112 protein-coding genes, 1 tRNA gene and 1 other annotated feature (1 of these 114 running past the window's edge) are annotated in these 115343 nt (G+C 41.2%); of the genes, 88 read left to right on the top strand and 25 right to left on the bottom strand.

From position 1 onward, the window contains the following. The 12 genes from AWT60_RS15450 to AWT60_RS15395 form a co-directional block, all read left to right on the top strand. Nucleotides 1-1168 carry the 3' portion of an N-acetylmuramoyl-L-alanine amidase gene (locus tag AWT60_RS15450; RefSeq protein WP_076840175.1) on the top strand. It extends 329 nt beyond the left edge of the window, so only the last 1168 of its 1497 coding nucleotides appear in the window; the start codon falls outside the window, past its left edge; it ends in the stop codon at nucleotides 1166-1168. A 137-nt stretch (nucleotides 1169-1305) separates the two neighbouring features. Beyond that, nucleotides 1306-1893, top strand: coding sequence for a prolipoprotein diacylglyceryl transferase (locus AWT60_RS15445; RefSeq protein ID WP_076840173.1), 588 nt, complete (start codon nucleotides 1306-1308; stop codon nucleotides 1891-1893). A gap of 199 nt (nucleotides 1894-2092) precedes the next feature. Next, the gene (locus AWT60_RS15440; RefSeq protein ID WP_024423636.1) at nucleotides 2093-2752 is read left to right on the top strand and encodes a sugar transferase; all 660 of its coding nucleotides are present in this window, start codon (nucleotides 2093-2095) and stop codon (nucleotides 2750-2752) included. An 18-nt stretch (nucleotides 2753-2770) separates the two neighbouring features. Further along, the gene (tuaB, locus tag AWT60_RS15435) at nucleotides 2771-4222 is read left to right on the top strand and encodes a teichuronic acid biosynthesis protein TuaB (RefSeq protein ID WP_218677430.1); all 1452 of its coding nucleotides are present in this window, start codon (nucleotides 2771-2773) and stop codon (nucleotides 4220-4222) included. Continuing rightward, the gene (gene tuaC / locus AWT60_RS15430) at nucleotides 4219-5403 is read left to right on the top strand and encodes a teichuronic acid biosynthesis protein TuaC (protein ID WP_218677429.1); all 1185 of its coding nucleotides are present in this window, start codon (nucleotides 4219-4221) and stop codon (nucleotides 5401-5403) included. Before tuaB ends, tuaC begins: the two co-directional genes overlap by 4 nt. A gap of 79 nt (nucleotides 5404-5482) precedes the next feature. Continuing rightward, a complete protein-coding gene (gene tuaD, locus AWT60_RS15425; protein ID WP_056765655.1) occupies nucleotides 5483-6820 on the top strand; it encodes a UDP-glucose 6-dehydrogenase TuaD in 1338 nt (445 codons plus the stop codon). Nucleotides 6821-6834: 14 nt separating this feature from the next. Next, entirely contained in the window at nucleotides 6835-7764 is a 930-nt protein-coding gene (locus tag AWT60_RS15420) for an NAD-dependent epimerase/dehydratase family protein (RefSeq protein WP_041108029.1), read from the top strand. Nucleotides 7765-7803: 39 nt separating this feature from the next. Continuing rightward, nucleotides 7804-9264, top strand: coding sequence for a teichuronic acid biosynthesis protein TuaE (gene tuaE / locus AWT60_RS15415; RefSeq protein WP_056765657.1), 1461 nt, complete (start codon nucleotides 7804-7806; stop codon nucleotides 9262-9264). A 61-nt stretch (nucleotides 9265-9325) separates the two neighbouring features. After that, nucleotides 9326-10000, top strand: a complete 675-nt coding sequence (gene tuaF, locus AWT60_RS15410) for a teichuronic acid biosynthesis protein TuaF (protein ID WP_056765659.1) — start codon at nucleotides 9326-9328, stop codon at nucleotides 9998-10000. Between the two features lie 24 nt (nucleotides 10001-10024). Then, entirely contained in the window at nucleotides 10025-10780 is a 756-nt protein-coding gene (gene tuaG / locus AWT60_RS15405; protein ID WP_056765661.1) for a teichuronic acid biosynthesis protein TuaG, read from the top strand. A 16-nt stretch (nucleotides 10781-10796) separates the two neighbouring features. Beyond that, nucleotides 10797-11996 (top strand): teichuronic acid biosynthesis protein TuaH, encoded by a 1200-nt coding sequence (gene tuaH / locus AWT60_RS15400; protein ID WP_218677428.1) that lies wholly within the window; start codon nucleotides 10797-10799, stop codon nucleotides 11994-11996. Between the two features lie 134 nt (nucleotides 11997-12130). Beyond that, a complete protein-coding gene (locus AWT60_RS15395) occupies nucleotides 12131-13198 on the top strand; it encodes a glycosyltransferase family 4 protein (RefSeq protein WP_034660156.1) in 1068 nt (355 codons plus the stop codon). A gap of 35 nt (nucleotides 13199-13233) precedes the next feature. Here the strand turns inward: AWT60_RS15395 and AWT60_RS15390 are convergent, their stop codons facing one another. Further along, nucleotides 13234-14325 (bottom strand): LCP family protein, encoded by a 1092-nt coding sequence (locus AWT60_RS15390; protein ID WP_041088032.1) that lies wholly within the window; start codon nucleotides 14323-14325, stop codon nucleotides 13234-13236. Continuing rightward, nucleotides 14310-14978, bottom strand: a complete 669-nt coding sequence (locus AWT60_RS15385) for a YigZ family protein (RefSeq protein ID WP_012011434.1) — start codon at nucleotides 14976-14978, stop codon at nucleotides 14310-14312. The genes AWT60_RS15390 and AWT60_RS15385 overlap by 16 nt, the downstream gene beginning before the upstream one ends. Before the next feature lie 221 nt (nucleotides 14979-15199). Between AWT60_RS15385 and degS the strand changes: the two genes are divergently transcribed. From degS to AWT60_RS15265, 24 genes are all read left to right on the top strand, one after another. Further along, nucleotides 15200-16375: a two-component sensor histidine kinase DegS gene (gene degS / locus AWT60_RS15380; protein WP_003213166.1), complete on the top strand. Its 1176-nt coding sequence runs from the start codon at nucleotides 15200-15202 to the stop codon at nucleotides 16373-16375. A 64-nt stretch (nucleotides 16376-16439) separates the two neighbouring features. Beyond that, entirely contained in the window at nucleotides 16440-17129 is a 690-nt protein-coding gene (degU, locus tag AWT60_RS15375; protein WP_008348273.1) for a two-component system response regulator DegU, read from the top strand. 214 nt (nucleotides 17130-17343) lie between these two features. Beyond that, nucleotides 17344-18186: a DegV family protein gene (locus tag AWT60_RS15370; protein WP_041108019.1), complete on the top strand. Its 843-nt coding sequence runs from the start codon at nucleotides 17344-17346 to the stop codon at nucleotides 18184-18186. A 120-nt stretch (nucleotides 18187-18306) separates the two neighbouring features. Beyond that, entirely contained in the window at nucleotides 18307-19704 is a 1398-nt protein-coding gene (locus AWT60_RS15365) for an ATP-dependent helicase ComFA (protein ID WP_139336377.1), read from the top strand. Between the two features lie 48 nt (nucleotides 19705-19752). After that, on the top strand, nucleotides 19753-20046 hold the full coding sequence (gene comFB / locus AWT60_RS15360; RefSeq protein ID WP_024423623.1) for a late competence protein ComFB: 294 nt from the start codon (nucleotides 19753-19755) through the stop codon (nucleotides 20044-20046). 26 nt (nucleotides 20047-20072) lie between these two features. Further along, nucleotides 20073-20729, top strand: a complete 657-nt coding sequence (locus AWT60_RS15355) for a ComF family protein (protein ID WP_249895851.1) — start codon at nucleotides 20073-20075, stop codon at nucleotides 20727-20729. Between the two features lie 56 nt (nucleotides 20730-20785). Then, nucleotides 20786-21205, top strand: a complete 420-nt coding sequence (locus AWT60_RS15350; RefSeq protein ID WP_024423621.1) for a TIGR03826 family flagellar region protein — start codon at nucleotides 20786-20788, stop codon at nucleotides 21203-21205. A gap of 79 nt (nucleotides 21206-21284) precedes the next feature. Continuing rightward, entirely contained in the window at nucleotides 21285-21548 is a 264-nt protein-coding gene (gene flgM / locus AWT60_RS15345) for a flagellar biosynthesis anti-sigma factor FlgM (protein ID WP_024423620.1), read from the top strand. A gap of 18 nt (nucleotides 21549-21566) precedes the next feature. Beyond that, a complete protein-coding gene (locus AWT60_RS15340) occupies nucleotides 21567-22049 on the top strand; it encodes a flagellar protein FlgN (RefSeq protein WP_024423619.1) in 483 nt (160 codons plus the stop codon). Nucleotides 22050-22064: 15 nt separating this feature from the next. Continuing rightward, nucleotides 22065-23585, top strand: a complete 1521-nt coding sequence (flgK, locus tag AWT60_RS15335) for a flagellar hook-associated protein FlgK (protein ID WP_218677427.1) — start codon at nucleotides 22065-22067, stop codon at nucleotides 23583-23585. 9 nt (nucleotides 23586-23594) lie between these two features. Further along, entirely contained in the window at nucleotides 23595-24503 is a 909-nt protein-coding gene (gene flgL, locus AWT60_RS15330; RefSeq protein WP_034281095.1) for a flagellar hook-associated protein FlgL, read from the top strand. 46 nt (nucleotides 24504-24549) lie between these two features. Continuing rightward, nucleotides 24550-25128 (top strand): DUF6470 family protein, encoded by a 579-nt coding sequence (locus AWT60_RS15325; protein WP_024423616.1) that lies wholly within the window; start codon nucleotides 24550-24552, stop codon nucleotides 25126-25128. A gap of 28 nt (nucleotides 25129-25156) precedes the next feature. Continuing rightward, nucleotides 25157-25591, top strand: a complete 435-nt coding sequence (gene fliW, locus AWT60_RS15320; RefSeq protein WP_076840156.1) for a flagellar assembly protein FliW — start codon at nucleotides 25157-25159, stop codon at nucleotides 25589-25591. Next, nucleotides 25585-25809 carry a carbon storage regulator CsrA gene (gene csrA, locus AWT60_RS15315; RefSeq protein WP_041108011.1) on the top strand — a complete coding sequence of 75 codons (225 nt, stop codon included), beginning with the start codon at nucleotides 25585-25587 and terminating at the stop codon, nucleotides 25807-25809. The genes fliW and csrA overlap by 7 nt, the downstream gene beginning before the upstream one ends. 161 nt (nucleotides 25810-25970) lie before the next feature. After that, the gene (gene flaG / locus AWT60_RS15310) at nucleotides 25971-26312 is read left to right on the top strand and encodes a flagellar protein FlaG (protein ID WP_034281093.1); all 342 of its coding nucleotides are present in this window, start codon (nucleotides 25971-25973) and stop codon (nucleotides 26310-26312) included. A 20-nt stretch (nucleotides 26313-26332) separates the two neighbouring features. Continuing rightward, nucleotides 26333-27862 (top strand): flagellar hook-associated protein 2, encoded by a 1530-nt coding sequence (locus tag AWT60_RS15305; RefSeq protein ID WP_076840154.1) that lies wholly within the window; start codon nucleotides 26333-26335, stop codon nucleotides 27860-27862. 17 nt (nucleotides 27863-27879) lie between these two features. Beyond that, nucleotides 27880-28284 carry a flagellar export chaperone FliS gene (fliS, locus tag AWT60_RS15300; RefSeq protein WP_024423612.1) on the top strand — a complete coding sequence of 135 codons (405 nt, stop codon included), beginning with the start codon at nucleotides 27880-27882 and terminating at the stop codon, nucleotides 28282-28284. Continuing rightward, nucleotides 28281-28622: a flagella biosynthesis regulatory protein FliT gene (gene fliT / locus AWT60_RS15295; RefSeq protein WP_041115575.1), complete on the top strand. Its 342-nt coding sequence runs from the start codon at nucleotides 28281-28283 to the stop codon at nucleotides 28620-28622. Before fliS ends, fliT begins: the two co-directional genes overlap by 4 nt. Nucleotides 28623-28635: 13 nt before the next feature. Continuing rightward, entirely contained in the window at nucleotides 28636-29016 is a 381-nt protein-coding gene (locus AWT60_RS15290; protein WP_024426250.1) for a DUF8042 domain-containing protein, read from the top strand. A gap of 33 nt (nucleotides 29017-29049) precedes the next feature. Beyond that, on the top strand, nucleotides 29050-30735 hold the full coding sequence (locus AWT60_RS15285; RefSeq protein WP_076840152.1) for a methyl-accepting chemotaxis protein: 1686 nt from the start codon (nucleotides 29050-29052) through the stop codon (nucleotides 30733-30735). A 188-nt stretch (nucleotides 30736-30923) separates the two neighbouring features. Next, a complete protein-coding gene (gene hpf / locus AWT60_RS15280) occupies nucleotides 30924-31487 on the top strand; it encodes a ribosome hibernation-promoting factor, HPF/YfiA family (RefSeq protein ID WP_024423608.1) in 564 nt (187 codons plus the stop codon). Nucleotides 31488-31685: 198 nt separating this feature from the next. Further along, nucleotides 31686-34211, top strand: coding sequence for a preprotein translocase subunit SecA (gene secA, locus AWT60_RS15275; protein WP_076840150.1), 2526 nt, complete (start codon nucleotides 31686-31688; stop codon nucleotides 34209-34211). 67 nt (nucleotides 34212-34278) lie between these two features. Then, a protein-coding gene (gene prfB, locus AWT60_RS15270; protein WP_098677688.1) for a peptide chain release factor 2 occupies nucleotides 34279-35380 on the top strand; the annotation gives its coding sequence in 2 pieces (ribosomal slippage) (nucleotides 34279-34350 and nucleotides 34352-35380; 1101 coding nt in all). Between the two features lie 124 nt (nucleotides 35381-35504). Then, nucleotides 35505-37298, top strand: coding sequence for a M3 family oligoendopeptidase (locus tag AWT60_RS15265; protein ID WP_041107995.1), 1794 nt, complete (start codon nucleotides 35505-35507; stop codon nucleotides 37296-37298). A 16-nt stretch (nucleotides 37299-37314) separates the two neighbouring features. Here AWT60_RS15265 and AWT60_RS15260 read toward each other — a convergent pair whose 3' ends face one another. Then, nucleotides 37315-38049 carry an alpha/beta family hydrolase gene (locus AWT60_RS15260; RefSeq protein ID WP_076840147.1) on the bottom strand — a complete coding sequence of 245 codons (735 nt, stop codon included), beginning with the start codon at nucleotides 38047-38049 and terminating at the stop codon, nucleotides 37315-37317. Between the two features lie 189 nt (nucleotides 38050-38238). On the opposite strand from AWT60_RS15260, the gene AWT60_RS15255 reads away from it, so the two are divergent. The 5 genes from AWT60_RS15255 to AWT60_RS15235 all read left to right on the top strand — a co-directional run bounded on the left by AWT60_RS15255 (nucleotide 38239) and on the right by AWT60_RS15235 (nucleotide 42792). Further along, a complete protein-coding gene (locus AWT60_RS15255) occupies nucleotides 38239-39087 on the top strand; it encodes a YitT family protein (protein WP_024426245.1) in 849 nt (282 codons plus the stop codon). Nucleotides 39088-39135: 48 nt separating this feature from the next. Beyond that, the gene (cccB, locus tag AWT60_RS15250; protein ID WP_024423602.1) at nucleotides 39136-39465 is read left to right on the top strand and encodes a cytochrome c551; all 330 of its coding nucleotides are present in this window, start codon (nucleotides 39136-39138) and stop codon (nucleotides 39463-39465) included. A 384-nt stretch (nucleotides 39466-39849) separates the two neighbouring features. Beyond that, nucleotides 39850-40536, top strand: coding sequence for a cell division ATP-binding protein FtsE (gene ftsE / locus AWT60_RS15245; RefSeq protein ID WP_024423601.1), 687 nt, complete (start codon nucleotides 39850-39852; stop codon nucleotides 40534-40536). After that, nucleotides 40529-41419, top strand: coding sequence for a permease-like cell division protein FtsX (gene ftsX, locus AWT60_RS15240; protein WP_039181755.1), 891 nt, complete (start codon nucleotides 40529-40531; stop codon nucleotides 41417-41419). The genes ftsE and ftsX overlap by 8 nt, the downstream gene beginning before the upstream one ends. A 110-nt stretch (nucleotides 41420-41529) precedes the next feature. Next, nucleotides 41530-42792 (top strand): murein hydrolase activator EnvC family protein, encoded by a 1263-nt coding sequence (locus AWT60_RS15235; RefSeq protein ID WP_075611989.1) that lies wholly within the window; start codon nucleotides 41530-41532, stop codon nucleotides 42790-42792. Between the two features lie 49 nt (nucleotides 42793-42841). On the opposite strand, the gene AWT60_RS15230 is transcribed toward AWT60_RS15235, so the two are convergent. Further along, complete coding sequence (locus AWT60_RS15230; RefSeq protein WP_024423598.1) at nucleotides 42842-43582, bottom strand: sulfite exporter TauE/SafE family protein; 741 nt, start codon at nucleotides 43580-43582, stop codon at nucleotides 42842-42844. Between the two features lie 153 nt (nucleotides 43583-43735). On the opposite strand from AWT60_RS15230, the gene ctpB reads away from it, so the two are divergent. The 3 genes from ctpB (at nucleotide 43736) to AWT60_RS15215 (ending at nucleotide 47138) form a co-directional block, all read left to right on the top strand. Next, on the top strand, nucleotides 43736-45184 hold the full coding sequence (ctpB, locus tag AWT60_RS15225) for a carboxy-terminal processing protease CtpB (RefSeq protein ID WP_039181746.1): 1449 nt from the start codon (nucleotides 43736-43738) through the stop codon (nucleotides 45182-45184). Nucleotides 45185-45528: 344 nt separating this feature from the next. Further along, nucleotides 45529-45882, top strand: coding sequence for a swarming motility protein SwrAA (locus AWT60_RS15220; RefSeq protein WP_003212923.1), 354 nt, complete (start codon nucleotides 45529-45531; stop codon nucleotides 45880-45882). 68 nt (nucleotides 45883-45950) lie between these two features. Then, nucleotides 45951-47138, top strand: a complete 1188-nt coding sequence (locus AWT60_RS15215) for a PDZ domain-containing protein (protein WP_024426241.1) — start codon at nucleotides 45951-45953, stop codon at nucleotides 47136-47138. A gap of 10 nt (nucleotides 47139-47148) precedes the next feature. Here AWT60_RS15215 and AWT60_RS15210 read toward each other — a convergent pair whose 3' ends face one another. Next, on the bottom strand, nucleotides 47149-47514 hold the full coding sequence (locus AWT60_RS15210; RefSeq protein ID WP_024423595.1) for a winged helix-turn-helix transcriptional regulator: 366 nt from the start codon (nucleotides 47512-47514) through the stop codon (nucleotides 47149-47151). 228 nt (nucleotides 47515-47742) lie between these two features. Here AWT60_RS15210 and AWT60_RS15205 point away from each other — a divergent pair, with 228 nt between their 5' ends. Both AWT60_RS15205 and AWT60_RS15200 read left to right on the top strand, forming a co-directional pair. Further along, entirely contained in the window at nucleotides 47743-48417 is a 675-nt protein-coding gene (locus AWT60_RS15205; protein WP_041088071.1) for an NAD(P)H-dependent oxidoreductase, read from the top strand. An 89-nt stretch (nucleotides 48418-48506) separates the two neighbouring features. After that, nucleotides 48507-48731, top strand: a binding site (T-box leader). Nucleotides 48732-48806: 75 nt separating this feature from the next. Next, nucleotides 48807-50156, top strand: a complete 1350-nt coding sequence (locus tag AWT60_RS15200; RefSeq protein ID WP_041088073.1) for an amino acid permease — start codon at nucleotides 48807-48809, stop codon at nucleotides 50154-50156. Between the two features lie 44 nt (nucleotides 50157-50200). Here AWT60_RS15200 and AWT60_RS15195 read toward each other — a convergent pair whose 3' ends face one another. From AWT60_RS15195 to AWT60_RS15160, 8 genes are all read right to left on the bottom strand, one after another. Continuing rightward, complete coding sequence (locus AWT60_RS15195; RefSeq protein ID WP_218677426.1) at nucleotides 50201-51193, bottom strand: glycosyltransferase family 2 protein; 993 nt, start codon at nucleotides 51191-51193, stop codon at nucleotides 50201-50203. Between the two features lie 31 nt (nucleotides 51194-51224). Beyond that, a complete protein-coding gene (locus AWT60_RS18830; RefSeq protein ID WP_076840139.1) occupies nucleotides 51225-53339 on the bottom strand; it encodes an ArnT family glycosyltransferase in 2115 nt (704 codons plus the stop codon). Between the two features lie 207 nt (nucleotides 53340-53546). Next, nucleotides 53547-54962 carry a HAMP domain-containing sensor histidine kinase gene (locus AWT60_RS15185; RefSeq protein ID WP_076840137.1) on the bottom strand — a complete coding sequence of 472 codons (1416 nt, stop codon included), beginning with the start codon at nucleotides 54960-54962 and terminating at the stop codon, nucleotides 53547-53549. Then, nucleotides 54959-55645 carry a response regulator transcription factor gene (locus tag AWT60_RS15180; protein WP_076840136.1) on the bottom strand — a complete coding sequence of 229 codons (687 nt, stop codon included), beginning with the start codon at nucleotides 55643-55645 and terminating at the stop codon, nucleotides 54959-54961. The genes AWT60_RS15185 and AWT60_RS15180 overlap by 4 nt, the downstream gene beginning before the upstream one ends. Then, nucleotides 55642-56625, bottom strand: coding sequence for a YncE family protein (locus tag AWT60_RS15175; RefSeq protein WP_041107964.1), 984 nt, complete (start codon nucleotides 56623-56625; stop codon nucleotides 55642-55644). The genes AWT60_RS15180 and AWT60_RS15175 overlap by 4 nt, the downstream gene beginning before the upstream one ends. Nucleotides 56626-56897: 272 nt before the next feature. After that, nucleotides 56898-58232, bottom strand: a complete 1335-nt coding sequence (locus tag AWT60_RS15170; protein WP_076840134.1) for an MFS transporter — start codon at nucleotides 58230-58232, stop codon at nucleotides 56898-56900. A gap of 40 nt (nucleotides 58233-58272) precedes the next feature. After that, nucleotides 58273-58845 (bottom strand): TetR/AcrR family transcriptional regulator, encoded by a 573-nt coding sequence (locus tag AWT60_RS15165; RefSeq protein WP_046313085.1) that lies wholly within the window; start codon nucleotides 58843-58845, stop codon nucleotides 58273-58275. A gap of 90 nt (nucleotides 58846-58935) precedes the next feature. Then, on the bottom strand, nucleotides 58936-61467 hold the full coding sequence (locus tag AWT60_RS15160; RefSeq protein WP_218677425.1) for a PEP/pyruvate-binding domain-containing protein: 2532 nt from the start codon (nucleotides 61465-61467) through the stop codon (nucleotides 58936-58938). A 285-nt stretch (nucleotides 61468-61752) separates the two neighbouring features. On the opposite strand from AWT60_RS15160, the gene AWT60_RS15155 reads away from it, so the two are divergent. The 3 genes from AWT60_RS15155 (at nucleotide 61753) to uvrA (ending at nucleotide 67161) form a co-directional block, all read left to right on the top strand. Further along, nucleotides 61753-61998 (top strand): CsbA family protein, encoded by a 246-nt coding sequence (locus AWT60_RS15155; protein ID WP_034281059.1) that lies wholly within the window; start codon nucleotides 61753-61755, stop codon nucleotides 61996-61998. A gap of 293 nt (nucleotides 61999-62291) precedes the next feature. Further along, nucleotides 62292-64277, top strand: a complete 1986-nt coding sequence (gene uvrB / locus AWT60_RS15150) for an excinuclease ABC subunit UvrB (protein WP_024423583.1) — start codon at nucleotides 62292-62294, stop codon at nucleotides 64275-64277. Between the two features lie 7 nt (nucleotides 64278-64284). Beyond that, nucleotides 64285-67161 (top strand): excinuclease ABC subunit UvrA, encoded by a 2877-nt coding sequence (gene uvrA / locus AWT60_RS15145; RefSeq protein ID WP_034623782.1) that lies wholly within the window; start codon nucleotides 64285-64287, stop codon nucleotides 67159-67161. 31 nt (nucleotides 67162-67192) lie between these two features. On the opposite strand, the gene AWT60_RS15140 is transcribed toward uvrA, so the two are convergent. Beyond that, nucleotides 67193-67423, bottom strand: a complete 231-nt coding sequence (locus tag AWT60_RS15140; RefSeq protein WP_024427654.1) for a hypothetical protein — start codon at nucleotides 67421-67423, stop codon at nucleotides 67193-67195. A gap of 197 nt (nucleotides 67424-67620) precedes the next feature. On the opposite strand from AWT60_RS15140, the gene AWT60_RS15135 reads away from it, so the two are divergent. The 5 genes from AWT60_RS15135 (at nucleotide 67621) to AWT60_RS15115 (ending at nucleotide 73596) form a co-directional block, all read left to right on the top strand. Further along, nucleotides 67621-67956 carry a hypothetical protein gene (locus AWT60_RS15135; protein ID WP_076840130.1) on the top strand — a complete coding sequence of 112 codons (336 nt, stop codon included), beginning with the start codon at nucleotides 67621-67623 and terminating at the stop codon, nucleotides 67954-67956. A gap of 11 nt (nucleotides 67957-67967) precedes the next feature. After that, nucleotides 67968-69059 carry a DUF4097 family beta strand repeat-containing protein gene (locus AWT60_RS15130; protein WP_041107952.1) on the top strand — a complete coding sequence of 364 codons (1092 nt, stop codon included), beginning with the start codon at nucleotides 67968-67970 and terminating at the stop codon, nucleotides 69057-69059. A 6-nt stretch (nucleotides 69060-69065) separates the two neighbouring features. Beyond that, nucleotides 69066-69260 (top strand): PspC domain-containing protein, encoded by a 195-nt coding sequence (locus AWT60_RS15125; protein ID WP_024423578.1) that lies wholly within the window; start codon nucleotides 69066-69068, stop codon nucleotides 69258-69260. Beyond that, a complete protein-coding gene (locus AWT60_RS15120) occupies nucleotides 69261-69647 on the top strand; it encodes a phage holin family protein (RefSeq protein WP_024423577.1) in 387 nt (128 codons plus the stop codon). It begins immediately after the preceding gene. Between the two features lie 94 nt (nucleotides 69648-69741). Beyond that, nucleotides 69742-73596, top strand: coding sequence for a metallophosphoesterase (locus AWT60_RS15115; RefSeq protein ID WP_163115063.1), 3855 nt, complete (start codon nucleotides 69742-69744; stop codon nucleotides 73594-73596). Nucleotides 73597-73626: 30 nt separating this feature from the next. On the opposite strand, the gene AWT60_RS15110 is transcribed toward AWT60_RS15115, so the two are convergent. Genes AWT60_RS15110 through nagA form a run of 3 tightly spaced genes read right to left on the bottom strand, consistent with a single transcriptional unit; the run spans nucleotide 73627 to nucleotide 76286 of the window. Continuing rightward, a complete protein-coding gene (locus AWT60_RS15110; RefSeq protein WP_087976100.1) occupies nucleotides 73627-74352 on the bottom strand; it encodes a GntR family transcriptional regulator in 726 nt (241 codons plus the stop codon). Between the two features lie 18 nt (nucleotides 74353-74370). After that, entirely contained in the window at nucleotides 74371-75096 is a 726-nt protein-coding gene (gene nagB, locus AWT60_RS15105) for a glucosamine-6-phosphate deaminase (RefSeq protein ID WP_087976101.1), read from the bottom strand. Further along, complete coding sequence (gene nagA / locus AWT60_RS15100) at nucleotides 75096-76286, bottom strand: N-acetylglucosamine-6-phosphate deacetylase (protein WP_076840125.1); 1191 nt, start codon at nucleotides 76284-76286, stop codon at nucleotides 75096-75098. The genes nagB and nagA overlap by 1 nt, the downstream gene beginning before the upstream one ends. A gap of 177 nt (nucleotides 76287-76463) precedes the next feature. On the opposite strand from nagA, the gene hprK reads away from it, so the two are divergent. The 6 genes from hprK (at nucleotide 76464) to AWT60_RS15070 (ending at nucleotide 80862) form a co-directional block, all read left to right on the top strand. Further along, nucleotides 76464-77396, top strand: coding sequence for an HPr(Ser) kinase/phosphatase (gene hprK, locus AWT60_RS15095; protein ID WP_024423572.1), 933 nt, complete (start codon nucleotides 76464-76466; stop codon nucleotides 77394-77396). An 11-nt stretch (nucleotides 77397-77407) separates the two neighbouring features. Further along, nucleotides 77408-78232, top strand: coding sequence for a prolipoprotein diacylglyceryl transferase (gene lgt / locus AWT60_RS15090; RefSeq protein WP_041107942.1), 825 nt, complete (start codon nucleotides 77408-77410; stop codon nucleotides 78230-78232). 20 nt (nucleotides 78233-78252) lie between these two features. Further along, on the top strand, nucleotides 78253-79197 hold the full coding sequence (locus AWT60_RS15085) for a nucleoside recognition domain-containing protein (protein WP_041107940.1): 945 nt from the start codon (nucleotides 78253-78255) through the stop codon (nucleotides 79195-79197). After that, nucleotides 79194-79844, top strand: a complete 651-nt coding sequence (ppaX, locus tag AWT60_RS15080; protein ID WP_041107938.1) for a pyrophosphatase PpaX — start codon at nucleotides 79194-79196, stop codon at nucleotides 79842-79844. Before AWT60_RS15085 ends, ppaX begins: the two co-directional genes overlap by 4 nt. 1 nt (nucleotide 79845) lies before the next feature. After that, entirely contained in the window at nucleotides 79846-80364 is a 519-nt protein-coding gene (locus AWT60_RS15075; protein ID WP_024423568.1) for an acyltransferase, read from the top strand. A 69-nt stretch (nucleotides 80365-80433) separates the two neighbouring features. Then, on the top strand, nucleotides 80434-80862 hold the full coding sequence (locus AWT60_RS15070; protein WP_024423567.1) for an Rrf2 family transcriptional regulator: 429 nt from the start codon (nucleotides 80434-80436) through the stop codon (nucleotides 80860-80862). Nucleotides 80863-81238: 376 nt separating this feature from the next. Here AWT60_RS15070 and AWT60_RS15065 read toward each other — a convergent pair whose 3' ends face one another. The 3 genes from AWT60_RS15065 to AWT60_RS15055 form a co-directional block, all read right to left on the bottom strand. Continuing rightward, on the bottom strand, nucleotides 81239-82267 hold the full coding sequence (locus AWT60_RS15065; RefSeq protein ID WP_041107936.1) for a serine hydrolase domain-containing protein: 1029 nt from the start codon (nucleotides 82265-82267) through the stop codon (nucleotides 81239-81241). A 70-nt stretch (nucleotides 82268-82337) separates the two neighbouring features. Further along, the gene (locus AWT60_RS15060; RefSeq protein ID WP_041107934.1) at nucleotides 82338-82904 is read right to left on the bottom strand and encodes a MarR family winged helix-turn-helix transcriptional regulator; all 567 of its coding nucleotides are present in this window, start codon (nucleotides 82902-82904) and stop codon (nucleotides 82338-82340) included. A 195-nt stretch (nucleotides 82905-83099) separates the two neighbouring features. Continuing rightward, nucleotides 83100-83894 (bottom strand): C39 family peptidase, encoded by a 795-nt coding sequence (locus AWT60_RS15055; protein WP_163115061.1) that lies wholly within the window; start codon nucleotides 83892-83894, stop codon nucleotides 83100-83102. Nucleotides 83895-84127: 233 nt separating this feature from the next. Here AWT60_RS15055 and AWT60_RS15050 point away from each other — a divergent pair, with 233 nt between their 5' ends. The 17 genes from AWT60_RS15050 (at nucleotide 84128) to AWT60_RS14970 (ending at nucleotide 99827) form a co-directional block, all read left to right on the top strand. Further along, nucleotides 84128-85303, top strand: a complete 1176-nt coding sequence (locus AWT60_RS15050) for an ATP phosphoribosyltransferase regulatory subunit (protein ID WP_076840118.1) — start codon at nucleotides 84128-84130, stop codon at nucleotides 85301-85303. Next, complete coding sequence (gene hisG, locus AWT60_RS15045; RefSeq protein ID WP_076840116.1) at nucleotides 85296-85940, top strand: ATP phosphoribosyltransferase; 645 nt, start codon at nucleotides 85296-85298, stop codon at nucleotides 85938-85940. The genes AWT60_RS15050 and hisG overlap by 8 nt, the downstream gene beginning before the upstream one ends. Then, on the top strand, nucleotides 85937-87223 hold the full coding sequence (hisD, locus tag AWT60_RS15040) for a histidinol dehydrogenase (RefSeq protein ID WP_076840114.1): 1287 nt from the start codon (nucleotides 85937-85939) through the stop codon (nucleotides 87221-87223). Before hisG ends, hisD begins: the two co-directional genes overlap by 4 nt. Continuing rightward, the gene (gene hisB / locus AWT60_RS15035; RefSeq protein WP_024423560.1) at nucleotides 87223-87807 is read left to right on the top strand and encodes an imidazoleglycerol-phosphate dehydratase HisB; all 585 of its coding nucleotides are present in this window, start codon (nucleotides 87223-87225) and stop codon (nucleotides 87805-87807) included. Before hisD ends, hisB begins: the two co-directional genes overlap by 1 nt. Beyond that, entirely contained in the window at nucleotides 87807-88445 is a 639-nt protein-coding gene (gene hisH / locus AWT60_RS15030; protein ID WP_041107924.1) for an imidazole glycerol phosphate synthase subunit HisH, read from the top strand. The genes hisB and hisH overlap by 1 nt, the downstream gene beginning before the upstream one ends. Further along, nucleotides 88442-89179, top strand: a complete 738-nt coding sequence (gene hisA / locus AWT60_RS15025; RefSeq protein ID WP_041107922.1) for a 1-(5-phosphoribosyl)-5-[(5-phosphoribosylamino)methylideneamino]imidazole-4-carboxamide isomerase — start codon at nucleotides 88442-88444, stop codon at nucleotides 89177-89179. The genes hisH and hisA overlap by 4 nt, the downstream gene beginning before the upstream one ends. Further along, the gene (gene hisF / locus AWT60_RS15020) at nucleotides 89176-89934 is read left to right on the top strand and encodes an imidazole glycerol phosphate synthase subunit HisF (RefSeq protein ID WP_039181656.1); all 759 of its coding nucleotides are present in this window, start codon (nucleotides 89176-89178) and stop codon (nucleotides 89932-89934) included. Before hisA ends, hisF begins: the two co-directional genes overlap by 4 nt. Continuing rightward, complete coding sequence (hisIE, locus tag AWT60_RS15015) at nucleotides 89931-90560, top strand: bifunctional phosphoribosyl-AMP cyclohydrolase/phosphoribosyl-ATP diphosphatase HisIE (RefSeq protein WP_024423556.1); 630 nt, start codon at nucleotides 89931-89933, stop codon at nucleotides 90558-90560. Before hisF ends, hisIE begins: the two co-directional genes overlap by 4 nt. A 131-nt stretch (nucleotides 90561-90691) precedes the next feature. After that, nucleotides 90692-92149 carry a tetratricopeptide repeat protein gene (locus AWT60_RS15010; protein WP_041107918.1) on the top strand — a complete coding sequence of 486 codons (1458 nt, stop codon included), beginning with the start codon at nucleotides 90692-90694 and terminating at the stop codon, nucleotides 92147-92149. Between the two features lie 364 nt (nucleotides 92150-92513). Continuing rightward, nucleotides 92514-93899: a C40 family peptidase gene (locus AWT60_RS15005; protein ID WP_041107916.1), complete on the top strand. Its 1386-nt coding sequence runs from the start codon at nucleotides 92514-92516 to the stop codon at nucleotides 93897-93899. Between the two features lie 234 nt (nucleotides 93900-94133). After that, nucleotides 94134-95084 carry a thioredoxin-disulfide reductase gene (gene trxB / locus AWT60_RS15000; RefSeq protein ID WP_024427675.1) on the top strand — a complete coding sequence of 317 codons (951 nt, stop codon included), beginning with the start codon at nucleotides 94134-94136 and terminating at the stop codon, nucleotides 95082-95084. Nucleotides 95085-95441: 357 nt separating this feature from the next. Beyond that, on the top strand, nucleotides 95442-95906 hold the full coding sequence (locus AWT60_RS14995) for an 8-oxo-dGTP diphosphatase (RefSeq protein WP_163115059.1): 465 nt from the start codon (nucleotides 95442-95444) through the stop codon (nucleotides 95904-95906). 39 nt (nucleotides 95907-95945) lie between these two features. Further along, nucleotides 95946-96833 carry an RNase adapter RapZ gene (gene rapZ, locus AWT60_RS14990; RefSeq protein WP_041108504.1) on the top strand — a complete coding sequence of 296 codons (888 nt, stop codon included), beginning with the start codon at nucleotides 95946-95948 and terminating at the stop codon, nucleotides 96831-96833. Further along, nucleotides 96834-97793 carry a gluconeogenesis factor YvcK family protein gene (locus tag AWT60_RS14985; RefSeq protein WP_076840108.1) on the top strand — a complete coding sequence of 320 codons (960 nt, stop codon included), beginning with the start codon at nucleotides 96834-96836 and terminating at the stop codon, nucleotides 97791-97793. Nucleotides 97794-97810: 17 nt separating this feature from the next. Beyond that, a complete protein-coding gene (whiA, locus tag AWT60_RS14980) occupies nucleotides 97811-98761 on the top strand; it encodes a DNA-binding protein WhiA (protein WP_003213321.1) in 951 nt (316 codons plus the stop codon). 26 nt (nucleotides 98762-98787) lie between these two features. Next, a complete protein-coding gene (locus tag AWT60_RS14975) occupies nucleotides 98788-99045 on the top strand; it encodes an HPr family phosphocarrier protein (protein WP_024423549.1) in 258 nt (85 codons plus the stop codon). Nucleotides 99046-99083: 38 nt separating this feature from the next. After that, nucleotides 99084-99827, top strand: a complete 744-nt coding sequence (locus AWT60_RS14970; RefSeq protein WP_163115058.1) for an arylamine N-acetyltransferase family protein — start codon at nucleotides 99084-99086, stop codon at nucleotides 99825-99827. Nucleotides 99828-99877: 50 nt separating this feature from the next. On the opposite strand, the gene AWT60_RS14965 is transcribed toward AWT60_RS14970, so the two are convergent. After that, the gene (locus AWT60_RS14965) at nucleotides 99878-100366 is read right to left on the bottom strand and encodes a ribonuclease (protein ID WP_163115057.1); all 489 of its coding nucleotides are present in this window, start codon (nucleotides 100364-100366) and stop codon (nucleotides 99878-99880) included. A 177-nt stretch (nucleotides 100367-100543) separates the two neighbouring features. Next, on the bottom strand, nucleotides 100544-101521 hold the full coding sequence (locus tag AWT60_RS14960) for a 2-hydroxyacid dehydrogenase (protein ID WP_218677424.1): 978 nt from the start codon (nucleotides 101519-101521) through the stop codon (nucleotides 100544-100546). 552 nt (nucleotides 101522-102073) lie between these two features. On the opposite strand from AWT60_RS14960, the gene AWT60_RS14955 reads away from it, so the two are divergent. Further along, entirely contained in the window at nucleotides 102074-102655 is a 582-nt protein-coding gene (locus AWT60_RS14955) for a beta-class carbonic anhydrase (protein ID WP_202738587.1), read from the top strand. A 37-nt stretch (nucleotides 102656-102692) separates the two neighbouring features. Then, on the top strand, nucleotides 102693-104315 hold the full coding sequence (locus AWT60_RS14950) for a SulP family inorganic anion transporter (RefSeq protein ID WP_024423544.1): 1623 nt from the start codon (nucleotides 102693-102695) through the stop codon (nucleotides 104313-104315). 27 nt (nucleotides 104316-104342) lie between these two features. Here AWT60_RS14950 and AWT60_RS14945 read toward each other — a convergent pair whose 3' ends face one another. Continuing rightward, the gene (locus AWT60_RS14945) at nucleotides 104343-104684 is read right to left on the bottom strand and encodes a MazG nucleotide pyrophosphohydrolase domain-containing protein (protein WP_025094005.1); all 342 of its coding nucleotides are present in this window, start codon (nucleotides 104682-104684) and stop codon (nucleotides 104343-104345) included. Nucleotides 104685-104821: 137 nt separating this feature from the next. Between AWT60_RS14945 and AWT60_RS14940 the strand changes: the two genes are divergently transcribed. Continuing rightward, the gene (locus AWT60_RS14940) at nucleotides 104822-105400 is read left to right on the top strand and encodes an LOG family protein (RefSeq protein ID WP_076840102.1); all 579 of its coding nucleotides are present in this window, start codon (nucleotides 104822-104824) and stop codon (nucleotides 105398-105400) included. 60 nt (nucleotides 105401-105460) lie between these two features. On the opposite strand, the gene clpP is transcribed toward AWT60_RS14940, so the two are convergent. Then, entirely contained in the window at nucleotides 105461-106057 is a 597-nt protein-coding gene (gene clpP / locus AWT60_RS14935; protein ID WP_024427684.1) for an ATP-dependent Clp endopeptidase proteolytic subunit ClpP, read from the bottom strand. 253 nt (nucleotides 106058-106310) lie between these two features. On the opposite strand from clpP, the gene AWT60_RS14930 reads away from it, so the two are divergent. Further along, nucleotides 106311-106386 (top strand) — tRNA-Arg (locus tag AWT60_RS14930). 212 nt (nucleotides 106387-106598) lie between these two features. On the opposite strand, the gene AWT60_RS14925 is transcribed toward AWT60_RS14930, so the two are convergent. Further along, nucleotides 106599-106781, bottom strand: coding sequence for a hypothetical protein (locus AWT60_RS14925; RefSeq protein WP_012011344.1), 183 nt, complete (start codon nucleotides 106779-106781; stop codon nucleotides 106599-106601). Nucleotides 106782-107009: 228 nt separating this feature from the next. On the opposite strand from AWT60_RS14925, the gene AWT60_RS14920 reads away from it, so the two are divergent. The 7 genes from AWT60_RS14920 to abc-f all read left to right on the top strand — a co-directional run bounded on the left by AWT60_RS14920 (nucleotide 107010) and on the right by abc-f (nucleotide 115214). Continuing rightward, entirely contained in the window at nucleotides 107010-108179 is a 1170-nt protein-coding gene (locus AWT60_RS14920; protein ID WP_218677423.1) for a macrolide family glycosyltransferase, read from the top strand. 120 nt (nucleotides 108180-108299) lie between these two features. Then, on the top strand, nucleotides 108300-109940 hold the full coding sequence (nikA, locus tag AWT60_RS14915; RefSeq protein ID WP_218677422.1) for a nickel ABC transporter substrate-binding protein: 1641 nt from the start codon (nucleotides 108300-108302) through the stop codon (nucleotides 109938-109940). 14 nt (nucleotides 109941-109954) lie between these two features. Next, complete coding sequence (opp1B, locus tag AWT60_RS14910; protein WP_218677421.1) at nucleotides 109955-110884, top strand: nickel/cobalt ABC transporter permease; 930 nt, start codon at nucleotides 109955-109957, stop codon at nucleotides 110882-110884. 5 nt (nucleotides 110885-110889) lie between these two features. Beyond that, nucleotides 110890-111777 carry a nickel/cobalt ABC transporter permease gene (gene opp1C, locus AWT60_RS14905; protein WP_218677432.1) on the top strand — a complete coding sequence of 296 codons (888 nt, stop codon included), beginning with the start codon at nucleotides 110890-110892 and terminating at the stop codon, nucleotides 111775-111777. Next, nucleotides 111740-112558 carry an ABC transporter ATP-binding protein gene (locus tag AWT60_RS14900; protein ID WP_041107896.1) on the top strand — a complete coding sequence of 273 codons (819 nt, stop codon included), beginning with the start codon at nucleotides 111740-111742 and terminating at the stop codon, nucleotides 112556-112558. Before opp1C ends, AWT60_RS14900 begins: the two co-directional genes overlap by 38 nt. Continuing rightward, nucleotides 112552-113322, top strand: a complete 771-nt coding sequence (locus AWT60_RS14895; RefSeq protein ID WP_218677420.1) for an ABC transporter ATP-binding protein — start codon at nucleotides 112552-112554, stop codon at nucleotides 113320-113322. Before AWT60_RS14900 ends, AWT60_RS14895 begins: the two co-directional genes overlap by 7 nt. 332 nt (nucleotides 113323-113654) lie before the next feature. Beyond that, nucleotides 113655-115214, top strand: a complete 1560-nt coding sequence (abc-f, locus tag AWT60_RS14890; protein ID WP_218677431.1) for a ribosomal protection-like ABC-F family protein — start codon at nucleotides 113655-113657, stop codon at nucleotides 115212-115214. The last annotated feature ends 129 nt before the right edge of the window (nucleotides 115215-115343 follow it).

The following is a 115343-nucleotide window of genomic DNA, read 5'->3' as shown; positions in this document are numbered from 1 at the left end:
GAGTATTTCTGAAAACATCGTGAAGCAGCTAAAAGCAATGAATCTATCCGTTTCCCGTATTCAAGGAAAGAACCGCTATGAATTGGCGGTAAATGTGGCTAAGCACATGAAGAGTGCTAGTGCGGCAGTCGTCGTGAATGGTTCTGCTTATGCTGATGCTGTCGCGATTGCTCCATACGCTGCCAAACAAGGCTATCCCATTTTATTAACAGATGCGAAAGGATTGCGCGAGGAAACAGCCAATCTATTAAAAAACAAAGCAGTCAAGCGGACCATAGTGATCGGTGGGGAAGCAAGTGTCAATAAAACTGTTTTTCAAAAGCTTCCATCACCAGTCAGAATAAGCGGAGCCAATCGGTATGAGGTGGCTGCCCAAATTGCTAAAACGTATCCAATGAAGACAAGCCAAACATTTATGAGTTATGGGTATGCCTATGCAGATGCAGCCGCTGCGGCAAGTATAGCAGCGAAACAGGGCCAAACCCTTCTTCTCACAGATGCTCAAACGGTGCCGGATGCTATCAGAAAAGTCATTGGAGCCAAACAGATGTCAGCTTTTTCTGTGGTAGGCGGAACATCAACCGTTCAAACGAATGTCATCACGCAGTTGAAAAATGCGGTGTTAGGCGAAACAATTTTTATTGATCCAGGTCATGGTGCGCAGGATGCTGGAGCGATAGGGAATGGGCTGCTTGAAAAGAACATCAATTTAGAAGTAGCATTAAAGCTACGGTCGAGACTTCACCAAGCGGGTGCGCTTACTGTCATGTCGAGAACTTCTGATACATTTGACTCCTTGCAGACACGTGTCAGTAAAGGAGCCCAGGCAAGTGCTGATATATTTATCAGTATCCACGCCAACGCAAATGATAACAGCGGTGCGAATGGAACAGAGACGTATTATGATACGACATATGTGGCTGCTCATAGTGTCAAGCTGGCACAACAGGTGCAGCCCCGAATGGTCAGTGCCCTTGGAACAAGGGATCGCGGAGTGAAAACAGCAGGGTTCTACGTCATCAAATATTCTAGAATGCCGAGTATTTTGCTAGAAACCGGCTTTGTAACAAGTCCAATCGATGCGAGTATTTTAAAATCTACCGCTGCAAAGGATCGGCTAGCTTCTGGAATTGCAACGGGTGTGTCCAACTACTTTGACGTAAAATGAATCATGAATGATGTGTCAAGTTAAAAATACATTTCATTTTTGGTTATGTTTGTTATAATTGAAACATAGAAGGTGAATGGTTTACGCATAAATCTTCAAACGACAGCAAACCGACAAATCATGAAGAGGTGACGATCTTGAAAAAATTAATCACAATGCCGTTTCTAGTATTGCTTCTAGGAGTATTGCTCACAGCGTGCGGCACAACAAATCAATCAAGCGATAACAAAAAGGATGACAGCAAAAAAGAAACAACTGAAGCAGCCGATCAAAACAAAGATAAGGCTGCGGACGATAAATCAGAAGATCAATCATCAAAAAATGAAAAATCAGATGATCAAAGCAAAGAAACAGCTGCTCAAACAGAAGAGCCAGCAAGTCAATCTGATGAAGAGGCAAAAGACAGCTCAAGCAAAGAAATAACAAAAGAAGAACCTGCTAAAGACCAATCAAAAGCTGACTCAAAAGGTGACACTAAAACAAAGAAAGAATCAACGACTAGTAAGAAAAATGAAGTCACCAAAGAAGGCACATATGTCGGTTTGGCTGATGGACATACAATTGCTGTCAACATTGACGGAAAAGAAGTAGCTATTCAATTCGGAAATACATTTTCTAAACAAGTGAACAGCTTAAAAGAAGAATCAAAAGTGAAAGTAACCTATACAAAAGATGCAAACGGAACACTTCGATTAAAAACGATCGAATCTGTAAAAGCAAAATAAAGAAAAGACCTGGAGACCCGCAGAATTGCGGGTCTTTTTTACGTTCAAAAGGGCATAACTTGATATAAGTGCACATTCTTAACACAGTTTTACAAGACTTAACAGCGCATTTACATTTGCTTAATGTTGCTCTGCTAAACTGACTTTCATAGAACATCTCTTTACACAACAACTACTTTGAATGGTGAGGTGCAGGTCAGTGAGTGCAGAGAAAGCGATGAATCTTTACAGAGAATATGAAGTGAGACGAAATCACTCTTTTGCCTTAACAGAACATATGGTTCGTTATTTATTTGCAAAACGTTTCATAGATTTAATGTTCTCGTTCATCGGATTGATGTTGAGTACGCCAATCATTTTGCTGTTTGCTCTTTTGATTAAGCTGGAAACACCAGGGCCAGCCTTTTATATGCAGGAAAGGGTTGGGAAAGACGGTGTTTACTTTAAATTATGGAAGCTCAGATCGATGAGAATTGACGCAGAAAGCGGAGGAGCGAAATGGGCGCAAAAAAATGACCCGCGTATCACCAAAGTGGGGGCATTCATCCGTAAAACAAGAATTGATGAACTTCCGCAATTTATCAACGTGTTAAAAGGAGAAATGAGTATCGTAGGTCCTCGTCCAGAAAGACCGATGTTTACCGCAGAATTTAATCGGACGATTCCAGGCTTCACAAAAAGGTTGGCGGTAAAGCCGGGGCTGACAGGTCTTGCTCAAGTAAATGGCGGATATGAAATGAGTCCAAGTGAAAAATTAACACACGACTTACAGTATATTCAAAACTTGACATTTTCTCTCGACACGAAGATTATGGTAAAAACGTTAAAAGTCATCATGACTGGTGACGGAGCCAGATAAGTAAAGTAGGGAAGAGAAATGGCAAGTATGAAAAAACGCATGCTAGGCGGGGCAAAATGGACAAGCTTGTCCGCATTGATCATCACCATCATCCAAATTGCACAGTTCGCCTTTTTAGGGAACGTGATGTCACTCAAGGAGTTTGGACTCGTTGGCATGATCACAACTGTCACAATATTTACGCAGATTTTGCTTGATCTAGGAATTGGGGCAGCGATCATTCAAAAGGAACAAACGACAGAACGTCAATTATCTACATTATATTGGATCAACTTGCTCACGGGGATTATCTTGTTTTGTCTGCTTATCCTGCTAAGCCCAATGATAGCCGCTTTTTATAACCGGCCAGAGCTAGAAGGTCTGCTCAAGCTATTATCGATCATGTTTCTGATCGCACCGATTGGCCAGCAGTACCAGTATATGATGCAAAAAGACTTAGCCTTTAAAACATTAAGCACCATTGAAGCCATTGCGACCATCATATCGCTGCTCGTTTTACTCGTTTTCGCCTTCTTCATGAATCCGATTGTCGCCTATGTCATTTCTCAAGTGCTTCTGCAATCAGGAAAAGGTCTCATGTATGCAGCAGCTTATTGGAAGAAGTGGCGTCCAGCACCTGTTTTTGCATTAGGAGAAGTGAAGGAATTTTTCTCATTCGGTGCATTCCAGCTCGCATCCAGACTGGTCAACCGAGCAGGATCGAACATCGACATGATTTTAATCGGCCGGTTTCTTGGAGCGGAAGCGTTAGGTATTTACAGCTTGGCGTATCAAATTGTGACAATACCCGTGCTGAAGATAAATCCGATTGTGACGAGAGTGGCTTTCCCAGTTTTCGCAAAAAGTCAGCGGGATCACTCCATGCTGCGAGAGGGCTTCCTAAGTATGACGAATATGCTCGCATTGGTTAGTTTTCCATTATTAATCGGCCTTGCTGCCGTATCAGACAGCTTTATAGAAGTCGTGTTTGGAGAGAAATGGCTAGTAGCGGTTCCGGTTCTAAATATATTGTGCATTGTCGGCCTGCTGCGTGTGCTGATGAATCCAAACGGTTCAATACTTCTTGCAAAAGGGAGAGCGGACTTAGCCTTTTATTGGGATACGGGGATGCTTATCGTGTATGGCTGCGCATTATATGCAGGTGTCACTACAGGCAGTCTGCTCACAGTAGCTTGGATCTACTCAGGTGTCAGCCTGCTCAACTTTATTGTCGGCAGATGGCTCATGGCATATGTCATTCAGCTTGATATGAAGGTGTATTTAAAATCACTTGGAAAGCCTGCTGTCATGACGCTGCTCATGGCGGTCTGTGCGGTAGCTTTACATCAAGGGATGAAGCTAACGACAGCAGATATTTCACTTCAATTACTACTGACTGTTTGTGTCAGTGCTGCATTGTATAGCTTGCTGCTCATCAAAATGTATCCGCAGGCTGCAGGCAAATTATTGAGAAGAGGTCGTTCGTCATGAAGGTACTATGGCTGACAAGTGTATATCCTAGTGAAAAACATCCGAGTGAGGGCGTATTTCATGAAACGCAAGTACAGGAGCTGCTCAAACAAGGAATAGAAGTAGCTGTCATTTGTCCTAATCCAGTGAATCCACCGGTTTTACGGATGCTCAAGGCATCCTATCGGCAGAAAAAGGATCTGCCTGAACAGGAAGTGAGAAGCGGAGTGAAGGTTTACAGACCGCCTTATCCAGCGCTCCCTGGACAGCTGAAATGGGCGCAGCCGAGTAAACGAATAGCGGCTTCCGTTCTCAGAGCAATGCAGCGTCATCAGCTGTCACCAGATTTTATCCATGCGCACTTTGCCATGCCGTCTGGCGGAGCGGCGGCTGTTATTCAGAAAGAAACGAAAATCCCTTATCTTCTGACCTTGCACGGCAGTGATGTGAACGTATATCCGAACTATAGCAAAGGGGCACAGGCAGCCTTTGAAACGGCGGTGAGGCAGGCATCTGCTGTTCTGACAGTGAGTGAGGAGCTGGCTAAAAAGACAAATGAGATGACGAAGGTAGAAGCAAAATGTCTTCCGCTTGGTATTCCGCTCGAATCATTTTCCAGAACGGAAGAAGGTCAAGAAGGCATCAGAAAGCACTTAGGTTTACCGCTTCAAGATAAGCTCGTTGTTTTTGTCGGGCGTTTAGTGAAAGAGAAGGGTTTGCTTGAATTAGCTGATGCTGTCAGCAGCATGGATGGAGTGAAAGCAGTCTTTGTTGGAAAAGGTCCCCTTGCAAAGGAGCTCACAGAACGAGCTGGAGCATCCATTATACTTCCAGGGCAGGTGCCGAATGAGCAGGTGAGAGACTACTTAATGGCAGCTGATCTGTTTGCACTTCCTTCCTACAGTGAAGGAATGCCAACCGTCGTTCTAGAAGCGCTCGCTTTAAAAGTACCTGTCATTGCAACACGGGTTGGTGGTCTCCCATCCTTATTTTCAACCTATCAACACCTGCTCGTTGAACCACGTTCGACGCGTCAGCTGAAAGAGGCAATTCACGCCTGCCTTTATGAAAACAGATGGAATGAAGCAGTGAAGAACGATCTTCATGAAATGGTTCATACAGAATATTCATCAGAACATAATGCGAAGCATCTCATTCAGCAATATGAGAAGGTGCTCAATCAATCAACACCCATCGTTTAAACAAGATGAAATGTGCAAAGAATGATAGATAGATAAACGGCTTGGAACGGACAATATGCTTTTATTGAGAGGATGAAAAATGTTGAAGAAAATTGCTGTGATTGGAACAGGTTATGTCGGGTTAGTATCGGGTACTTGTTTTGCTGATATCGGAAATCGTGTCATCTGCTGTGACATCGATGAATCAAAAATCAACAGCTTAAAAAGTGGTGTCGTTCCCATTTATGAACCAGGTTTAAAGGAATTGATTGAAAAGAATACAGAAGAAGGAAGACTGTTTTTTACAACGAATATTCCTGCCGCTATTAGGGAATCAGAGATTATCTATATTGCCGTAGGGACACCGATGACACCACAGGGGGAAGCAGATTTAACGTATGTGAAGGCTGTCGCTCAAACGATCGGTGAACACATGAATGGCTATAAAATCATCGTCAATAAAAGCACAGTGCCCGTTGGAACAGGCCGTCTCGTTCAAGCCATTGTGGAAAAGGCATCGCGCAGCAAATATCCTTTTGATGTCGTATCCAATCCAGAGTTTCTCCGAGAAGGCTCAGCGATTCAAGATACGATGAATATGGAGCGGGCGGTCATTGGGGCGACTAGCACTCATGCCTCTAGCATCATCAAAAGGCTGCATGATCCGTTTCAAACAGAGGTTGTAGAGACCAACTTAGAAAGTGCTGAAATGATTAAGTATGCTGCAAATGCCATGCTTGCCACAAAAATCTCATTTATTAATGACATTGCAAATATTTGCGAGCGTGTAGGCGCTGACGTTGAAAAAGTCAGTGAAGGAGTTGGATTAGACAGCCGCATCGGGCATAAATTTTTAAAAGCAGGCATTGGATTTGGAGGTTCTTGTTTCCCGAAAGACACGATGGCTCTTCTCAAAATTGCCGAAACATCCGGGTACCGGTTCAAGCTGATCGAATCTGTCATTGAAACGAACAACAACCAAAGAGCCCACCTGGTCAGCAAATTGATGAGTGTGTTCGGTGATATTAAAGGAAAAACCATTTCTGTCTTAGGGCTCGCCTTTAAACCGAATACAAATGATATGCGTTCAGCGCCTGCATTAGATATTATCCCAATGCTGAGAGAGCTGGGGGCTTTTGTGAAAGCCTATGATCCGATTGCTTATGTAGAAGCTGAACGTGAGCTTGGCCCACAGGCGGTTTTCAGCAACGACCTGTATGAAACAGTAAAAGATACGGATGCCTGTCTCATCCTAACAGAATGGGATGACGTACAGAAGATGGATAAAGACCAAATCAAGCAGCTGCTTCGTTCGCCGATTGTAATTGATGGAAGGAATTTGTTTGATCCAGCAGAAATGAAAGAGAGAGGATTTATTTACCAGTCGATCGGCCGCCCAAGTGTATGGGAAGCAGAATTGGTATCGAAGGCACAATAACAGGGGGAGCTTGGATGAAGAAAGTATTGGTTACTGGGGGAAGCGGATTTATTGGATCACATACGGTAGAGGCTTTACTAGAAAAAGGCTATGAGCCCATCGTTCTTGATAACTTTTCAACTGGATCTCGAGAAAATATTGCTCATCTTTCCGTGCAATGCATGGAGGCAGATGTCACAAAGCCAGCGACGATTGATTTGATCAAACAAATCGCACCGGATTATATCATTCATCTTGCAGCACAAGTAAGTGTAGCCGTTTCCGTTCAGGATTTCGTATATGACGAAGAGGTCAATATAAAAGGATCTCTGCACGTCATGAAAGCTGCGGCTGAAGCAGGAGTGGAAAAAGTCATCTTTGCCTCATCAGCAGCTGTCTATGGAGACCCGGTGTATTTGCCAGTAGACACCGCTCACCGGCTAAAGCCTGGTTCACCTTATGGCTTAGCAAAACTGACAGTAGAGCGGTATTTAGAAATGGCAAAATCACTCTATGATGTGGACTATTGTATTCTCAGGTACAGCAATGTATATGGTCCGCGCCAAGATGCACTTGGCGAAGGCGGTGTTGTCTCTATTTTCTCTGATAAGTTTGCAAAGGATGAGGCTCCTTTTATCTTTGGAGATGGAGAACAAACAAGAGACTTTATCTATGTGGGTGATCTAGCAGCAGCGAATGTTGCGGCTTTAACAGCCCAATCAAACGTTTGTTTAAATATTTCGTGTGGTGATTCCATCACTGTGAATGAACTGTTTCAAACGATGAAACGGGTAACGAGATCACAGCTTGAACCGATTTACAAGCCGCAGCGTGCAGGAGATATCGTGCATAGTACATTGGCAAATGAGGAAACGAAAAAAGTCTTAGCATGGGAGCCTGTTGTGAGTTTACAGGAAGGTTTGGCTCGTACCATTTCCTACTATAAACAGGAAGTCAAGGCTTAATCCCTCAAATCGGATGGGTTGCTTAGGAGGAAAATGGGTATGAGTGTGAAACAAACAGCATGGCAAATCATGATTGGTTGTATATTATTTGCAGCAGGGCTAGGACTTGTACAATTGGCGTCTGCGCAGCCCGCCGGGTTAAAAAAGATTGTCGCCATTCCGGTCCTGCTTTTAGTCCTGACGGCTTTTCTCGTGTTAATGAAGCTATACATGAACGGTGAGCAAGTGTTCATGTCAGCCATATATCTTTTAATTGCATTGACCTTTCTCAATAACGCTTTCTTTTCAATTAGTGCCGGGTTCTTTAGTCTTTTTCTCTACCGTATCATGCTCATTGCCGCCTTTGCTTTATTCATATGGCGGATGAGAGATAAGGGGACGTACATATCGCAGTGGCAGCAGATTCGTGTCAAAGGGATTCTTGGTTTTTTCGCTGCATGGTTTCTTTACGGGCTCATCTCACTGCTGTGGGCTCATTCGGTCACAGACGGTCTCAAATATATGTCCCTGCTTGCTATGGGGATGGGATTTGTCTTTCTTGTGGTTATGTACATTCAGCGAATCGATCAAGTGGTCACCTTTTATAGCATTTGGCTCGTCATGACTGTATTTGTCATGGGGATAGGGTTTTATAATCACTTTACTTTGAACCATTTACCGAATACTTCATTGTATCTTGGGCCGGCGTATAAACAGCACTATCCTACAGCTGTCTTTTTTAACCAAAATGACTTTGCGACGTTTTTATCGATTAGCTTTTTCTTGTATTTAGCGTGTATGCGGCAAATGAAAAATGGTTATATCAAAGCATTTGGATTATTTGGCGCCATCGCAGCACTGTATCTCATTTTGTTAACAGAATCCCGCGCCAGCCTGCTTGGCATATTTGCAGGAGCGTCCATCTATGTGTGGCTTCTCATGCCGCGCTTTCTCAAAAAGTGGTCACTCATCACAGCAGGTGGACTTGGTGTCATCTGTATCGCTGTTTTTTCAGCCAAGATTTATTCAGTCTTTTATGACTTGTTTCTCGCTTCTCAGGTGGCGCATTCTTTTAGTGAACCACTCCCATCCAACATTGCGAGAGCGAATTTGATCAAAAATGCATGGCATTTCTTTACGGATTCATACGGGTTTGGTGTCGGAGCGGGGAATGTGTCTTACTACTTAGCCCACTTTTCGATCTTTGATACAGATCAAGTCGTTGAAGTGCACAATTGGCTGCTGGAAGTGATGACGAACTTTGGATTTGCGGTCATGCTGGGCTATATCTCCGTCTACGCTTATCTCATGTTCACGCTGTATAAACAATACCAATGGGCTGACACAAGAACAGCAAAAATGATCATTGAAGGTTTGTTTGCTGCCATGCTGAGCTTTCTCGTTTCAAGTATCAGTCCTAGTTCTGTCTCGAATTTATATTTCCACTGGGTCTTTTTAGGACTCGTGATCGCAGCGGTGAATATGTTGAAAAACAAACAGCGCTTGGTAAACCATGTGTGATGCTGCGCTGGTATGGCTACACTAATGAAAAAGCAAATACGTCAATGTTGGGAGAATGAACATGTCTAGTTTCATATCTAGAATAGGGAAGCGAATCAAAAAGTATATTGTATGGCTTGTGCTGCTGCCTGTCGTATTAGGCGCTTTTGGATTCTTTTTTGCCAAAGGAACAGTGCAGCAGTCTAGTTACACAGCTGCCGTTACGCTTACACTTGGTAAATATGATGACGGAGTGTATAACAATATCGCAGAAGTGACATCTCTATTAAAAAGCGATGCATTTTTGAACGAAGCGCTCAGTGATGTGAAAGAAGAAAGGCAGGATGTGAAAAGCCGCCTCATCCTCACCAATCAATCAGATACACAATTACAGCTGTCCTTCACAGATGCTGATAAGGATCATGCTTTAGCTGTCGTGAAGCAGGTGTCGGATACATTTCTGAAGCAAGACAAAGCATTATTTACAAAAAGGCAGCAGGTGATTGAAAGTAGATTATCTGCTCTAGAAGACGAATCTGTCAGCAACGATTCCAAAGTAGATAAAGAGCGATTTTTATATGAATTGGAGTCTACAAAGCTTGGAATGAAGCAGGCGAAGATTGTTGATCCTGCTCAAGTTCTTGATGAAGGCAATAAAGGCATGTCAGCGAAAAAGCGGGCACTGCTTGGACTTGTCATTGGCTTTAGTATCTCGCTCATGTTTGTGGTCTTACCCGAAGTGTTCAAAGAATCTTAATGATGAACTGGAGATGAGTCTTAGGTGAACAATCAACCGTTAGTATCAATCATTACACCGGCCTATAATGCGGAACGTTATTTAACGGATACAGTTCATTCCGTCCTTGCCCAAACCTATTCTAATTGGGAACTGATCATCGCAGATGATTGTTCAACAGATGGAACAAGGAAGCTGCTTGGGGACTTAAGTGAAGCAGACGACAGAATCAACGTCATTTATTTAGAGCAAAATGGGGGAGCCGCCATCGCTAGAAACGCAGCCATCAAACAGGCAAAAGGCCGCTTTATTGCTTTTTTAGACAGCGATGATAAGTGGAAAGAGACGAAGCTTGAACAGCAGGTAGACTTCATGCTGACAAACGATTATGCCTTTACATTCACGGCATATGACATCATTGCAGAAAATGGAGAACCGTTAGAAAAAACCGTCACTGCACCAGCAAGATTAACTTATGATGAAGCTTTGAAAAATACCATTATCGGCTGTTTAACGGTGATGCTTGATGTACAGAAGATAGGACATATAGAAATGCCGAACATCCGCACAAGACAGGATTTAGCTACATGGCTGTCCATATTAAAAAGAGGATTTACAGCCTATGGAATGAGTAAACCGCTCAGTGAATACCGCATCGTTGGAAACTCGATCTCTAGTAACAAGTGGAAAGCAGCGAAAAAAACGTGGTTCGTCTACAGAGAAATTGAGCAGCTTCATTTTGTCAAAGCATCTTGGTGTTTTATGCACTATGCGACAAATGCTGTGAAGAAGCGCTTATAAACAGAAGGGAAAAAAGGTGATAAAGGTGAAAGCAGACTCGATCATACATGTTATCGTAGCGACGGGAGAATGGGGACAGGACGGCTTGAGGTACAGGCGGCATCGACTGGCGGAATTTCTAGCATCTGATCCAGAAACGAAAGAGGTCATCTGGGTATGCCCATCTGCATCCCGTCATACAGCTCCCTTTCAACCCATAACCGATCGAATGAAGCAATTGACCATTCCTGATGTGCTCAAGAGCAAATTTTTTCGCTTTGGCCGATATCAAGACATGTTCTATATTCATAAATTGTCCCCTCTTCTTGAGCATTTGCGGCAGGAAGAAAAAAAGGGAATCGCTGTTTGCTTATGGTATACGTTTCCGGGTTTTCCGCTCTTATCTTCTTTATTTGAATGGAAACATATTGTCTATGACTGCAGTGACCTGTGGGGAGAGCCGATAAGCGGCAAAAATAATTTGCTTTCTTATATGAGACAGCGTGTCATTGTGAAAGCAGAAAATCGAATCATCAAATACGCACACAGCATTACATGCTCTTCTCAATACTTACACGATCAAATCAAAAAGCGTCTTATGGGCGAACCAAAAGATGTGTTTACAGTTGAAAATGGCGTCGAGTACGATGTGTTTGCAAAAAGCAATCTTCCATGTAAGGAGGATGTGCTGCAAGGAAGAGAAGGAACTGTTCTTGGTTTTATTGGAGGCATCAAGCCGAAGCTGGATTTTGACATGATAGCAGAAGCTGCCCGCGTGAAGCCTGATTGGACATTTTTATTTGTCGGTCCGGATGGAACAAATGGCGATCCATCTTTTCAGCATGCACTTAAACTGCCAAATGTGATCTGGACAGGTGCTGTTGCACCAGAAGAAGTGCCTGCGTATATGCAGCTGATTGATGTAGGCATGATGCCATACAAACAATCTCCTTACAATCAAGCCGTGTTTCCGCTCAAGCTATATGAATTTTTAGCCGCAGGAATACCGGTTGTTGGTTTAAATCTTCCGTCAACGGAAAGGCTAAAAGAGAATGATGTGTATGAATATTTAGAGGGCGAAGATCCTGCACTCTTCGTAGAAGCCTGCCAAAAAGTGATCAGCAAAAAAGACGACATGGACTATAGACATCTAAGACAAAGCCGGGCGAAGAAAAAAGATTGGCACGCGCTGTTCACAAACATGGTGGAACTAACGAATATTAAAGAAAACGCATAATTCATCAGGGATTGTGCGTTTTTATTTGTTTCTTCTTCACAGGGGGAGCTTGTGATCATCCTCTATTCAATTGTATAATGGAAAGAGCGGCCAATATACAAAATACAGATTTCAATTTAGAAGGAGACTGACCTATGGATTACGAACGCGCCTTATTAGCGTTTTTTGTCTCTCTGGCTACAGTTTTAATTGTGACACCAATCGTCAAAAAGTTTGCAATTAAGATTGGTGCAGTGGACCAGCCGAATAAACGAAAAGTTCATGATAAAGTAATGCCTCGAATGGGCGGTTTGGCAATTTTTATTGGGGTAGCGGCTGGAGCATTAGCAGGCGGGCTGTTTCTACATAATAAAATTACAGCAATTTCAGTTGGTGCCGTACTTATCGTCATTCTAGGTATATTTGATGATAAATATAATTTAAGTGCAAAATTCAAATTTCTCGTACAAGTTCTTGTTGCTTGTCTGATTGTAAGCACAGGCTTAAAAATGGACTTTTTTTCTGTTCCTTTCTTAACAGATCGAATTGAGTTAGGCTGGATGGCATATCCCCTAACCGTGTTATGGATTGTCGGAATCACAAATGCCATTAATTTAATTGACGGCCTTGATGGACTGGCTGCCGGTATTTCTGTCATCGGTTTATCAACCATTGCCGTGATGGCATTTTCTGCTGATAAAATTTTGATTCTTTCTTTATCCCTTGTTGTCATTGGTAGTACCATAGGCTTTCTTTTTTACAACTTTCATCCGGCGAAGATTTTTATGGGTGACACCGGCTCGCTTTTTTTAGGTTATATGATTTCGGTACTGTCACTATTAGGGCTATACAAAAGTGTCACTTTGTTTAGTGTAGTTGTCCCAGTGATCATCTTAGGTGTCCCTATTTTCGATACCACCTTTGCCATCATTAGACGAATATTAAACAAACAGCCGATCTCAGCACCTGACAAATCTCATATTCATCATAGACTGATGGCTTTTGGCTTGTCCCATCGTATGGCTGTCATCGTGATTTATATGATTGGCTTAGTCTTTAGCTTAAGTGCGATTTTGCTGACAAGCGCCACCATTTGGTTATCACTGATTATTATCTTTTTACTGGTCATGTTCATGCAAGTGATTGCAGAAGTCACAGGCTTGGTGAATGAAGAGTTTAAACCATTTACGAAATTTTATAAACGAATGGTCAAAAGGCAGTAAAAAACAGCCCGTTCCTAGGAACTGGGCTGTTTTTATTATTGTCCAGGTGTGCTGGTCGATGAGTTAGTTGTATCACTTGACCCTGTTTCACCAGAGGACGGATTGGTTTGTGAATCTGTTTCAGTTGGAGATTCAGTAGGAAGCTTTAAATGGGTCCGTAATTCATATTGGACGTTAGCTAGATTGGTTGGATCTGGCTCAAAGTAATACGTCCGATTCGGACCTAAGTAAAGGTCTTTTCCTTTAATAGAAAGTGTTTCTGTGTCGTCTCCTTTAAATCCGCTGTAGATTTGCTGAAGCGCAAGACCTTCTGTGATACGGAAATTGGTCGTAATGTGATCACTGACTTCTTTAGCAATGTTATCGACGTTCGCAATGTTATTTGGCTTCGCCATTTGATCAATCATTGCACGTAAAATTTGTTTCTGACGATCGTTACGTCCGAAATCACCGCGTGGATCTTGTTTTCTCATCCGTGCGTAAGCAAGTGCTTCTTCCCCGTTTAAATGCATATTGCCTTTTTTGAAGTAAATCTTTTTCGATTTTTTAACATCACTTTTTTCATTGAAGTCAAATGGAACATCGATATCAATTCCGCCGACTTCATCGATGACATCCTTGAACCCGTCAAAATCAACGGTTGCATACTTATCAATCGGAATATGCAAGAATTGTTCGACAGTTTCAATCGTTTCGTCTTTACCACCTTTAGCAAATGCTGCATTGATCTTTTCTTTACTTCCTGTCGTATCACTTGCAAGCTGTACGCGTGTGTCACGAGGGATACTAACCATTTTCATCGTTTTGTCTTGAGGGTTAATCGTTGCGACAATGAGTGAATCTGAACGGCCATGATCACCCTTTGTGGCATAATCCTCAATTCCGACAAATAATACAGAGAAAGGTTTTTTCTTAATATCAATGACAGCATCACGAAGATTCGATTTCTCTCCGCGATCTAGTTCATCATATGTTTTGTCAGCAGCTTGAAGAGTATTGACGATTTTATATACTGCAAATCCGCCCATGCAGATGATAAGAAGTAAAAATAAGACCAGAATACGTTTGATAATTCTCTTCTTCTTACTCTTTTTCTTTCGTACACGCACTTTTACTCGTTGTGCCATTCATCTGTCTCCTTTATCGGACCAATGTCCTTTTCTAAATAAATCAATTCGCCTTCTTTTGTAACACTCTTTCCATTTGTCAGCTCAGTCATCCACTCAATGAACTGCTCTGTTTGTGTTTCTTCGACATATGTCTCAAAAATAACATCTTCTGCATAATGGATTTCTTTTAGCTGAAAAGATGAGGCTCTAAGCTCATTCTCTACCTTTCCAAGCCATGTATAATCTATTGTTGTGTGCATTGTACGCATTAAACAGCGCTCTACCATTCCAACATGGTTGATAGCTTCTGATACAGATTTTCCGTAGGCACGAATCAATCCACCGGCACCTAGCTTGATACCGCCGAAATAACGAGTGACCACAACAACTGTATCTTTCAGCTTCCGTTTTTTTAGCACTTCAAGCATTGGGACACCTGCTGTACCGCTTGGTTCACCATCATCATTCGCTTTTTGAATCAGGTCATGTTCACCAATGAGATAGGCTGAACAATTATGTGTGGCATTCCAATGTTGTTTTTTAATGGATTGTATAAATGCTTGTGCTTCTTCTTCTGAGACAGCACGCTGTATATGACAAATAAAACGTGATTTTTCAATGACGATCTCATGCTCGCCACGACTTTTTACTGTAAGATAGCGATTCAGCAAAAGACATACCCTCCTGACAAGCAAATTGTAAGACTAGTGAAAATTTGCATTGGTTTTAGAATTTTACAGCGTATTTTGTTATGATGATAGGAGTGGAAAAAGGGTCGTCATAAAAACTTCATGATTTATACGCATTCTTTCATTATAATTCGACATAAAATGCAGATCAATGACATTTATAATAAAAAAAGATGACATCACTGTTACGGGAGGGAAAAGCCATGACAACACCCAAAATGGATCCGAAATTATTGGATTCAATCATCATGAAAATGCTAAGTACAGTTGATGGCAGCAAGGACGAAGTATTTAGAATAGGCGAACAGTCCCGTCAACAATATGAAAGCCTAGTAGAAGAGCTCAAGCAAATCAAGCAGCAAGTAAACGAAGTAATTGATTTTGGGGATAAGCTGGAAGTCCATACAAGACATGCTAGAAACCGCTTATCTGAGGTCAGCAGAAACTTCAACAAATTCAGCGAAGAAGAAATACGTGAGGCCTACGAAAAAGCACATAACCTGCAAGTGGAACTCACCATGATTCAGCAGCGCGAGAAGCAGCTGAGAGAAAGAAGAGACGATCTGGAAAGACGATTATTAAGCTTACAAGACGTCATTGAACGCTCTGAAACGCTTGTGAGTCAGATTACAGTTGTTCTCAACTATCTCAACCAGGATTTACGCCAGGTTGGCGTTTTACTTGAAGATGCTCAGGCAAAACAAGATTTTGGGCTAAGAATTATTGAAGCCCAAGAAGAAGAACGCAAAAGAGTGTCTCGGGAAATTCATGACGGCCCTGCTCAAATGCTGGCAAACGTGATGATGCGTTCCGAATTAATTGAACGGATTTTTAGAGACCGCGGTACAGAAGAAGGTTTTAAAGAAATTAGAAGTCTCAGACAGAATGTGCGAAATGCACTGTACGAAGTGAGAAGAATCATTTATGATTTAAGACCGATGGCTTTAGATGATTTGGGTCTGATTCCGACACTGAGAAAATACTTAAACACAATTGAAGAATATGATGGGAAAACCAAAATTACGTTCCAATGCCTAGGTGATACAGAAAGTGAAAGAATTGCTTCTCAATTTGAAGTAGCACTGTTTAGACTAGCCCAAGAAGCTGTCACAAATTCATTAAAGCATTCTGAAGCTGAAGAAATCTCTGTCAAAGTAGAAGTAACGAAAGACTTTGTGACCTTAATTATTAAAGACGATGGAAAAGGCTTTGATATGAAAGATGTGAAAACAAACAAAAACAAATCCTTCGGTTTACTTGGCATGAAAGAACGCGTAGACCTACTGGAAGGTAAAATGACCATAGACTCAAAAATAGGTCTAGGGACATTCATCATGATTCGCGTGCCACTAACATTGCAAAATAAAATTGTAAAATAGAGTCAAAAGACATATTGACCATAAAGTTCAGGTGTAGAACAATAAACATGGGGAGGCGTAGCTTGTGACTAAAGTAAATATTGTAATTATTGATGACCACCAATTATTCCGTGAAGGTGTCAAACGGATTTTAGATTTTGAACCTACTTTTGAAGTAGTTGCAGAAGGAGACGACGGTGACGAAGCTGCACGTATCGTAGAACACTATCATCCGGATGTTGTCATTATGGACATTAATATGCCGAATGTAAATGGTGTTGAGGCTACAAAGCAGCTTGTTGAGCTTTATCCCGAATCAAAAGTCATTATTCTATCTATTCATGACGATGAAAACTATGTAACACATGCATTGAAAACAGGGGCGAGAGGCTACCTGCTAAAAGAAATGGATGCAGACACACTCATCGAAGCAGTGAAAGTTGTAGCTGACGGAGGCTCTTATTTACATCCGAAAGTCACTCATAATTTAGTAAATGAATTCCGACGCTTAGCAACTAGCGGCGTTTCAGCACATCCACAGCATGAGGTATATCCTGAAATTCGCAGACCACTTCATATCTTAACTAGACGTGAATGTGAAGTTCTTCAAATGTTAGCTGACGGAAAGAGCAACAGAGGAATCGGTGAATCGCTCTTTATTAGTGAGAAAACAGTTAAAAACCACGTGAGTAACATTTTGCAAAAAATGAATGTAAACGACCGTACACAAGCTGTTGTTGTAGCTATTAAAAACGGCTGGGTAGAAATGAGATAATGTTCCGGACAAGTACTCCTTTTTCGCCTGTTTTTATTCTCTCACATTTTAGGTGGAGGGAAATGATAGACAGGGTAAGGAGTCTTTTTCGGATATAGCGGGCTTGCCTATTGATTAGGCAGGCTTTTTTGATTACTATTATAAATCTAATGAAAAATGATCATTCTTTTAAAATAAAAAAGAGTAACTTAACGAATAAGGAAGGTATTTAAGAATGAAAATAGCCGTTGTAACAGACAGTACTGCTTATTTACCACAAGAGCTGCGTGATAAACATAATATTCATATGATCCCCCTTAACGTCATCTTTGGCAGTGAATCATACCGTGAAGAAATAGAAATGGACTGGAAGACATATTATGAAGAAATCAAAAAACACAAAGATCTTCCAACAACCTCTCAGCCTGCTTTCGGTGAATTAATAGCCTTATATGAAAAACTAAGTGAAACATACGACGCCGTGATTAGTATCCACCTTTCAAGTGGAATTAGTGGAACGTATAACAGTGCTGTCTCAGCGAATGATCTAGTTGACGGGATTGATATTTACCCGTTTGATACAGAAACAAGCTGTATGGCACAAGGTTTTTATGTGTTAGAAGCTGCTGAAAAAATCCAAGAAGGTGCTTCTTTAGAAGATGTGTTAGCACATCTAAATTACCTGAAAGAAAGTCAGCGGGCGTATTTTATGGTAGACGATTTAACTCATTTGCAAAGAGGCGGCAGATTAAATGGTGCTCAGGCTTTTATTGGAAGCCTCTTAAAGGTAAAGCCTATTTTGCATTTTGACAACAAGCTAATTGTTCCTTTTGAGAAGATTCGCACACGTAAAAAAGCCATTTCACGTATTTTTGAATTATTTGATGAAGATGCATCACGTGGTGTTCCGATGAGAGCAACACTGATACATGGTAATAGAGAAGAAGAAGCAGAAGAATTAATTGCGCACTTATCAGAAAAATATCCTCATGTTGAATTTTATAAAAGCTACTTTGGTGCCGTAATCGGCACCCATCTAGGTGAAGGTTCTTTAGCTCTTGGCTGGGTGATTAGATAATTCCTAAAAAACCTCTTTTCTTATGGAAAAGGGGTTTTGTTTTTCTATTTTACCTGTTGGACGAAAGGTCATGTCTTTGCGCATAATAGCCAAACATCAATTGAAAGGTGTTTGGTAATGTTGAATATGGACAAAGCAATGGAACTAATGCGGCAGCTGCATTCACGCCATCTGCTCACCGATGAAACAAAGTGCACACAGTTCAATTTAGATTGGCTGGAGGAGAAAGGATTAGTCAATCGGTCTCCTGCCATTGAGAGGAAAGCAAATGGTTTTACATGCTGCCGGTGCGGTGTATCAAACAAGCGGTACTTTGCTCATTCTCCTTGTGAAGTGTGTCAAAAGGATTGTGTGTACTGTAGATCATGCATCATGATGGGAAAAGCAGCAGAATGTGGGTTTCTTTATGAATGGACAGGTCCACAAATGGAAGAAACATGTCGAGCCGAATTAACATGGCAGGGAGAGCTTTCCAAAGGGCAAAAAAGAGCGTCAGAAAGGATAATTGAAGCTATTAAAAACAAATTTGATCTACTTGTTTGGGCGGTTTGCGGAGCAGGGAAAACGGAAGTGCTTTTTCATGGAATCGAATATGCGTTAAATCAAGGAATGAGTGTCTGTATTGCGACACCTAGAACAGATGTTGTGCTTGAACTCGAACCACGGCTTAGAAAAGCATTTCAAGGGGTGACAATTACCGTACTTTATGGAGGCAGTTCTCAAAGGTTTCAAATAACACCGCTTGTGATCACCACAACCCACCAGCTGATGAGATACAAAAATGCTTTTGATGTGCTCATTGTAGATGAAGTCGATGCCTTCCCTTATTCAATGGATGAGCGTCTCCAATTTGCTGTTCTAAAGGCGATGAGAAATAACAGAGGGGTTAGGATTTATTTAAGTGCGACACCCTCTAAAAAAATGACGAGAGAGGTTTCTCGTGGAAAACTGGAAGCGATAAAAATTCCTTTGCGTTTTCACGAGCAACCATTACCCGTACCGACCTTTCATTGGATCGGACATTGGAAAAAGAAATTAAAAAAGAAGCAGCTGCCCCCTAAAGTGATGAATTGGATGCAGAGACATATTGCAAATAAGAGAAGAATATTACTTTTTGTTCCTTCAATTGCTGTCATGAAGAAGGTAACGAAGATTCTTCGAGAACAATCCTTAAACGTGGAGGGAGTATCTGCCGATGATCCGGATAGGAAACAAAAGGTTCAGCACTTTAGAGATTACGTATACAATGTACTAGTTACAACCACTATTTTAGAAAGAGGCGTAACGATTCCAAATGTTCAAGTGGGGGTACTTGGTTCGGAATCTACTATTTTTACAGAGAGTGCACTTGTTCAGATTTCTGGGCGGGTAGGCAGACACCCGGATTATTGTACAGGAGATGTTTTCCTTTTTCATTTTGGTTTAACGAGAAGTATGAAACAAGCAAAGAAGCATATCGCAAAAATGAATGAGACGGCTGCAAAAGAGTTTTCTGAAAAACAGTGTGGGTTCAACTAAATCATGGTACATTATATTCACAATACACAAATGGCAGGAGAGACAAATATGCTACTCAATGCAAAAGAAATACTACTCAAGGAAATTCTCAATCAATATCTCAACCAATTAAACATGATTTGTCATTGTGAAAAGTGTATGGAAGATGTATTAGCGATTTCACTGAATCAAGTGAAACCACAATATATAACAGATATCGATAAAATATCTTACAGTAAATCTGAGATGGTGGATAAACAGAAGAATACTGCGATGCTGGTCATTCTGACAGAAGCAGCTTCCAAGGTCTCTGCATTTCCAAGGTGTGAAAATCGTCTGCTGCTGAACAAGGAAACCAATTGATTTGCCAAATTTGCGAGGGACATTTTGTGCCTGCTTTTACATGGAAATCATTCCTACTATTAAATGATGATCGCCTTTGTGTAGCATGTAAGGATCACTTAGTAAAGATTGAGCGTCCTATTTGTCCAACATGCGGAAGGGCGCAGTCAAATGACCAATTGTGCCAGGACTGTAACAGATGGAATGAACGCTCTGATTCTACTAAAATCCTTGTAAAAAATAGGTCAGTTTATACTTACAACGAGTTGATGAAAGAAGTCCTTGCCCGCTTTAAATTTCGGGGTGATACGGCTTTAGCTGAGCTGTTTAAAAAAGATGTACAAGCAGCATTTAAACATTCCTTCTGCATAAAAGACCCATTGCTGATACCGATTCCTTTAAGTCATGAAAGACTAAAAGAAAGAGGATTTAATCAGTCCGTGATAATCGCTTCTTTGCTAGATAAGCCAATATTGCAACCACTCGTGAAAATACATCAAAGTAAGCAGTCTAAAAAAAAGAAAAATGAACGCCTAGATCAAAAAGGATTGTTTCAAATCAAGCAAACAGATGCGATTGTTCAAAGGGATATTATATTAGTTGATGATATCTATACAACGGGAGCAACCATCTATGATGCGGCAAGAATTTTGAAAGACGCAGGTGCTAAAAGTGTTTCTTCTTTTACGTTGATACGTAGTTAAAAATCATGATAATTAACCGATAATAAGAAAAGAAAATAACGTAAGGGGTTTTGGTTATGAATCAATTGGCAAACTGTCCACAATGTAATCAGCTATTTTTAAAAACCACCATCCAAACGGTTTGTAACAAATGCTTTGAAGAAGAAGAACGTTCTTTTGATATCGTATATAAATTCTTGAGAAAACAAAGTAATAGACAATCAACCATCGCTGAAATAGTAGAAGCAACAGAAGTTGATGAAGAATTAATCTTGAAATTTATTCGTTTGAAAAGACTGCAAATTAGTCAATTTCCAAATATTAATTATCCTTGTGAAAGATGTGGCAAAGCGATCAGGAAAAACAAGCTATGCAGCCAATGTGAACAGGATATTCATTCGCAAATCAGCCAAATGAACCAAGAAGAGGAGCGTAAAAGGGAGATTGAATCTAGGAAAAAAGACACCTATTATGCCATTAATCCTAAAAACGACTGATTCCCTAAACTAAGTTGCAGTTTGGTCGATAAAATGGATAGAATCAAGACAGACTGTAACGGAAAGCGAGAGGAATCCCGTGAAAATTAATCGATATGGAACACAACCAGTAAATCCTTACAAGAAAACATATGAGAAACAAACGTTGCAATCGAATCAAGCTAAATCAACTGATAAAGTCGAAATTTCTAAAAAGGCAATCGAAATGCAAAAGGTGCCGAATATTATGAGAGAACGCCAAGATAAAATTGACCAAATTAAAAAAAGCATTGAAGCCGGAACATATCAAGTAGATACAAAAGGCATTGCAGATAAAATGCTGAATTTTTATAAACAACAATAACAAAAGGGAGCAGCGTGAATGTCAGTTAAAATAATTATTGAAGAACTGCATCGTCTCTATGGATTGCATGAACAGCTTTTAAAGTTGTCTAAGGATAAAACAGAAATGCTGAAAAGCAATGAGATCGATGCTCTTTCAGAGGTCCTGAATTTAGAGCAAAAGTATATTCAGGCCATTTCTCAATTAGAAGAAAAACGAATTGAAGCGACCGTTCAATTTTTACAAAGTGATCAATCACCAACCATCACTGCATGTATCGAAAAGGCTGAAGGTACAGATCAAGAAGAGCTCATTTCATTATATGAGAAACTAAATGACATCATGGTGGAACTAAAAGATGTAAATGAACTGAACAAGCAGCTTATTCAGCAGTCACTTCAATTTATTTCACTGACATTCGATCTCGTTAACCCTAATAAAGAAAATATGAATTACGGACAAAATGGTCTTGAGAGTTCAAAGCCTAAACAGCAAAGGGCTTTGTTTGATTCAAAGGCGTAAACAAGGAGGATACCAATGGGTTCTACATTCATGGGACTAGAAACGGCAAAAAGAGGAATCACAGCCCAGCGTGCAGGGCTTTATGTCACATCAAACAACGTCTCCAATGCAAATACGGAGGGCTACTCAAGACAAAGAGTGACCTTTAAAGCAGAAAATCCTTATCCAGTCATTTCTGTTTATGACGGCAAGACGTATGGCCAAATGGGGACAGGCGTACAAGTTGGAACGGTTGAAAGAATTCGAGACAGCTTTTTAGATCTACAATACAGAGATCATAATAATAACTTATCTTACTACTCAACGAAGTCAGATGCCCTTTCACAGATGGAAGGAGTTATGAATGATTTGACGGATGAAGGCTTGAACAGAGCTTTTGATAATCTATGGAAATCATTACAGGTCTTATCGGAATCAAAAAATGCTGATACGGCTTCTGCACGTACAGTTGTTAAAACAAGTGCACAGGCTTTAGTTGACCAATTTCGTCTGCTCAATTCTTCTTTAACAACGATACAAAAGAATTTAAAAACGGAACTCGATTCAACAGCCAAAGATGTAAACACTCTTTTATCTCAAATAGATGAAGTGAACAAACAGATTGCAGCAGTTGAACCAAATGGGTATCTTCCAAATGATCTTTATGATACACGTGATACTTTGGTCGATCAATTATCCTCACTTGTTGATATTAAGGTCAGCTACAATCCACCTGGCGGTAATGCGCTCAAAATTGCTGAAGGAACTGTCAACATCGACATTATCGGTGCAAATGGACAATCTGCAGGAAATATTTTGAATGGTATTACGAACGAAAAGTCTGAACTGCAAATCTCTTACGATAATACAACGGGACTTGTTAACTCACTTCAATTCGGAACAACAACTATTGCAGCGGATCAATTACAAGTGAACGGTAAAGTAAAAGCACTTGTTGAGGCTTATGGCTACATGTCAAATGGTGCTGAAAAAGGCATGTATCCAGATATGCTTGCAGAGCTTGATGAAGTAGCACAAGTATTCATGGATACATTTAACGATGTACATAAGCAGGGGTACACGTTAACTGGTGCAAGTGGGCAAGACTTTTTTGATATCGAGAATAACAATGATTTGAATAAAGGTTTGGCAGCTCGTATTAAAGTGAGCGATGTCATTTTAGCATCAACAGATAATATTGCAGCATCTCTCAATCAAACACAAGGTGACGGTTCGAATGCTACGAAATTAGCTAATATACAAGACTTAAAGTTACCAATCGGCGGAAATACAACAACAATTCAGGATTATTACCAAAATGTCATTGCTGAGATGGGTGTCCAAGGGAAAAAGAACATGACGCTTGAAAGCAGTTCAGCTGCTCTTGTCAATTCAGCCAACGAACGTAGAATGTCGACTAGCGCTGTTTCCATTGATGAAGAAATGACGAATATGATTCAATTTCAGCATGCATATAATGCGGCTGCGAGAATTATGACATTACAAGATGAAGTATTGGATAAGGTCATAAACGGCATGGGTGTCGTAGGAAGGTAGGGATAACGGATGCGAGTCACACAAGGAATGATTTCACAAAACTCACTGCGAAATATTAGTAAAAGTTATGAAAAACTATCTAAAATTAATGAACAGGCACAAACAGGCAAACGTTTCACGAAAACTTCTGATGATCCTGTTGCAGCAGTAAAAAGCCTTCAATATAGTACTGCCTTGTTTCGAAATGAACAATATAAAAATAACTTAAATGAAGCACAAAACTGGATTGATACATCTGAAACAAGTGTCACAGAAATCATTGATATTATGTCTAATATACGAGATAAAGTGCTTGATGCGGCGAACGGAACAAAGCAGCCCGAAGATTTAGCAGCTATCGGAGTGGAAATTGGCCAGATGAAGAATCAAATCATTGATGCAATGAACACTCAAATGCTAGGTAAGTTCGTATTTAATGGGACAAATACAAATGTTAAACCAGTTGTTGAGAATGCAGACGGAACGTATACATTTAACTTCGAAAATTATACAGATGCGAATGCTGTTCAAGCGAATATTTCTGATGGTATCACTTTAAATGTAAACTCAAATCCAATCTCAGCGTTTGGCGGACAGGCTAACGGTCAAAATGTCATTGAAATGCTGACTGATTTAGAAAACTCATTGAAAAATGGAACGTTTGCGAATTCTGATGATGCATTAGGAAGTATCGATCAGTTTAAAGAAGTGATGAGTGCTGAGCGATCTGACCTAGGAGCGCGTTCGAATCGTGTTGACTTAGTAGGAAGTCGTTTGACTTCACAATTTCAAGTACTGAAAAATGCTAAATCAGATAATGAAGATGTTGAAAGTGAAAAGGCAATTCTTGATCTTCTTCAACAAGAGACGGTGAATAGAGCTGCTTTAGCGACAACAGCTAAAGTCATTCAGCCATCCCTTGTAGATTTCTTAAGATAATAAAAAGCATCCGATGGGTGCTTTTTTGCATCATGGAGGTGAACATATGCAAATCCCTAGATTGTTAATGCAGCAAACCTATGCAAAGCTTCAAATGTCGACAACTCCTTCCCGGCAAGAAGTAGAGCAGCCACGAGCGGACCTTGAGATTCAGCAGCCACGAGCTGTCATGAATATCAAAAGGACACCGTCGAAATTAACCATTGATCAAACCGAGGCATTTGCCGATATGGACATCAAGTCGATTTTTAGGCGTTCTGAGGAATGGGCAGCTGAGGGGAAGCGTGCTGTTGGAGAAGGAATGGGTCGAAGAGCGGAAGAAGGAAGTGAACTTATCAAGATCGAGAATGGTGGGAATGCGATTGCTGAGTTTGCCAAAATCAATGGCAGTCCCCCAGCAAAACAATTCACCATTGGTGTGATACCTTCATTCTTTAGTGTGAAAATTCACTATCAGCCTTCTGAGCTTCAAATTGATGTGGAGCCGCAAAAAGCTATCATAGAGGCCACACCTCATAAACCAATCGTTAACTACCAGCCAGGTAAGGTCAATATTGATATGTTACAATACCCAGAATTAAAAATAGAAGTTGACGAAACGGGCCAAAATGGTGATAAGGTATAGTTAAGAAAAACGAAAAAGGTCGTGAATTATGATCATTCAAACAAAATACCATGGTGAAGTGACAATCAAAGAGGAGCAAATCATTCACTTCTCTAACGGGATACCAGGATTTCTGGATCAAAAACAGTTTGTCATTTTGCCTTTATCAGAAGAGTCTCCATTTTTAGTTCTTCAATCATTGAAAAACTCGGCATTAGGCTTTATCGTCAGCAGCCCGTTTTTATTCTTCAATCAATACGAATTTGATTTAGACGAAACGGTTGTAGACATTCTAGAAGTAGAAGATGCCAATGATGTGGAAGTGATGGTTATCTTAACAATGGAATCATCTATTGAAAAAACGACAGCCAATTTAAGAGCGCCTATTATTGTGAACCGAAAAAACATGAAAGCCAAGCAGGTGATTTTGCATGATTCAGCCTATCATACAAAACATTTGTTAGAGGTGGCATCCTCATGTTAGTGCTGTCTCGTAAAGTAAACCAGTCGATTCAAATAGGCGATGATATTGAAGTCAAGATTATTTCAATCGAAGGCGATCAAGTGAAAGTCGGGATAGAGGCTCCTAAGCACATTGATATTCACAGGAAAGAAGTGTACCTGTCTATTCAAGAAGAGAACAATCGTGCAGCGAGTTTATCCTTAGATCTCCTCTCTCAATTATCCTCACAAAAAAAGTGAGGATTTTTTTATCGCATTCAGTTATCCTTCTCCGTGTAAAAGCGTTTCGATACGGAGGTGCATGATCTATAGGAAACTTTAACAAATCGGTCCATCTATATTTAATTTGCAAATTCAAAGCCGATATAAAAGATAGATTAAAGCACAGGAGCTGAATAACTATGTCTGTTGGTAAGTTGACATCATTAGAGCCAATTATCGATGCATTTCAAACCCGTGTTTCTAATAACCAGAATGACAATGTAAACTCTGACTCACAAGCAAATGGCAGGGCTGTTTCAAAAGAAGAAATTGAAAAAACGCTTCAAGGCGCAAACAAGCTGATTGAACCTACTCAATTTCATCTTCAATTTGAATTACATGAAAAACTCAACGAATATTATGTCAAAGTCGTAGATAACCAAACAGATGAAGTCATTAGAGAAATTCCGTCCAAGGAATGGCTTGATTTCTATGCGGCAATGACAGAAATTGTCGGTCTATTTGTAGATAAAAGAATGTAAATGAAGGGAGAACATAAACAATGGTCAATCGTATTACTGGATTTTCAAATGTGTTCGATATTGATGAAATCGTTTCAAAGCTGATGAAAACGGAGCAAGCACCACTTGATACAATGACGCGCCAGAAACAAACACTTGAATGGCAAAGAGACAGCTATCGCGAGGTTAACTCGAAAATTAAAGAATTAGATGATTTGATCAACAGTTTAAACTTAACGCGTCCAAGTACATATGGCGCCAAAAAGGTGACAAGCTCTAATGAATCTGCTGTCACAGCAACTGGATCAACAAATGCGACCTCTGGCTCTATTCATGTCACTCAGCTAGCGACAGCTTCCGTCTTCAAATCCTCTGGTACATCTGGATTTACACCAACAAACGGAACGTTTACGTTTGAAGTGACGACACCAGATTCGACAGAACCAAAAACGGTGACAATCAATACTTCTGATACCGATACAATTGATGACATCGTGAAAAAGCTGAACAGCGCGCAATTAGGTGTGACGGCTTACAAAGGCCAAATCTCTGATGGAACGAACTACGTGGATACCATCGCTCTTACTTCTCGGACAACGGGTGAAGGCGTCAGTATTAAAGCAGCTGATGGCAATTCAGCTTCATTTTTAACGCAACTAGGCTTCCAAGTAGATGGAAATAACAAATTAGTTGCAACCACTCAAGGACAGAAGGCGCAATACGAGATTAATGGTCTGAAAATGGAGAATAACAACAATACATTCACACAGGCTGATATTACGTACGAGCTTAAAGCAACCACAGATAAGCCCGTCAGCTTAAACGTTTCAACAGATGTGGATGCAATATATGATAAAATTAAACAATTTGTTGATAAATATAATGAACTCGTTGAGCAGATTAATGGAAAAGTCAATGAAAAGAAAAACAGAGACTATCATCCATTAACGGCTGAAGAGAAAAAAGCGATGTCTGAAAAAGAAATAGAGCTATGGGAAACGACCGCGAAGTCTGGCTTGCTGAGAAGTGATTCCATTTTACGATCTGGTGCCTCTAAAATAAGAAGTGATTTGTATGCTAATATTACGACAAGTGACGCGAATAAAATCCAACTCACACAAATCGGTATTTCGACATCATCCAGCTATAAAGATGGTGGGAAGCTTGAATTTATTAAGGATAGTGATGGAGTAGAGAAATTAAAAAAAGCCATTGAAGAAGACCCGGAGAAGGTCAGACAAATGTTCATCTCGGGTAGTTTAAATGTGGATTCAAAGGATAAAGACAAAGCGCAGCAGCAATATCAAGAACAAGGAATCATCTATCGTATCAAAAATTCCTTATCAGACTTTTCGAAGAGCATTCAAAAAAAGGCTGGCAGCATAACAATGGAATCAAAGGAATACGGACTTGGTAAGGACCTTGATTCTTTGACAAAACGAATGAGTACATTCCAAGATCGTTTAAAAATGGTTGAAGCCCGTTACTACAAAAAGTTTAACGCCATGGATAGTGCAATTCAAAAGCTAAACAACCAATCTGGCTACCTTTCTCAACTGCTTGGACAATAATTGGAGGTTTATAACATATGGCAATACAGAACCCTTATGCCGCCTATCAGAAAAATTCTATTGAGACCGCAACACCTGCCGAGTTGACGCTTATGCTTTATGAAGGCTGCTTAAAGTTCATCAGAATAGCGAAGCATGCCATTCAAAAAGAGGATGCAGAAACGAGAAACTTGAACCTAAAAAAGGCTCAAAACATCATTCAAGAATTAAATGTCACCTTAAATCGTTCCTATGACGTATCAAAGAGTATGGCAAGTATGTATGATTACATTTATCGCAGACTGATAGAAGCCAATCTTCAAAATGACGAAGAGATATTGAATGAAGTAGAAGAGTACGTAACTGATTTCCGTGATGCGTGGAAGGAAGTCATTCAAACCGATCGAAAAGGGCGTCACCACTCTATCGGGGGTTCTCTATGAGTATTGTGGATCAGTTGCATGATCAAACATTAAAAATGGCAGCCGAAATAGCGGAAAATCCGCAAAGTGAGACACTGGTTGAAGACTTTGATGCCTTTTTAATTGAGAGAGACGAATTAATGAGAGATATACAGCATGAATTGACGGATCAAGAAAAAGAGAAAATCCGAGAAATCATCCAAACAGATCAACAGATGGCGAAGCAATTAACGGTTATCCAAAATGGGATAAAAGCAGATATTCAAGCCATTCAAAAAAAGAAAACAAAACAGCTGAATTATCAAAATCCATACCAGCCCATAACAAGTGACGGCGTATACTACGATAAACGGAAATAAATAGGTGAGACCTGTGGCGTATCGTTCAAATGACTATATTTTATTAACCACATATTATGAACTTCTATACACGATAGAAGAGAGTCTAAACTATTTAGATGAAATTGAGAAGGATTTTGACAAAACAGAAGGGGATCGGATCTTTAATGATCTGATCCATGCCTTCTTTCATTTAGACACAACACATCCTCTTCTGCTTTCAATTATTGAAAATGAACACTTTGCCAAAACGATTCGTTCGTTTGATCAAATATTTTTAAGTTTTGATATACTAGCTTTCTATACATTCCCTTCAAATCACTTCCAATCATTCCTGAAAACATACTTTATACCTGAATATAGAAAGTGGATGGATGAAATACATGCCTGTATGAGGCCGTATGTCATTCATTAATTTTTGTCCAATTCAGACCATTCGGAGGAAATTATGAGACTAAAAAATCAATTTTTATTTGGGCTTATTGTCATATGTGTCTTGTTTGTCAGTATGTTAGGGTTCTCAAGCTTTCTCTATTACAAAACAGATCAATCCTATAAAGCGCTATTAAGCAAGGAAGTGAAGCTTTATCAGACCTCGCTGGAATTAGAAGCGCTTCTTCAAAAGCAGGAAGCACAGATTAAAACATATGTCGTCGTGCAAGATGCTGAAAATTTGCAGAAAATTGAGCAAACATATGAAGATATTCATAAGAAAACAGCAGAAGCTTCGAAAATGAGTACGGTCAAACAAGCAAAAAATCTATTAGATCAAATCTCAGAAAAAAATTATCTCTACTACACCTCAACAAATCGATTATTTAATTCATTAAATATGCAAAATCAAAAAGAATTCAACACCCGCCTCAGTCAAGAATTACAACCTATCGAACAAGAAATACATACCTTTACAAAAGAGTTCGCTCAAAATCAGCTAAAACAACGTGATCAAAAAATCAATCAGCTCAATCAAGATAGTAATCAATTATTGCTTACACTCATTTTGGTCAGTGCAGCGATTATTGTTGGCCTTTTGGTGATTGGGATCAGATTTGTTCATCGCATGACAAAACCAATTGTTTCTGTCACAAATGCCGCAAAAAGGATGGCAGATGGTGATCTAACCCTTGAAGAGATTGAAGTGACCTCTAAAAATGAGATTGGTCAACTCGGCACAGCCTTTAACCAAATGACGGCTCATTTGCGTCAGCTTATTTTGCAGGTGCAAAGCGGATCAAGACAGCTTGCTGATTCTGCTGCTCAATTTGAGGAAACCATCAGTCAAACGATATCGGCTAGTGAGCAGACATCTAGCTCGATTGAACAGGTCAGTGAAGCTTCACGTGAACAATCAGATGCGGTCGGAAAAGTGGCATCCGCTATTCAGGAAGTGTCGACTGGCATGCAAAATGCAGCTGTACACACGTCCGATGTTTCGGGTCACTCAATTTCAGTGACTGAAAAGGCTGAAGAGGGTGCCGCCCTTATTCAACAATTTGTGAAACAAATGAGTTCTATTAAAGAGTCTGTGAATGAACACCATTCCACAATGGCCAATGTACAAGCGCAGTTTACAGGCATTCAAGATCTGTTAGGTCATATCCATGCCATTGCTGACCAGACGAATTTACTTGCTTTAAACGCAGCCATAGAAGCAGCAAGGGCAGGAGAACATGGAAGAGGTTTTGCAGTTGTAGCCGATGAAGTGAGGAAGCTGGCAGAAGAATCTAGTCAGCTGACAGATCAAATTAGCCAATTACTCGAGAACGTGAACAAAGATACAGAAAAGTCATCACAATCGATGACGAAGGTCGAGCGTGATGTAGCAGAGGGTGTAAAAGTATCACAATTATCTGAACAGAGCTTTCATGAAATCTTGGAATCTATTCGTGATATTTCAATGAAAGCAGAAGAGCTGTCAGCCACTGCAGAACAAATTTCTGCTAGTACAGAGGAAATTTCTCAAACGGTTGGTGTCATTGAAGAAGGTGCGAAACGAAACTCAGAAGAAACAGAGTACATGTCTGCTGCTGTTGAAGAATCATTAGCGGCCAATGAAGAGATGAAAGCCGCTGCGGAGGATTTAAAATCCTTATCTCAATCGTTGAAAACATCGATTTCATCTTTTACCATTTAATGTGCGCTGGTCTTTTTCAAGAATCAGCCGAATATATATTCATCACCTATCAAGCAACAGTTGAAGCACCGCAAAATTCGACAAATTTCAATAAATATTCACATTTTTTTTACGTTTGAGCAGGAGAAAAGGAGGGAAAAGTAGAAATAGGTTTACATATCCTTAATTTTAAAGGAGGCGTTCTTTACATGAATTACAATGTCAGAGGAGAAAACATCGACGTAACACCTGCACTAAGAGATCATGTCGAGAAAAAAATTGGAAAGCTGGAGCGTTATTTTGAGACAGATGTAGATGCTTCAGTCAACGTGAACTTGAAGTTTTACAACGATCAAGAATCTAAAGTTGAGGTTACCATTCCAATGACTGATCTAGCACTTCGAGCTGAGGTGCATAATGAGGATATGTACAATGCAGTAGACCTAGCAGCCAGTAAATTAGAACGTCAAATTAGAAAGCACAAAACAAAAGTAAACCGTAAATTCCGCGAGCAAGGTGCCAAAAAGCACTTATTTGCTGGAGGAAATGGTACGGCTGAAGTAGCAGTTCAAGATGACGAAGAGATTGATGAAACAGAAATCGTCAGACAAAAACGTTTCAACTTAAAGCCGATGGATAGTGAAGAGGCCATTCTCCAAATGAACATGTTAGGTCATAGTTTCTTCGTTTTCACAAATGCTGAGACAAATTTGACCAATGTGGTTTATCGCCGAAATGACGGTAAATATGGACTCATTGAGCCAAACGCTTAAATATCAGTTGATGCTGATTTAAAAACAACCTAAATAAAGTAAACCCGTTCCCTTCATAAGGGGCGGGTTTTTTGTGCGAAATTATGGCAAATTCTTTGGAAATGAAAGAAGGTATGGTATGATAAATGCAGGTAAATATGGACCTGTCAAACTTTTGGACATGCCGAAAAATTGCATGAAATAGAGGAGCGTTATTATATGCTTGGAATCTTAAACAAAGTGTTTGATCCTACGAAACGTACGATCAGCCGATATGAAAAAAAGGCAAATGAAATCGAAGCTCTCGCTCAAAATTTTGAAAAATTATCTGACGAGGCTTTACGAAATAAAACGATTGAATTTAAAGAAAAACTTGAAAAAGGACAATCTGTGGATGACCTGCTGGTTGAAGCATTTGCAACGGTTCGCGAGGCATCCCGCCGCGTAACAGGAATGTTCCCATTTAAGGTACAGCTCATGGGGGGCATCGCGCTTCACGAAGGTAACATCGCTGAAATGAAAACAGGTGAAGGTAAAACATTGACATCAACAATGCCTGTTTATTTAAATGCTCTTTCTGGAAAAGGCGTCCACATCGTGACAGTCAACGAATATTTGGCAAGCCGTGATGCGCAGGAAATGGGCAAAATTTTTGAGTTTCTTGGTTTAACAGTCGGCTTAAACTTAAACAGCTTAGACAAAGATGAAAAAAGAGAAGCGTACGCCGCTGATATCACGTATTCAACAAACAATGAACTCGGCTTTGACTATTTACGAGATAACATGGTGCTGTACAAAGAGCAAATGGTTCAGAGACCGCTTCATTATGCCGTGATCGATGAGGTTGACTCCATTTTAATTGATGAAGCGAGAACACCTCTTATTATTTCAGGACAAGCTGCGAAATCAACAAAGCTTTATGTACAAGCCAATGCATTTGTCCGCACATTAAAAATCGAAGATGATTTCACGTATGATATTAAAACAAAAAGTGTGCAGCTGACTGAAAGCGGAATGACGAAGGCGGAAAAAGCATTCGGCATTGAGAACCTGTTTGATGTCAAACATGTCGCGCTGAACCATCACATCGCTCAGGCGCTGAAGGCACATGTTGCGATGCAAAAAGACGTGGATTATGTGGTAGAAGAAGGCCAAGTAGTCATCGTTGACTCCTTCACAGGACGTTTAATGAAAGGACGCCGTTATAGTGAAGGTCTGCATCAAGCCATCGAGGCAAAAGAAGGTCTTGAAGTACAGAACGAAAGCATGACACTAGCAACAATTACGTTCCAGAACTACTTCCGTATGTATGAAAAATTATCTGGTATGACTGGTACAGCAAAAACGGAAGAAGAAGAATTCCGTAACATTTACAACATGCAGGTTGTGTCAATCCCGACCAACCAACCAGTGGTTCGTGATGACAGACCTGATTTAATTTACCGCACAATGGATGGTAAATTTAAAGCAGTGGCTGAGGATGTTGCGCAGCGCTATATGACAGGGCAGCCAGTTCTTGTCGGAACAGTAGCAGTTGAGACATCTGAGCTTATTTCTAAGCTGCTTAAAAATAAAGGCATTCCTCATCAAGTGTTAAACGCAAAAAACCATGAGCGTGAAGCACAAATTATTGAAGAGGCTGGTCAAAAAGGTGCTGTGACCATTGCAACAAACATGGCAGGACGTGGTACAGACATCAAGCTTGGCGAAGGTGTAAAAGAACTTGGAGGTCTGGCTGTTATCGGGACAGAGCGTCATGAATCCCGCCGTATTGATAACCAGCTTCGCGGACGTTCTGGACGTCAAGGAGACCCAGGGATTACCCAATTCTATCTTTCCATGGAAGATGAATTGATGCGCCGATTTGGTGCAGAGCGGACGATGGCGATGCTTGACCGCTTTGGCATGGATGACTCTACACCAATCCAAAGTAAAATGGTGTCTAAAGCCGTTGAATCATCTCAAAAACGTGTAGAGGGGAACAACTTTGATTCCCGTAAGCAGCTTCTGCAATACGACGATGTGCTTCGTCAACAGCGTGAAGTAATCTACAAACAGCGTTTTGAAGTCATCGATTCTGACAACTTAAAATCAATTGTCATCAATATGATCCAATCTTCAATTGAGCGTGCTGTGGGATCTTATACGCCAAAAGAAGAGCTGCCTGAAGAATGGAAACTAGATGGTCTTGTTGAATTAATCAACACGAACTATTTAGACGAAGGTGCCATTACGGTCAAAGATATCTTCGGTAAAGAAGCAGATGAAATCACAAGCTTCATCATGGATCGGATTAAAGAAAAATACGATGCAAAAGAAGAAACATTTGGCGAAGAACAAATGCGTGAATTTGAAAAAGTCATCGTTCTTCGTGCGGTGGATTCAAAGTGGATGGACCATATCGATGCAATGGATCAGCTGCGTCAAGGTATTCATTTACGTGCGTATGCACAAACGAATCCGCTTCGTGAATACCAAATGGAAGGATTTACGATGTTTGAGCATATGGTGGCTTCAATTGAAGATGATGTGGCCAAGTATGTCTTGAAATCAGAAATCCAAAACAACCTAGAACGTGAAGAAGTGGTTCAAGGTCAAACAACGGCTCATCAGCCGCAAGAGGGCGATGAGGAGAAGACAGTGAAGAAGAAGCCGGTACGTAAAGTCGTAGACATTGGACGAAACTCCCCATGTCACTGCGGAAGCGGCAAGAAATATAAAAATTGTCATGGGAAGACAGAATAAGTAATGGAAAGAGGTGAAAACCTCTTTCTATTCATGTCAGCCCCCATACATCTATGAGGTGAAGGATATGGAATTAGTAGAAATTAGACAAGAGCTTGAAAATATGGCTAGCAGGCTAGCTGATTTTAGGGGGTCTCTTTGACTTAGAAACAAAAGAGGCCAAAATCGCAGAGCTTGAAGCGACGATGTCAGAGGCTGATTTTTGGAATGATCAGCAAAAGGCTCAAGGCGTTATCAATGAAGCCAATGCACTGAAGGATTCTGTGAATTCCTATCATGAGCTCAGTGAATCGCATGAAGAGCTGCAAATGACGCATGACTTATTAAAGGAAGATTATGACGAGGAGCTTCATGCAGAGCTTGAAAAAGAGCTGAAGAACTTAACGAAGCAGTTTAACGAATTTGAGCTGCAGCTTCTTTTAAGCGAACCTTATGATAAAAACAATGCCATTCTTGAGCTTCACCCAGGTGCAGGCGGTACTGAATCACAGGACTGGGGTTCTATGCTTCTGCGAATGTACACTCGCTGGGCAGAGCGCAGAGGCTTTAAGGTCGAAACGCTTGATTACCTTCCAGGTGATGAGGCAGGGATTAAGTCTGTGACTTTGCTCATCAAAGGGCATAACGCGTACGGTTACTTAAAAGCTGAAAAAGGTGTCCATCGTTTGGTTCGTATTTCTCCTTTTGATTCTTCTGGCCGCAGACATACATCCTTCGTTTCCTGTGATGTCATGCCGGAATTCAATGAAGAAATTGATATTGATATTCGGACAGAGGATATCAAGGTAGATACGTATCGTGCAAGCGGAGCTGGCGGGCAGCACGTCAATACGACGGACTCTGCCGTTCGTATCACACATATTCCAACGAATGTCGTCGTGACGTGCCAAACAGAAAGATCACAAATTAAAAACAGAGAACGTGCGATGAAAATGCTGAAATCGAAACTTTATCAAAAACGGATCGAAGAACAGCAGGCAGAATTGGATGAAATCAGAGGAGAGCAGAAAGAAATTGGCTGGGGAAGCCAGATCCGCTCTTATGTATTCCACCCTTATTCTCTTGTGAAAGACCATCGAACCAATACGGAGATGGGAAATGTTCAAGCGGTGATGGATGGAGATTTAGATTCATTTATAGATGCGTACCTACGTTCGAAATTATCATAAAAACTCGGCTTCTTGCCGGGTTTTTTTAATTGTGAGAAAATATAATGAATATAAAGGAATACATACGACATACTGATTCTATATCCTTTGTATGATGAAATTAGCAAATAAAGGGGGAAATATTTTGGGATTAACACCATTGCAAGAAACGTGGGATTTAGATGCCTTTTTTAAAGGAGGCAGTTCTTCACCAGAATTTAAGACATACCTGCAAAACATTCAGCAGCTACTAGATGAATTACGACAAAAGGTGGGTGCCTTTTCAAAAGAAGATACACACATTGAAAGCAAATTAACGTCTGTCCTTGACACGTATGAAACTACATATAAAAAACTATCTCAAGCAGGTTCATTTGTATCCTGCCTCCAAGCTCAAAATACGAAGGATATGAAAGCAGGCAGCCTTCGAGGTACGATTGCCAAGCTGGAAGCTGATTTAGGAACCATCCTTGCACTGTTTGATCAAGCGCTTGCTGCTATCCCTGCAAACAAGTGGGAAGAATTGATGAATTCAGCAGCCTTTTCAGATGTCCGCTACATATTAAATGAGCGAAGAGACCGTGTGAAGGATCAATTACCTGTTGAACAAGAAACGCTGATTCAAAAGCTGGCTGTAGATGGGTACCATGCGTGGGATGAGCTTTATTCCAGCTTAGTGAATAAAATTACCATTCCGTTTGAACAGCATGGAGAAACGCAGATGATCTCTGTAGGCCAAGCAGAAAATGCTATGGATGATTCAGATCGTGAAGTCAGAAAGGCCGTTTACCACAACCTAGAGCATGCATGGACGCAGGATGAACATTTATTTGCTAGTACGCTCAATCACCTTGCTGGTTTTCGTTTGCAAGTGTATGAAGCAAGAGGCTGGGATCACATTTTAAAAGAGCCGCTTGAAATTTGCCGTATGAAACAAGAAACCCTTGATACGATGTGGTCTGTGATTGATGAACATAAGCAGCCATTCATTGATTATTTACACCGTAAAGCTGATATGCTTGGAGTGGATAAGCTGAGCTGGTTCGATGTTGGGGCTCCTATCGGCAGTGAGACCAAAATCTATCCTTATCAAGAAGCAGCTGCTTTTATTGTGAAACATTTCGCTGGATTTGGAGAAGAGCTCGCTGCTTTTACAGAAAAAGCCTTTAATGAACGCTGGGTAGAAGCTGAGGACCGTCCAAACAAACGGGTAGGCGGCTTTTGTACAAATTTCCCTGACAGCGGAGAATCACGTATTTTTATGACCTTCTCAGGAAGTCCATCCAATGTGGCGACACTAGCACATGAGCTTGGTCATTCGTTCCATCAGGAAGTGATGCAGGATGTTCGCATTCTGAATCGCAAATACGCAATGAATGTAGCTGAAACAGCGTCGACATTCGCAGAAATGATTGTTGCTGATGCTTCATTAAAAGAAGCGGCAAATGAAGAGGAGCGTCTCAGCCTGTTAGAGGATAAGCTGCAGCGCAGTGTAGCATTCTTCATGAACATTCAATCTCGTTTCTTATTTGAACAGCGCTTTTATGAAGAGCGTAAACAAGGAGAAGTGCCGGCTGATCGGTTGAATGAATTGATGGTTGAAGCGCAGAAGGAAGCGTTCGGTGACTCATTAGATGAATACCATCCGCATTTCTGGGCGTCTAAGCTGCATTTCCATATCACGAATGTTCCATTTTATAATTTCCCATACACCTTTGGATATATGTTCTCATTAGGAATTTACGCAAAAGCATTGCAGGCTGGTACATCGTTTGAAGAGAAATACATTGCTTTATTAAAAGATACTGCTTCAATGACAGTAGAAGATTTAGCTAAAAAGCATCTAGGCGTTGACCTTACCCAAAAAGCATTTTGGGAAGAAGCCATTCGTTTGGCTGTAGCAGATGCTGAAGAATTTTTAGAAGTGACAAAAAAATAATAATGAAAAGCTCCCATTACGGGAGCTTTTTTGCTGGCTTCAGCCAATCAAGCATTGTCTGGATGAGATCATTTTGCTGCGACAGGGCTGGAATGTCCGCTGGCTGATCCCCTTTTTGTTTGCCATACATGCCAAACTGCGCATGATTCCCGCCTTTTATTTCATGATAAACGGTTTGAGACGGCAGATTTGCTTTCGATTTCTTGATTTTCTCTTGTGTTGCCAGCCCATCCTTTTCACCTGAAATAGAAAGGACTTTCAATGAAGATTGTTTCAGGTCATCTGATGCTGGATAAGATGCTAGGAAAAAGAGTCCATCGAGCTTGCTCTGATTTTTTTCTGCAAACATTGAGGCAGCTGCCCCGCCAAGTGAATGCCCGCCAATATACCAGTGTTTGATCGTTTGGTGACCTTTGATGATGTCCTGCGCTTTGTTTGGATTGAAAATCGCAAAGGAAAATGGCATGTCAGGGATAAAAACAGAGTAGCCTTTTTTCATCAGCGTATCCCCGATATAGGCATACGCAAGTGGTTCCACCTTTGCCCCAGGATAGAGAATGATGCCAGTATCACTTTTTGATGCTTCAAATGTATAAACATTGTTTTTATGTTCCACTTGCTCCATGTTCACTTGTTTTTTTAATGCTTCTGATGGTCCATATGTAAAGCGGCTCCATGTATAGAAAGCACCAAAAGCTAAGATGATCAGTGCAAGTAATGTCATACCTGTTATCTTCAGTATTTTCTTCATCGCATGCCCCTTCTTTCTCATGTACATATTAAATATACCATCATTTACTTCTATGCCAACCGGCAAGTGCGCTGATCCGTCTGTGTGATAAAGTATTAATCCATTAGCACTGCATTTGGCTGTTATTTACAATCGTTTTAAGAGGGCTTAAAATAGGTGTGCATTCAGAAGTAACGGAGGAAGAAAGACATGAAGCAGGGACATTCACAATTTTGGATCGAAGTGAAAAACTATTTGTTCATTTTAATCGGATCAGCCATCGTGGCGATTGGATTTAATACGTTATTATTGCCGAATCAGATCGCAGCAGGCGGTGTGAGCGGCATTAGTACCATCATGCAGTCATTCGGCTTTGAAGCGGCTTATGTGCAATGGGGGCTCAATATTCCATTGTTTATCGCTGGCTTTTATTTATTAGGCGGTACATTTGGAGTGAAAACACTCGTTGGCTCGATTTTTTTACCTTTCATGGTGTTTGTCACAAGACATATTGCACCTGTCACACATGAAGCACTGCTAGCGGCTATTTTTGGCGGAGTGGTCATTGGGATCGGAATAGGGCTCGTGTTCCTTGGTAATGGATCAACGGGTGGAACGGCACTCGCTGCCAAAATCATCAATAAGTACACAGGACTCACGCTAGGCACCTGTTTAGCAATGATGGATGGCTTGATTGTTCTGGCTGCGATGACGGTCTTTGGAATTGAAGAGGGGCTGTACGCGGTCATTGGTGTGTTTATTTCTAGTAAAACGATTGATGTGGTACAGGCTGGCTTCAGTCATTCAAAAATGGCAATGATCATTACAGGGCATGAAGATGAAGTCAGACAGGCGGTTTTTGATCAAATTGACCGTGGTGTGACGAAGATCTCAGCAGTCGGAGGATATACCGATCATGACCGCCCAATTTTGATGTGTGTCGTTGGGCAGTCACAATTCACAAAGTTGAAACAAGTGGTGAAAGCAATCGATGCATCAGCATTTGTCATCGTGATGGATGCAAAAGAGGTGCTTGGTGAGGGTTTTAAAAGGGCATAAACAAGGATATAATAGCGTTGACCAAATGATTGTAAGGGAGGGAAATAGATGAAAAAAAGCGGATTAACGATGCTATTTGCAGCGATGCTTCTTGTTCTCGCGGCTTGTGGAGGAAATTCAAGCAGCAGCGACAAAGAAGGCAGCAAAAGTGCTTCATCTGTGAGCAGTGGTGAGGAGATCTATCAGCAAAACTGTATTGGCTGTCATGGGAAAGACCTATCTGGCGGAGGCGGACCAAGCCTGAAAGAAGTAGGGAAGAAATATAATGAAAGCCAAATCGCAGATATTGCGCAAAACGGTAAAGGCTCTATGCCAAGCGGAATGGTAGATGAGAAGCAAGCAAAAGAAGTAGCAAAATGGCTTGCAGAGAAAAAATAAAACCTTTGTCTAATCGACAAGGTTTTTTTGTTTTTTTATATGTAGAAAAAGACTTTTGGATAGTATGAAAACGTATTATATTAAATTTCATTTAAAAAAATAAGGGTATAAAGGCACGTTTCTCAGTTTTGGTTGTTCTATTTACCTTTTATTTATAAGTTTTGAAATATAAATGTAATACCATTGCGTCGATTCATGACGTATAATTGGAGTTGTTGAAAATGAGACGATTCAATTTTTTCATCTTTTTGGATGAAAAGGACATAAATTGCTAGTAAGTATCGAAGGGTATGTGCGTAACCATACATAACGTTTTTTGACGAGAAGTGTCAAAACATCATGATAAGCTGTTAGTCAGCGAATAAGAAAAGATTAGGTGATTACATGATTCAAATGAAGGAAGTCTACAAGATCTATCCTAATGGCGTAAAGGCGATCAATGGAATCAATGTCTCTATCCATCCAGGAGAGTTTGTGTATGTTGTTGGCCCCAGTGGTGCTGGTAAATCCACTTTCATCAAAATGATGTATCGTGAAGAGAAGCCAACCAAAGGGCAAATCTTAATTAATAACAAAGATTTAGGTTCAATGAAGGAAAAAGAAATTCCTTACGTAAGAAGAGAAATTGGCGTAGTATTCCAAGATTTCAAGCTACTTCCAACTCTTACTGTGTTTGAGAACGTTGCATTTGCTCTTGAAGTGATTGGTGAACAGCCTCATATCATTAAGAAAAAAGTGCTTGATGTTCTCGATCTGGTCCAGCTAAAGCACAGAGCGCGCCAATTTCCTGACCAGCTGTCCGGCGGTGAACAGCAGCGTGTATCTATCGCTCGGTCGATCGTCAATAGCCCTGAGGTCGTCATTGCAGATGAGCCGACAGGAAACCTTGATCCAGACACTTCATGGGAAATCATGAAGACGCTCGAAGAGATTAATAACCGCGGAACAACAGTGGTTATGGCGACACACAACAAAGAAATTGTAAACACCATGAAGAAACGCGTCATCGCAATCGAAGATGGAATGATTGTGCGTGACGAAGCAAGAGGGGAGTACGGAATTTATGATTAAAACTCTCTCGCGGCATTTACGTGAGAGCTTCCGTTCACTAGGAAGAAACACGTGGATGACTTTTGCATCAATTAGTGCGGTTACTGTCACATTGATTTTAGTTGGGGTTTTCCTTGTGATTATGCTCAACTTGAATAACATGGCATCCAACGCTGAAAAAGAAGTAGAAGTAAAAGTATTAATCGAATTAACGGCGAATCAAAAGCAGCAGGATGAATTAAAAGCAGAAATTGAAAAGATTCCTGAAATCAGTAACGTGAAGTACTCATCTAAGGATGACGAACTGAAAGCTCTGATTAAAAGCTTTGGAGAAAATGGACAATCCATGGGACTTGTTGATCAAGAAAATCCATTAAACGATGCGTTCATTGTGAAAACAACAGATCCTCACGATACACCAAAAGTAGCGAAGAAATTAGAAAACCTAAAGGGTACATATAAAGTAACCTATGGGAAAGAAGAGGTCAGCCGACTCTTTAATGTAGTCGGAGTAGCGCGTAATGTCGGCATTGTGCTCATTATTGGGCTGTTATTTACAGCTATGTTCTTAATCTCCAATACGATCAAAATTACGATCTTTGCTAGACGTAAAGAAATTGAGATTATGAAGCTGGTAGGTGCAACGAACTGGTTTATCCGCTGGCCATTCTTCATTGAAGGATTATTGCTTGGTGTATTTGGTTCCATTATACCTATTGCTCTATTGCTCGGCACGTATCAATATGCAGTGGGCTGGGTCGCACCGAGAGTACAAGGCTCATTTATTTCAATGCTTCCATACAACCCGTTTGTCTATCAAGTATCACTGATCCTGCTAGTGATCGGTGCAATCATTGGGGTATGGGGAAGCTTAACGTCTATCCGTAAATTCTTAAAAGTATAAATATATTTTGATGGCAGCATTCGAGGTTTCTATAGAAGATGTGACCGGTTGATCCGATTCATCCGGTCGGCTCTTCATGTCGACAGTTGTCATGGGAGGGGAATATCGTTTTGAAAAGAAAGCTGATGATGGCTGGAATGGCAGCGTTTATTGGAACAACGTGGCTATACATTCCAGGGAACGAGAATCGTGCATTCGCATACGAAGACCTAGATCAAAAACGTCAACAAATCGAAGAGAAAACATCGAAGACTGAATCAAACTTGAAGAAGAAAAAGTCAGAGCTGGCAAAGCTTGAAAAGAAAGAATCAAAGCTCAAGAAAGAAATTGAACAAATTGACCAAAAGGTAAGTACTGCAACTGAAAAAGTCGCTGAAAAAGAGAAAGAAGTTAAAAAAACGAAGCAAGAGATCAAGAAGCTAAAAAAAGACATTCAAGTTATCAATGAGCGAATTGAAAAAAGAAAAGCCATTTTCAAAGACCGAATTCGTTCTATGCAAAAAAGCGGCGGTACGATCAACTATTTAGATGTGCTGCTAGGTGCTCGCAGCTTTAGTGATTTTGTCGGTCGTGTTGGGGCTGTCACAACGATTGTCGAAGCCGACAAAGACATGATTACAGAACATGAAAATGATTTAAAGCTGGTGGAGCAAAAAGAAGCAGAGCTAAATAATCAGCTAAGTGGACTTGAAACATCTCTGAAAGAGCTAGAGGCACTGAAAAAAGATTTATCTAAGAAGCATAAAGAAAAAGAACATATTTTAGGTGATGTGACAGATAAAAAAAATCATGCACATGATGAACTAGGCAAGCTTGAGAATGAACAAGAAATTCTTGCGAACCAAAAAGCGGCTGTGAAGTCTGAGGAAGCACACCGTCAAAAGGAAGAAGCGGCGAAAGCAAAACAAGCAGCTGAAAAAAATGAACCTGCACCTCGTAGCGGCGGCTCAGATCAAGTATCTGATACACCAGCAAGCAGCTCAGGCTTTATTAAACCAGCTGCAGGGCGTTTCTCATCTGGCTTTGGCGGACGTTCTGGCGGAAACCACTTCGGATTAGATATTGCAGCAAAAGGCACAGTTCCTGTCTATGCAGCAGCATCTGGAACCGTTACAAACTCAAGCTACTCATCGAGTTACGGAAATGTTGTGTTCATTACGCACAATATCAATGGACAGACATATCAAACTGTATACGCTCACCTGTCTACAAGAAGTGTGTCAACAGGACAGAGAGTTGAACAAGGACAATTCCTTGGCTATATGGGAAATACCGGCCAATCACATGGTCAGCATCTTCATTTTGAAATTCATAAAGGATTATGGAATGGCGCGAAATCAAATGCAGTCAATCCAGCGCAATATATCCGCTAATCAAAAAGCCGATAACATGTCGTTATCGGCTTTTTTGGTCTAGATAGAATTAAAATAATAGCAGTAATCCGGCAATAATAGGTGTTAACAGAACAGCTGATTTCAATAAGAGCTTCGGTGCAAGGCGTGTGAATTTCGCGCCGATAAATGCGCCTAAGACGGTTCCAATTAATATTTGGATCAGCAAGATAAAATCAACATAGCCCTCTGAAATATATCCAATTCCACCGCCGATGGAAATCGGAATAATGACAAGCATTGTCGTGCCAACGGCTTGCCTTATCGACAGCTTCAGTAAAATCAAAAGTCCTACTTGAATAAATGGTGCAGACCCGATACCAAACATGCCTGACAGCATTCCAGACACAAGGCCTAAAATAATGCCTCTTGTCATCAGCTGACGTGAAGAAAGCGGCTGCTGCTCAGCCTCTTCATTAAGAACAAATAGTTTGATCATCATAAAAACAGCGGATAAAAAAAGCATCCCTGCTGTTAAATAGTGCAGACTCTCTTCTGGAATAAAAGGAGCGACCTTAGCCCCAGCAAAAGAAGCGATACAAGCCAGAGCCCCGACAATCAAACCAGATTTCAGCTGAATGTTTCCTTCCCGGTAGTGGCTGTATGCACCTGATAGTGTCGTAAATGCCATAGCGGCTAATGACGTCCCGAGTGCTGTATGGATAGGGATATCAAAAATTAATGTAAGCAATGCGATGACAAATCCCGCCCCGCCTGCTCCTACAAAACCTAATAAAATTCCTAATAAAAGCATCGTCAAGATAATATACATAGCGAAGACTCCTTCTCAATCATAACAAAATAAAAATTACACCTAATAAAATGATTCGTCAAGCCTTCACGGGAGAATGTCTTTACATGAAATCCCTTCTTCTGGCATATAATAACTCAGGTCATCAGGAAGAGTTGAAGAAGGAGGCCAAATATGAAAAAACAAATCGCATCTATTATGGCAAGTGTCGTTCTCTTAATAAGTGCAGGTGTGATGACGCATAAAGAGGGAACTCATGCGGAGTCACCGCAAGCAGCTGCTGCAATGGCTGGACAAGCTCAATCAAGTGATAAGGCGAAAGAGAATGGGATGGAAAAGATCGAGAAAGCCTATGACCTTATTTCGAATGAATATGTAGAGGAAGTGGATCGTCAAAAGCTGCTTGAAGGCGCGATCCAAGGAATGCTTTCAACGTTAAACGATCCATATTCAGTATACATGGACAAGCAAACCGCAAAGCAATTTTCTGATTCGCTTGATTCTTCCTTTGAGGGAATTGGGGCAGAAGTGGGGATGGATGAAGGAAAAATCATTATCGTCTCCGCCTTTAAAAAATCCCCTGCGGCAAAAGCGGGTCTAAAGCCGAAAGATGAAGTCATCAGCATTGACGGTGAACCGATGAAAGAAAAAAGCTTAAACGATGCTGTGCTGAAAATAAGAGGGAAAAAAGGAACGTCTGTCGCCTTAACAATCAAACGAAATGGGATTGAAAAAGAGCTAACGTTCCATATCAAACGAGAGGAAATCCCGCTTGAAACAGTGACTTCTTCTGTAAAAGAGGTCAATGGGCATAAAACAGGCTATATTGCGATCTCCAGCTTCTCTGAAGATACGGCGAAGGATTTCACGTCAAGCCTGAAACAGCTCGAGAAAAAGGGCATAGAAGGCCTTGTACTGGATGTGAGAGGAAACCCTGGCGGCTATCTGCAAAGTGTGGAAGATATTTTGAAGCATTTTATTACGAAGGATCAGCCCTATATTCAAATCGCAGAACGGAATGGCGACCGGAAACGATATTTTTCAAAACTGAAAGAACAAAAGCCTTACCCAGTCAATGTCTTAATTGATAAAGGCAGTGCTTCCGCTTCGGAAATACTTGCTGGAGCCATGAAAGAAGCTGGAAAATATGAAGTCGTCGGTGATGTCTCCTTTGGAAAAGGAACTGTGCAGCAGGCGGTTCCGATGGGAGATGGAAGTAATATTAAATTAACGCTGTATAAATGGCTCACGCCAAAAGGCAATTGGATTCACAAAAAAGGCGTCGTACCGACAATTGCGATTCATCAGCCGGATTACTTTACCGCAGGTCCGCTTCAGCTAAAAGAACCGCTTCAGCTTGATATGAACAATGAGGAAGTGAGACAAGCCCAGACGCTGTTAAAGGGATTGTCATTTGACCCTGGCAGAGTAGATGGATACTTTGATGAAGAAACGAAAAAGGCCGTACTTGCCTTCCAAAGCACATACAATCTCGATAAATCAGGTGTCATTGATTTGAAAACAGCGGAAATGATGAACAAAATGGTGGATGAAGTGAAATCATACGAAAAAAATGACCTTCAATTACAGACTGCACTAAAAGCACTATATCTTAAAAAATAAAGAGGCGAATAATAGCCTCTTTTTTTTGGTTCATAAGTGTCATGAACATGTAATAATTTATGATTAAAAATAAATTATATCGAGAAATATATTCATTTATTTTACAAAAAACATAACATTCCTTCGATTTTACCCGATAACATATGTATATAAGAGACTTTCTGTTGATTTAAACATGTCATGAAAATGAAACTTTTGAAAGTTGTATGTTACATAAATAATTCTTACAATAAAAAGTAGCACTCATTTTAAATATTTTATTTTTTGCGGATATTCAGCTTGAGCATTAAGCTGTACCGAGGTTTGCGCTTTTCTTAAAAGAACTAGTAAATGGGGGTACACAATTGAAAAGGGCAAGTATTGTGAGAGAGAAAAAATATTACGAGTTGGTAGAGGAACTTAAGAGTCGTTCGAAAGATGTGACGTTTTCCGCTACAAAGGCATTAAGTCTGCTCATGCTGTTAAGCAGGTACTTGGTCAATTACACAACGGTAGAATCAGTCGACGAAATCGATGAAGACTGTGCTGAGATATACTTCAATTATTTAATGGATAATCATAAGAGACTTGGTATAAACTTAACCGACATCAAGAGGTCGATGCAGCTGCTCGGCGGCATACTAGATGTAGATGTCAATCACTACTTAAAAGATTTTTCACTGTCGAATGTCACACTTTGGATGAATCAGGAGAAATAAACCTGATGTCAAGCATCGATTTATTTGATAGAATAAGAGAAAATGCTTGACTTGGGCGGTGAACGATAATGAGCTCGGAGTGGATGGGAGCCGGATTAAAAGCGGTCGGTCTGTTTTTAATCCATCCTCTTTTTTATTTCATGATATTAATCAGCCTATTGCATGGCTACATCCGCGTAAAGCGGGAGAGAAAAGCGTTTCAAACAAGAATAGAAGATGTATACGATGAACTTAAATTTACATATTCAAAGGGATGGATTCTAGGGATATGCCTATCCGTCATTTCAGTAGGCTTAGGGATTGCCCTCCCTCCTGGATTCATCGTGCTGATTGCAGCGATGACCATCGTTTTCTCTTTATTCTTTAAGGCGAGTGCGCTTTCGTCTGCATACACACTCGGTTTCAGTTTTATTGCGGCACTTGGACTGATGCATTTCCAAGTGAGTCATTCTTGGCTGCCGCAGCTCTCAATGATGAATGCATCAGCCGTTGTCATTCTGCTAGGACTTTTATTAATGACCGAGGGGATTCTAGCCTATCGAACGGCGCATTTACGTACATCGCCTGCTATGGTGATGAGTGCGAGAGGACTTTTAATTGGTCAGCAGCGGGCAAACCGTCTGTGGCTTTTACCGCTTGTTTTGCTGATGCCGGCAGGTGAATTCACTTCTTCTCTGCCATGGTGGCCGGTACTTCAAGTGCATGATCAAAGCTTTTCATTTATTTTGATTCCATATATCATCGGATTCGGTCAGAGAATTCAAGGCTCACTGCCAATTGTTAGTATTCAAATTACGGCACGTCGTATTCTCATGCTCGGACTCGCTGTCGCCTTATTAGGTGCTGCAAGTATTTGGTTTGAACCGATTGCTTGGGGAGCTGTATTGATTGCGGTGATAGGAAGAGCCTTTCTCTCATGGAAGCAGAGGGTCAATGACAATGCGGCCCCGTTCTACTTCTCTAAGCGTAATCAAGGGCTGATGGTCTTGGGGATTATTCCAAATACACCAGCGGCTGATTTAAAGCTTGAGATCGGAGAAGTCATTACAAAAGTGAATGGAATTGAGGTCAAAACCGTTTCGGAATTTTATGAAGCCCTTCAAACCAATCGTGCATTGACAAAGCTCGAGATCATTGGCTTAAATGGTCAGACAAGATTTGAGAAACGTGCTTCTTACGAAGGGGAGCATCATCAGCTTGGCATCCTGTTTGTGAAGGATGATCCACAGCAAGAGCCAACGGCAATTTCATCTTAAAAAAAAGCTGCTAGAGATGGCAGCTTTTTTCTTTTGGGCGCGCTTCTTTCCCATAGGATTCGCCCCATTCACGCATGGCGAAGATGATAGGCTTTAATGTATTTCCGAGAGAAGTGAGTGAATATTCGACACGAGGGGGGACCTCCTCATAGACTTCTCTATGAACAACGCCGTCTTGTTCAAGCTCACGCAATTGCAGTGTGAGGACACGCTGAGAAATTCTTGGCAGTAGCCGGCGCAATTCATTGTAGCGTTTTGGTCCGCAGGTCAAATGATAAAGGATCACTCCTTTCCATTTCCCTCCGATGACACTTGTCGTCACTGAAACGGGACAGCCATGATTGACAATACTGACTGGATTGGATGGTGCACTCATCTTAAGACTCCTTTCTAAGGCAAATTTGGTGATATACGAACAAGATGGTAACTAACGAACAAAAATGTGCGTACTTGAATCGCTCGAAGCTTTTCTTATACCATATAGATATCACATCACACATTCGGGCTGTTTGTTTTCTTATCATAACAATTTCTATATGGGAATGGAAAGAAATTGGATTGACGAAACACACACCCTAATTGGTTAATAGAAAGGATGAATACAATGCGAAACAAAGAACAATTAAAAAAAGAAATCATTGAGGCGTATGAGTTCCGCCATGCAACAAAAGAGTTTGATCCAGCGAAAAAAATATCAGAGGATGATTTTGCGTTTATTTTAGAAACAGGAAGACTTTCCCCAAGCTCTGTAGGGTTTGAGCCTTGGAAGTTCCTCGTTGTTCAAAATGAAGCATTGAGAGAAAAATTAAAAGAATATACATGGGGAGCGCAAAAGCAGCTTCCGACTGCCAGCCATTTTGTGATCATCTTGGCAAGAACAGACGCCCGTTATGATTCAGCATATGCAGAATACATCAACAAGCAAATCAAAGGAATGACAGACGAAACGTTCGAGATGGTGAAGGGACGCTACCAAGAATTCCAAGAGAATGATCTTCATTTGTTAGAAAATGAACGTACGCTCTTTGATTGGGCTTCAAAACAAACGTATATTGCCCTTGGAAACATGATGACAGCCGCTGCACAAATTGGCATTGATTCATGCCCAGTCGAGGGATTCAGCTACGATGAGATTCATCGCATTTTAGATGAAGAAGGGCTTCTTGAAGATGGTCAGTATGATATTTCTGTCATGGCAGCCTTTGGTTATCGTGTGATCGAGCCGAAGCGTGGCAAAACGCGCCGTCCGATGGATGAAGTAGCTGTTTGGATTCGTTAAAAGAGAATGTCTGAAAAAGGATGTTGACAATTGCGTGGTTAGTCAGTATATTTAAAAAATAAAATCTTTGATGAATATACAAATTGACTATAAACGCTTTGACTTGAGAATAGTAGATGAACATCCGTTTTTTAAGAGAGCTGCGGGTTGGTGCAACGCAGTAAAACGAATCATTGAACTCGCTCAAAGAGCGGTAAGACTGAATGAATAGTAAGTCTTTACGTGTGACCTCCGTTAATGGGTTTTAAGTTGGATTCAGCAATGGCTGAATCAATTAGAGTGGTAACGCGGTTGCAAGGTCAGTCGTCTCTTCAATGAGATGACTGGCCTTTTTATATGCTTTTATCTTATATTTGTCTGAAGATTCAAATTTAAAGGAGCTATAGAAAATGGAAAAGGAACATGTGCAGTTAAAACGAACAATGACGTCAAGGCATATTATGATGCTCGCACTTGGCGGTGCAATTGGTGCTGGTCTGTTTAAAGGAAGCAGCTCTGCTATTGATATCGCAGGTCCTGCTGTCATTTTGGCATATATGATTGGTGGTCTTATTTTATTATTTATTATGCAAGGACTTGCCGAAATGACGGTTGCACGACCTGGCGCAAGAACGTTTCGTGATTTAATTGAACCTGTGTTAGGTAAATATCCAGCTTATTTCTTAGATTGGATATATTGGAAAATGTGGGTGCTGAACATTGCAGCAGAAGCGATCGTATCTGCGATCTTTATTCAGTACTGGTTCCCACAGGTGCCGATTTGGATACTTGTGTTAATCATTTCGCTTGTTGTGACATTGATCAATGTTTGTTCTGTTAAAATGTTTGCTGAGACGGAGTACTGGTTAGCTTCTATTAAAATTGCTGTCATTATTTTATTTATTATCATTGGGTTAACCATGCTTTTTGTCTCATTTGGTCAGCATGCAGCACCGGGATTATCCAACTTAACCGGCCACGGAGGATTTTTCCCGAATGGAACGGGCGGCTTAATTGCGGCCATGCTTGTTGTGGTGTATTCATATGGAGGGACGGAAATGATTGGGGTCACATTAGCAGAAACAAAAAACCCTGAAAAAGTCATCCCAAAGGCCATTCAAAGTACATTTGTACGAATCATCGGTTTCTATGTACTGCCGTTTTTCATCATCGTCAGCTTGATTCCTTGGAATCAAGTAAACAATGAGCAAGTGAGTCCATTCGTCACCGTGTTTGCAACAATTGGCGTGCCATACGCAAGTGATATCATGAACGGTATCATTTTACTAGCGATCTTGTCTTCTATGAACTCTGGACTGTACGCATCCTCAAGGGTACTTTATACGCAAGCGATGGATGGACGTGTATGGAAGGGCTTCTCAAAGCTATCAAAACAGCAGGTGCCTGTTAGAGCAATCCTAGTGTGTACATCTACATTGTATGCCGCTGTATTGATTTCTCTTTTTGTAGGAAGTCAAACCTTTAATTATTTAATGGGATCTTTAAGCTATACGGTCTTATTCATCTGGTTTATTATTGCTGTCGGGCATTTAAAATCTCGAAGTGTAGCAGAACCAGGAGGATATCGCGTGAAGCTGTATCCTTTTACAACATGGTTTTCTGTGATTGCGATCATTGCCATTTTCATCGGCGTTGTGTCAACAACTCCAATTGTCCAAACAATGGTCACAATGGGCATTTATCTGATTATTACTCTTTCTTTCTTCATTAACAGAAAGCGGTTTGAAACACCTGCTTAATACAAAAAGCGTGCGGGACCTTTAAAGAGGTCTCACACGCTTTTTTAATGCTGTTTGTATTGCTTGAAATGAACAGGGGGTTGAACAGGATGTGGCTTTGACTGAAGCCCGTAACTCTCTCTTACGATGTAAAGAGGTCGATCTTTTGCCTCGTCGTAGATTCGGCCGATGTATTCCCCGATCATTCCCAGCATAAAGAGGATAATGCCGCTAAAGAACAGCTGTATGACAATTAATGAACTCCATCCTGTAATGGTGCTGTTTGTAAAAAGCTTTAAGTAAAGTACAAGAAACATTGAAATGAATCCGATAGCGGAAAGGGCAATTCCTGCTATACTCGCTAGCTTCAAAGGTTTATAGGAAAAGGAAGTGATTCCATCCATCGAGAGCTTAAGCATCTTTTTGAGCGGGTATTTTGTTTCTCCTGCTAGACGTTCATCTCGAACGTACTCTACTGCAATTTGTTTAAAACCTACCCAGCTGACTAGGCCGCGAACAAATGGATTTTTTTCTCGTATTTTTCTCATTTCATGGCACACTCTACGATCCATTAACCTGAAGTCACCGGTGTCGATTGGGATATCTACTTCGGTGATCTGACGTAAAACGCGATAGAAAAGGGAAGCGGTTTGCTTTTTGAAAAAAGTTTCGCCTTTTCGTTTGGTGCGCACGGCGTATACGACTTCATAGCCTTCTTTCCATTTTGCGATCATCTCTAATATCAATTCAGGCGGATCTTGTAGGTCTGCATCTATCACGATGACAGCTTCTCCCTTTGCATAATCCATCCCAGCTGTAATTGCAATTTGGTGTCCGAAGTTACGTGAGAAATCAATGAGTCTTACCTTCGGATCGTTTTGGGAATACCCTTTAATTAGTTCAGCTGTTCGATCCATACTACCGTCATTGACGAAGAGAAGCTCGTATGCTTCTCCCGTCGAATCCATGACTGTTTTCAGTCGCTGATAGGAATCATGAATCACAAGTTCTTCATTATAGACTGGGACTACAATAGAATATCGTATGTTCTTTTCCATCAGTCATTCTTCCTCCCTTTTAATAGATGAATTAATCAACGGATAGTTCATAAAGAGTGCCGCTCTCCATTCCGCCCATTCTTCTATTTGACTGATCATTTTGTTCTGATTGTTGGCTGTCTGTTTGCTGGTTCGTTTTGGATGTAGAGCTGTTCTGCCATTTAGAAGCAGGTACTTCTTTGCCATTTTTTCGAATCCAAGTGAGAATGTCAGAGCTGCCGCCTCTCATACCAGAAAGATAGAAGTATTTGATTTTGCCGTCTTTGAGGAGCTGTTTGAATTCACTAAGCGTGAGAATGTTATCAGATCCACTAAATCCACCTAATGCCATAACAGCTTTTCCTGTTTTAATAATGTAAGGTGAAGCAGTGGTTGCATCTGTTGTTCCGAATAGGAATTCTTCTCCCGTATTATTTTTCTCAAGATAGCTGATCAACTTTTCATTGACTTGTGAACTCATGCTGCCACTTGAAGTTGCAAGCTGAGGGCCAGCCTCTGGAAGCATACTGTTTCCCCCATAAAGAAGAGGTGTGCTTGCCCAGTATAGTGGTGCAATCAGCATGCCAAGGATGGCGATAAGAGACACGAATTGTTTTAGTTTTTCTTTTCCTGTTATCAAAAGCAGAGAAAGGATTGTTCCAACACCAATGATACCGACTGCAATGCTTAGTCCAAGACCGATCGTGCTTGTAAAAGTAGATAGGATAAAGATTTCAAATGCTGTTGTGACGAATATCGCAATTGGAAGCAGCCATTTTTTAAACCCAGTTCCTGTTTGGAACAATTGTGTCATAGAAACCCATCCGGCTCCTGCTAATACAGCAATTGGCGGTGCCAGCATGATCAAATAATAATGATGGAAAAATCCTGCTACACTGAAAAATGCAGCAACAGGAATAAGCCATGCTAACCAAAATAGTGTTTCTTTTTGTTTTGTATTGAGACGTCTTCTTTCAAAGGCAGTCGAGAAGAAGATACCAATCGCACCGAAGATTGCAAATGGAAGCAGCCAGCTGATTTGATCGGACAGTTCAGATTGGAACAGACGTAACGGTCCCTTGGTTCCTGTACCAAACATGCCGGAGCCATTTCCCATTTTTCCGCCCCCGCCAGTTGGAGGTCCATCACCATTACCGCCTGAAGGCATATCAGGTGGTGTTGTGCTGTCTGCACTGCTTGGTGGTCTTTGCATTGAAGGCTGTTCCTGACTGGGTGATTGGTTTGAATTGTCTGAGTTGTTTTGATTTCCATGAGATGGCGGCTGAGGCATGGTGGATGAATCATTGTCATTTTGCTGATCACCCTGCTGTGAAGGTGGCTGCCCCTTACCCTGATTTGTGCCGCCTCCCCCGCCAGACTGTTGACCAGTCAGCCGCTGGAGACCGTTGTAACCAAAGGCTAATTCTAATGCAGAATTCGATTCACTTGATCCGATATAAGGACGATTCTCTTTGGCAGTGAGATCAATCGCTATTGACCATGAAGCAGATACACCTAAAAGGACAATCATTGAAACGATCAGCGAGAGTAATTTTTTCTTCCATGTCGATCGGTAAGCAAGGATGTAAAAAAGAATGAGTGCTGGCACGATCATATAGGCTTGTAGCATTTTTGTATTAAAGCCGACGCCAATCATCGCAAACGAAGCAATCGCCCAAAGAACCTTTTGCTGTTTTACAGCCTTGAACATCATTCCTGTTGCTAGTAAAAGTATAAAGACAAGTAAGCTGTCAATATTATTTGTGCGAGATACAGCAACCGCAATAGGTGTACACGCCATGATAAGTGCCGCTAATCTTGCCGCTGCTTGACCAAAAGTTGGTTTGACAAGACGATAGATCAGATAAACAGATCCAATACCCGCTAAAGCTTGAGGCAAGATGACGCTCCATCCATGGAGACCAAAAATTTTGGCACTGATCGTTTGCAGCCAGAAAGTGAGCGGGGGTTTATCCACCGTGACATACCCTGCTGGATCAAATGAAGCAAAGAAGAAATGATGCCAGCTTTGCATCATACTTGTGACAGCCGCAGTATAATACGCATTCACCGTATCATCTTCCCAAATGTTATAAATGTTTAAGATGGCAGATAAGATCAATATGAAAAATAAATAAATATCAAATTTCTGAAAACGTCTGATCAAAAGCATGTCACTCCTTTTTCTTCACTTGAAAAAAGTGTAACAAGCAAATATGAATAAAATGTTAATAAAAAAAGACCATTTTTTTATTTTTTAGAAATAAAAACAGCTCTTGATGAAAAGAGCTGTTCTAGTTGTAGAAAATCCTATGGATGCAGAATTTATTGATAAAGTAGTAATTCCAAATGATATTTTAAAATATGTGAGTAGCTATAGAGTAGGTGAGCTCTCATTGAATGGAGCATTGGGAAGTTGAATAATGGCTGTCGTACCAAAGTCAGGTTCAGATTGAATGTCGAATGTTCCATGATGTTTTTTAATGATTTGATAGACAATGGCTAGTCCAAGGCCAGAGCCGCCATCCTTTCTTGTTCGTGCTTTATTTACACGATAAAATCGCTCAGAAACATGTGGGAGATCTTCTTTTGGAATACCGCTGCCTTCGTCGGTCACTTTCAATTCAGCCACACCTTGGTGAACTTGTAATTCAATCGATATTGATTTTTCAGATGGCGTGTAATGAATGGCATTGTCCAGTAAATTACGTATTACTTGTTGGAGACGGTCGCTATCACCATAAACAATACAATCCTCTTCAAGCGTTCGTTTGAAAGTAATGCTTTTTTTGTCAGCGATGAATGCCATTTGATCAAGAACATCGTGGATGAGCTGTGCAAAGACGATTGGCTCCATTGTAAGTGGATAAGAGTCACCTTCTAACTGTGCAAGATCTAAAAGATCGTGCACAAGCCGGCTTAAACGTGTGGCCTCATCTTGGATGATTTGCATGCCTTTTTTTTGATCAATGATCCCTTCTTCAATTCCTTCTGCATAGCCTTTCATATAACTTAAAGGCGTTCTAAGTTCGTGAGAGACATTCGCAAGAAATTCCCTGCGGTGCTGTTCAACTTTTTCGAGGGTTGAAGACAGTTTATTAAAGGAGCGGCTAAGCTGGTTTAACTCATCTCCTTTTTTGGTTACGGCCATTCGTTTTGAGAAATCACCAGATTCCATTTCCATTGCAATTTCTTTCATTTTATTTATTGTCTGCACAATGTGATTGGAGCTCTTATATCCGATCAAGAATATCAGGAGCAGAATCAATAAGATGGATATACCAAGCGTCAATCTAATTTGGACAAAGGGTTCATATACATCTGATAAAGGCACGGAGAGGAAAATAGTTCCTGATAGATCATCATTGCTTGAGAAAACAGGGATGGCAATGCCAAGAATATCTTGGTGAAACTGTGGGTGTTCTCTAATTAACACGACGGTTTCACCTTGAAGGAGCTTTTGGCGTTCCTTGAACGTAATGAGATTATCATTTGTGTTCGTATCAAAAGGAAGACCACTTGAAAGCTCCATTGGATCATCTGTAAAAATGACGTTCGCCTGACTTGAGTCATTTGCCCATTTCATTCTATCGGTAAAATACTTGTCTTTCCCATGTGTGTGATAGATTTCTGCCAGCTTCTTACCTTGCAAACTTAAGGAATCAATTTGTTTATCAATATATAAGTGCTGGTATAAGTAAAAGGTAAGGGCAAGCGCTGAGGCTGCAACGATTCCGATCACTGCAAGAATTAAGAAGAGTACTTTCTTTTTAATCGATAATGGCTTCATTCTTCCTCCTCAAACTTATAGCCGACACCCCAAACGGTTTTAATATATCGTTCTGCTTCCTTTAATTTCAGTCGCAGCGTTTTGATATGTGTATCGACTGTTCTTAAAGAGCCGCTCGTTGAATGTGATTCCCACAATTTTTGATAAAGGTGTTCTCTTGAAAACACTTGTCCTTGGTTGAGCAAAAGAAACATGAGTAAATCAAATTCTCTTCTTGTTAAATTAACGGGCTGTTGATGGAGGTAAACTTGTCTGCCATCTTGTTCAATCTCCATGTCACCAATCTGTATTCGGCTGCGCTTTAGCGAAAGACCTCTAATTCGCCTCAGGGTTGTTTCAATTCTTGCTGCAAGCTCACGCAGACTGAAAGGCTTCATGATGTAGTCATCCGCTCCAATTTCAAGTCCTCTAATTCGGTCCTCTTCATAACTCCTCGCTGTTAAAAATAAAATCGGTATTTGAGATGTTTGTCGAATACGCTGACAAACTTCAAATCCATCCATGTCAGGCATCATGATATCTAATACAACAAGATCAACAGATTCCTTTTCAAGCTGATGCAAGGCATCTTTTCCATTATTCGCAGTGATAATGTGAAAGCCATGTCTCTTTAAAAAAGACCCGATTAACTCAAGCATATCAAACTCATCATCTACGATTAAAATACGCATTTGTTCCTTCATTTCTTTTCCTCCAACACGATAGCATAAGGTCCTGATGGGACATTCAGTTGATTTTTCATGATAAGTGAGTGTTTATCGATGATGGATACTGAGTTGTCATCCAAGTTACTCACATAAATTGATGTCGTATCAGCGGTGATATAATTCGGATTTTGACCAGTTTCAACAGAAGCAAGCTGTTTATTTGTTTTGGTATCTACTTTGTATAGCGTATGATCTCCATGACATAGTACATATAAAGTAGAAGAATTTTTCTCTGGAAAAAATGCAACAGGCATAACGCCTAGCTTTATTTCTCGCTGTTTTTTTCCAGTTTTAGGGTCATAAGCAAAAATACTCTTATTTAAGGTGCCTTGTTTACCATGGCCGCCGATCCAAATGGACCGTCCATCAAAATGAATCCCAGAAGGCCGTTCAAGTACAGAAAACGTACGTATATTTTTTTCCTTTTCAATATCTATGACGGAGACAGTATGACTTTCTGCATTTAAAACAAATAAAATACCTGATGAAGAAAGAGTCATAGAAGAAGGTAATTTTCCAGTTTTCACAGTCGATTTTATTTTTTTGCGCTCCGTATCAATAAAATAAACGACATTTTTCTGTGAGTTGGCAGCGATTAATGTATGAGAAGCTGCATCATATGTAAGGGAAGTCAGTCCTTTATCCACATTCATATAATCAGTTGCTGTACCGTGTTTTAGATTAATTTCGATAAGGGATTCTCCCTCTTTACTTGTAGCGATGATGACGTCTTTATTGATTTGAATAAGATCAGTGAGTGGGTGTTTTAAATCCACAGAAGAGAGCATTTTATTTTTTTGTATATCAACTATTGAAAAGGAGGCTTTTTTTAATTGAGAGATGACAGCGATGGATTGAGAGCTGCCTGGCGGCGTAAATTGCTGTTCTTTTCCACAGCCTGTCAGGAATAAAAGTAGAGCTGATAAACAGATCAAAATATATTTCATACGTTCCATTCTTCCGCTCCTTTGCGTTCTCTATTTTCAAAATCATACCACAAAAATTGTGAAAAAAAATTGAAGTTATCTATGCTGAAAGAATGAAAAAAAGCTTTTAGGTAAGTGAGGAAGACCATTTGTACCTGAAGTTCCTTTTTTGTCTGGACATATGCCATTTTTTCTTCTTTAAAAGATGATTTTCAGGATTTGATGGATGCACTCGCTATAGTTTACAGTGATACAAATGATGAAAACTCCCCGCTCTAACTAAACATAGAGCAAGGGAGTCATTAGGCGGAATGTTCAGATGATGGGGAGGTTGATTTGGTTTTTACACGTTGAGATAAAAGGAAACCAAGAATGCCTGCACCCATTAATACAATAAATAAAGATTGAAAACCACTCATGATCCCAATCAATGTAGACGAAATGATACTGCCAAAATATCGAAAGGTAGAGAAAATACCAGATGCTGAACCAGATAAGTTTTGATCAACAGACGTTAAAGAAGCCATCTGCATACTGGTCATTCCAATACCTGATGAAATTCCACCTGTAACAAGTGTCACGATAAGCAGTGGTAAGGTAGGGAACTGACTGAGTGTGATTAACATGATGCCTGATAAAGTCAGACAGAGAAATGAAAAGCCAATCATTTTTTTCGCGCCTTTTTTCGGATGGAGTCTTGCCCCTAACAAGCCGCTAATAGACATGCAAAGAGAAAATACTGATAGAATAATACCGCTTTGTGTATGAGAAAGTGCAAGTTGTTGTTCCATAAACAGCGGCATAATTAGAAGAATGGCATACATCACAAAATTACTTAGCATGATCGACAGGTTTGCGTTTGTAAATGAACTGTTTTTAAAAAGCGACAAATCGATGATCGGATTCTTTACTTTTCGTACATGTTTAAAGAATAAAGGAATGACGATCAACGCTAGAATTCCATAGATCAAGTATTCATTTAGCAATTGGCTTTTAGTGCATAGAATGAGTGTGGCAATCCCGATGGTTAAGTATAGTGAACCAGTGATGTCTACATTTGCTTGTAAGCGTGTATGCTTTGTTTTTGGAATGAGTAATACGCCGGTAACAAGTGTAAGGAACAAGAATGGGATATTGACAAAGAATATAGAATGCCAATCAAAACTCTGAATAAGAATCGAACCAATAAAAGGTCCAAGTGCGGCACCAATACCGGCTCCAAACCCAAAATACCCCATTGTTTTAGACAGTTTTTCGGGGGATACTGTTGCACGAATCAATGCAATGCTATTCGGTGTTAAAATAGCACCGCCAGCTGCTTGAATGGAACGAAAAGTGATGAGAAAAGCTAGATTAGGAGCTAAAGCACATCCAATTGAGCCAATTAAAAAGAGCATGACCCCAATTAAATACATTCGCCGATGTCCGTATATATCTCCTAACTTACCAGCGATAGGCTGAGTGACTGCCATGACAATAAGATAAATTGTGACAACCCAAGTGATGTTTGCAAGGGATTGATCATAATACGTTGATATGGATGATAGAGCGACAGCGATCATCGTTGAATTGACTGGAACTAATATAGCTCCAAGTAACAAGGAATAGATGACGAAACTCTCTTTTTTTAATCTCAATGTGTATACCACCTTTTGTAAAAAAGAAGAATTCCACCCTTTAAGCGGGAGAAATTCCTCTCATGAAAATGTGTGTGCATGTTTCAATAAAATCTTCTTTTTGTGTGAGAACGAGTTGAAAATCTTGCTCTAGCTGCTGAATAAAAAATCCGAAATACGTACTAATGAAAATGTCTGCATAAATGTCTTCATTTCCTTTTAATACATGATGCTGGGCACCCATCTTTTTGAAATATTGTATGAGCATTTCTCTTAGTTCTTGAGGGTAAATCTTTTCATGACTGGTTAAATCCTTAAACATAGCCGGTTCTCGCATGCTGATATAAATAAATTCTTTTTTGGAAGTCAAATCCTCAAGGAAATAGGTACCGAGAAACTTCAAATCGGTGTATAAATCGCCTTTGAATTCTGCTTCTAGGGTTTTTGTCGGTGTTGATTTCATTTTCATAATGGCAGCAATGACGCCGCGTTTGTTTTTAAAGTTGCGAAAAATAGTTGCTTCACTCACATTCGCTTTTGTTGCTATTTCTTTGGTTGTTGTTTTTTGATAGCCCTTTTCAGTTAATAAATCCATTGTTGCGCGAATGATTCGTTGATTTGTAGATTTTAACAAGCATACTCACCTCAGGTTATGAATGTGTTTGCAACAAAGTAAGTATACCGATAAAACCTATGACCGCCAATATCATCCAAAATGATAAGTTTATGCACGCGAATGCTGCTTTAATATCTGAATGCGTCCATTGCTGCCATCTACTGTCACAAGGTCACCGGATTGAAGTGTTTCAGTTGCTATTCTAGTACCTAAGACAGCGGGCATCATATACTCTCTTGCGATAATAGCTGAATGAGATAAAATGCCTCCAGCATCGGTGATGACTGCTTTCGCATCTCTAAATAAGCTCGTCCATAAAGGTGTGGTCGTTTTACAAACTAAAATATCATCCTTTTGAAATTGTGAGAATTCGTCAGCACATGTAATGACTTTTACTCTTCCAGAAACAATACCGCTGGATGCGCCAATTCCATGGATCACATCCTGTGTGTTGTTTTCATTTTCTCTTAATGAACCAAGCATTCTTTCTACTTGCTGCAGTTCCGCTTCAGTTGGTGTGCCAATGTAAGCCGGTGGTTGAATGTCTTCATTTTCCTTCATTTCTATCTTTCTTTGCTGGATAACCGAATCAAATGAGATAGACGTTGTGAGCGCTTTTTGTACCTCTTCATCGTAGAGATACCAAAGATCTTCTTGATGAGGAATGGCTCCTTTTTTTGCAAGAAGTTCACCAATTTTTAATAGATATACCCGGGCCTTTGCATCTAACATGGCATCAATATAGAAGTGGTGGTCATCTCGGATATTCGCTGCTTGAAGGGCAAATTGATACAGCGTCTCAAATTTTGTTTTAAACGATTCATCCTTCACTTGACTCATAAAATGTTTATATGTCTCTTGTCTTTTGATCACTGCTTTTGCAAATTCTTCATCAAAATCACAATGGCAATGGATGTTATTTCTGATGATATCTAATATAAACTTCGGGTTTTCTGCCCAAGTCTCATCTGTAAGGTCATGACTTTTAACAGATCGCCAGCCGTAAACTTGGAGAAAATCCTCCAATTTCGAAATGAAATGCCTTCCTTTTTCCGAGTGATTGAGTGCATGTAACAGCTCCGAGTTCTTTTCATGTTGAATAAATGCTTGATGAAGTTCTGGATCTTGAAGGACATCCTTTGCGATATCAGATAGCACCTTGTCTGTTTCAAGAGATTTGTTCATCACGCCTATCATCATTTCGTGCAGCAAGACGACTTGGGTTTGATCACCAGTATACGTGACAAGCATGTCTTCAATGATGGCTGATAGAATGACTTGTGGTATGACGATATCAAAATGATCATCATATGCTTGAATATAAAAATCCTTTAATTCTTCAAAACCAATGATGGCCTTTTCAATGGTCATAGGTTCCTTCATTTGGCGATCGAGTTTTTCGTAAAATGGAAAGAAATTTTTCTCTAAAATCTCATACATCCGTTCACTTAAATGAGGAAATAACTCAAATATACTTTCATCAAAAACGGGTGCAGCTCCTTCTTGCGCTTCTGGCAGATCCGGTGCTGAGTATAGGTGGCCTCTGTAAAGTTTAATATCTTTGATGTTCATATCAGGTACTTGATACTTTTCTCCATTTTTCTTCATCCCGCTTTTTAAGGCTGGTATGATTAGGCTTGAGAAAAGAGGGCTCGTTGGACCAGGCATATGATCATCCATTGAAATCCAGAAATCCTGCAGCTCTTCTGGCTTCATTTGAAAAGAAGCACCTGCTGTTTCATTTACTGCTTTTGGAAGAGCTGTAGTAATCGGCCTTGCTTGAAGTAAATAAAACGACCCATCTGCTATGCCAAATTCGATATCGACTCCATGTCCGTAAAGTTCTTCTACTTGTTTCGTGATTTGTGTGATTTCTTTCAATTGATCATCGTTCAGGCAAAACTGGCCAGCCAATTTCTCCGCCACTGGCTGTTCGATGACACCCTCTTGGAAAGGAACAATTTGCAGCTCTTTCGCCCCAAGTGTTTTTTCAATCAAAAAGTTTTCTTTATCTACAATAAACGTGTCCGGTGTCACAAGACCGGAGACAATTGCTTCTCCCAAGCCGTAGCTTGCGGTCAGCATCATTTCATTTGTTTTCCCCGATACTGGATTCTCACTAAAGATGACACCGGAGACGTCAGAATGGATTAACCCTTGAACAACAACGGCCATGAGCGGCATCTCTTCCTCATTTTCATTCATCTCTTCCTTATATTCTGTGACTCTCGCGGCAAAATAAGAAGACCAGCATTCTTTGACTGCCTGTAAAAACTCTTCATTTGTTTTGATATTTAAATAGGTCTCGTACTGTCCTGCAAATGAGGCACCTTCGAGATCTTCAGCAACAGAAGAGGACCTGACTGCAACAGAGGGGTAAGTCTTCCGCAAGGATTGAAAGGACGAAAGTAGCTCTGCTTCCATTTGTAAAGGAAACGATGCTTCTTTGATTTTTTGAGAAAGGTTTTGTTCTGCTGGCTGCAGATTGTGATATGAAAGAAAGCTTGCAAAGCTGTTGGTTTTGATAATAAATCCATCTGGGACTGGCAGGCCGTGATTGTTTAATTTGATTAAATTCAGGCCTTTTGCCCCTGCGAGTGATGAGGATTCTTCAGCCGCATGAAATAAAACTGAATACATGGGAATGCCCCCTTATCCAAATAGCCAATGGTTTGTATGTCTGTCTCTCTATTATTTAAAATGATAGTGCGCACTATCATTTTAATCATAGGATTGATTGGATGTTATTGTCAAAGACGGAAAGACCTATCTTTACAAAGGGGACAATCTCACTAATTTCCTTCTATTTCTAAAACAAAAGTCTCCGAACATGAAGAAAAAAGGCGAAATTGAAAACTGTGAATTGTTCAATATGCCAATCTTTACTATAATCAAGGAAGTAGACCATGAAGAGGGAGGGTTTTTGTGATTACAAAAGCCATATTTGCACTAGTTTTTCCTTTCCTGCTCGTTATTTTATTTTCAAAGGTTACTTACAATCATTACGTGGGCATTGCGTTAACAGCAGCGCTTTTATTTGCTTCGTACATGAAGGGCTATACAGAAACCTACTTTATTGTGGGATTAGATATTATTTCTTTAGTAGCTGGGGCTTTGTTTATGGCTAAGAAAGAAATCGAAAAAAGAGAAAAAGCTGAAAAAAATCAATGATGTCACCGCCATCAAGAGCATGATGGCTGAAAACTGACATGTTTTAAACAAGAGCTGTGCTTACGATTTCTAGTAAGCGCAGCTTTCTTTTTCTGCTCATCGAATATCTCACTCCAAAATGTTCCATACTGAAAGGAAGGTTTTATTAAGAGGGTTATTTGCCATGGGAGAGAGGGTATGACTGTATTGGAAATAAAAATCAAGTAAGAGCCGAACTTTAGTTCGTATTTTTGTGTTCTTTTATGATAATATATTCATTAGATAGATTTCGTAAACGAAACGGAGGCTTTGATGTGAGTGACCGCTTTGAATTAGTTTCTAACTATCAGCCCCAAGGAGATCAGCCAAAGGCGATTGAAAAGCTTGTTGAGGGGATCCATCAGGGGAAACAGCATCAAACGCTGTTAGGTGCTACAGGTACGGGAAAGACCTTTACTGTCTCCAACCTGATCAAAGAAGTGAACAAACCGACACTTGTCATTGCGCATAATAAGACACTTGCCGGTCAGTTATACAGCGAATTCAAGGAATTTTTTCCGAATAACGCTGTTGAATATTTTGTGAGTTACTATGATTATTATCAGCCAGAGGCATATGTACCTCAGACCGATACATTTATTGAAAAGGATGCCAGCATCAATGATGAGATTGATAAGCTGAGACACTCGGCTACGTCCTCGTTATTTGAGAGAAGAGATGTCATCATCATTGCTAGTGTGTCCTGTATTTATGGCTTAGGTTCGCCAGAGGAATACAGAGAGCTTGTGCTGTCTTTGCGTACTGAAATGGAGATTGAACGCAATCAGCTTCTTCGTAAGCTGGTGGATATTCAGTATTCTCGTAATGATATAGATTTTCAGCGCGGAACCTTCCGAGTCCGAGGAGACGTTGTTGAGATTTTTCCTGCTTCACGAGATGAGCATTGTATCAGAGTGGAGTTTTTCGGTGATGAAATTGAACGTATTCGTGAAGTGGATGCGCTGACTGGAGAAATACTTGGTGATCGTGATCATGTGGCGATTTTCCCAGCATCTCACTTCGTCACAAGAGAAGAAAAAATGGAAAAAGCAATTATAAATATTGAACAAGAGCTAGAAGAACAGCTTGAAAAGCTTCGTGAAAATGGAAAATTGCTTGAAGCGCAGCGCCTTGAGCAGCGGACAAGATATGACCTTGAGATGATGAGAGAGATGGGCTTTTGTTCAGGAATCGAGAACTATTCAAGACATCTGACTTTGCGTCCTCCTGGTTCAACACCTTACACACTGCTTGATTATTTCCCAGATGATTTTATGATTGTTGTCGATGAGTCGCATGTGACGATTCCGCAAATCCGCGCCATGTACAACGGGGACCAAGCTAGAAAGCAAGTGTTGGTTGATCACGGATTCCGCCTGCCATCAGCACTTGATAACAGACCGCTCACCTTTGATGAGTTTGAAAAGCATATCAATCATATTGTGCATGTATCAGCAACGCCTGGTCCATACGAGCTTGAGAAAACACCAGAGGTTGTGGAACAAATTATCCGTCCAACAGGATTACTTGATCCAATCATTGAAGTCCGTCCGATTGAAGGACAAATTGATGACTTAATTGGAGAAATTCATGCACGAGTTGAGAAAAATGAGCGTGTGCTTGTGACCACACTGACGAAGAAAATGTCTGAGGATCTCACAGATTACTTAAAAGAAATCGGAATCAAGGTGAATTACCTGCATTCAGAGATTAAGACCCTTGAGCGGATTGAGATTATCCGTGATCTGCGTCTCGGTAAATATGATGTGCTTGTTGGAATCAACCTTCTTCGTGAAGGACTGGATATTCCAGAAGTGTCGCTCGTGGCCATTTTAGATGCGGATAAAGAAGGCTTTTTGCGCTCTGAAAGATCCCTCATCCAGACGATTGGCCGTGCAGCGAGAAATGCAGAAGGCCGGGTCATTATGTATGCAGACAATATGACGAAATCGATGGACATTGCGATTCAAGAAACGAAGCGAAGACGAGAACAGCAAGAAGCATATAACGAGAAATTCGGGATTACACCGCAAACGATCCATAAGAAAATTCGAGATGTCATTAAGGCAACAAAGATACATGAGGATTCAGAAGAATACGAAACAAAAGCAGCACCAAAGCTGTCGAAAATGAGCAAAAAAGAACGAGAAAAAGTGATCGAAAAAGTCGAGATGGAAATGAAAGATGCAGCAAAAGCGCTTGATTTTGAAAAAGCAGCAGAATTAAGAGATTTATTGCTAGAGCTAAAAGCGGAAGGATGATTGCCTGATGGCTATGGAACGAATAGAGGTGAAAGGTGCTAGAGCCCACAACCTTAAAAATATTGATGTCAATATCCCGCGTGACCAGCTAGTGGTCATTACGGGATTATCTGGTTCAGGAAAATCGTCGCTTGCCTTTGATACGATTTATGCAGAAGGTCAGCGCAGATACGTTGAATCTCTTTCAGCGTATGCACGCCAATTTCTTGGGCAAATGGATAAACCGGATGTAGATGCCATTGAAGGTCTTTCTCCGGCGATTAGTATTGACCAGAAAACGACGAGCCGAAACCCTAGATCAACAGTTGGTACTGTCACTGAAATTTATGATTACTTGCGTCTCTTGTATGCTCGTGTCGGAAAACCTATTTGTCCTATACATGGAATTGAAATTACGTCACAAACGATTGAGCAGATGACAGATCGTATTTTAGAATATCCTGAAAGAACGAAATTACAAGTGCTTGCACCAGTTGTATCCGGCCGCAAAGGAACACATGTGAAAGTGCTTGATCAAATTCGGAAGCAGGGCTATGTACGAGTGAGAGTCGATGGAGAGATGGAGGATCTTTCAGAAGATATCGAGCTTGAAAAGAACAAGAAGCATTCCATTGAAGTAGTCATTGATCGAATTGTCGTGAAGGAAGGCGTTGCTGCTCGGCTGTCTGACTCCCTTGAAACGGCGCTGCGGCTGGGCGAAGGCCGAGTGATGATTGATGTGATTGGACAAGAAGAGCTGTTATTCAGCGAACATCATGCTTGTCCGCACTGCGGGTTCTCTATTGGTGAACTTGAGCCGAGAATGTTTTCATTTAATAGTCCTTTTGGTGCCTGCCCGAGCTGTGATGGGCTCGGTTCAAAACTGGAAGTGGACCCTGAGCTTGTCATTCCTAATAAGGATCTGACTTTACGGCAGCATGCCATTGCACCATGGGAGCCGCAAAGCTCGCAATACTATCCGCAGCTTCTTGAGGCTGTTTGTACACATTACGGCATTGACATGGACATTCCAGTGAAAGATATCCCATCGCATTTATTTGATAAAATTTTATATGGAAGCGGATCTGAACGGATTTATTTTAAATATGAAAATGATTTTGGTCAGGTACGTGAAAATGAAATTGAGTTTGAAGGTGTTCTTCGTAATATTGAACGGCGTTATAAAGAAACCAGCTCTGATTATATTCGTGAACAAATGGAAAAATATATGGCCAATCAGCCATGTCCGACATGTAAAGGATATCGTCTCAAAAAAGAAACGCTGGCGGTTCTCATCAATGGCAAGCATATCGGAGAAATCACCGATTTGTCTGTCTCTGATGCCCTTGATTTCTATGAAAAAATTGAGTTGTCTGAGAAAGATTTGCAGATTGCCCAGCTCATTTTACGTGAAATCAAAGAGCGTTTGTCCTTCTTAAATAATGTGGGCTTAGATTATTTGAATTTGAGCCGGTCCGCTGGCACACTATCAGGCGGAGAGGCGCAGCGGATTCGCCTGGCAACTCAAATCGGCTCAAGGCTGACAGGTGTTCTTTATATATTAGATGAACCATCCATTGGTCTGCATCAGCGCGATAATGACCGGTTGATCGGGACATTGAAAAATATGCGTGACATCGGGAACACACTGATTGTCGTGGAGCATGATGAAGATACCATGCTAGCCGCTGATTATTTAATAGATATTGGACCCGGAGCAGGAGTTCATGGAGGAGAAGTGATTTCAGCTGGAACGCCAGAAGAAGTCATGAAGGACCCGAAATCCTTAACAGGACAATATTTATCTGGCGAGAAATTTATTCCGTTGCCAATTGAGAGAAGAAAGCCTGATGGCCGCTATATTGAGATAAAAGGTGCAAAAGAAAACAACTTGAAAAACGTGAATGCGAAGTTTCCTCTGGGCGTCTTTACAGCTGTGACCGGAGTATCCGGCTCAGGAAAAAGTACGCTTGTGAATGAAATTCTATTAAAATCACTTTCACAAAAATTGCACAGAGCGAAGGCGAAGCCAGGGCAGCACAAAGAAATCAAAGGAATGGATCATTTGGATAAGGTCATTGATATTGATCAATCTCCAATTGGCCGTACACCAAGATCCAACCCTGCCACGTATACAGGTGTCTTTGATGATGTGCGGGATGTGTTTGCACAAACCAACGAAGCAAAGGTACGAGGCTATAAAAAAGGCAGATTCAGCTTTAACGTCAAAGGCGGCCGCTGTGAGGCGTGCCGCGGGGATGGCATCATTAAAATTGAAATGCACTTTTTGCCAGATGTGTATGTGCCTTGTGAAGTGTGTCACGGGAAACGTTATAACCGCGAAACACTCGAGGTCACATATAAAGGGAAAAACATTGCTGATGTGCTTGAAATGACTGTGGAGGACGCACTCCAATTTTTCGAGAATATCCCAAAAATTAAGCGGAAGCTTCAAACGATTTATGATGTGGGGCTTGGATACATTACACTTGGACAACCTGCAACGACATTGTCCGGAGGAGAGGCGCAGCGCGTGAAATTGGCATCTGAGCTTCACCGCCGTTCAAACGGAAGGTCCCTTTATATTTTGGACGAGCCGACAACAGGACTGCATGTGGATGATATTGCCCGTTTATTAAAGGTGCTTCAGCGTTTGGTTGAAAACGGAGATACGGTGTTGGTCATTGAGCACAACCTTGATATTATCAAGGCTGCTGATTATCTCGTTGATCTTGGACCAGAAGGTGGTGCAGGCGGCGGAACGATCATTGCCTCTGGCACTCCTGAGCACATTGCAAAAGAAGAAGCATCTTATACAGGCCAATACTTGAAGCCTATTTTAGAGCGTGACCGTAAACGCATGAAACAACTGGTTAAAGAAACGGAAAGTGTGACTTCTTCATAAAGAAAACCCCTCGATAAGAGGGGTTTTTCTTTTACTGCACATCTTCCTTCGGCATTAAATTACTGAGGTGCGTTAAATCCTTTAAAATATGGGTGCTGCTGCTGTCGAGCAGTACCTTTAAATAACGGATATCACCATACTTTGGATGAGACGGATGAATGGTCTCAAGCTCCTTGATCATATCGCTGTTCATGCTTTTCTGTTTCTGTATAAGGTCTAAAAGCGTTTGAGCCGTATGTTTTGAATTATGATGATCTGTCAAAATAATTACCCCCTATAATGATAATCACCATCTTTTCAACATATTTTAAAGGGTAATCTGTGAAGAATCTACTCTTAGGTGCAAAAAGAAATAATTTGTGTCTAAGGTCATATGTAAATCGAATGATTTTGAAACTTTTTATACGCAATAAACGTATGAGTTAGAAAGGGATTTTCGTTATGAAGGAGCGAATATATATGAATAGAGATCAGTCGATTATTGCTTCTATTTGTTATTTTAGTGTATTATTTATGCCGTTTATCGTACCGATCGTGGCGTTTTTTGTAGTAGATCAAAAGGAAACGAAGCGGCACGCATTGCGGGCATTATGGTCACATCTTTTGCCGGTCGCAGCGTGCATTCTGTTGATTTTTGGGTCTATCCCATTTTTATTGAAGACACAGGCAGGTGACTCGCTCATTCCAGTCATGACGGTGTTCATCTTGTCTTTTTTAGTAGTCATTGGCTTTTTGATCTCTGTCATTTGGAATATCATTCAAGGGATTAAAGTACTTCAATCCATCAAATCTTAGGGGGGCTTTGTATGAATGAAAAAGAACGAATTTTAAAATTAGTAGAAGACGGAGTATTATCAGCAAAAGAAGCAATTACGCTGCTGGAAAAACTAGAAGAAGGTCAGTCAGTCTCATTAGAAAAGTCTACGGCTGATCACAGCTTTCATGAAGAAAAAGCTGGAGCAGAGAGCAAAGGAAACGGCACCGAGAATCTTGGGGCAAAGCTGTTTGGCTGGTTAGACTCTGCGGTGAAAAAGGTAAAAGACGTGGATCTTGATTTGAACTTTGGACAGTCCGTTGATGTTGAGCATATTTTTCAGTTCAAGGACGCATCGCTTTCCCATTTAGATATTCAATTGGCGAACGGCAGCCTCAACGTGATGCCTTGGGACGATCGAGATATTCGAGCAGAGTGTCATGCGAAAATTTACCGTGCAGAGGATGGAGAGCAGGCAAGACAGCAATTTCTCAATCAATTGGACTGCGGGCTTGAAGGAGATAAATTTTTTATTCGAACCGAAAAGAAGACGATGAAAGTCAATGTTACATTATACGTACCGCGTATCCAATACGATAAGATCAAGGTCAAGCTGTTTAATGGACCGATTCGCGGGGAAAAGCTAAAGACAAAAGAACTTGCCGCAAAAACGACAAATGGTGTTGTCTCTTTTGCTTCGTTACAAGCAGAAAAAGTCGGAATAGAAACAGCAAACGGACAAATCAAACTGGCAGATCACGAGTGTGGTATGATTGAAGTAGAAACCATCAATGGGCTCATAGACCTGCGCGGGAAAAGTGAATCAATTGATGCTCAAAGCTTTAATGGAAATATTGCTGTTCAGCTGTCAGATGAAAAGTGCCGTTCCATCTATGCGAAAACGACAACAGGCAGTGTGGACGTTCAGGTTCCGCGTGCATGTGCAGTGACCGCTGAGCTGAAAAGCAATCTTGGGTCTATCTCTCATGATTTACTTGATGCAGAGATGATTAAAGAAAAAAATGAAACATTACAAAAAGAGAAAATGATCAAAGCCAATCAACAAGCGGTGCACAGTATATCCATTTTTGCAGAAACAAAAACAGGCTCAATACAAGTAAAGCACCAATCAGACAAGGAGTGATTCTACATGAAGAAACTTTATCGTTCAGCAACAGATAAAAAAATAGCGGGTGTTGTTGGTGGACTTGCGGAATATTTAAGTGTGGATGCATCCCTGCTTCGCATTTTAACCGTCATCATCGGATTTTTGACAGCATTTATGCCGATCTTCCTGATCTACTTCATCTGGTATTTTGTTGTTCCGGAAGAAGGCACTAAATAAATGCTTAGATGGATCGTCAGTATATTAGTAAATGCATTACTTTTAATCGTCATTGCTGGATATTTTGATTCGGGCATTCTGCCTGGGCTCGGGAGCGTGTATATTGAAGGTTTTGGCGCAGCCATTGTGGCAAGTATCATTTTGTCCTTGCTCAATATTTTAGTGAAGCCGTTTTTGATCATTTTAACGCTTCCAGTGACCGTTCTTTCACTAGGATTGTTCTTATTTGTCATCAATGCGATTACACTCATGATGACATCGAGCTTTATGGGAGATAGCTTTAACATTGATGGATTCGGAACGGCCATTTGGATGGCTGTCATTTTATCCATTTTCCATCTGTTGATACAAAAAGGAATTGTAGAGCCGTTAGCGAAAAAAAGCTAACGGTTTTTTTGTGCAAATTTTCATCGTTTCTCCGTTCCATCTGACATAAAAACGACCTTCAGGAGACACAATATCCGAAGGGAGGCGGTGCAAGATGGTGAACGTGAGCAGACAAATCATGCTTTTATTTGTTTTTATCATTCTTTTTTGTTTCAGTCAGCCTGCTTCAGCAGGACCTTTTCTTCAAACAGAAGTGAATGTACCGGACAAGCCTTTTTCGCCTTTTATCTTTGACCAATTTCATGTGGACGTCCGCCCGGTTCTAGGAAAAAGCCATGATCTACAGTTTCGTGCGTCCATTAGTGACCAAGAACAGATTTTGTCTGCGAACTTGTATTATAAACAAAGTGATGAACTGGGGTACCGCTTGATTCCAATGGAACGGCTGCCAGGGATGAAGCCAGAATTTACAGCGAAAATTCCGCCAGATCAATTATGGAATCCAACCGTTCGTTACTATACAGAGTTCCTTACGCAAAAATCAGTCATCAAAACGGCAGAGAAATCGGTTCATTTAAATGGATTTGAAGAAGATCTTTCACATATTCCGGACTTATTCATCACAGAAATTGTCGTCAATTCAAAAAACCGAAAAGGCAAAGATGCTTTTGAGTTTATCGAAGTGTATAACACGACACATGCGCCTATCTCTCTTAAACATTATCAGCTCCGCTACCGCAATCCTGCACAGGGCATTGAAATGGATGATGTATATTCCTTTCACACAAATCCAGTCATCATTTCACCTGGAAAACCTTATGTATTCTGGCTGAGAAAAAAAGGGCAGGAGCATTTAACGACAGCGGACTTTAATGCCATGTACAAAAGCCAATTAAAAGAGGGCGAGCATCTATCCATTATCGAGAGTAAAGGGCTGTCCAACTCTAAATCTCGTCTTGTTTCGATCACAACAAATATAGGTGAAGAGATTTCTTCTGCTGCATTTCGTTTGAAGCCATCATGGTTTAGCGAGCATAAATCCTTGCTGTTTAAGTATCCAATGGATGGTACGACGCAGACGAAGCTGATTTCGAAAATTGAGGAAGAACCCACTCCAGGTAAAGTGCTAAAAGCACAAATTCCATCTGAAAAAAAGGAAATTTCTCAAGATATCCATAAACCTGTGATTGAAGATATGACGGTAAGAAAACCGGTGAAACCAACTGAAAGTGTAGAGATTAAAGCAGATGTCCAAGATGATCAGGCCGTAAAAACCGTCAAGCTGCGCTATCGAACGAATCGAAAAGATCCGTTTAAGGAAATACTGCTGCAAAAAGACCATAATGACCGGTTATTTCATCATATTATTTATTCACCTGAGTTGATTGGGAAAGAACAATTGGAATATCAGCTTGAAGCGTCAGACGGCGAAAATGAAGCCAAGACGTTGAAAAAAACGATTGATGTGGAGCAGGTCAGCAAAGCCCACGGTCTACGATTCAATGTAGAAGAGGGAGATACGGTATCAGGTTTATTTTCATTAAAGGCAACGTCTGATCAGAAAAAAAGCATCGAATTGCGGATAGATGGAAAACGGAATCAGCAAGTATCCTCTGCCCTTGAAGCAGATCCATATATCGCATTTGATGTCAAAGGAACAAATTTATATTTTAAAAATGGTGTGTCTATAGGTAGGCGTTTACTTTCTATTTTTGATGATTCGACAAAAGTGTACCGTACCTATACAATGCCAATACCCGAAGAAGAGATAAAAAAGGCAGGTCTCCAAACGATCTCTTTCCACGCTGGCACAAAGTCTTCTCCGATGGACCGGCTGCCTGGAGAGAATCATGATGATTTTGAATTGAAAAACGTCAGGATGATCTTATCAAATGGAACACAAATTCCGCCAATCAATGCGAAGCCGCTAAAAGAATGGAGAATGGGAGACAGCGGGAACGCAAAAAAGGTGAGAACGTTTCAATTTGAGATTCCAAAAGAGGCGTATGTCTCAACCTATATAAAGTGGGACACAAAAAGGCTGAAAGAAGGGCCGCACCTGATTGAGGCCAAAACCTCAGACGAGCACGCTTCAGTACGTGTAAAAGTTGATAACACTGGGCCGAGAATTAAGACCAACGTACAAGCAAAGGATCAATATAAAGGCGCCTTTACATTAAAAGCAAAAGTAACGGATCGCTGGAGTGACATAGAGGAGTTGAAGGCATATGTAGATGGCAAACCAGTTTCTTTGCCATATCAGACGTCCTCTAGTGAATTAAAGCCTGGGAAGCACACGTTTACGATCAAAGCAAAAGACGCAGCTGGTAACATGTCGACGTTAAAAAAAGAGTTCAAGACGGTACATGAGCATCCTGAAACACCAGAGCGGGTGGCAGATAAGACAAAAATGAAATCATCAAAACAAACTGTGCTAACCAAGGATCCAACGAATGATAAGTTAGATTACTCTTTTTATCGTGCCTATCAATATACATCGCTGCATCCTTCAATGAAGATTTTTAAGTATGCAGCAGAGACAGAACCGCCTAAGAGTTATCTCCAAAAAGGAGAAATGATTTTTTCTGATCAAGAAAGGAACCGTATTGCATTTGTTGATGGGAAGTCAGTTGAAACGAAAGATTTACAGCGTTTTCCTTATCATCGTTTTCAAATTAAGGTTCATCATGATGTACGTGAAAAGGATGTCGTCGAAGCTGTATGGAAAGGGAGTTCATTGTCAGGGAGAAAGGTGACAATGTACGCGTGGAATCACCAGCAGGAAAAGTGGGATAAAATCACTCATCACTTTGCCAAGGATCAAAAGGAATTTTACCTGAAAGGGCTGCTGTCAGTGAGACAGTACATGAAGAATCAAACGTTTGATTTGCTAGTACAGGATGAAATCAGCAAATCGCAAAAGCCATATAAGATGGTATGGATGTCTGACACTCAATATTATGCAAAGAGCTACCCTCATATCTTTAAACAAATGGTCGAATGGATCAGAGATCAAAGGGAAAAATTAAACATTCAATATGTGTTCCATACAGGCGATATTGTGGATGATTCAAAGGATAAGCAATGGCACCGTGCTGATACATTTATGCGTGTATTGGATCAGAATCACATTCCCTATGGTGTTTTAGCAGGAAATCATGATGTTAGACACAAGGACGGTTTATATGCGGAATACGGGAAATATTTCGGGGAAAAACGCTTTGCTGATAAGCCTTACTATGGTGAATCCTATCGAAACAATAAAGGTCATTATGATCTCATCTCTGCCGGCGGCAATGATTATATGATGGTGTACATGGGCTGGGGGATTAAGCAAGATGAAATTGATTGGTTAAACCGTGTAATTTCTGAGCATCCAGATCGTATCGTCATTTTAAATTTCCATGAGTATTTGTTAGTGAGCGGCAACCGGAGCCCGATTGGCGACCTCATCTTCCACCAAGTGGTGAAACGCCATCCTAATATTGTGGCCGTATTTAGCGGCCATTACCATGGAGCAAGCAGGAAAGTAGATGAGCTTGATGATGACCATGATGGAAAAGTCGACAGGAAAGTATATCAAATACTCGCCGATTATCAGTCAGGACCTGAAGGTGGTCAAGGGTTTATGAGGGTCATAACAGCCGATCAAGAAAAAAATCAACTTCATTTTACGACATACTCTCCTTACTTGAATCAAGAGCATTTTTATGATCCTAAAACGTATGGAGATCAGGATGAATTTTCAATCGATGTAGATTTGACACCGAAAATGAAATCTGTCAAAACCAATTATTTTGAACTCAATGTGTATACGAATGTTCTTCTAGGAGAAGCGCGCGGCGTAAAAAGCGGCAAAAAAGCAAGCTTTGAGTGGAAGGGCTTAAAGCCAAATGAAGATTATTATTGGTACACTGTAGCAAAAGATCGTTTTCAAGGAAAAGCTATTTCACCAATATGGAAAATTCATACAAAAAATGATGACGAAATAAAATTTCTTAGGAAATAAAAAAACAGTGCTCCGTTTCAGGGGCACTGTTTATCTTTCCATTGTATGAATGAGCTTGTAACGATCCCCTCTATAAACGGAAACAACATACTCAAATGGAATGTCTTGTTGAAAAAAAGTTGTTCTTGTTATGGACAGCACAGGGTCTCCTGCTGAAATAGACAGCAAGTGTGCTTCTTCCTTTGAGGCAACATTGGCTTCAAGCTCCTGTTTGGCATGAGCAATGACATGGCCAGTGTGAGTTTCTATATATTCATATAAAGAGCCAGTTAAATGTTCCTTTGTTAAATCTCCTGCAAATCTTTCAGGTATATAGCTCGTTTCAATCGCCATCGGTTCATCATTTGCAAGGCGTATGCGTTTTAGTTCAAATACAGCATCACTATTAGACAGCTGTAAGACTGGCAGCAAGTGCTCTGGACATGCGGTTTTTTTAAAGTCAATCAGCTGGCTTGATGCTTTGAGCCCTCGCTGGCGCATATCCTCTGAAAAGCTTGTTAAGCCTTGAAGCGGCTGTTCAAATTTTTTTCGGCTAACAAAGGTGCCTTTTCCTTTTTGTCGATACAAATATCCTTCGTTCACAAGATTCGATAAGGCTTGTCTGACAGTCATTCGACTAATACCAAAGCGTTCGGCATATTCTCTTTCAGAAGGAATGAGTGTATCAGGTGCTAATGTTCCATCCTCAATCTGCTTTTTCAAGTTCTCCATAATCTGATGGTACATCGGAATAGGTGACTGCTTATCAATAAACATGTGAAAATCCTCTCGTTTTTAGCGTAGTGATCCAGCTTCTCGATCAATCAAAACCGTTACATCTTTATGAAGTTTCAGTGCAGACGCTGGGAAGTCCGGATGAATCTCTGCCTGTTCTAAATATTGTATCACTTTCGCTTTTGATTTTCCCGAAGCAAGAAGGAGAATCTTTTTACTTGAAAGAATGCTCGCGATTCCCATTGTGATGGCATGTGTAGGTACCTCATCAATAGAAGAAAAGTATCTTGCGTTAGCCTGTCTCGTGTTTTCATCTAACTGCACGACATGAGTCTTTGAGTTGAAAGGGGTACCTGGTTCGTTAAAACCGATATGCCCATTTTGACCGATTCCAAGGAGCTGAAGATCGATGCCGCCTACATCCTCAATGAGCTGGTCATATCTTAAGCATTCCTTTTCTAAATGAGCTGCATTGCCATTTGGAAGAAAATATTGATCGTGAGGGAGATCAATATGGTCAAATAAATGACGTTTCATGTAGGTCATATAACTATTTTCGTGTTCTGGATTGAGTCCTGCATATTCATCTAAATTGATTGTTTTTGTTTGCTTGAAAGACAGTTGATTCGCTTGATGAAGTTGAATTAACTCTTTGTAAGTTTCAATAGGTGTACCGCCCGTTGCTAGGCCGAGTACGGCATCGGGTTTAGCAGCTATTGTCCTTGAAATAACGGCAGCTGCTTCTTTTCCTAATTGATCTTTGCTTTCAAATTCGATGATGTTCATTAGTGGTTGGCCTCCTTTTTTTCAAAGACGATTTGTCCACGGCAGATCGTCATCATCAGTTCACCAGATTCATCCCATATCACCAAATCTGCTAGTTTTCCAACTTCGATGGAACCGAGCTGTTGATCAAGTTCCAGTTGAGCGGCTGCATTGGTTGAGGTCATCTTCGCAATCTCTGTCCACTCACAATTTGTGAGCTGTTTTATCCTTTTGACGCCGTCTTTCATTCGCAAAATCGATCCCGCAAGTGTACCATCGTCCAGCAATGCTTTTTCGCCGCTGACTGTGACCGTCTGACCGCCAAATTCGTATGTTCCATTCCCAAGCCCTTTTGCACGCATCGAGTCTGTGATCATGATTAAACGATCACTTCCTTTTGCCAAATACGCAAGCTTGATGGAAAGAGGATGAGAGTGAATCCCATCTGTGATCAGCTCAGTATGAAGATTCTCGTTCGTAAGAGCAGCACCTACAGCGTTCGGTTCACGGTGCTGAAACGAACTTATTGCGTTATAAAGGTGCGTTACATGGCGTGCACCATGCTTAGCTGCTAAATTAATCATGTCATGATGGGCATTCGTATGTCCAATAGAAGGGATGATGTTCTTTTCCTGTAATAGAGAAAGAAATGCAAAATCTCTGTCTTCCTCAGGCGCAAACGTGACAATTCGAATGAGTTGATCAGAAGCATCCAGCCATTTTTTAAAAAGCGGGATGTCCGGCTGTTTAATCCATTGAACAGGCTGTGCCCCTGCCTTATCTTTAGAAATAAATGGACCTTCTAGGTGGATTCCTATACATTGTGCCTGACTTCCTGCTTGTTCTTCATTACTTTGTTTCCACTGAGCGACATTTTTAAGTGCCCGCTCAATCTCATGATGGTTTTGTGTGATGGTTGTCGCTAAAAAACTTGTCGTTCCTTCGGACGGAAGGTTGTCAGCGAGTGTATTCATTGCTTCTGCTGTCGCATCCATCATGTCTGCACCATATCCGCCATGGATGTGAATATCAATCATTCCAGGGAGTAAATAAAAGTTTTCCCGGGAAATATATACTTTTTCATAATTTCCTGTCGGTGGTGATGTTGAAATATAGTCAATCTTGCCATCGCGTAAACCGACAAAACCGTTTTCAATGATCTTTGTCTTTGTCACAATATGAATATTGGAGAGCAATAAAGAACCGCTCATGTTTGAGCCCCCTTATTCGTTATCTTTCATTTAAGTTTACTCTTTTTAAGTATAGTTGTCTATACCAGTTAGGGTGGTGAAACAGGAACAGGATAAAATACTGTTTTGGGTTCATCATTGAAAGTGATAAAATAGAGCTGTATTTCTGAATCGCCTGTGATAAAAGGAGGAAGAAACGTGCCGAAAGTTCGTACGAAGGACATAATGGAACAATTTCATCTTGAACTGGTAAGTGGGGAAGAAGGGATTAATCGTCCCATTACAATCAGTGATCTTTCCAGACCAGGTATTGAAATGGCTGGTTATTTTACATATTACCCAAAAGAAAGAGTTCAACTTTTAGGGAAAACAGAGCTTTCTTTTTTTGAACAGCTCCCAGAACGCGAACGAAAGCAGAGAATGATGTCTCTTTGTACAGATATTACCCCTGCCATTATTTTGTCACGCGATCGTGATGTCCCGAAGGAATTAATCGAAGCATCAAATGAAAATGGCGTGCCCGTTTTACGATCTAGCCTAAAAACGACAAGACTTTCGAGTCGATTGACCAACTTTTTAGAAAGTAAGCTTGCACCAACGACTGCCATTCATGGTGTGCTCGTAGATGTATATGGTGTAGGTGTGTTGTTAATTGGGAAAAGCGGAGTAGGAAAAAGTGAAACAGCCTTAGAATTAGTGAAGAGGGGACATCGGCTGGTCGCAGACGATTGCGTTGAAATCCGTCAAGAGGATCAGGATACGTTAGTCGGAAGTGCACCAGAGCTGATTGAACATCTTTTAGAAATCCGCGGGTTAGGCATTATTAATGTGATGACCTTATTTGGAGCAGGCGCTGTCAGAAGCTATAAGAGAATTACGATTGTAATGAACCTTGAGCTTTGGGAACAAGGCAAACAGTATGATCGTTTAGGACTTGAAGAAGAGAAAATGCGAATCATCGATACTGATGTGCCGAAGCTGACGATCCCTGTGCGGCCAGGTCGAAACTTAGCGGTCATCATTGAGGTGGCTGCGATGAACTTCAGGCTGAAACGTATGGGACATAATGCAGCAGAACAATTTACAAGTAAACTTGCCGATGTCATTGAAGACAATGGCCAAGATGAATAGGAGTTGACTATATGAACGAAGCAATTCAGCCAATTGATCCGATTGCTTTTCACCTCGGACCTATTTCGGTTCATTGGTATGGTGTGATTATTGGGGTCGGGGCCTTGCTTGGACTTTGGCTCGCCCTGAGAGAATGTGAAAAAAGAGGAATCAATAAAGATACGTTCATTGACTTAATCTTATTTGCCATTCCAATAGCGATTATTTGTGCCCGAATTTATTATGTATCCTTCGAATGGGATTACTATCAGCAGCACCCAAACGAAATCATTAAGATTTGGAATGGTGGAATTGCGATTCACGGCGGGCTGATCGGTGCCGTGCTGACAGCCATCATTTTTACAAAAGTGAGAAAGGTATCCTTTTGGAAAATAGCTGACGTCGCAGCACCTAGTATTTTACTAGGGCAGGCAATTGGACGCTGGGGGAACTTTATTAACCAAGAAGCGCACGGTGAGGCGGTTTCAAGAACCTTTTTAGAAAATTTGCATCTGCCTGAGTTTATCATTAATCAAATGTATATTGATGGTACCTATTATCACCCGACGTTCTTATACGAATCATTATGGAATCTTGTTGGTGTTGTCATCTTGATTTTATTACGCAGAACTTCGCTGCGCAGAGGCGAAATCTTCTTGTCTTATTTAATTTGGTATTCAATCGGCCGTTTTTTCATTGAAGGGATGAGAACAGACAGCTTAATGCTGACAGAGCATCTTCGAATCGCACAGATGATTTCGATTGCGATATTCGCAGTGGCTATTCTACTGATTTTCTTTAGAAGAATGAAAGGATACGCATCGATTCCGTATAAAGAGAACAACTCATCGAATTAAGCAGGGGGGATCAGAAGAAGATGGGAGAGACATGGAAAAACGGCTTGAAAGCAGGGCTATCGACAACTTGGACACTTGGTAAAGTCATCTTTCCAGTGACCATTCTCGTCAGTATCTTGCAGCATACGCCTGTCATGGATTGGATCATCCGATTCATTCAGCCATTTATGGGGCTGTTTGGTCTTTCGGGGGAAGCGGCTATTCCGCTTGTATTAGGAAATATGCTGAATTTGTATGCGGGGATTGCTGCCATTTTGACATTAGAGCTTCCTGTGAAGGAAGTGTTTATTTTGGCAGTGATGCTGTCCTTTTGCCATAACTTGATCATCGAATCAACAGTGGCAGCAAAGGTTGGACTGAGGGTATCTGTGATTTTGTTGGTCAGAATCAGTCTTGCTGTTATTTCTGCTATTGTCATTCATCTCGTTTGGCAGGGAGGCGAGGAGCCGGCGCAATATGGACTGCTTAGTGCAGCTCAGGCGGCTGATGTGCCTTCTAGCTGGTACATGATCGTCCTTCTTGCTTTACAAAAAGCTGTACTCGGTGTGCTCCAGCTCGCATGTATTGTTATCCCGCTCATGATCATCATTCAATTCATGAGAGATTTAGGGTGGCTCCATACACTGTCTAAGTGGCTGTCACCTTTTACTAGAATGCTTGGAATGAAAGAAAATACGTCTATGACGATGGTGGCTGGATTAACGATTGGTCTCGCTTATGGAGCCGGTGTGATGATGAAGGCAGTGGAAGAGGACGGTGTGAGTAAAAAGGACTTAACCCTCGCCTTTATTTTCCTTGTTGCCTGCCATGCGGTGGTCGAAGATACGCTGGTTTTTATTCCACTTGGTATTCCAGTATGGCCGCTTCTTGTGATCCGCCTGTTTTCTGCAATTTTATTGACAGCTGCTATTAGCTATATTTGGCGGAAGCGGGAACTTGCAGCTGTTAGAAAGGAAGCCATATGAACGAATCGACGATCAACACAGTGCTATTTGATTTAGATGGCACATTAATCAATACAAATGAATTAATTATTGCTTCATTTCAGCATACGCTGGATCATTATTACCCTGGTCAGTACAGCCGTGAGGATATTCTTCATTTCATTGGTCCGTCCTTGTTTGATACATTCTCTGCGATGGACCCTGATTTGACGAATGATATGATTCAGATGTACCGCACGTTTAATCATAAGCAGCATGATCTGCTTGTGACTGAATATGAGACCGTTATCGACACATTGAAAGTTCTGCAGGATCGAGGATTTAAGCTCGGTATTGTCACAACGAAGATACGGGATACGGTTTTAATGGGATTGAAGCTGACCGGTTTAGAGCCGTTCTTTGAGGTCATTGTGACGCTTGATGATGTGCAAAATGAGAAGCCGCATCCGGAGCCTGTTCAGCTGGCATTATCAAAGCTTGGCAGTGATCCGCATGAAGCGGTGATGGTCGGTGATAATTATCACGACATTTTGTCTGGTCAAGCGGCAGGGACAAAAACGGCAGGTGTTGCTTGGTCGATTAAGGGAGAAGAGGCCCTTTTAAAGCATCGCCCTGATTTCATGCTGAAGAAAATGAGTGATCTCCTGGCGATTGTTGGAGCTGATTAAGTTGAGAAAAACAGATCGTTATCCTGTAAAAGGGGTCAATTCGCTGCGGCAAGTCTATCGGACAGTTCCCTTTTTCAAAGTGGTGAAAAACTTCATTTTTATTCAAATGGCAAGGTACACGCCTTTTATGGGAATGAAAAATTGGATATACCGAACCTTTCTTCGTATGAAGGTCGGCGAGGATACGGCGTTCGCCTTAATGGTGATGGTTGACCTGATGTTTCCTGAGAAAATCACTGTCGGTCGAAATAGTGTGATCGGCTATAACACGACCATTTTGTCCCATGAGTATTTGATTAAAGAGTACAGACTTGGGGAAGTCTATATTGGTGATGAAGTCTTAATTGGAGCTAATTCAACTATTTTACCTGGTGTGACCATTGGGGATGGAGCGATCGTATCGGCTGGTACACTTGTTCATAAGGATGTGCCAGCAGGCTCATTTGTTGGAGGAAATCCAATGCGCATGATTTATACGAAAGAAGAAATGGAAGCACGTCAATCTACGTCTGCTGAGTAGCTCGGCAGACTTTTTTGTTGACAATGTGACATGGTGTAACTATAATGATTACAACAGAGGTGAGAAAACATGAAAATCAGCAGCAGATTTACTGTCGCTGTCCATATTCTGGCCTTGCTATCACTTGAAAAAGGATCATTACAGACATCGGAGGATATCGCGGGAAGTGTGAATACAAACCCAGTGGTCATCCGCCGCATTATGAGTAAATTAAAAAAAGCAGGCCTAATCTCAACGAGTCTTGGCAAAGGTGGTTCTCAGCTGAACCGCAGTGAAGACGACATCACACTGCTCGATGTGTATAAAGCGGTTGAAGTCGTGGATGAGGGAGAATTGTTTCAAATTCATGAAAGCCCAAATCCTGACTGTCCGATCGGTGCAAATATTCAAGCGGTGCTTGAATTAATTTTATGCCGCGCTCAAAGTGCGATGGAGCAAGTACTTGCTGAGATCAAATTAAGTGAACTAACGCATGTGCTAATCAAAAAAATTGGATGATCAATTCAATTTTTTTTACTCTTGTTGTAACTATATTGATTACAACAAGGGGGCATTTTAAAATAGCTATCTGAGACTCCTTTAATCGTAGTTGGCGGAGCAGGCAATCTATTGGTTAATGAGGCAAAAACAACAAGGCTTGTGGAACACCAGTGTTACCTAAGGAGTCTGCTGCTATGGCTTTACAGCAAGGAGAATTGATGGTTTCAAATGGACCTTCTTAGTCCAATTGCATTCTTTGATCTAGTTAGCAAAAGTACAGGTTCTTACGGGGGAATCACAATGTTAAGGAAATATAAAAAGCCGAAATTCCCGAGTGTTATAAGTGAGAAATTAGGCTTTCGTTACTTCAGAAGAGCGTCATTTTATGGAGTAATTAAGAAATGACTGATTTTTGTAGACTTTCTAATAAGGACATTCCTATATTTTCATCGTCATTTCTACCTAATCTATAATTGGCTAAAACTACGGAGGCAACTTTCTTTTCTTTATCAATCCCTAAAAATGAACTAAAACAACCTGTTCCACCACCATGAAAAATAACATGATTGTTTTTCTTTAAAAGGAACCATCCAAGGCCCATATCATATTTTTTTGTTCCATTTCCATGTTTTTTATGACAAAGCGACAAATATGGATGATCTTCGTAAATGTTGATTTTTGCATATTTGAGTAAATCATCAGCAGTGGAACTGATTGCACCCGCAGGTGATATAAGATTCTCTTTGTTCCATTTCCAGTTACCGTACTCATTATTTTTTCTGTCGTAACCATGTAAATTATTATTTGATGTGCCTAAATAAGTATCGTTTAGTCCAAGCTCATTATGAAGAAAGTCATTCATAGTGTCCCAATATCCCTTGCCTGATGCAATCCCCAACGCATACCCAATAAGTGATATACCAAAATTTGAATATTTCCATGAATAATCCATGTCCTTTAATGTATGATTTTTAATGAGCATTTTCATTTTGTTAAAATCCATATTTAATGGATTATTCATATTCAAATCCCCACTGCCAAAAATCAAACCTAAAATTAAGTTAGAATATTCCCGTCTATTTAATGGCAGTCTTGCTGAATATCCAGAAGAGTGGGTAGCAAGGCGGAGCAATGTAGGATAATAATTGTCTCCTTTAACTTCTTCTGTGAATTTTTGTATTGAATCGTTTATTGATAGTTTTTTTTCAAATACATATTTAGATAGCAAAGATGAAGTAAAAGTCTTTGTAATAGAACCAATTTCATAATGGTATTTTTTTGATGAATCAAGTTCACCGTGTTCATTATAAATTGTTATTACAGAATGATTGTCTGTTAAATAGCCAACCGTTAATTTTAAATGTTTTTTTCCTCTACAGGCTCTTTTAATTAATCGTAATGTTTCATCACTGATTTCAAACATAATTGATCTTCCTTTCTTTGGTTGTGGGAATATTTAGAAAAGTTCATTTATTATTCAAAAAATAAATTTTTCACATTTTATTTCTCTTATTAATTGTTTGAATTCTTCGTTTCTCAAACTCCTTCATTACTTTTATTTGTAATTCACTATGATCTTCATCCATTTGTAAGTGACCATCTTTTTCAAATCCATCTTGTTCTTCACCGTCAAAACTATAAAGTTTCTTTAAAAGGTTCCACATTGTTTCTAATTCTTCAGTTGATAACTTGTTAAATAGTTCTTCCAAAAAAAAGATTCCTTTTTCTGAAACGACTAGCAATACTTCTTTTCCAGTTTGAGTTATTTTTACATTAATCGCACGTTTATCTTTCTTACTAGGAACTACGTGGACAAACCCCTTGTTTTCCATAATTGTGATTAACTGTTTTACGCTCTGTTTTGTGGTACCTAGTTTTCTAGCTATATTATTTAAAGTTGTTTCATCTTCAGGTAAATGCGCAATTGCTATCATTGCCATATACTGCCTGGATGTCAAAAGTTCAAGGAACTTGTCACCTCTCATCTGAATTTTATTTGCTAGAGAAAATAAAGTACCGTACGTTTGCTGCATTAAAAAAAGTTCTCTGTAAATATCCATAATTAACCTCCAATTTAGTCAATATACTGTCTAAATTAAGTGTATCACATTAGTCAATATACTGTCTATTTTATTTAGAATCGAAAAATCTCTTAAGAAGAAGACTCCAGTTTGCAACCGGATATTTCAAGTTGAATTTTTATAATTAATGGAGAATTAAAAACAACCTCTATGCATACTAATAGAGGTTGTTTTTTACGCTTTAATGATAATCGCTTGACTACCCATCTGTTCCCAAGAATCTTCAAACTGATCGCGATCGACTTTTTGATTCTTTTCTCCGTATGGGTTATTTAAGTAGACATGCTCCTTGTCATAGCCTGTGATGACCACGCTATGCATATTAAAGCTTACATCGATTTTGCCATTGGGTGTATTCCATGTTTCGATTTTATCTATTTTGTCAAAGGTGGATGTGGTAATCACCCAAACAGGATACCCTTTTTCAAGTGATTGATAAATGGCTTTTTTGACAGGTTTTCCGCTTAAATCGACGACTTGAGCGCCTGCATATTTTTTCGCAAGCTGATAAATAGGTTTATGGTATACACCGAGACCGGGTCCATTCTCCATATCTCCTACAAACCCGTCACGTGGGTCTCCTTTTAAACCATTTTCATAATTGAGCGGAACACGTTTGATTTCATTTGCCAATGCGTTTTTCGTTACTTGCTCATAGCCGCTGTAATGAAGCAGCATCGCTAAGCTCGTGACTTCGCATCCATTATAAAGCTTTGGGGCATCCATTTGATTGTAGAGGATGACGTCCATGGCTTTTTTACTTCCTTTTAAAGAAGAATAAGAGGCGTCTGTTTTTTTCGTTGATCGTGTTTCTTCAGCTGCAAGTGCCGTATCGTTTTCTTTTTCTTTGGCTGCTTCGTGTGGTGAAGCTGTCTTTTTGACTTGGTCGATTTGTGTCACGTATATAAAGCCGAAATAAACAAGGCATGCGCACAACAAAGTTAGGATTAATGTCTGGATGAACTTCACTGTAATCTCCTGTTTTATTCAATATTTTTATGTATTATAGCACGTTCTTTCACCGAACATGCAGAAAAGGGACAGGTTTCACTTGAATGTAATAATTCCACAAATTTTTCATGAAAATAGAGAGAAAATAAAAATGATTGATTTAATCACTTTATTTTGTTAGCATATTATCATATTAGCGAACTAAAGGATTCGGAATTTTTTGTTTTAATGTGTTGGAGGTGCGGAAGAACATGTTTATGTTTGAGAAACCATATGGTATGCGGGATTCATTACCTGGATTGTATGAGACGAAGAAGAAAGTGAGACATTCTTTAACAGAGGTCATGAACGGTTGGGGTTTCCGTTTGATGGAGACACCAACACTTGAATTTTACGATACGGTCGGTGTGCAATCGGCGATTACTGATACACAGCTTTTTAAGCTTCTTGATCAAAACGGGCAAACTCTAGTGCTGAGACCTGATATGACAGGTCCGATTGCAAGGGTGGCGGCTTCTAAGCTTCACCAGCAGGCGTATCCGCTTCGTGTTGGGTATGCAGCGAGTGTGTTCCGTGCCCAGGAAAGAGAAGGCGGAAGGCCGTCAGAATTTGAGCAGGTCGGAATTGAATTGATTGGTGATGGTTCAATTAGCGCAGATGCTGAAGTCATCGCGCTTGCCGTATTTGCCTTAAAAAATGCCGGGCTAAGGTCCTTCAAAATTGCGATCGGGCATGTCGCTTTAGCAGAGACGTTATTTGTTGATGTACTCGGAAATACAGAGCGTGCAAACGTCCTTCGGCGCTTCTTATACGAAAAGAATTATGTGGGATACCGTCAGCATGTGAAACAATTACCGCTCTCCTCCATCGATAAAACGAGGCTGTTACAGCTTTTAGAGTTAAGAGGCGGCCATGAGGTTATAGAGCGGGCAGAGGAAATCGTTGTTTCACAAGAAGGAAAAGAGGTGCTCGCACAGTTAAAGTCGCTTTGGGAGACACTTGAAGATTACGGCTGTACAGAATATATCCGTTTAGATTTAAGCATGGTGAGTCATATGAGCTACTATACGGGTATTTTGTTTGAAGTATTTGCAGATCATGTTGGGTCGGTCATCGGAAGCGGCGGGAGATATGATCAATTGCTTGCTCACTTTGATGCACCTGCACCAGCTACAGGGTTCGGACTTCGACTAGACCGTCTTCTTGAAGCGCTCGATGCAAAAGAAATCATTGAGCCGCAGGAGGCTGTGATTTTTAGTAAAGAACAAAGACTGGAAGCCTTTGCTTTTGCAGAAAAGGAGCGGTCAAAAGGGAAAAAGATTGTCCTGCAAGACTTAGCGGGGATTGAAAATATTGACGCGATGACCAAGGCATTTGAACAGGTGACTTATTTTATCGGTGCTAGAAAGGAAGAGCGAAATGGGTAAGGTGTTGACGATGGCGATGCCAAAGGGCCGGATATTTGAAGAAGCAGTAGGGCTGTTAAGACAGGCGGGGTACCAGCTGCCAGAGGAATTCGAGGATTCAAGAAAATTAATCATTGATGTACCAGAAGAAAACCTCCGCTTTATTTTAGCCAAGCCAATGGATGTGACCACCTACGTAGAGCATGGTGTGGCGGATGTTGGCATTGCAGGGAAGGATGTCATGCTTGAAGAAGCTCGTGATGTGTACGAAGTGCTCGATTTAAACATCAGTAAATGTCATTTAGCTGTTGCTGGATTGCCAGGAGCGAGCTGGGGTGGTGTCGCACCGCGTGTGGCAACAAAGTACCCAAATGTCGCATCGTCCTATTTTAGAGAGCAAGGAGAGCAGGTGGAGATCATTAAGCTGAATGGTTCCATAGAATTAGCACCGCTCATTGGGCTTGCCGATCGCATTGTAGACATTGTCTCTACAGGTCAAACACTAAAAGAAAATGGACTTGTGGAAACGGAACATATTTGTGATATCACGTCACGTTTTATTGTCAATCCTGTGAGCTACAGGATGAAGGATACGGTGATTGATGAAATGGCGCAGCGTCTTGCAAGAATCATTGGAGAAGGGGAGGAAACATCATGAACATCACCTGCATACAAGAAGGTGAGACAGATATTCTCTCACTCAAACGGTCCTTAGATATAGGAACAGAAGAGCAGCGTCAGGCTGTTCAGCGCATTATACAAGAAGTGAGAACAAATGGTGATGAAGCTGTACGGTCTTTTACAAAGCAATTTGACGGTGTGTTGATTGAGGATCCGCTTGTCACAGAGGATGAAATGGCAAAAGCCTGTGACCGCTTGGACAAAGAGGTGGTTCAGATTATCCAAACGGCTATCAAGCATATTCGCACATACCACGAGCGGCAGCTCACGTCCTCTTGGTTTTATCACCAAAAGGACGGTTCAATGCTTGGTCAAAAGGTGACACCGCTTGATGCGGTAGGTGTGTATGTCCCCGGTGGAACAGCTGCCTATCCATCATCTGTATTAATGAATGTGATCCCTGCGCTAGTTGCTGGCGTTGAACGAATCGTACTTGTGACTCCCCCTGGGAAAGATGGCCGTCTCTCTGACGCTGTCTTAGCTGCGGCGAAGGAGCTTGGTATTTCTGAAATGTATAAAATGGGCGGTGCACAGGCGGTTGCGGCACTTGCCTATGGAACGGAAGGCATCAAGCCTGTTGATAAAATCACAGGTCCAGGCAACATTTATGTCGCGCTGGCAAAGCGGGAAGTATTTGGTCAGGTAGACATTGATATGATCGCAGGTCCAAGTGAAATTGCAGTTCTAGCAGACGAAACAGCAGTCGCGCATGAGGTAGCGGCGGATTTACTTTCGCAGGCAGAGCATGATGCGCTGGCATCTAGTATTTTGGTGACACCGTCTAAGACACTTGCTGAAAGCGTGCAGGCAGAAGTAAGAAAGCAGCTTGATACTTTGCCTAGAAAATCAATCGCAGCAAAATCTATACAAGATCATGGCCGTATTTACGTGACAGAATCAATTGATCGTGCAGTAGACGTCATCAATCAATTAGCACCAGAGCACTTAGAGGTGCTGACAGCATACCCAGAATCACTTCTTGGTCAAATCAAGCATGCTGGCGCGATTTTCTTGGGACGCTATAGTCCAGAGCCGGTGGGCGATTATTTTGCAGGGCCGAATCATGTGCTGCCAACAAACGGAACAGCTCGATTCTCCAGCCCGCTTGGTGTGACTGATTTTCAAAAGAAAACGAGCATTATTTCATATAGTCAAGAAGCCTTTGAAACACACCGGGAAAGCATTGCGGCTTTTGCCAGATTAGAAGGGCTTGAAGCACATGCAAGGTCGATTGAAGCGAGAAAGCGGGAGGAATCGTAATGAGACAGGCGAAAACAGCGAGAAAAACAAATGAAACGAACATTTCATTAGCGCTAGAAATTGATGGAGAAGGGAAAGCGGATATTCAAACAGATGTCCCTTTCATGACGCACATGCTTGATTTATTTACGAAGCATGGACACTTTAATTTGACCGTCGATGCGAAAGGAGATACGGATGTTGATGATCACCACACAACAGAAGATATCGGCATTGTACTTGGACAAATGTTTAAGGAAGCGTTAGGCGATAAAAAAGGGATTAAGCGGTATGGCTCCAGCTTTGTTCCGATGGATGAAACACTTGCCCAGGTCGTAGTCGACTTAAGCAATCGTCCTCATTTGGAAATGAGAGCGGCCTTTCCTAGTCAAAAGGTTGGTACCTTTGATACAGAGCTAGTACATGAGTTTCTGTGGAAATTTGCACTTGAAGCCCGGATCAACCTTCATGTCATTGTTCACTACGGAACTAATACACATCATATGATTGAAGCCATTTTTAAAGCGATGGCACGTGCCTTAGATGAAGCAACAACCATTGATCCACGTGTGAAAGGAATTCCTTCGACAAAGGGGATGCTCTAATGATCGGAGTCATTGATTACGGAATGGGAAATTTGTTCAGCGTATCAAAAGCACTGGAACGAGCAGGTGCCCGCTATATCGTCTCCTCTGATGTGGAGGAGCTGAAAAAAGCAGATGCTTATATATTGCCCGGAGTAGGTTCGTTTCGTGATGCAATGCAGCTGTTAAAAGAGACTGGACTTGAGGCGTTTATTCACCAAGTTGTGCAGGAAGGAAAGCTGTTATTCGGCATTTGCCTTGGCATGCAGCTGTTATTTGAAGAAAGCGAAGAGGCAGGCCGTACAAAAGGATTGGGGCTGTTAAAAGGGCGTGTCGTTCTTTTAAAGGATCGTGATCAGGACGGGCAAAGGCTGAAGGTACCTCATATGGGGTGGAATGAGCTCACATTTCATCAGCCCTCCCCATTGTTTGACGGTGTACCAGAAGGATTTGCGTACTTTGTTCACTCGTATTATGTGAGCGATATGAATCCAGATGAGCAATTAGCAAGCGCGGACTATGGTGTTCAAGTACCAGCTGTTGTTGGCAAGGGAAATGTGCTTGGAGCACAGTTTCACCCTGAAAAAAGCAGTACAACGGGAATGGCGCTGCTCAAACAATTTATTCAATTAGCAAACGAACAGAGGGTGAGCAAATGAGTGAGTTTACATTATATCCGGCGATTGATATGAGAAATGGCAAATGTGTACGTCTTGTGCAAGGAGATTATGATCAAGAAACCATTTATGGAGATTCACCACTCGACATGGCTGCGCAATTTGCGAAGGATGGAGCAGCATGGATTCATCTCGTGGATCTAGATGGTGCAAAAGCAGGGAAACGTGTCAATCATGAGCATGTGCTGGCGATTGCTTCTTCCTTAGATGTGAAGGTACAAATCGGCGGCGGTATTCGGACGGAAGAAGACGTTGCCTTTTATTTAAAGAGCGGCGTAGATAGAGTGATTCTAGGCAGCTCAGCTGTTTCGAACCCAGCCTTTGTGAAAAAAATGCTGGCGCAATATGGAGAGAAAATCGCAATTGGGATTGATGCGCGAAATGGCTTTGTATCGACTGAAGGATGGCTTGAAACGTCTAAAGTGAAGGCAGAGGAACTCGGCAGGGAATTGGCAAAGGAAGGCGCAGAGGTCTTTATTTTCACCGATATTCAAATGGATGGCATGCTGTCTGGTCCCAATGTAGAAAGCACGGTTCGCTTAGCAGAAGCAACCGGCAAACAAGTGATTGCTTCAGGTGGTGTCAGCGCAGTAGCCGATCTTCAAAAGCTGTCAGCGCAAAAACAGTCTGGTGTGTCTGGTGCGATCGTTGGAAAAGCACTTTACACAAAGCAGTTTACTTTAGCAGAAGCATTTGAAGGGCTTGACCGCATATGATGACAAAACGAATCATCCCATGTCTTGATGTGAAGGAAGGGCGTGTTGTCAAAGGGGTGCAATTCCTTGGCCTAAAGGATGCTGGTGATCCGGTCGAATTAGCGCAGATCTATGATGAGGAAGGGGCGGATGAACTCGTCTTTCTTGATATTTCTGCTTCTCATGAAGGCCGGAAAACGATGGTGGATGTGGTCAAACAAGTCGCGTCCACTCTTGCGATACCATTTACGGTGGGAGGCGGGATTAACCACCTTGATGACATGAAGCGTATATTAAGAGCGGGTGCAGACAAAGTATCTGTCAACACAGCAGCTGTGTTAAGACCGGAACTGATATCAGAAGGTGCTGACTTTTTTGGCTCTCAGTGTATCGTTGTTGCAATTGATGCAAAATATGATGAAGAGAAAAAAGCATACATGGTCTATACACACGGAGGACGCCGTCAAACAGATTTAGAGGTCAGCGACTGGGCGAAGGAAGCTGTGCAGAGAGGGGCAGGAGAGATTTTGCTGACAAGTATGGATGCTGATGGTGAAAAGACAGGCTTTGATCATCGATTGACAAAGCTTGTATCAGAGGCAGTCACTGTGCCAGTGATCGCTTCTGGCGGCGCTGGCAATGCCCAGCATATGCTCGAGGCCTTTACAAAAGGAGAAGCTGATGCAGCATTAGCAGCCTCCATTTTCCATTATAAAGAAACCTCCATTCATGAGGTGAAGACATATTTGAGAGAACACGGGGTGAAGGTCAGATGAAACAGGCAAATGAATTAACCTTTAATGAAGCAGGCCTGATTCCTGCGATTGTACAGGATGCTCAAAGTAAGGAAGTATTGACGCTTGCGTATATGAATCAAGAATCCTATGAAAAAACGCTGGAGACAGGTGAAACATGGTTTTATAGCCGGTCGAGAAACGAGCTTTGGCACAAAGGCGCCACCTCTGGACATACCCAGCAAGTGATTTCTATTCGATATGACTGTGACAAGGACGCTCTGCTTGTCCTTGTCGCGCCAAGTGGCCCAGCCTGCCATACTGGCAGCTATAGCTGTTTTTCGGAAGAAGGGGTAAAACGCCTTAGCGAAGAGCAGGAACGTTTTGCGATATTAAATGAACTTGAACAGGTCATTGCCAAGCGTCAGGCGGAAATGCCAGAAGGGGCTTATACAACCTATCTATTTGAAAAAGGGGTCGATAAAATCCTGAAAAAGGTAGGGGAAGAGGCGTCTGAGGTGATCATTGCAGCGAAAAACCGGGATCAAGAAGAATTAAAATGGGAAACTGCTGACCTCCTCTATCATCTTCTTGTATTATTACGTGAACAGCAATTGCCGCTTGATGATGTATTAAAGGTATTAAAAAAACGTCATCAAGGTGAATGAAAAGCCGGGGGATATCCCAGGCTTTTTATGTTTAAATGAAAAACAAATCCTTCCTTTCCTTTTGTTCTATGTGACGACTGGTGAAGTATGTTATACTACACACGGTACACTGTTCGAAATGGAGGGTATCGGTGAGTAAATACACTTCTCAAAATAATCACACACAAGTCGTCCAGCTATTTCAAGATGGGCATTACTTTTTTCATAAAGGTCTTAAAGCATATAGAGAAAGAAATCTGTCTAGGGCAAGTAAGCTGATACAGCGGGCCATCGTACTTGAGCCTGAAAATGTAGAAATGCTGTCACAGCTTGCCATTATTTATACTGAAATGGGTCATTACCAGCAATCAAACGAACTGCTTGATTTTATCCTTGAACACATCGATGAAAACATGTCTGAGTGCCACTATTTTAAAGCCAATAATTATGCGAATCTCGGACTGTTTCAAGAGGCATATAAATCAGCTACTGCTTATGCCGCGCTGGAAGAGAACGGGGAATTTGCGGATGAAAATGACGACCTTCTTGACCTGCTCGATATGAGCGACGAAGAAGACGAAGATTTTCCTTATGATCAGGATGACCTGATTGTGAAGCAGGATCAAGCAAACCATTTGCTAGAAAGCGGCAGACTCGATGAAGCCATTGAGATGCTAGAACAGATGATTGTTGAGTATCCAGAATTTTGGTCGGCGTATAATAATCTCGCTTTGGCCTATTTTTATTCTGGCCGAATCCATCAGGCGAAAGAAATGTTGAACCGGGTCCTTCATGAAAATCCCGGTAATCTGCATGCCCTTTGCAATCAGCTAGTCTTCTACCATTATGAAAAAGAAGAAGAAAAGGTCAACGTGTTAGCAAAGCAGTTAACGCACGTGTATCCAATACTAAGTGAACAGCGTTATAAGCTTGGTGCAACATTTGCCCTTGTGGGAGAATTTGAATGGGCCTTTAAATGGCTTTATTCTTTGTACAAAACAGGTTTTCAAGGAGATAGTACATTTTTATACTGGCTTGCAAGCGCAGCCTATCATACAGGCCACAAGACGCTCGCCCAAACGGTTTGGGATAAGATGGTCGAAGAAGATATCGATGCAGATGAAATCAAGCCGTGGCAGGATAAACCTGAGGTGACAGAGCCAATGGTCTCGATTGAGGAACGGCTGACTGCGTACTATGTCAGTAAACAAAAAGGGGAACGTGACGTTCTGCAGTCTGTCCTTGATGCACGCGCAGCGAAAACGGCCTTTGAACAGCAATTCATAGAACTGCTTTTATATGAAGATGAAATGTTAGAAAAGTCTTTTTCAGAAGATGCAGTTTTTGCAAAACAAGCGGCATCCAGTCTGGAGGAAGCGGTTCAGCCTGACAGCCATATGCCTTATTTTTGGTTATTCCATATTATTCAGCAGGCACGTGCTTCTGGTATTGATAAGAAAAATGCACCTGCCTGGGCAGCAGCATCTTATTATCTATGGATGAATGAACAAGAAGCAGCTGTCAGCAAAAAAGATGTTGCGTCGGCTTTTCAGATCAGTGTTCAAACACTGTCTAAATACGAACGAGAGATCTGTACGTTAATCGATTAAATTAGGTAAATAGATTCAGAACATCCCAGCATGGCCGAAAAGGTCATGCTTTTTTCTTGGATAAAAAGGTGGGATTTGCAAGGAATTGGCGAAGTATGACAATCACGACATGTTTTTGAAACATAAATGTAATAAAAATATTAGCTCATTTTGTCGATGTCTCATGTATAATGAAACTCGTGGATAAAACAAAGATAGATATTTAAATATTTTACTATACATAATGAAACACCTAGTGATAGAAACAATCTGGTCAACATCTGACTGAACAATCAGGAAGAAAGACATAGAGAGCACAGATTGGTCGCAGAGAATTTGCTGCTTTCTAATGTCGCTTGGGAAATTTTCAAAGGAGGAACTATTCGTGAAAAAGTTTATTACTTTCGGTTTAGCTTCGGTGATCGGAGCGAGCGGTTTATTTATTCCATTTACGCATGAAGCAAACGCACAGAACTTTGAACAAAAGAAACAAGAACTAGACAGCAAGCAATCTGAGGTAAACAAGAATCTTCAAAAGAAAAAAGAAGAGCTTTCAAAGCTTGAAGCAAAACAAGAGGCACTTGCACAAAAGCTTAAAGATATTGATGAGAAAGCTTTAAAAACAAGTGATCAAATCGAAGAAAAACAAAAAGAAAATGAAAAAACAAAAAAAGAAATCAAAGCACTGAAAAAAGAAATTGCTGATACGGAAAAACGTATTGAAGAAAGAAACGAGTTCTTGAAAAAGCGTGTACGTGCCCTTCAAGAGAGCGGCGGTTCTACGAAATACATAGATGTATTACTAGGAGCAAAAAGCTTTAGCGATTTCATCAGCCGTGCAGGTGCAGTATCTACACTGATCAACGCAGACAGTGAAATCATTAAAGAGCAGGAAAAAGACAAAGCAGAACTTCAAAAGTCTGAAAACGAATTAAACACAAAGCTTGAAAATGTGCAAAACACACTTGCAAAGCTTGAAACGCTTCAATCAGACTTGAATAAACAGCTTGATGAAAAAGACAAGCTATTCAAGCAAGTGAAAAAGCAAAAAGGAAGTGCTTTTTCTGAAATCAGCGAGTTAAACAGTGAGGCTAACAGCATTGCATCTGAAAAAGACGCAACAATCGCTGCACAAAAACAAGCTGAAAAAGAAGCAAGAGAAGCAGCTCAAAAAGCAAAAGAAGAAAAAGCGCAAAGACAACAGCAGCAGCGTCAAGCTAGTGTTCAAGCGGAAGACAACAGCTCAAGTAACGATAGCAGTCCGTCTTCAAGTAACAGTGGATCATCTAATGACAACAATAACAGCAACAGCAGTGCACCAAGCAAGAAGCCATCTTCTGGCGGTGGATCACCTGTCAGCAGTAACGTAGGCGGAATTGAAGGTGCGATCAGCACAGGTTCTACGATTGTTGGACAATCTCCATATAAATGGGGCGGCGGCAGATCACAAGCCGATATTGACGCACGTCGTTTTGACTGTTCTTCATTCGTTCGCTGGGCATTTGCATCAGCAGGCATCAACCTTGGACCAGTTGGCGGTACAACAACAGATACGCTTGTAGGTAAAGGAAGAGCTGTAAGTGCATCTGACATGAAACGCGGAGACCTTGTGTTCTTTGATACGTATAAAGTAAATGGACACGTTGGTATTTACTTAGGAAACGGTTCATTCTTGAACGATAACAGCTCTCGCGGTGTTTCAGTTGACTCAATGAACAACGTATACTGGAAAAAAGCTTTCAATGGCGTTGTAAGAAGAGTCGTTGAATAAATCATTACTTTTTATATAACCGTAAACAGGCTTCCTTAAACAGCAGTTTAAGGAAGCTTTTTCTTTTTTTGAAGATATGAGCAAATGATTCGCTTATTCCCCGCAGATTTAATAGGATATGGGTAAGGAATAAAAGCTAAGAGTGGAAATGATGCTCTCTGTCATGAATGGAAGCATCACCCAAGGGCATTCTAATAAGAAATGCGAGCAGCAATTGAAGAGGGAGTGACAGTTGTGTCAGAAGAAAAAATCTACGATACGATCATCATTGGAGCGGGTCCTGCCGGAATGACAGCCGCTGTTTATACATCACGGGGAAATCTTTCAACATTAATGATTGAAAGAGGAATTCCAGGCGGACAAATGGCGAATACGGAAGATGTCGAGAACTATCCTGGCTTTGAAAGCATTTTAGGGCCGGAACTTTCAAATAAAATGTTTGAGCATGCGAAGAAATTCGGTGCAGAGTATGCATATGGCGATATTAAAGAAATCGTGAACGGCGAAGAATATAAAATCGTCAAAGCCGGCTCAAAAGAATACAAAGGACGCTCTGTCATTATCGCGGCAGGGGCTGAATACAAAAAAATTGGTGCACCAGGTGAAAAAGAACTTGGCGGCCGCGGCGTATCATATTGTGCAGTATGTGACGGGGCTTTCTTTAAAAACAAAGAGCTTGTCGTCATTGGCGGCGGTGATTCTGCGGTAGAAGAGGGTGTGTATCTCACACGCTTCGCTTCTAAAGTAACGATTATTCATAGACGCGATAAACTTCGTGCACAAAGCATTTTACAAGCACGCGCCTTTGATAATGAAAAAATTGACTTCAAGTGGAACAAAACCGTCAAACAGATCAATGAAGAAAACGGGAAAGTCGGCAGTGTGACATTGGTTGATACGGTGACTGGTGAAGAAGAAGACTTTAAAACAGACGGCGCCTTTATCTATATCGGCATGCTGCCACTGTCTAAACCATTTGAAAATCTCGGCATTACAAATAAAGAAGGCTACATTGAGACAAACGAAAGAATGGAAACAAGAGTGGAAGGTATTTTCGCCGCTGGTGACATTCGAGAAAAAACACTTCGTCAAATTGTGACAGCAACAGGTGACGGAAGTATTGCAGCACAAAGCGCACAGCATTATGTAGAAGAGCTTGCTGAAAAACTCAAAGCAACGAAATAAAAGGCTGTCGTAAATCCTTAATATAGCGTCATGGGCTTTTAACTGGAATGTAACACGGGTGAAATAATTTTCCGTTATGATAAAACTAGTAATTGACCCCCTTTTATAAGGAATACATGTTTGGCACGGATGTGAATCCGTGTCCTTTTTTTTGCCTGAAATCAGAAATTCACGAGATGTTCACAAATGACGCATGGAGAACCGTTAGATGCTGTAAAATAAAGAGTAGAGAAATTGCCCGTTACACGATTCAAACGAAAACCGGTCTGTTTTCGGGGAAGAACGGGCATGTTCATTGTGGGAGTCAGGTTGAACCTGTATAATAAGTTAAAGACATAAAAGAGTAGGTGACAGCTGATGCAACGAGTAACCAATTGTGTGCTGCATCACGAAGATCAAGTTCTCTTGCTGCAAAAGCCAAGACGGGGCTGGTGGGTAGCACCGGGCGGCAAAATGGAAAGCGGAGAATCGGTCAAGGATTCAGTCGTTCGAGAATATAGAGAAGAAACAGGTATTTATATTTTAAATCCGCAGCTGAAAGGTGTTTTTACCTTTATCATAAAAGAAGGCGATCAAATCGTTCAAGAGTGGATGATGTTCACCTTTATGGCAGATTCATTTACCGGAAAAAACGTTACAGAGTCAGAGGAAGGCATTTTAAAATGGCATGACGTAAAGGATGTGCCTCAATTGCCGATGGCCCCAGGAGATTCCCATATTCTTGATTTCATGCTTAAAGGAAAAGGACTTCTGCACGGCACTTTTACGTATACACCCGATTTTGAGCTGATTGCTTATCGGTTAGATCCTCAGGGAGAATAATACATGAACCGTTTTCATAAAGAAGGAGAGGAAGCAGGCATGAATACACACAAACAAGAAGATATTCAGCTTGTGATTATTACAGGAATGTCAGGTGCGGGGAAAACCGTCGCCATTCAAAGCTTTGAAGATTTAGGCTACTTTTGTGTTGATAACCTGCCGCCATCACTTTTACCAAAATTCCTAGAGCTCATGAAGGAATCGAATTCCAAGATGAGCAAGGTCGCTCTTGTGATGGATTTGCGCGGACGCGAATTTTTTGACAGCTTAATTGCCGCCTTAGATGAAATGGGTGATCTTGACTGGATCACGCCGAGAATTCTATTTTTAGATGCAAATGATAAGGTGCTTGTCTCAAGATACAAAGAAACGAGACGTTCGCATCCCCTTGCGACAACAGGTTTGCCGCTCGAAGGAATTGCAATGGAGCGCGAGCTGTTAGAGGAGTTAAAAGGCCGGTCTCAGATGATTTTTGATACATCGGATTTAAAACCGAAACAGCTGCGAGAAAAAATTGTCACGCACTTTGCCACGAATCAAGGACAGGTGTTTACAGTAAACGTGATGTCCTTTGGCTTTAAATACGGACTGCCGATTGATGCTGATCTTGTCTTTGACGTGAGATTCCTGCCGAATCCTTATTATATTGAGAGCATGCGTCCACAGACTGGAAACGATGAAGAAGTGCGCTCCTATGTGATGAAATGGACTGAAACACAAAAATTCACAGAGAAATTAATCGATCTCCTCAGCTTTATGCTTCCGTCCTATAAACGAGAAGGAAAAAGCCAGCTTGTAATCGCCATCGGCTGTACAGGCGGACAGCATCGATCTGTGACGCTGGCCAACTATTTATCGGAGTATTTTAAAAACGATTACTATACACATGTCACTCACCGGGACATTGAAAAGAGAAGCAGAAAATAGATGACGACACTACCAAAGGTGGTCATTCTTGGCGGCGGCACTGGCTTATCTGTTTTGCTCAGAGGGCTTAAAACGAAGCCAGTGGACATTACCGCTATTGTAACAGTTGCTGATGACGGAGGCAGCTCAGGCAGACTGCGGCATGATTTGAATATTCCCCCTCCAGGTGATATTCGAAATGTTCTTGCGGCTCTCTCTGATGTTGAACCGCTTGTAGAAGATTTATTTCAGCACCGTTTTAACAAAGGGAATGACTTAACAGGCCACTCACTCGGCAACCTCATTCTTGCGGCCATGACAAATATAACCGGTGATTTTTTTCATGCCGTCACTGAAATGAGCAAGGTTTTAAATGTGAGAGGAAAAGTATTGCCAGCAGCAAATTCAAGTGTTGTTCTTCATGCGGAATTAGAAAATGGGCAAATGGTGACAGGAGAATCGAAAATTCCCACCTATGGTGAGCGAATTAAACGAGTGTTTCTCACACCCGATACGATTGAACCACTGCCAGAATCCATTCAAGTCATTCGTGAGGCGGATTTAATCGTCATTGGGCCTGGAAGCCTGTATACGAGTATTTTGCCAAACTTGCTTGTCCCGCATATTGGAGAAGAAGTGATTCGCTCTAAGGCGAAAAAAGTGTATATATGCAATGTCATGACGCAGCCGGGGGAAACGCTTTCCTACAGTGCAGCTGATCATGTTCAGGCATTAAATAATCATATGGATCGTCCATTTATCGATACGATTTTTGTGAACAATAAAGAAATTCCAGAAGAAATCAAAGCGAAATATGCAGAAGAACAAGCACAGCCTGTACAATTCGACACAGATGCACTGAAAGCAATGGGACTAGAAGTGATTCCTGGAGAAATCATTACATATGACCAGCATGTCATTCGTCATGACACGCTAAAAGTAGCCTCGCTGCTTGTCGACCTGCTACATCAGAAAAAATAGGAATGGGGGTGGCAAGGATGTCATTTGCATCCGAAACAAAAAAAGAGCTGACTAATCTGGACGTGAAGGACTGCTGCACAAAAGCAGAGCTTTCTGCCCTCATCCGTATGAACGGTTCATTATCTTTCTCTAATCGAAAATTGATTTTAGATATACAGACAGAGAACGCAGCCATTGCAAGACGGATTTATACGCTGCTCAAAAAGAAATACGATGTGACAGTCGAACTGCTCGTCCGTAAAAAAATGAGATTGAAAAAGAATAACGTGTATATTGTCAGACTGGTAGAACGAGCGAAAACCATTTTAGAGGATTTGAAAATATTAGGTGAGCAATTTGTATTTGAGCGCAATATTTCAGAAGAACTTGTGAAGAAAAGATGCTGCAAGCGCTCCTATATGAGAGGTGCTTTTTTAGCAGGCGGTTCTGTGAATAACCCAGAAACGTCCTCCTATCACCTTGAGATTTTTTCACTATATAAAGAACATAATGATGCTCTTTGTGAGCTGATGAATCAATTTCATCTCAATAGTAAAACACTCGAGCGCAAAAAAGGGTACATTACGTACATGAAGGAAGCAGAAAAAATCACGGAATTCTTAAGCGTTGTGGGTGCTCATAACTCACTGCTTCGCTTTGAAGATGTGCGGATCGTCCGAGATATGAGGAACTCCGTCAACCGGCTCGTCAATTGTGAAACAGCAAACTTGAATAAAACGATTGGTGCATCACTGCGTCAGGTCGAGAACATTCAATTCATTGATGAAAAAATTGGACTTGATGCCCTGCCGGATAAGCTTCGTGAAATTGCCAAACTGCGAGTCGACTATCAAGAGGTCACGCTGAAGGAACTTGGAGAAATGGTGGAAAGCGGCAAGATCAGCAAGTCAGGGATTAACCACCGTTTAAGAAAGCTAGATCAAATCGCAGAACAATTACGAAACGGACAAGCTGTTACACTCAAATAGGAGAATGAAAAAGGGAGGCAGATCATATGGTGGAAAAAACGGTCACCATCCAGCTGAAAACAGGCTTGCAGGCACGTCCAGCCGCTTTGTTCGTACAAGAAGCCAATCGCTTTGGTGCTGATATTTTTCTAGAGAAAGATGGGAAAAAAGTCAATGCGAAAAGCATTATGGGTCTCATGAGTCTTGCGATCAGCTCTGGGGTTACTGTCACACTGATTGCAGATGGTGCAGATGAACAAGAAGCCATTGAGGCGTTAACAGATTTTATCAATCAAGAAAACTGAGTCTCTTCAAAGGCTCAGTTTTTTTAGGAGGGAATGTCATGATTCAATCAGCTTTTTTACAGAAGGTCGGATATGAAGGCAAGTCCATCACCTTTAAAGACTTATCTGTATTATTAAAAAAAATGGCCTATACCTTTCCGTTCGAAAATAGATCTGTTTTGAACAAACAATCCTACGCTTTGAATCAAGAAGGGTTGAAGCAGCATCTTCTTAAAGAAAACAGAGGAGGTCTTTGTTACGATCTCAATCCTCTCTTATACTATGTGTTAAAAGAGGCAGGGCTCTCTGTACAGCTTCTTCAAGGCACAGTGTATAACAAAGAAGCGGATACGTGGGCAATTGATGGTACGCACGTAGCCATCATGTTGAAGCATCACAACGAACGCTTCCTCATTGATGCGGGATTTGGTGTGAATTTACCTCTTCAGCCTGTGCCTTTTACAGGAGATTGGGTGGAAGGAGCGTCAATGCGGTTTCGCGTCAAAGCTGAGGAAACCGAAAAAGGGACACATCTGCTCCAATTAGATAAGGGAGATGGCGCTGAAACAGGCTATGCTTTCACATTGAACGAGGTGGACGAGGCTGTATTAACCCAAATGAGACACGAGATTTATGAAAATGAATCCTCTCCATTTAACAAAAGACCGCTTGCGTCAAAGCTCACGCCAACAGGACGTGTGATCGTTACTGAGGATCATGTCACCACACATGAACATGAAGAAGTGTCGAAAAAGCCGCTGCCGATTCCTTTTGAGGATTACGTGAAAAACCTCATACCGTAAACCACCATACGAAAAGACAGCCCCAGATCAAATAGGGCTGTCTTTTTTGATTATCGAATACGGGTGAAAGTCGCATAATGGTCTGTTGTTTTGTAAATGAGCCAGTCGCTTGAATACACAAGACGGTCTGCATTGCGGAAGCCTGAAACGTAGTTGATGTCTGCCTCACGCCATGTTCGGCCGCTTGCTGAAGGAAGACGTCCCTCCCGGTTTGAGAAAATATCTCCACCAATGCTTTTACCTGGCGCCACCTCGGCTAGATTTCCCTTAGATGCCACCCATCCGAGAGCACTTGCTTGTGATTTCGTAATGTAGTTATCAGGCAGTCGTTTGTAGCGAATTAAATAATCTGCTACACCATCAAACGTATTAATGACGGCAAGGGTACGCACATCTGGCGTGAGCTGAATAGAAGCAGTTTCAGTTGTGGCTGTTGGTGTAAGAGGTGTTCCTGCATGTGCTTGCTGCGGGACAAATCCAGAAAACAGAATAGCAGCGATCAGAGCGAACATAGTAAAAACCGAACTCAATCTTTTCATCTTCATCCTCCTATTAAGGAAATCGGATGCCGTCCTCTTGATGCTTGTCTAGCTCATATTATAGCACCCGAACATGAAGGAAATGTAAAGAATCAAGATCTTTGCTAAAATGAGTCTTTTCTCCTGATGTCTTCTAAAGAAATAAATAAAAAGACGCAGTTTCTGCGTCTTTGCTGTTCAAGATGAAGCAAGCTCCTTCACAACATCAACAGGCGCCTTCCCATCTATTCCATGAATCACATTATGAATGGCTCGTTTCAGCATGAGATCCCTTGTTGTTTCAGTAGCGGAACCGATGTGAGGGGCTAGGGTGACATTGTTCATCTCTTTGAAAGGATGATCCTCTTGAAGCGGTTCCTGCTCATACACATCAAGACCAGCGCCTTTGATCCATCCCTCCTGAAGTGCTTGAATGAGGCTTTTTTCATCCACTGTTTTCCCGCGGGAAATGTTAACAAATAAAGCCGTTTGCTTCATTAACTTCAATTCTCGTTCCCCAATCATATGATATGTTTCCTCGGTCAGCGGTGTAATCAACACGATGATATCAGCTTGTTTTAAAAGATCATCAAGTGCACAATAGACAGCGCCATACGCCGATTCAGCCTTTTCATTCCGGCTTCGGTTATGATAAAGAACGTTCATATCAAAACCATGTGCTGCCCGTTTGGCCACTTGTTCTCCGATACGTCCCATGCCAATAATACCGAGCGCTTGGTGATGTACGTCGATGCCAAAGATCTCTTCTTCCTGTACGAATTTCGTCCATTTTCCTTCACGGATAAAACGGTCAAGCTCGGCGATTCTTCGCGCAGAGGAGAGAATGAGCGAAAAGGCAAGGTCAGCCACGGTATGATCGAGCGTATAAGGAGTATGCGTACCAATCACGCCTCTTTGCCTCATCGCTTCTATATCAAAATTGTCATAGCCGACAGAGTTATTGCTCACCACCTTGAGTTTTGGTGCGTGATCTAACAGCTCTTGATCGATTTTTGTTCCAGACGTTAAAAGACCATCAGCGTGCTGCAGCTTCTCAAACAACATGTCTCTTGGAATAGGGTCTTTGGATTGCCAAACCTCGTATGTACAATGTTCCTTTAGCATTTCCTCAAAAGAGGCAGGCAAGGGTTTGGCGACAAAAATGTGTGGTGTCACAGTCAATTCGCTCCTTTCACATGGTCATCTTACTCCTTTTATTATAAAGCAACCATTTCGGCAGAACACGTTTGAATGTTAGCAGCTCAATATTTAATATACTGAAATAACGGTAAAGAAAGACATTTTCTTAGTGAAAAAGTAGATTCATATGCCATCTGATGCATTTTTTATCTATATAAAAATAAGCTGATAGTAGATGAGATATGTGAAATTGCAAAAATTTACGAGAGATTATCTGACAAACTGGAAAATAGATCGAGACTTTTTGATAGAAAATTTATTATATTTGAAATATATTAAACGGGATGGTCATTTTCTACTAAACCATTTTATTGTCTTTTGGTGTGATGAGAACAATAGATTGAAACCAAACCCGTGAAGCCGTTGGGATGCAGCGTAAAATAGAGAAAATGATGATATTTCTTCTCATCGTTTTCTCATTTTTTTCTTTTTTTTCTATCATTTTTCTTCTCTATTCTTGAGAACACAAGAAAGAAAAGGAGGACAGGCACGAGCTTACGTTACTTAAAAAAGATGGGAGATGGCAAAATGGAGTCAAAATTAGAACAGATTCTTCAGCACAATTCAGAGTTTGTGAATGAGAAACATTATGAGCCTTACAAAGCGGGGAAATTTCCTGAGAAAAAACTGGTTATTTTAACGTGCATGGATACCCGTCTATTGGAATTATTGCCGCAATCTATGGGACTGCGCAACGGGGATGCAAAAATCATTAAGAATGCAGGCGCCATCGTGACACATCCGTTCGGCAGTGTGATGCGGAGTATCCTGCTAGCCATCTATGAGCTAAAGGCAGAGGAAGTATGCATTGTAGGGCATCATGAATGCGGAATGGCAGGTCTTGCGGCGGACCCTTTACTTGAAAAGGCGAAAGCACGCGGAATTGAAGAGAAATGCTTAAGCATTGTGAAAAATTCAGGAGTTGATTTAAAGGGCTGGCTGACAGGCTTTGATTCAGTTGAAGAGAGCGTGGCCCAAAGTGTGAAATTAGTGAAAGAGCATCCACTGATGCCAAGTGATGTGGCTGTTCATGGACTGGTGATTCACCCAGCAACAGGAAAGCTGGATGTCGTTGTGAAAGATAAACTGATTGACCCGCAGTATACCTAAATCATCTACACATACTTGAAGGAGGCCAACACATACCATGCGTTTTTATGGAAGATTTGAAGGGTACAATTCATCAAAGTTTAGACGCGATTTAATCGCTGGGCTTGTCGTGGGCGTTGTGGCAATTCCTTTAGGCATGGCATTTGCCATAGCATCTGGTGTCGGACCAGAATATGGATTATACACAGTCATCGTTGCCGGCATTTTGATTTCATTGTTTGGTGGTTCAAAGTATCAGATCGGCGGGCCGACCGGGGCGTTTGTTCCCATTTTATTCGGGATCGTCAGCCAGTACGGCATTGAAAACTTGCTCATTGCCGGTTTTATGGCAGGCTGTATGCTTGTATTATTCGGAATATTCAAATTAGGAAAGCTCATGAAATTTATTCCTCGTCCGGTTATCATCGGTTTTACTGCTGGCATTGCTGTCATTATTTTTTCAGGACAGATTGCCAACTTCCTCGGATTAAAGGGTGTTGAAAAACATGAAAGCTTTTTCCTCAATATGAGAGAAATCGTGGTCCATCTTGGTACCACAAACAGTCTCGCCATTATCACAGCCGTCATCGGGCTCATCGTGATTTTGGCGGCACAAAAATACATTCCCAAAATACCTGGTGCTCTATTAGGTTTATTGGCTTCTACGTTTCTCGCCGTTCTCTTTTTTCAAGGACAAGTTGAAACGATTGGCTCTGCATATGGTGAAATCCCTCGTCAGCTGCCAACCTTCGCTTTTCCTGAATTGACGATTGAAAAAATGATATACCTCCTGCCTCCAGCAATTGTCATTGCGCTTTTAGGCGGCGTGGAATCGATTTTGTCCGCAATGGTCGCTGATAATATGAAAGGCTCTAAGCATGACAGCAATAAAGAGCTTGTGGGGCAAGGAATTGCCAATATGGCGGCACCGCTTTTCGGAGGAATTCCAGCGACGGGAGCTATTGCCCGAACGGCAACGAACATAAAAAATGGCGGGGCAAGTCCGATTTCTGGTGTCGTACATGGCGTTGTCGTCTTACTGATCTTAATGGTATTTGCGCCGTATGCGTCGATGATTCCACTTGCTGCAATGGCACCGATTTTAATGTTTGTTGCTTGGAATATGAGTGAGAGAAAAGAGTTTATCAATATTTTGAAAGTGAAAAATGCTGATTCGCTTGTACTTGTCGTAACCTTCCTGCTCACAGTGATTGGTGATTTGATTATTGGCGTCACTGCTGGTCTCATTTTAGCGTTTATCGCTTTTATCAAAAAAATGAGCCAGACGACCAATATCCATACAAATGTCGCCGTTCCTCAAATGGAAACAGCAGCTGCTTTAGAAAAACAGACAGAGGAGAAAGGGATCAGTATGTATTCCATTGAAGGGCCGCTCTTTTTCGGAACAACAGATTCATTGGAAAATTCGATATTGGACCATGTTCAAACAAAACCGAAAACGCTCATTCTGCTTATGAATAAAGTCAATTATATGGACACATCGGCAGAAGCGGTTCTCATGAATATCTCCAATCGGTTAAAGCATCATAATGGAAAGCTGATGATCGTTGGACTTCAATCACAGCCTAAGGAGCTTTTGCATCGAACAGGTCTATTCCATCATATCGGAAAACAGCATTTCTTTGAACGAACGGATGACATCTCACCACAGCATCTTTAAGGCGTAAAAAAACACGTGACAGCTTGGTCACGTGTTTTTTACTGGCTCTTTTTCTCCAGAAAAACGCTTTGTGAGTTTTTGTTGATGAGCGCTGAAGACCTCTTCTACTGTGACATCATATTGATCTGCTAAAATGAGGAGATTTGCTAAAACATCTCCCATTTCTTCAATGAGTTCTTTCTTCAGCTCAGATGATTCCTGTCTCTGCTCATCAGGCCGGTCTCGTCCGATTTCTATTGCTCTAACAGCGCGAGCGAGTTCTCCCGTTTCTTCCATTAAGAAGCCTAACCGGATAAACGGTCCGTATTCTGTCCAATTTCTCGTTTGATAAAAATCCTTGATCCACTTCTCCATTTCAGTTGTTTGCATTCTCTTTATACAGCTCCTTATATGGTGTTCACTCTTTTGATTTTACACTATATATAGAAGAAACGGCTGTTTCTTTACAAATCATTATAGTAGAATGAGTGGGTGAAGAAATCATAGAGAGAGATGGGGCTGTTTTGATGAAAACGATTTGTGTGTTTGCTGGTTCGAATCCAGGTGTAAATGATGTCTACAAACAAAAGGCTGTAGAGCTGGGTGCTTATATGGCGAAGCAGGGCATTCGTCTTGTTTACGGAGGATCGCGTATTGGGTTAATGGGCGCGATTGCCGATGAGGTCATGAGACATGGCGGGCAAGTGATCGGGGTCATGCCTAAGGGACTTTTTAGAGGAGAAGTCGTGCATCAAGAGCTGACAGAGCTAATTGAGGTAACAGGTATGCATGAACGAAAAGCGAAAATGAGCGAGCTGGCCGATGGGTTTATTGCGATGCCAGGCGGCTTTGGTACATATGAAGAATTATTTGAGGTGCTGTGCTGGGCACAAATCGGCATCCATCAAAAGCCGATTGGATTGTATCAAGTGAATGACTACTTCAACCCGCTCATAGACATGGTGAAATTTAGTATACAAGAAGGTTTTTCGAATGAATCACACCTTCAATTGTTACATGCTTCGAGTGAACCGGAGGAATTAATCACGAAGATGGCTTCTTATCAAACACCGTCTCTTCAGCAGAAATGGACGGAGCTGTCTTAAAGTATATGTCAATGACAAAAAACCGTCTGTTCAAGGAACAGACGGTTTGTGTTGTGATCATTATTTTTGGTCTTCTGTATTACGGGTCAAGACTTTGTCAATGAGTCCGTATTGAAGTGCTTCTTCCGCTGTTTTGAAGTTGTCACGATCTGTATCGCGCTCAATGACTTCAATTGGCTGACCAGTACGTTCAGCAAGTACTTGGTTCAGTTTATCGCGTAAAGAAAGGATTCGTTTTGCCGCAATTTCAATTTCTGTTGCTTGACCTTGGGCACCGCCGAGTGGTTGGTGAATCATGACTTCACTGTTTGGAAGAGCATAACGCTTACCTTTTTCACCAGCAGCAAGCAGGAACGCACCCATAGATGCAGCCATACCAATACAAATAGTTGATACCTTTGGTTTAATAAATTGCATCGTATCGTAAATGGCCATACCAGCTGTGATTGAACCGCCAGGGCTGTTAATGTAGATAGAAATATCTTTTTCTGGATCTTCAGCTTCTAAGAAAAGCAGCTGTGACACGATGGAGTTGGCAACATTGTCATCGATCGCAGAACCAAGCATGATAATACGGTCTTTTAAAAGACGAGAATAAATGTCGTAAGCTCTTTCCCCACGATTTGTTTGCTCAATGACTGTAGGTATTAAATTCATAATGTTCCTCCTTCACCTTTTAGGTAAGTATGTAATTCAATGATACATTTTTGGTCAATAAAGGTCAAACAAAACGCTGACCTAAATTCAAATACCCCTATCCATTTTCCCCAAAATCATTCCACTTCAAACCAGCATATTAGTGTATGAATACAAAGTAAGAAAATACATCATCATGACGAATGATTAATCATTGCTTTCTTGCAGCATTTCCCTTATAATTTGATATGCTGACGTTCAAAAAACATATCGTGCGCTCGTAGCTCAGTTGGATAGAGCGGTGGTTTCCGGTACCACGTCTGCCGGGGGTTCGAATCCCTCCGAGCGCGTACTTGACCTTGCTAGGTAGATAAGATAAAGGTCTGTCATGAACCCTTCTTCATATGGAGAGGGGTTTTTTGTGTTCATTCGGGTTTATCGTTCACTAGGGAGAGGGAAGTGAAAAAATGATCTGGTTGCAAGCCAGCAACATTTATCCAGTATAATAAAGTAACCCCCATTCTTATGTTAAGAGTGGGGGTTACTGCTTTAGAAAAAAGGGTTACCTGCCTTTCTGGCCTTTCCTGTAAATAGCCGCAGGTATAATTGTAAGAAGAACAATGATAAATCCAATCACGGATACAGTATTTTTTATTGTATTGTCATTCACAGTGAAGTTTGTCACGATCATTGCCGCTAGACAAAGAATGATAATTAAATAACTGTATTTCTCCAAGACTTTCACAAAATATCCCTCCAATATGAAGCTGAAAATAATATTATGACTAATTATACAAAAATAAATAATAAAGGGTTATATTGGATGTTTGCTCGTGAGAAGGCGTTATGTTCATGTCCCTTCATGAAATACTAGACATAAGACTCATTTCTTCCCTTTTCAGGCGTATTTGTTGAGCCGGCTTGCTGTATATGATTAACATGGAAGGGAATTGACAATGAGGAGGAATTTCTTGTGGCGAAGATTTTATTGATTACGTTTCCAGCTGAAGGACATGTGAACCCTATGTTAGGAATGATTAAATCATGGGCGGATCGAGGCGATGAAGTGCATGCGGTCACAACTGTACATTATGAGGAACGAATCAAACGCTTAGGCGCTCACGTACATATACATCCAGACTATATTCGGACATTACATGTGGAAGAAGGAGATTTAGATTCTATGCAGCCGTTCTTTCATGCCATGCTGCAAACGTCATATGATATTTTAGAGGTGGTGGAAACACTTTCCGAGAAGCATTCATTTGATTTGATTTACTTTGATATGTTTGGGGCAGGGGAGCTTGTTCGAGATTACTTGCACATTCCGAGCATTGGTTCCAACCCATCTTTTGTGCTGCAAGAGGCGCATTTTGATACACCGCTATACAGAAAGGATGAGAAAGCGGATCATCTGTTAGAAAAAATACAAGAGCGTTTTGGCGTTCAGCCAACGCGTTTGATGCAATTTATGAAAAACCGTGGAGAACTGAATATCGTCTATACAAGTGAATATTTCCAGCCGTCTGTTGATTCATTAAACGATTCGTTTGTTTTCATTGGACCGAGCTTTTTAAAAAGAGCCGATCAGCATGATTTCCCGCTGGAAGCACTTAGGCAAGAAAAAGTCGTTTTTATTTCCATGGGCACCGTTCTTGGGGATACAGAAGCATTTTTTAATATGTGTATAGATGCTTTCGAAAACTTTGACGGAAAAGTGATTATCGCAACAGGTGAAAAAGTAGATCGTTCTCTCTTAAAAGAGGCGCCTGCTCATTTTCTGATCGAGCCTTATGTGCCGCAGCTTGAAGTGCTCGAACTGACAGATGTGTTTATAACGCACGGCGGGATGAATAGTGTCAATGAAGGGATTCATTACCACGTTCCGATGGTCGTCATTCCAGTCGATAAAGATCAGCCGATGGTGGCACAAAGACTGACCGAATTATCTGCTGCCTGTACACTTGATAAAGATCAGCTGACACCAAATCAGCTAAGAGAAACTGTTGAGAAGGTTTTAGGCAGTGACACGTACCGTGCGGGGATTGAGAAAATTGAAGAAAGCTTCCAAGCAGCAGGTGGAACAGAAAAAGCATTAAAGGTGATTGATCAATTTATACAAGCGAAACAGACTCAATCATGAGTCTGTTTTTTTTATGAAAAGACGTTGTATTTCCCATTTCTGTATGCTAATATTCAATTCGTAATCATTTCGATTAATAATCGTAATGATTACGATAATGTTGAATTGGGGGAAGTACATATGAGTGATCAACCTGTTTACATAAAGAAGAAATATGAGAAAAGGCATCCCTACGTGACATACACCTTGATGCTGTTTTCAGTGATGGCTTGTTTTTTATTGGCCTCATGCTCTGAAAACAAAGCATCCTCCAGCAATGATAGAGAAGAAGATGAGCTCGTGTATGCAAGTACAAAAGATATCAGGGACATCAATCCCCATCTATACGGTGGAGAGATGGCTGCTCAAAATATGGTGTTTGAATCGCTTGTCGTCAATACAGAGAAGGGCGTTCAGCCTGCCTTAGCGAAAAGCTGGGACATATCAAAGGATGGAAGGACCTACACCTTTCATCTTCGAAAAGGTGTGACTTTTTCAGATGGTGAGCCTTTTAATGCAAAGGCAGTGAAATTGAATATTGATGCTGTCGTCAAAAATATTGAAAAGAACGCTTGGCTTAATCTCGTATCCGAAATCAAATCCACAAAGGCGTTAGATGACGATACATTTGTTCTCACGTTGAAAGAGCCTTATTATCCTACGTTAGAAGAGCTGGGCTTAACACGCCCCTTCCGTTTTATTTCTCCAAAAAGCTTCATTGATGGAACGACTGCAAAAGGAGTCAAAAGCTATGCAGGTACAGGTCCTTATGTGCTAAAGGAACATAAGAAAAATCAATATGCCGTTTTTGAAATGAATGCCCACTATTGGGGGAAAAAGCCGAAAATTTCAACTGTGAAATGGAAAGTCATGCCGGATCACCAAACCATCTTACTTGCGCTTCAAAAAGGAGAGATTGATCTTTTATTTGGAGCAGATGGTGACATGATTGATGGAGACTCATTCCAGGCTTTAAAAGAAGCAGGTCAATATGGTGTAACCGTGAGCCCTCCTGTTGGTTCAAGATCGATTGTCATTAATTCAAACCAGCCAATCACAAAAGATCCGAAAGTAAGAGAAGCGTTTCAATACGCCATTCAAAAGGACATGATCACAGAAGGTATTTTAAATGGAACGGAAAAGGTGGCACACACATTGCTTGCTCCTTCTGTCCCTTACGCAGATATTCCACTGAAAAAGAAAACTTATCAAAAGAAGAAAGCAGAGGCAATATTGGATGAGGCAGGCTGGAGGATGAAAGAAGACGGGTATCGCTATCAAAATGGCAAACTGCTGAGTGTGGCTATTTACTATAATTCCGATAATGCAGGCGAAAGAACGATCAGTGAATCGATTCAACAGGATTTCAAGCAGGTGGGGATCAAGCTGGATATTAGAGGAGAAGAAAAACAGGCATTCTTAGATCGCCAAAAAACAGGAAAGTTCGATCTGATGTACTCGCTGTCTTGGGGGCTTCCTTATGATCCACAAACTTATGTCTCTTCATTCCGTGTAGCATCCCATGCTGATTATCAAGCCCAATTAGGACTGAAAAAGAAAAAGTGGCTGGACGAGACGATTACGGAAGTATTAGTAGAACCAGATGAGCAAAAGCGGAAACAAATGTATCAAGAAATATTGACGTATATCCATGATGAAAATGTCTACCTCCCAATCTCTTATTCTGTGACAAAGGCTGTTTATAATAAGCGCCTGAAAGGCGTAGGTTTTCATGTGTCTCAGTATGAAATTCCATTTGACCGTATGTATTTTGCGTCATAAACGGAGGTAGAGACATGACTCGCTATCTCTTAAAACGAATATTGATGCTTTTTCCGCTTATGATCTTCATCACCTTCTTTGCTTTTGTACTGCTGACGATGCGGGCAAGTGATCCAGCAGAGGTCGCTTTGCGGGTGAATCAAGTCACTCCAACAGAAGAAATGATTGAATCGATGCGGCAGGAGTTAGGCTTAGACCAGCCATTTTTCATCCGCTATGCCACATGGCTTAAAAATGGATTAACAGGTGATTTTGGCAGGAGCTATGTCACTCAGGAGCCCGTTTTTGATCTTATCATGGAGGCGCTGCCTGCGACATTGCAGCTTGCAGGAGCAGCGCTCTTTTTTATCATAGTGCTCAGTTTATTGTTCGGGGTGATCTGTGCATATGCTGCTCACACTTGGGTGGACCGTTTATTGAGAGCCTTTGTGTTTATCGCCGCTTCAATGCCTAGTTTTTGGCTGGGGATTTTGTTGATTTGGCTTTTTTCTGTCAAATTCAATTGGGTTAATACGAGTGGAATGGAAGGATTCAAATCGATTCTTCTTCCAGCTGTCACATTATCATTTGGCTACTTATCGACCTATGTGAGACTGATACGCAATCAAATTCTAAAATTTCAGCATGAGCCCTTTGTTTTTTACGCAAGAGCACGTGGTTTAAAGGAACGAACCGTTCAACTGAAGGTCATGAGGCATGCCCTGCAATTAGCGGTGACAGCACTTGGCATGTCTATTCCAAAGCTCATTGCGGGAACTGTTATTATTGAGAACCTTTTTGCTTGGCCAGGGGTTGGCCGGTTGTGTGTAACTGCTATTTTCCATGCTGACTTCCCTATTATTCAAGCCTATTTGTTTGTGATGGGGTTCCTGTTTGTTATGTGCAATCTCATCGCTGATATGATGCAAATGACCATGAATCCGCAATTGCGAAAGGAGGTATGACAACAATGATAGGGTGGCATCAATTAAGAAAAGACCGTATGGCGAGTCTTTCAATCTGGCTGTTAGTGCTTGTCGCATTAGCTGGACTGTTTGCACCAGTGTTAGCACCACATGACCCAACAAATACGAACATTCTTCAAAAATATGCCGGTACCAGTCTTACTTACCCACTCGGAACGGATCATCTAGGGAGATGTGTATTATCGAGGCTTTTATATGGCATTCGGACAACAATGCTTGCAGCTATGCTGACGATGTGTATCACGATGCTCATTGGCAGCGCACTTGGACTCATGGCAGGCTTCTTTCGAGGAAAGGCGGATGGGGTTTTGATGAGGCTGTGTGATGTCATGCTGTCCTTTCCAGCAGAGGTGATGATTCTTGCGGTTGTGGGAATACTCGGACCTGGACTATTCAATATTATTTTGGCCAATGTCCTAGCGAAATGGGCCTGGTATACAAGAATGATTCGTTCGTCTGTCCTTCAATATGCGAATGAACCTTCTGTTCAATTTGCAAAGGTGACTGGCGGCAAACCCTTTTACATATTGAGGAGACATCTATTTCCTCGCATCTCAGGAGAAATTGCTGTTTTTGCGACACTTGATGCGGGCTGGGTGATCTTAAATATATCAGCACTGTCTTTTCTTGGATTAGGTGTGAGTCCGCCTACACCAGAATGGGGCATGATGCTCAACGAGGCGAAGAATGTCATGGTGACACATCCAGCCCATATGCTTGCGCCTGGACTTGCCATCTTGTTTGTGGTCATGGCGTTGAGCTTTTTAGGAGACAGCCTTCAGCATGCCGCGAATCCTGCCATGCATCATACCAGAAAGAAAGGGGTGAGGCCATTTGCCTTTAATCGACGTAAAAAATCTGTCCGTACATGATCCACAGCAGCAAAAGAATATAGTGACGAATATCACATTTTCTTTACATCAACAACGCTGTTTAGCCGTCATTGGAGAAAGTGGCAGTGGAAAATCAACTGTCGCCAAAGCGTTAATTGATCTTGTCGCCCCTTCGCTAGAAGTGGAAGGAACGATCATTTTTGACGGCAAAACATTAACAAATCAAGAAGCGCATCAATGGCGGGGTAAACGAATAGGTTTCATCTCACAGGATGTCATGAATGCATTCAACCCTATCGAAACGATAGGTCATCAAATGGTGGAAACATTTCAGCAGCATTTGGGCTTACGAGGGAAAGAAGGGAAAGCACATGCTATGGCTGGGCTTACACGTGTCCATTTAAAAAATCCATATGATTTGATGAAAAAGTATCCGTATGAACTGTCTGGAGGAATGCTTCAGCGTGTGATGATTGGCATCACGATGATGCTTTCTCCAGACGTGATCATTGCAGACGAGCCAACTGCATCACTTGATGCCTTTAATGGGCGTGAAGTCATCAGACAATTACACAGTCTAAAGGAAGAAACTGGTGTTACCTTGATCGTCATAACGCATGATTTAGGCGTCGTTCAGGCAATCGCTGATGAGTTGATGGTCATGCACCAAGGAGTAATGCTTGAGCATGGGTCAGCCAAGGAAGTGTTCACATCACCCGAGCATCCTCAAACAAAGCATTTACTTGAGACGAGGCTTCGATTATCTGCCCCTACTGAAGCACTGCGGCAGCAGAAGAGAGTGGAGGCGTTTCCATGTTGATCACAGCTTTCGATCTAGTCAAACACGGTGAGAAGAAAGGTCTTTTTTCAAATCAAAAGAAACCAAAAGACCGCATATCAAATGTTTCGTTTCAAATCGAAAAAGGACAATGTGCCGGATTAGTCGGTGAGAGCGGCAGTGGCAAAAGTACATTGGCACGTATCCTGCTCGGTTTAGAAAAAATAGATGGAGGCGAGGTACAGATTGATGGTATGACAGCTGACAAATGGCGGAGGGTGAATCGGGGGAAAATGAGTGTTGTCTTTCAAGATTATCTATCTTCTGTTCATCCCTCCTTTACGGTGAAAGAGATCATAGCAGAACCGATGCGTTTGTTAAAGCAGAATCAGAATCTGGATCAGAAGGTTTTGTCATTACTTGAGCAAGTCAGGCTGCCCTCGTCTGTGCTGAATCAATATGCTCATCAGCTAAGCGGTGGTCAGCTCCAGCGAGTGTGCATCGCACGAGCTATATCAACGCACCCAGCCATTCTTATACTAGATGAAGTCTTGAGTTCACTGGATGTCTCTGTTCAAGTACAAATATTGGAGCTGCTTGAGACATTAAAACAAGAGCTAGACATGACCATGCTTCTCATTACTCATGATGTAGAAGCAGCAGTGTATCTATGTGACCACCTTCTATTTTTACATGAAGGAAGCCTAGTGGAAGAATGCAAAAAGGACGAACTGTTTGAAGTGTCCCATCCATTTACACTCCAGTTAATCGACTCACTTATGCCATTTCAGCTTGACAAAAAATAACCAATCTTTTATCGTATACGTAACAAACAACGGAAGGGTGACCCAATGCAATGAAGTACTAATCCTATGACCTGTAAGCAAAATGAACGAACGAAAGCAGTGAGCAAACGATCAGTTTGCCATGTTTGCTGCGTTTTCATTTTTTAGCTTCGGAATAGGATGGTACAGCTTGGGAATCAAAAAATGAAGTGATTGATACGTGGGATGTGTGTGTTCAAATATGAACGGCACACCATACTGGATCAATCCGCTTATTTTTGTACACCATTTTGCCTCCTATTCTGAGAATGGGAGGCTTTTTCATGTCTCCTGATATGAAAGGAGAGGATTGGATGTTATTAAAAGCCAATCAGTTAAAGGTATTTCGAAAAGATCGCTTGTTATTTAATATTGAGGAGCTCGCCATCCATCAAGGTGACCGCATTGGTCTTGTAGGGATAAATGGCAGCGGAAAAACGACTTTATTGCATGTGCTGGCAGGACAGGAAACACCAGACAGCGGCACGGTTGCCGCCACAGCGGTCTGTACGCTGCTTCCTCAATTGAAACAAGGAGACGGCAGACAGAGTGGCGGTGAAATGACCCAGACTTATATTGAAAGAGCATTAAGCCGGCCGTCTGCCCTTTTATTAGCAGATGAACCGACCACTCATTTGGATACGGAGCACATTGAGTGGCTGGAAGAAAAGCTGCGTCATTATCAAGGAGCTCTCATTGTTGTTTCACATGATCGTGCTTTTTTAGATGCAATATGTACGGAGATTTGGGAGCTGGATCATGGGAAGCTACATCATTACAAAGGCAACTACACGCATTTTGCACAGCAAAAAGAGCTGGCACATCGTCAGCAGGTGGAAGCGTATGAAGCTTATACACAAAAGAAAAAACAGTTAGAGCATGCACTGGAAAAGAAAAAGAAAAAGGCGGACAAAGCGACAAAGCCCTCCCAAAAGGTGAAATCCTCAGGACCTAAAATTGCAAAGCCCTACTATGCAAATAAGCAAAAAAAACTGCAAAAAACAGCCAAATCCATTGAAACAAGGATGGAGAAATTAGAAAAGGTGGAGAAGGTAAAGGACATTCAGCCCATTCAAATGACTCAGCATACGATGAAGGAAACAGCAAGCCGTACCATTTTGCGAGTGGAAAATGTAGATGGCAAGGCGGGCGATAAAGTGCTTTGGAGACAGGCGAATGTGGAAGTGAGGGGCGGAGACAAAGTTGCCATTATCGGAAAGAACGGGAGCGGCAAAACGACATTTCTCCGTATGTTAGTGAATGGACATCCCGGAGTTACTCGTTCAGAGGCTGTCAAGCTAGCCTATTTTCGTCAGGATCTGTCAGGATTGAAGGTAGATGAATCGATTTTACAAAATGCGCTGAAAGAGGCGGTTCAAGATGAAACAGTGGTTCGAACGGTTTTGGCGAGACTAGGATTTAGAGGGGATGATGTGCACAAGCCTGTTGATGTATTAAGCGGGGGAGAACGGGTGAAGACGATGCTTGCGTCCTTACTCGTCAGTGATGCCAATGTTCTCATGCTGGATGAACCGACGAACTTTTTAGATCTGGCGGCAGTTGAAGCACTTGAAGGTCTATTGAAGGATTACCCAGGTACCGTTGTGTTTGTTTCCCACGATCGCAGGCTGATAGAAGAGGTTGCCACTCGTATTTTTCATATTCACGAGGAACGTATTGAAGCTTTTGAAGGCACATATGAAGCCTATAAACAAAAGGAAGAAAAACCAGCTGTGACAAATAGAGAAGAGGAGCTTCTGTTAATTGATATGCAGCTGTCTGAAGTGCTCAGCCGTTTAAGTATTGAGCCGTCGCAAGAGCTTGAAGAGACATTTCAAGCATTATTGAAACAAAAAAAGTCTTTGGAGTCATAAAAGAAAACCCCTGTTTACTCTACAGGGGTTTCAGCGCGCGGACAAACCCTCGCATTCTTTGTCAGTCCTGCGTGCCGGTGCTCACGAATGTACAATTCGCTCCGCTCCAGTACTCGTCCTTCCTAGACT

Source organism: Bacillus sp. F2HM (genome assembly GCF_019266135.1).
GTDB classification, from domain to species: Bacteria; Bacillota; Bacilli; order Bacillales; family Bacillaceae; genus Bacillus; species Bacillus safensis.
Note: the sequence above shows the minus strand (reverse complement) of the source record. Positions and strands in the feature narration are given on the sequence as shown.

Bases quoted from the DNA above. Each gene is read 5' to 3' on its own strand.
- tuaB (WP_218677430.1), top strand. From the start codon at position 2,771: ATGGCAAGTATGAAAAAACGCATGCTAGGCGGGGCAAAATGGACAAGC.
- tuaC (WP_218677429.1), top strand. From the start codon at position 4,219: ATGAAGGTACTATGGCTGACAAGTGTATATCCTAGTGAAAAACATCCG.
- tuaD (WP_056765655.1), top strand. From the start codon at position 5,483: ATGTTGAAGAAAATTGCTGTGATTGGAACAGGTTATGTCGGGTTAGTA.
- AWT60_RS15420 (WP_041108029.1), top strand. From the start codon at position 6,835: ATGAAGAAAGTATTGGTTACTGGGGGAAGCGGATTTATTGGATCACAT.
- tuaE (WP_056765657.1), top strand. From the start codon at position 7,804: ATGAGTGTGAAACAAACAGCATGGCAAATCATGATTGGTTGTATATTA.
- tuaF (WP_056765659.1), top strand. From the start codon at position 9,326: ATGTCTAGTTTCATATCTAGAATAGGGAAGCGAATCAAAAAGTATATT.
- AWT60_RS15395 (WP_034660156.1), top strand. From the start codon at position 12,131: ATGGATTACGAACGCGCCTTATTAGCGTTTTTTGTCTCTCTGGCTACA.
- AWT60_RS15390 (WP_041088032.1), bottom strand. From the start codon at position 14,325: ATGGCACAACGAGTAAAAGTGCGTGTACGAAAGAAAAAGAGTAAGAAG.
- degS (WP_003213166.1), top strand. From the start codon at position 15,200: ATGACAACACCCAAAATGGATCCGAAATTATTGGATTCAATCATCATG.
- AWT60_RS15370 (WP_041108019.1), top strand. From the start codon at position 17,344: ATGAAAATAGCCGTTGTAACAGACAGTACTGCTTATTTACCACAAGAG.
- comFB (WP_024423623.1), top strand. From the start codon at position 19,753: ATGCTACTCAATGCAAAAGAAATACTACTCAAGGAAATTCTCAATCAA.
- AWT60_RS15350 (WP_024423621.1), top strand. From the start codon at position 20,786: ATGAATCAATTGGCAAACTGTCCACAATGTAATCAGCTATTTTTAAAA.
- AWT60_RS15340 (WP_024423619.1), top strand. From the start codon at position 21,567: ATGTCAGTTAAAATAATTATTGAAGAACTGCATCGTCTCTATGGATTG.
- flgK (WP_218677427.1), top strand. From the start codon at position 22,065: ATGGGTTCTACATTCATGGGACTAGAAACGGCAAAAAGAGGAATCACA.
- flgL (WP_034281095.1), top strand. From the start codon at position 23,595: ATGCGAGTCACACAAGGAATGATTTCACAAAACTCACTGCGAAATATT.
- AWT60_RS15325 (WP_024423616.1), top strand. From the start codon at position 24,550: ATGCAAATCCCTAGATTGTTAATGCAGCAAACCTATGCAAAGCTTCAA.
- fliW (WP_076840156.1), top strand. From the start codon at position 25,157: ATGATCATTCAAACAAAATACCATGGTGAAGTGACAATCAAAGAGGAG.
- csrA (WP_041108011.1), top strand. From the start codon at position 25,585: ATGTTAGTGCTGTCTCGTAAAGTAAACCAGTCGATTCAAATAGGCGAT.
- flaG (WP_034281093.1), top strand. From the start codon at position 25,971: ATGTCTGTTGGTAAGTTGACATCATTAGAGCCAATTATCGATGCATTT.
- AWT60_RS15305 (WP_076840154.1), top strand. From the start codon at position 26,333: ATGGTCAATCGTATTACTGGATTTTCAAATGTGTTCGATATTGATGAA.
- fliS (WP_024423612.1), top strand. From the start codon at position 27,880: ATGGCAATACAGAACCCTTATGCCGCCTATCAGAAAAATTCTATTGAG.
- fliT (WP_041115575.1), top strand. From the start codon at position 28,281: ATGAGTATTGTGGATCAGTTGCATGATCAAACATTAAAAATGGCAGCC.
- AWT60_RS15285 (WP_076840152.1), top strand. From the start codon at position 29,050: ATGAGACTAAAAAATCAATTTTTATTTGGGCTTATTGTCATATGTGTC.
- hpf (WP_024423608.1), top strand. From the start codon at position 30,924: ATGAATTACAATGTCAGAGGAGAAAACATCGACGTAACACCTGCACTA.
- secA (WP_076840150.1), top strand. From the start codon at position 31,686: ATGCTTGGAATCTTAAACAAAGTGTTTGATCCTACGAAACGTACGATC.
- AWT60_RS15260 (WP_076840147.1), bottom strand. From the start codon at position 38,049: ATGAAGAAAATACTGAAGATAACAGGTATGACATTACTTGCACTGATC.
- AWT60_RS15255 (WP_024426245.1), top strand. From the start codon at position 38,239: ATGAAGCAGGGACATTCACAATTTTGGATCGAAGTGAAAAACTATTTG.
- cccB (WP_024423602.1), top strand. From the start codon at position 39,136: ATGAAAAAAAGCGGATTAACGATGCTATTTGCAGCGATGCTTCTTGTT.
- ftsE (WP_024423601.1), top strand. From the start codon at position 39,850: ATGATTCAAATGAAGGAAGTCTACAAGATCTATCCTAATGGCGTAAAG.
- ftsX (WP_039181755.1), top strand. From the start codon at position 40,529: ATGATTAAAACTCTCTCGCGGCATTTACGTGAGAGCTTCCGTTCACTA.
- AWT60_RS15230 (WP_024423598.1), bottom strand. From the start codon at position 43,582: ATGTATATTATCTTGACGATGCTTTTATTAGGAATTTTATTAGGTTTT.
- ctpB (WP_039181746.1), top strand. From the start codon at position 43,736: ATGAAAAAACAAATCGCATCTATTATGGCAAGTGTCGTTCTCTTAATA.
- AWT60_RS15215 (WP_024426241.1), top strand. From the start codon at position 45,951: ATGAGCTCGGAGTGGATGGGAGCCGGATTAAAAGCGGTCGGTCTGTTT.
- AWT60_RS15210 (WP_024423595.1), bottom strand. From the start codon at position 47,514: ATGAGTGCACCATCCAATCCAGTCAGTATTGTCAATCATGGCTGTCCC.
- AWT60_RS15205 (WP_041088071.1), top strand. From the start codon at position 47,743: ATGCGAAACAAAGAACAATTAAAAAAAGAAATCATTGAGGCGTATGAG.
- AWT60_RS15200 (WP_041088073.1), top strand. From the start codon at position 48,807: ATGGAAAAGGAACATGTGCAGTTAAAACGAACAATGACGTCAAGGCAT.
- AWT60_RS15195 (WP_218677426.1), bottom strand. From the start codon at position 51,193: ATGGAAAAGAACATACGATATTCTATTGTAGTCCCAGTCTATAATGAA.
- AWT60_RS15185 (WP_076840137.1), bottom strand. From the start codon at position 54,962: ATGAAGCCATTATCGATTAAAAAGAAAGTACTCTTCTTAATTCTTGCA.
- AWT60_RS15180 (WP_076840136.1), bottom strand. From the start codon at position 55,645: ATGAAGGAACAAATGCGTATTTTAATCGTAGATGATGAGTTTGATATG.
- AWT60_RS15175 (WP_041107964.1), bottom strand. From the start codon at position 56,625: ATGGAACGTATGAAATATATTTTGATCTGTTTATCAGCTCTACTTTTA.
- AWT60_RS15160 (WP_218677425.1), bottom strand. From the start codon at position 61,467: ATGTATTCAGTTTTATTTCATGCGGCTGAAGAATCCTCATCACTCGCA.
- uvrA (WP_034623782.1), top strand. From the start codon at position 64,285: ATGGCTATGGAACGAATAGAGGTGAAAGGTGCTAGAGCCCACAACCTT.
- AWT60_RS15135 (WP_076840130.1), top strand. From the start codon at position 67,621: ATGAATAGAGATCAGTCGATTATTGCTTCTATTTGTTATTTTAGTGTA.
- AWT60_RS15130 (WP_041107952.1), top strand. From the start codon at position 67,968: ATGAATGAAAAAGAACGAATTTTAAAATTAGTAGAAGACGGAGTATTA.
- AWT60_RS15125 (WP_024423578.1), top strand. From the start codon at position 69,066: ATGAAGAAACTTTATCGTTCAGCAACAGATAAAAAAATAGCGGGTGTT.
- AWT60_RS15120 (WP_024423577.1), top strand. From the start codon at position 69,261: ATGCTTAGATGGATCGTCAGTATATTAGTAAATGCATTACTTTTAATC.
- AWT60_RS15115 (WP_163115063.1), top strand. From the start codon at position 69,742: ATGGTGAACGTGAGCAGACAAATCATGCTTTTATTTGTTTTTATCATT.
- AWT60_RS15110 (WP_087976100.1), bottom strand. From the start codon at position 74,352: ATGTTTATTGATAAGCAGTCACCTATTCCGATGTACCATCAGATTATG.
- nagB (WP_087976101.1), bottom strand. From the start codon at position 75,096: ATGAACATCATCGAATTTGAAAGCAAAGATCAATTAGGAAAAGAAGCA.
- nagA (WP_076840125.1), bottom strand. From the start codon at position 76,286: ATGAGCGGTTCTTTATTGCTCTCCAATATTCATATTGTGACAAAGACA.
- lgt (WP_041107942.1), top strand. From the start codon at position 77,408: ATGAACGAAGCAATTCAGCCAATTGATCCGATTGCTTTTCACCTCGGA.
- AWT60_RS15085 (WP_041107940.1), top strand. From the start codon at position 78,253: ATGGGAGAGACATGGAAAAACGGCTTGAAAGCAGGGCTATCGACAACT.
- ppaX (WP_041107938.1), top strand. From the start codon at position 79,194: ATGAACGAATCGACGATCAACACAGTGCTATTTGATTTAGATGGCACA.
- AWT60_RS15070 (WP_024423567.1), top strand. From the start codon at position 80,434: ATGAAAATCAGCAGCAGATTTACTGTCGCTGTCCATATTCTGGCCTTG.
- AWT60_RS15065 (WP_041107936.1), bottom strand. From the start codon at position 82,267: ATGTTTGAAATCAGTGATGAAACATTACGATTAATTAAAAGAGCCTGT.
- AWT60_RS15060 (WP_041107934.1), bottom strand. From the start codon at position 82,904: ATGGATATTTACAGAGAACTTTTTTTAATGCAGCAAACGTACGGTACT.
- AWT60_RS15050 (WP_076840118.1), top strand. From the start codon at position 84,128: ATGTTTATGTTTGAGAAACCATATGGTATGCGGGATTCATTACCTGGA.
- hisG (WP_076840116.1), top strand. From the start codon at position 85,296: ATGGGTAAGGTGTTGACGATGGCGATGCCAAAGGGCCGGATATTTGAA.
- hisD (WP_076840114.1), top strand. From the start codon at position 85,937: ATGAACATCACCTGCATACAAGAAGGTGAGACAGATATTCTCTCACTC.
- hisB (WP_024423560.1), top strand. From the start codon at position 87,223: ATGAGACAGGCGAAAACAGCGAGAAAAACAAATGAAACGAACATTTCA.
- hisH (WP_041107924.1), top strand. From the start codon at position 87,807: ATGATCGGAGTCATTGATTACGGAATGGGAAATTTGTTCAGCGTATCA.
- hisA (WP_041107922.1), top strand. From the start codon at position 88,442: ATGAGTGAGTTTACATTATATCCGGCGATTGATATGAGAAATGGCAAA.
- hisF (WP_039181656.1), top strand. From the start codon at position 89,176: ATGATGACAAAACGAATCATCCCATGTCTTGATGTGAAGGAAGGGCGT.
- hisIE (WP_024423556.1), top strand. From the start codon at position 89,931: ATGAAACAGGCAAATGAATTAACCTTTAATGAAGCAGGCCTGATTCCT.
- AWT60_RS14995 (WP_163115059.1), top strand. From the start codon at position 95,442: ATGCAACGAGTAACCAATTGTGTGCTGCATCACGAAGATCAAGTTCTC.
- rapZ (WP_041108504.1), top strand. From the start codon at position 95,946: ATGAATACACACAAACAAGAAGATATTCAGCTTGTGATTATTACAGGA.
- AWT60_RS14985 (WP_076840108.1), top strand. From the start codon at position 96,834: ATGACGACACTACCAAAGGTGGTCATTCTTGGCGGCGGCACTGGCTTA.
- whiA (WP_003213321.1), top strand. From the start codon at position 97,811: ATGTCATTTGCATCCGAAACAAAAAAAGAGCTGACTAATCTGGACGTG.
- AWT60_RS14975 (WP_024423549.1), top strand. From the start codon at position 98,788: ATGGTGGAAAAAACGGTCACCATCCAGCTGAAAACAGGCTTGCAGGCA.
- AWT60_RS14970 (WP_163115058.1), top strand. From the start codon at position 99,084: ATGATTCAATCAGCTTTTTTACAGAAGGTCGGATATGAAGGCAAGTCC.
- AWT60_RS14965 (WP_163115057.1), bottom strand. From the start codon at position 100,366: ATGAAAAGATTGAGTTCGGTTTTTACTATGTTCGCTCTGATCGCTGCT.
- AWT60_RS14955 (WP_202738587.1), top strand. From the start codon at position 102,074: ATGGAGTCAAAATTAGAACAGATTCTTCAGCACAATTCAGAGTTTGTG.
- AWT60_RS14950 (WP_024423544.1), top strand. From the start codon at position 102,693: ATGCGTTTTTATGGAAGATTTGAAGGGTACAATTCATCAAAGTTTAGA.
- AWT60_RS14945 (WP_025094005.1), bottom strand. From the start codon at position 104,684: ATGCAAACAACTGAAATGGAGAAGTGGATCAAGGATTTTTATCAAACG.
- AWT60_RS14940 (WP_076840102.1), top strand. From the start codon at position 104,822: ATGAAAACGATTTGTGTGTTTGCTGGTTCGAATCCAGGTGTAAATGAT.
- clpP (WP_024427684.1), bottom strand. From the start codon at position 106,057: ATGAATTTAATACCTACAGTCATTGAGCAAACAAATCGTGGGGAAAGA.
- nikA (WP_218677422.1), top strand. From the start codon at position 108,300: ATGAGTGATCAACCTGTTTACATAAAGAAGAAATATGAGAAAAGGCAT.
- opp1B (WP_218677421.1), top strand. From the start codon at position 109,955: ATGACTCGCTATCTCTTAAAACGAATATTGATGCTTTTTCCGCTTATG.
- opp1C (WP_218677432.1), top strand. From the start codon at position 110,890: ATGATAGGGTGGCATCAATTAAGAAAAGACCGTATGGCGAGTCTTTCA.
- AWT60_RS14895 (WP_218677420.1), top strand. From the start codon at position 112,552: ATGTTGATCACAGCTTTCGATCTAGTCAAACACGGTGAGAAGAAAGGT.
- abc-f (WP_218677431.1), top strand. From the start codon at position 113,655: ATGTTATTAAAAGCCAATCAGTTAAAGGTATTTCGAAAAGATCGCTTG.